Origin of the sequence: Haloferax elongans ATCC BAA-1513 (genome assembly GCF_000336755.1) — an archaeon.
Taxonomy (GTDB): domain Archaea; phylum Halobacteriota; class Halobacteria; order Halobacteriales; family Haloferacaceae; genus Haloferax; species Haloferax elongans.
In genome coordinates this window covers 497,537-596,875 of record NZ_AOLK01000011.1, presented here as the reverse complement: position 1 = coordinate 596,875, position 99,339 = coordinate 497,537, and the positions used below count along the sequence as shown (strand labels likewise).

Genomic DNA, 99,339 nt, shown 5'->3' with positions numbered 1-99,339 from the left:
CCTCCCTCGCGCCATCAGAGATGTGTATAAGAGACAGCTACTACACCGAGCGCGTTAAGCTGTTGTTCGAGCGAGTACCCCATACACGTCTTCGTGGTGGTTTACTAACAATTCTATCGGTCAGTCACCTCGCGTCACGGAACCGAGAGTGGCTGACGGAATGAAAACGTGAACGACTCCGGCGACGAACAGCAGTGCGACAAACACACCGGCCAGACCGGCGAGTTGGTATCCCTCGAACGCGAGCAGCGTGAGAATAAGCAGGATGAGGACATCGAGGCGCTGTCGAATTTCGGGTTCCATATCTCCTGTAGTGACACTATAATAACAAATCTTTTGTGAGACGATTTGCTCAGTGACGAAGTTCGAGAGAGGGCTGAGCGCCGAGAGTGAGATGTACATGCGGACACGCCGTCGCGGCGCGACGAGACGCGCCGCTCGAAATATTGTGTCCGCGAGAAGCGCCGAGGGTGAGATTTGAACTACGTCCAGACGTGCTCGCTTCGCTGCGCGCGACTGACCTCGTTAAAATCTCAGACAGTCGTACATCCTCGTCATCCGGGGCGAGAGACACGGCGGTCTCTCGCAGGGTGACGTTCGGAAGAAGCGCCGAGGGTGAGATTTGAACCTCACTCGCAACGCTTCGCGTTGCTCGCTGGTTCACATCTTAGGTCGGAGTACACGCGGACACGCCGTCGCGGCGCGACGAGACGCGCCGCTCGAAATGTTGTGTCCGCGAGAAGCGCCGAGGGTGAGATTTGAACTCACGTGTCCGAATGGACAGTAGATTTCGAATCTACCGCCTTGGCCGGGCTAGGCTACCTCGGCTTCCATCACCTCGTATCCGCCGGATAGTTTAATCCGTTTCGATTTCCGGAGACAGCGAGGGGTGTCGACAGGCGTGACGCAGGGGTCGAGGTGAACATGATTTGAGAGCTACCAGTGAGACTAAGACGCATGCGCCCCGGAGTCGTCACATGGATATCGACACGGCGGCAACGACGTGCGACCAGGTCCTCGACGCCGTCTCGGAGGCAGTTATCGCCGACCGATTCTTCCTCGAAACCGTTCTCACGGGCGTCCTCGCCCGCGGTCACGTCCTCCTCGAAGACGTTCCCGGAACCGGAAAGACGCTGACGGCGCGGAGTGTCGCCACCGCGCTCGGCCTCTCGTTTTCCCGTATCCAGTTCACGCCGGACCTCCTCCCCGCCGACGTGACCGGGACGAACATCTACGACGAGCGCGACCGGTCGTTCGAGTTCTCACCCGGCCCAATATTCGCGAACGTCGTCCTCGCCGACGAAATCAACCGCGCACCGCCGAAGACGCAGGCGGCCCTCCTCGAAGCGATGGAAGAGGGACAGGTGACCGTCGACGGCGAGACGCATTCCCTCCCGGAGCCGTTCTTCGTCATCGCGACACAGAACCCGGTCGAACAGGAAGGGACGTTCGCGCTCCCCGAAGCACAGGTAGACCGCTTCGTGGTGAAGTCCGCCATCGGCTACCCCGAACTGGACGGTGAAATCGAACTGCTCCGCCGACGGGCGGGCCGCGAAGCACAGAGTCCCAGTATCGAACGTATCCTCGACCGCGAGGACGTGCTCGCGATTCGCCGCGCTCCCGAGGACGTCCGCGTCGACGACGACCTGTTTCGGTACATGGCTGAACTCGCGCGTGAGACACGCACCGACCGCCGCGTCAGAGTCGGTGTCTCACCCCGCGGAACACAACGGCTCTTCGAAGCTTCCCGCGCCCGTGCCGTCATCGAGGGCCGTGAGTTCGTCACCCCGGACGACGTGAAACGCGTCGCGCAGTCGGTGTTGGCCCACAGGCTCGTTCTCTCTGCGGATGCACGGGTCGAAGACGTCCAAAAGTCGGACGTCGTCGCCGACGTCCTCGAACGGGTCGTGGTTCCGACCCTCGACTGACTCGCCCCCAAACGAAGGGAAGTTGGGTGCGTGTTATCGTCGGAATCGACTTCGGCTACGTGTCATCGACGCAGCCCGGCGACGAGCGCGATAACACCGACTAACAGCAACACGACGGCCGTGATGGGCTGGCCGCCCGACGCCGCGGTTCCGATAGCGAATACCATTCCTGCGCCGACTGTGAGGACGACCAGTGTCGCTGCCGCGTGGACGACTTCGAGGCGAGTTGTGTCCGTCTCGCGACCGAGGTGGTCTCCAACTGAGAGCGCGTTTTCGGCGATATCCCACGCGAGAATCGACGCGATAGCAGTTAGCAAGAGCACTTCCGAGCCAGCGTCTCCGAGACCCCCGACGAGGAGTGCTAAGACGTAGATACCCCCCGCACCGTCGAGGATGCGCCGTGACCCGCGGGTGAGCCCACCGGCGAGAACGACACCCGCAAGAAGCGAGAGGAGTGCCGCGGCCGGCGACGTGACGGCGAGGACGAGAACCGAGAGCCCCGCCGCAGAGAGTGCCATTGCGGTCCCCGGCCGAGTCGGCTGGCGAGTGATTTCGCTCATCGCGACCACCCCGCCTCCGCTCGTTCGAGCGAGACACCGAGTGGTTCGTCACCCCAATCGACGACGCGAACGCCAGCGCGACGAAGGTCGCGGAGGCGCAGGTCCCGCTCGATTCGGGCGAGGCGTGCACCGAGCGACTCGGTCGACGTTGGGTCGGGAGAGACGACGGTGACGGCGTGTCCGTACGCCTCCAATCGCCGCGCAACCGACACGGCGTAGTCGTCAGTCAGCGGCGAACAGAAGATGACCTGCGCGTCACTCGACAGTCGGCGGCGCAACCGACGCATCGCGATTGAAGGGAAGAACGCCGCATCAGAGGGCGCTGGTGAGAACGCCGAGTGCGTAGCAAAGAGCCGGCGTGCACGGGCGCGATGGTCACCACCACCAGACGGGGGCAGCCAACACTCCTCGGGACCGAATGCGGCCACACCGACCCTGTCGCCGCTGTCGAGAAGCGCCGGGAACGCGATGCTCGCCGCATCGACACAGCGTTCGACCGCAGTCTCGGCATCCGTCGTCGGCGCGACGTGCGCCTCGGAACGGGTGTCGACGACGAGTACGACCGTCGCCGCACGCTCTTCTCTGAACTGGACTGTCGCGAGTTCGCCCGTCCGGGCGCGTCGATTCCAGTCGATGCGGCGAATCGGGTCGCCGTGGCGGTACTCGCGAATCGACGCGAACTCCAAGCCCGACCCCGGGACGTCAGTCTCGACGCGACCGGTGTACTGCGAAGTGAGTCCCCGGAGCGGAAGGTCGGCGGTAGCCGCGAGTTCCGGTTCACACCGCATCGTCGTCTCGGTGTGCCGCGTTTCTCTGCGTTCGAGAGCCCCGCTCGGGTCGCGGGCGATGACGACTGTCTCGTCCCACGTGTGCTCGCCGCGGATTGCAGTCACGGTGTAGGTGGTAGACGCAGTCGCACCCGGGCGAAGAGCGGTCCCGAGTCGAGCAGTCCCGTCTGAGACTGCCAGTGCTGGCGGCACACCATCGACGAGCCTGAGGTCGAATAGCGTCCTCGTCCCCTCGTTGGTGACGCGGAACGTGACAGTTACCTCGTCGTCCGCGTCGGGCGTCGAGTCAGAGAGTTCGCGTTCGACCTGAACCGAGACCTCGTCGAGCGTCGCGATTCGGATGTATCCGAGTAGGACGATGCCCAACCCCGCGAGGAGAAGCAGTGGGGGAGCGCGCATGAAGACGCCCGCGGCGGCAGTGACGAGAACCAGCCCCTCGACGCCGTGCCATCGTTCGGTGTCGAATCCCTGCGTCATCGTCCCACCTCAGCTTCGAGTCGCTGTGTTCGTTCGTGGTCGGTCGCATCCAGGGTGTCCTGTCCGGAACGTGGTTCACGTCCGATTCGGTCGATAGCATCGACAGTTCGGGCGACGCGAGACGTCAACACCGTCTGCCCAGAGACGAAAAAGCGGAGGCGCTGCCGAAACGAAATCGGAATATCCGCACCCAAGAACCGAGCAGCGACCACGTCGTCGGTCCACGCACCCGTTTCGATGAGCGTATCTGCCTCGTCCGGCGTTCGGCCATCCCGGAGGATAAGCGCGCGGCGCGCAGCCGTTTCGAGACGGTCGTTTATGTTGTCGCGAGCAGACCACCGCGTTCGGCGCGACGTGGCTGCGACGAGTTGGTCGTCGAAGTCGGAGCCCGGCACCGGCACGGCGACGCGAACTTCTGGGTCACTCGTTTGGGTCGTTCGCACTGTTGTTTCCCGGCGTCGCTGGACGTATCGGAGCCCTTGAATCGTCGCCAGCGCCGCGACGAGAGCGAGAAACACGTCGGTGAGGCCGAGACCCAGTCGAACGCCCACGACGACCGCCAGTCCAGCCACTGTCGCTACGACACCGACGAGCACGGCGAACGAACGCCTCGAAATCATCGGTCTGCCCCCACGTTGTCGGCCGCGTCGTCTGTGTCGGCGTAGGTCGCTTCGATGTTCCGAAGTGCATCTACGGCGCGGCGCTCGCGTTCCGCAGTCGCCTCGACGCCGCCGTACCGGACTGCTTCGAACAACGTCGTCAGTTCGGTGACGTCGTCTCGGTCCATCCCAGCGTCGACAGCCGCAGTGGCGAACTCTTCGGGCGTCGCCGCCGACCGATTCGGAACGTCGAGGAGAGCAGTCATCTCACCCCACGCGCGGAAGACTTCGTTTTCCACGTCGGCATCGCCGGATTCGATTCGTTCCGCCGCGGCTCCAGCCGCCCGCCCCACAGCAGCAACATCGGGATGTCCATCTTCAGGGGGCATCTCTGGGTCGTCGTCCGACGGAGACGAGTCTCCGGTAGACGTGACGAGCATGATGACCGCTGCGACGAGTGCGACCAGCAGGAGGAGACCGAAGAGTGCAGTCGGTGGCGAGACGTTACTCGCACTCCCGGCACCGCCTCCGGGGAGGCCACCGCCACCCGGAGGAATCAGTGAGATGTTTCCGACCGTGTCGGATGCGCGCGACGAAAACGAGAAGTCGCGCTGGCACGCCGTCAGGAGTGCGAGTACGAGGATAACCGGCGGTCCAAGCGCCAGCCCAATCGCAATCGGTGGGAGAAACGACCGCGACTTCCAGTAGGCGTACGCGCCGATGAGAAGAAACACACCGGCGATGAGTCCGAGTGCTGTCGGAGAGAGAAGCCACGGGAGACACGGTGTCGGAATGCTAAATCCACCGCTCGACCCCGAAAGCGGCTCGAACCCCGTCGATTCGCTCTCGCCTGCAACGGCACCGTCGCTCGGTCCTGCACCGAACCCGGAGGAGCCACCTTCGGTAACGACGGTCGAGTCGATAGTCGCAGCGACCACCGCGAGTGCGACCACCGCGAGGAGGGCGAGTGTAAGCGTACGGAGAGCACGTCGGTCCACGACAGGAGTTCACACTCCCGGTGGCCTAAAGGGCGAGGGTTCGATGGCGTGACAGTCTGCCGATTTCTGGTGAATTCGTGTGAGTCTGTGACAACGACAACGTCCAATTGGTGGTGTGTCGAAGCGAGCGACCCTACCTCACCCCAGCCAACCTCGCCCATCTCATCCTACCCAATCCCACTTCACCCATCTCACTCCACCTCATCTCCCACCCCACACAGACCACTGATGCAAGTGAATGCGGCGATACCGAAGCCCGGTGTAACCGACGAACAGGCAATCGCACACCACGATTGCAAGTGAACCCAGTCGGCGGTTGGGAGGTATCGAGAGCAGACAGACACCACCGATGCAAGTGAAGAAGAGTAAGTGTCTGGGTGGGGGGTAGTGGGACAGACCACCAGTGCAAGTGAACTCTCGATTCGTGTTCCACTGTTTACCCACCACAGTTTCAGGTGAATCAGGCGCGTAGAGCGCTCCTCCCGTCATAAACCGACACTGCAATTCAGTTGCTATCCCGCCACCACCTCAACAAGTATCAACGCTTTAGTTGAAAGTGTGCACTGTTGTTCTTCTAGACACCCTCGTAGAAGACGCTTCACTTGCAACAGTGGTGTGTGTCTGTCCCAGACCGATGGAATGACACACTCGACTCCGCTTCGTTCGGACCAGAAAACAGAACCGAGAAAGAATACAACCGAAAACAAAACCTCGCAAACAGTCATTCTCTGATTGTCTGTCATACTAAGTCATCATTCAGTAACATTTCTAGAGACAGTTCGCAGACAACACCGACAGACACCCGTCTGAACCCGTCTGTCGTCCGAACACGTCCTCTGTGTCTCCCCGATCAAATTCACATGTATCAGATGAAATCGGGGTTTTAAATAAGGGGACGGCACAACGACCCGACGCCAATGCGCCGGTTCGAGCGAAAACAAAACATCTTCACAAACAAGGACGCCCTCGGGGAGTCCTACAAGCCCGAGCGCATCCAAGAGCGGGACGACGAAATCTCGGAGTACATGGATGCGCTCCAGCCCGTCGTCGACGGGTGGGAACCGAACAACGTCTTTCTCTACGGGAATACCGGCGTGGGCAAGACGGCAGTAACCGAGTTTCTCCTCGAGATGCTTCTCGAAGACGTCTCTCAGTACGACGACGTCGACCTGAGTGTCATCTCTATCAACTGTAAGACACTCAACTCGTCGTATCAGGTCGCGGTGGAACTCGTCAACGAACTTCGCCCACCGGGTGCCGAAATCAGCTCGACCGGCTATCCACAACAGACCGTCTTCAAGAAGTTGTTCCAAGAGTTAGACGACGTGGGTGGGACGATTCTCATCGTCCTCGACGAAGTCGACTCCATCGGCGAGCGCGACGAACTCCTCTACGAACTCCCGCGGGCGCGCTCGAACGGGAAACTCGAAGAAGCCAAAGTCGGTCTCGTCGGCATCTCGAACGACTTCAAGTTCCACGACCAACTCGACCCGCGCGTACAGGACACACTCTGTGAGCGAGAACTGCACTTTCCGCCCTACCAGGCACCCGAACTCCAGAACATCCTCGAATCGCGTGCCGACGTCGCTATCGCCGAAGACGCGTGCGAAGAAGGTGTCCTCAACCTCTGTGCGGCCCTCGCCGCCCGCGACAGCGGGAGTGCCCGGCAGGCGCTGGACCTGCTCAGACTCGCTGGCGAACATGCCGAGAACAACGACGACTCACAAATCACGCTCGACCACGTCGATATTGCCCGGCAGAAACTCGAACAGGAGCGCGTCGTCGAGGGGATGCGCGAACTCACCGAAAACGGGCACTTCGCGCTCCTCGCCGTCGTCTCGAAGGCCGCCCACGACGAGACGCCCTGCCGGATGCGCGACCTGTACCAGGAATACCTTCGGCTGTGCAACTCCGCCGGTATCGACCCGCTCGCCCAGCGCTCGGTTCACAACCACCTCTCGGACCTCCGAATGCTCGGCATCCTCTCGGCCGAAGAGAACCGCACCGGGTCGCGCGGGAACTACTACAGCTACGCGCTGGACGTGCCCTTCTCCAGCGCGATGGAAGCCCTCTCGGACGTGCTCGCTCTCGACTCCGTCTTGGAAGAGATTCGCCGGACGGCACAGCAGGCCGAGGCCGTCTAACGGTCTCACGCTTCGCTGCGCGTTGCAAACACGAACTCACTCTGACTGCCGAGTGGGTCGTCCGCGACTCGTGTCTCGACCTCTTCGAATCCCGCATCCCGGAGTTGCTGAAGCGTCTGTGCACGCCCCGGTGCCGAGAAGAACATCTCGCCGCCCATCCATCCACGGCGGACCGTCTGGAAGCGCCCAGACGGGAGCGTCATTAGCAGCATCCCTCCCGGTTTCAGCACGCGGGTGAACTCCCGATAGACTGCCGGATGCGACTCTCGCGGGACGTGAAAGACCGCGTGGTACGCGGAAATCGCATCAACCGACGCGTCTCGAAACGGGAGCGAGCACATATCCGCCTGCACGAGTCGCGCGTCCGGCACAGTGTCGCGGGCGAGGTCCAACCCGCGGCGAGAGAAGTCTAGCCCGACGCTTCCGGATGGGAGGTTCGCGAGCGTCCGAGCACCGTCGCCGCAGCCAACGTCGACAACGAGTGGGTTTTCGGGCAGCATCTCGACGAGTTCCGAGAGGAGGGCCGCGTCCGACCCGGTCGGGTCCCGGGTTCGTGCGTACGTTTCAGACACCTCGTCCCACGCCTGTCGAATCTCGTTTCTGTTCATGACAGTCGTACGGACGGAGCGGAGATAACACCCGCTGCGAGCGTGCAGACACGACTCACACTCACTGTGAACGTGCAGTCACTGTGAGACGCTCGCCGAGAACGTGCAGTCAAAAGTAGGCTGTATTGCGCTATGCGAGTCCGAGGACGACGGAGCCGACGAACATCGTTCCGAGCATCACACCGAGGCCGAAGCCGATAATTCGCGCCATCGCCCGACGGGCGTCGGGTTCTGTCCACCCGGTTTGGGTGTCGAGCGTCTCCTGCATCGACTCGATGCCGCGGCCGAGTGCGACCGCACCCGACCACCCGAGCAAGCCGAACCCGAACAGGAGCGAGCCAAGCGCGAACGCCGTCTCGACACTCGCAGTCGGGTCCGAGAGCACCGTCGCGGCGACCACCGATACGGTGGCGACGACGACGCCCGCGACGAGCGCCGTGCCGACCAACCGAAGTCTGACACCCAGTTGTTCACTGAGCGGTGGGCGTTCGTCCGCCGAGTGGTCGGGCGCGGCAGTCATCGATTAATCGACCGCTTCCCGCATCCGCGGGTCCAGTGCGTCACGCATCCCGTCGCCAAGGAGGTTGAATCCCAGCACGGTGAGTGCGAGGAAGAACCCGGGGAAGAACGACCACCACCAGACACCCGTCAGCAGGCCCTGGCTCACACCGTTCGAGAGCATCAGACCCCACGAGGGCGTCCCCGCCGCGGCACCGAAGCCGAGGAACGAGAGCGCCGCGAGGTCGATGATGGCGAGCCCGAAGTTGAGCGTGCTCTGGACCGTAATCGGTGCCAGACAGTTCGGCAGGACGTGCCGAACGAGCACACGTGGGTCGGTCGCGCCCAGCGCGATGGTCGCGTCGATGTACTCGTTTTCGAGGACGGTCAGCGCCGCCCCGCGAACGACGCGGGCGAACCGCGGCGTGTAGACGAGCGTCAGCGCGGCGACCGCACGCCACAGCCCGAGGTCGTCCGGGAAGATGGCGACGAGCGCGAGCGCCAAGAGGAGCGACGGGAACGCGAGCAGCACGTCCATCGTCCGCATGATGACGTTGTCCGTCACGTCGCCGTAGTACGCCGCGATGATGCCGAGACCGACACCGAGGGTGGTCGAGGCCGCGACGGTGACGGTTCCGAACAGCATCGCGTACCACGCGCCGTAGGCGACCCGCGGGAGGAGGCTGCGCGCCTGACCGTCAGTCCCGAAGAGATACTCGAGACTGGGTGCGGCGCGGTTCGGGTTCGTCCCCAGTTGCGACTGGGTGATGGCGTCGAGCGAGATGAAGAGTCTCGCGTAGATGGCGACGACCACCATCGTGACGATGATGGCGATACCCGCCAACGCCAAGCGGTTCGACAGGAGCTTCGAGACGAACGGCGACGCTGTCACACGGTCGATAAGGCCGCGTTCGCCAGTCCCCGTCGTCGTCTCGGTCGTGGTTTTCGTTTCGGTGCTCATTGTTCAATCCTCGGGTCAAGGATGGAGTAGGTGATGTCCACACCGAGGTTGACCAGCGTGAACAGGAACGCGAACGTCAGGACCGTCCCCTGAACGATGGGGTAGTCACCGACCTTGATGGCCTCGACGAGGAGCGTTCCGATGCCACCGATGGCGAACACCGTCTCCGTCAGCACTGCACCGCCGAGCAGGCCACCGAACTGGATGCCGATGACCGTGATGACGGGAATCATTGCGTTGCGGAAGCCGTGTTTCAGGACCGTAATCTTCGCGCCTTGGCCCTTCGCGCGGGCAGTCCGAATGTAGTCTTGGCGGATGACCTCCAGCATCGACGAGCGCATCATCCGCGAGATGAGCGCCATCGAGTAGACGCCGATGACCGACGCCGGGAGAATCATGTGCCGGACAGCGGAGACGAACATGTCCCACTCTCCAGCGATGAGCGTGTCCACGGTGACGAGACCGGTCACGCGGATGGCCTCTACGTTGTAGAGGACTGAGATGCGACCACTCGTCGGGAGCACGCCGAGCACCTGCGCGAAAAGCAGGATGAGAAGCGGACCGCTCCAGAAGATTGGCACGCTGATACCGGCGAGCGCACCGATACGGGTCAGGTGGTCCGTGATGCTGTCTTGCTTGACGGCGCTGAGGATGCCCAGCGGAATGCCGAGGAACACGCCAATAAGCTGGCCGTAGATGGCGAGTTCGAGCGTGACCGGCAGCTTGTTCACCAGAACCTCACGAACGGTCGTGTTCCGCTGGATGATGAACGACTCTCCGAACTGGAACTGGGCGGCGTCGGCGATAAAGCGGCCGTACTGCACCCAGATTGGGTCGTTCAGGCCGAGGCTCTCTTCGACCTGCTTGACGAACTCCTCGCTCGCGCGCTCGCCCGCGATAGTAAGTGCGGGGTCGCCCGGAGAGAGGTGCAGGATAGAGAAGACGAGCGATGCCACTCCCACCAGCACCGGAACGAGCAACAGCAGCCGCTTGAGTACGAATCGTGACGAAATCATGTGTCGAAAAGTGGTCAGTCCTTAGTTCAGGCTGACCAGGTTGAGGTACGGTCCACTGATGGCCGCGGGCTTGAACCCGCTGACACGCTTGGAGACGCCGCGGAGTTCCTCAGCGTAGTCGAGGTAGACCCACGGTGCCTCGTCGTGTGCAAGCTGGTTCGCCTGTTTGTACAGCTCTTCACGCTCGGCATCGTCGTAGGAACTCTGACCCTGCTCGACGAGGTCCATGTACTCCTTGTTGGCCCAGCCCGAGCGGTTACTGGTGTTGTAACCCTCGGTGTCGAAGCTGACCCAGTTCTGTCCCTCGGTGAGTTTGTCCTCTTCCACCTGCGGGTGCAGGAGCACGTACATGAAGTTGTCCGGGTCGGCGTTGTCGGTGTACCAACCGAGGAAACAGGCGTCGTGGCGTCCCTGTGCAGTGTATTCGAGGAACGGACCGAACGACTGCTGGTTGATTTCGACGGTGATGCCGACGTCGCTGAGGTTGGACGCGACCGTCTCTGCGGTCTGGATGGGCGACGGGTTGTATCCGCGCGGGTTCTGGAACGTCGCGAGTTCGAACGTGAAGCCGTCACCGTAGCCAGCCTCTTCGAGGAGGCTCTTGGCCTTCTCGGGGTCGTACGGGTAGGGGTCGAGGCTGTCCTTGTGACCGAGGACGTTCGGCGGGAGCGGCTGGCTCGCCTGCGTCGCGAAGCCGGAGTAAATCTCGTTGACGATGGCTTCGGTGTTGATGGCGTAGCTCACGGCCTGCCGGACGCGCTTGTCGCGGAACTCTTCGCGGCTGGCCATGTTGAACGCCATGTAGCCGATGTTGATACCCTCGGTGCGGGCGAGTTCGGCGTTGCTCGCGTTTTCGATCTGAATCGACGACTGTGCGCCGAGTCCGTCGATGATGTCGAGTTCGCCGCTCGCGAGCGACTGCGCACGCGTGGAGTTCTGACCGATAGTGACGAAGACGACTTCGTCCACGTCAGGTCCGTCGCCCCAGTAGTCGGGGTTCGCTTCCAGACGGATGAGCTCGTTCGCGTCGTCGAGGTTGTTGAGTTGGAACGGCCCCGTACCGACCGGGTTCTTGTTCAGTTCGGTGCCGTACTCCTCGATGGCGGCCTTGGAGTGAACGGCGGCCGCGAACATCGCCAGATTGCGCAGGAACGGCGCGTACGTCTGGGTCAGCTGAATCGTCATCGAGTAGTCGCCGTCGACCTGAATCTCGTCGATCCACGCGCCGAGCGTGAACGGACCGTATGCGGAGACGTAGTCGTCGCCAGCGTAGTGTTCGTAGTCGCTGTCGACGAAGCGGCGATACGTCGCCACGAAGTCCTGTGCGGTGAACTCCTCACCGTTGTGGAACTTCACGCCCTCGCGGAGCTTGATAGAGGCCGTCTTCCCGTCGAGAGAGTACTCCGTCGCAAGCCCTTGGGTCAGCGTGGACTTGCCCGGCTCGAAGTTGATGAGCGTGTCGTACAGTTGCTCTGTGACTTTGGCAACCTCGCCGCTCGTACTGTTCTGGAAGTCGAGCGTGGGCGAGTGACTGCCGCGGCCGTAGCGGAGCACCTTCGGCGACCCACTGTCGCCACCGTCGGAGCCGCCTTCCTCTGCAGTGGTGTCCTCGCCACCGCCGCCAGTATTCTCCTCAGCGGTCGTCTCAGTCTCTGAGGTTCCACTACAGCCAGCAAGGGCCGCGGTAGCCGCGGCCGTACCCGCCGCGCTCAGGAAGCGACGTCGGGAGACAGTATTGCCATCCTGTGACATACGAGTAACTATCTACCACACGGTATAAAAATAACGGAGTCGGCCAAGGACGATTGGAAGACGGCATCGGGGTGGTGAGGAAAATATACGCACTACCGAAAATTGCGCTTCTGGGGTCTGTCGCCCCAGATTTGTTAGTCGTCGAGAAGGTGGCAGGCAGCGGGATGTTCGTCTGTCCCGAGGGTCGGGGCGTCACGTTCACAGACACTTTCGAACCGCTCTCGGAGTACCTCGCTGGCGGTGTCCCACTCGTCGTCGACGACGTGACCGAGTGCGCGGTCGACGACAGCGCGGTTGTCCGGCGACAGCGTGTGAGAGAGGTGTGACTCCCGAAGCTGTTCGACGACAGCATCGCGGTCTGTGACGCCGCCGTCCGCAGAGACCGTGGCAGGCTCTTCCGGCTCGCCATCTATCGACGCACCGTCAGGTGCGACCGACGTGTCGAGCGTCTCGCGCTCGATACGCTGTCTGAGGTCCATGACCTCGCGGTACGCCTCCTGTTCGATATCGATGTCTTCCGGCGGGATGACCTGCGGACACCGCGTTCGGAAGTGACAGCCCGACGGCGGATTGATGGGGCTCGGAACGTCGCCTTCGAGGATGATTCGGTCGCCAGTGTCCGCAGACGGGTCGGGTTCGGGAATCGCCGACAGGAGCGCCCGCGTGTACGGGTGTCGCGGGTCGTCGAACAGTTCGTCCGTGTCGGCGACTTCGACGATTTCGCCGAGGTACATCACGGCGACACGGTCGGAGATGTGGCGCACGACAGAGAGGTCGTGGGCGATAAACAGATACGTCAGCCCGAAGCGCTCTTGGAGGTCTTCGAGCAGGTTGATAATCTGCGCCTGCACAGACACGTCGAGCGCAGAGACGGGTTCGTCAGCGACGATGAAGTCGGGGTCGACTGCCAGTGCGCGGGCGATGCCGACGCGCTGGCGTTGCCCGCCGGAGAGTTCGTGGGGGTAGCGGTCGTACTGCCCCACTTCGAGACCGACTGCGTCCAGCAGTTGGTGCACACGGCGACGGCGACGCTCCCGGTCGGAGTGCCCCGGCGAGACGGTCACGTCGACAGCCGAGACGGTGTCGCCGGTTCGTTCGACTTCGACGTCGAGTCTGAGTCGCTCCTCGACCGAGACATCGACTTCTCCGTCGGCGACTGCCACCGAGACGTGGGCGGTCGCAACCCCGTTGGACGAGCCGACGATGGCGTCGATTTCGTCGTCTGCAGTGACGGTCACGCTACCGGAGTCGATGCCGGAAACCTCGACCTCGGCTTCGCCGCGAACCTCGGGGTCCGAGACGGGGAGGTCGTGAACGTCAAGCGGCTCTCGGATAGTCTGTCCGACAGTCATCCGCGGGTCGAGCGACGACAGCGGGTCCTGGAAAATCATCTGCATGTCGCGGCGCATTCCGCGCAACCCGTCGCTATCGAGGTCCGAGAGGTCAGACCCCGAGAAGACGACCCGGCCGTCGGTCGGCGGAGTGAGATGGAGCAGCGCACGCCCGGCCGTGGACTTCCCACAGCCAGACTCCCCGACGAGCCCGAGTGTCTCGCCCTCGTAGACAGTGAAGTCGATACCGTCGACTGCTTTCACGCTCTCCTTGTTCGACCCGAGGACGCGGTCGAGGACGCCATCGCCCTGCTGGTAGTACTTCTGTAGGCCGTCGACTTCGACGAGCGGTTTGTCGCTTGGGCCAGAGTCGGACCACGCGCCGATACCGTCGTGGCCGTACTCGCTTTTGTCGAACTCGTCGAGGACACACTTCGAGCGGTGGTCGACTCCCTCGCCGCTGTGTTGTTTGTACGGAATCTCGCCCGTCGTACACTCCTCTTTCGCCCACGGACAACGCGGTGCGAAGTGGCACCCGTCCGGCATATCGATGAGGTCTGGAACGTTGCCGTCGATGGGCGTCAGGCGCTCTTTTTCTTCGTTCGGGAGCGATTCGAGAAGCGCGTAGGTGTACGGGTGCGACGGGTTGTGGAAAATCTCCTCGACCGGCCCCTCCTCGACGATTTCACCGGCGTACATGACCGCGACCCGGTCACACGTCTCGGCGACGACGCCGAGGTCGTGGGTAATCATCAGAACCGACATCCCGAGGTCTTCCTGCAGGTCGTCGATGAGGTCGAGAATCTGCGCTTGAATCGTCACGTCGAGTGCCGTCGTTGGCTCGTCGGCGACGAGAATACGTGGTTGACACGCGAGCGCGATGGCGATGAGGACGCGCTGGCGCATCCCGCCGGAGAACTCGTGGGGGTATTCGTCGACACGGGCACCCGGTTCCGGGATGCCGACCGATTCGAGGACCTCGATGGTTCGCTCGACGATTTCGTCGTCGACGTCCCTGCTGATTCGGGGGAGCAGTTCACGCACCGCGTTGAACCACGAGTCCTTGCGACGGCCGCCGTACTGGTGGAGACGAAGGCTCTCGGCGACTTGCTCGCCGACCGTCAGCGAGGGATTCAGCGAGGTCATCGGGTCCTGGAAAATCATCCCGATTTCACTCCCCCGGATGGTTCGAAGCGCCTCTTCGGGCGCGGAAACGAGGTCGACGATGTCACCATCGACGAATCCTGGGTCGTTGTAGTTCTCCCGGAATTCGTCTGCGAGGTGCGGACTGTTCAGTTCGACGCTCCCAGAGACGATTTCTCCCGGGTCGTCGACGAGACCCATCGTCGAGAGGGCTGTCACACTCTTTCCGGACCCCGACTCGCCGACCAGTCCAACCGTTTCACCTTCTCGGATGGTAAGGTCGAGTCCATCGACTGCTTTGACGCGACCACGGTCGGTCGAGAACTGAGTTCGGAGGTCCGAAAGAGAGAGCAGACTCGTCATTGACTGTGAATCACCCTCATGCCATCATATAACTTTCCAATCTTTGCCGCGACCACGAATCAGTACTGTTCGAACATTTCGAACAGGTTAGTTCCGAAAACACAGGACTTCGTTGGGGTCGTCGAGTAGCGACCCCACTATTTCGGCAGATTTCTGGCCAGCAGATGATATATAAAATCATTCTTTGTTACGTGTGCGCGAAGGGACAGAGAAGCGAACGTTTACGTATCGCACCCCGACACCATCCCACATGGAAGAACATCCGCTCTCCGAGTCGTCGAACACGTGGGATACCGTCGTCGAAGAGTGCGAGTCCATCGCCGACGACTATCGAGAGCGCGGCTGGCGCGTCGTCGTCGCCACTCCCGGTGACGTAGTTCCCGTTCCGCAACCCGGAGATTCGACCGTCGACCACGTCGGTCTCGACATCGTCGTCGGCGACGACGTGTACACCGAACTCGAATCGGCCGTGGAAGGAGCGTCGTTCGACGAGTACGAGGCGTTCCGGGCCGTCACGGGCGGCCTCGTCTACCTCACGCTCGTCGTCCGCGCGACCGACGACGAAGTCGCAGTCTGTCTTCCGGTGTACTACCGCCTCGCCGAGTCCGAGCGCATGTTCTCGCTTGTCGACGACGGCGAGACGATGAAGACGAAAGTCCACCCACTCGACCCCGAACAGGGCGTCGAATTCGTCCACGACGACCCCGAACCACTCCTGCCGCCGGACCGAGAAGCCGAGTAGACACTGTACAGTAACTGCGTCGAGGATGAGATAACAGCTTAGGACTGCGATTCGTCCGACGCTTCCGAGTCGTCGTCGGGCGTGTCCGACTCCACTGAGTCGTCAGTGGTTTCTGTCGATTCCGCCGACTCTGCCAATTCCTCCAGTTCCGCCGCTTCCGCAGACTGTGCCGCTTCCGCCTGCTCTACCGCTTCCGCAGACTGTGCCGATTCCTCGCCACCCTCGTCTGGCGCTGCCTCGCGTTCCTCTGTCCGACGTTCTTCAGCCCGCAGTTCAGCTCTTGTGTAGGCGTCGTATATCGCAAAGAGCCACACCACGGGTACCAGCACAAATCCCACGAAGGCGAGCGTAGAGAACGTCGCGATGATAATCCCGACGGCGAACGCGAGCGCCCGTTCGAGTTCGCGGTTGTACAGTTGGCCGAGGCCGGGGAAAATTGCAGAGAGAAGCCCAGCCACGAAGGGGTTCCCGCCCTCGAAGAGGTCATCGAGTGCCGAATCGACGGTCGATTTCGGCGGGTCGCGCTGGCGGACGCCGCACGACGGGCAAATCTCGGCGCGTTCGTCGATAATCGCACCGCAGTCGCGACAGAACACTTCGTTCGGGCCGCGCTCGCGGTCCGATGGTGTCGAGGAGGGCGTAGACATACATCGGCTACGAGATGACTACGTGTAAACGTACTGCTAAAGAAAGGGAGTTCGGGAACGTGTTGGGGTTCTACTCCTGAGGAGTCGACCCCCTGCCGTTAGAGAGGGCACCGTCGAATCCCTGTTCGGTCTCAGAAGCCCTGTCAGGGTCAGCGTCAGGTTCGCTGGCAGACGGTGACGACTCATGTTCGCTCTCGATAGTGGACGCATCGAGGTTACCAGTCGTCTCAGACGCGGCCGTGCGGTCGTCATCGAGCACGGTATCGTCGACATCGAACTGGTCGACGAGGTCACGCAGCGACTCCGCGGACTGAGAGACTTCTTCGACGTTTCGACGCACTTCGTTGATGGCTGCAGACTGTTCTTCGGCCGCCGCCGACACCGTCGCGGTCTGTGACGTCGTCTCCTCGCTCACACTGGAGACCTCGTCCACCATGGACACGACCTCTTCTGTGGTGACTGCTTGGTCCTCCGTCGCCTCCGAAATCTCTTCGACACCGTGTTCGGCCTCCGTGACGGCCTCGGCGATGTCGTCGAACATCTCGATAGCGCTCTCGATGGTTTCGGCACCGCGTTCGACGTTTGCTTGCATCTCCTGCATATCGTCGACCGTCTCGTCGGTCTGTTCGTGAATCGACTCGATGCGTTCTTCGACATCGTCGGTCGCCGACCCGACCTCGTTCGCGAGCGACTTGATCTCATTCGCGACGACAGCAAACCCTTCGCCCGCCTCACCAGCGCGTGCAGCCTCGATAGATGCGTTGAGTGCCAGCAGGTTCGTCTGCTCGGCGATGCCGTGGATGAGTTGGACGATTTCGTTAATCTCGTCTATCTGCGCCCTGAGGTCTTCGACCTGTTCGACTGCCGCACCTGCCTCGGACTCGATTGCAGCGATTTCGCGCGTCGCACCGGCGGCGTTTTCTCGGCCGCGGCCCGCGAGCTCGGTGGCGGCGCTGGCAGTCTCGACGACACCGTCGGCGGATGCCGCAACTTCTTCAATCGTCGCCGAGAGGTCGTTCATCTCACCTGCAGCCGTCTGTAGTTGCTGTGCCTGTTGTTCTGCACCGTGGGCAATCTCTTCGACTGATTGTGCGGTCTCTTGGCTCGCAGCTTCGATTTCTTCTGTGCTGGCGACCGTCTGGTGAGTCACGGCGGTAAACCGGTCTGCGACGGCCTGCACTTCGACGAACCCAGCTTCCAGTTTCTCGACCCCGTCTTCGATGTCCGTCATAATCGCACCAAACTCCCCGGGGAGGTCGGTTCGGACGGTCTGGTTCAGCGTTCCGTCACCGAGGTTCTTGCCGACTGCACGGAGTTCGGCGACCTGCTGTTGGAGGTTCGATTGCATGTCGTCGAACGCTTCGACGAGGTCGCCGATTTCGTCGTCAGACGCCTCGATGTCGGTGTCGTCGTCGAACTGCCCCTGGGCGAGTAACCGCGCTCTGTCTCTGAGCTGTTCGATTGGCTCGGAGAAGTGTTTCGAGGCAGTGTAGCCAGTCCCACTCGCGACGATGACGACACCACCGATGAGCAACAACAGAATGTTCCGAGCCGATGCAGTCTGGCTGTCGACCTGCTGGCCGAGCGTCTCACTCGGCCCCGTCACGTCCGATTCGGGGGCTGTTGCCATCAGTTCGTACCGCTTGTCACCGAACGAAAGCGGTGCGTACCCGACGTAGTAGCGTTGCTCCACGCCGCCTTCGCCGGTCACAGAGTGCGTCGTCAGACCTCTCTCTCCGGCGAGGATGTACTCTTGTCCCGAGATGCTCTCTTGGGCAGTGGCCATGGTCTCGTGGGTAGTGGTGAGTACGGTTCCATCACTGTTGACGATGCTGAGGCGACCGGTCTCACCGACTGTGACGTCGCTCACGAGGGCATCGAGCAGACCGTAATCGAATCGGAGCGCGATAGTCCCCGCGAACTGACCATCGTGGTACACTGGGGTCGCAACGTATGCTCTCTTCTCTCCGTCGCGCGTTCGAACCGGACCGACGTGGACAGCACCCGAATCAAGTGACTTCGTCGCACTGAACCACTCAGCGTCCACGTACGTTACACCAGTAGTCGATTCGGCACTGACGTCGTCGCCAGTGCGGGTCGCTTCGACGACACCCTCACCGGTTTCGTCGGTGAGGATTATCTTGTCGAACACGGGGTGTTTCTCACCGTTGACGTCGACTGTTCGAGACTGGAGATACGTCCGGAAGGAGTCGGAGATACCGCGCTCTGCATCCTCGACCGCCGTCGTCTGCAGTTCGTAGTAATAGACGCTCGGCGCGAGCACCCAGTCGAAGTCCTCGTAGTACGTGTAAGCGATGAACTTCTCTTCGACCGGGTTGCCGTCCTGCGTGGTGTCCTCCCAATCGTACTCGGCGATACCCCACGTGTCGCCGCGTCTGATTGCGGGCGTCTCCTCGATTTCCGAGTGGACGTCTTCGAACACCATCAGGTTCGCGTCGTCTTCGAGGTCGAAGCCGTCTTCGATGCCGTGGTGGACGACGACCTTCGATTCCCCGTCGATGATGTACGCGTAGCCGCTGTTACCGATATACCCAGGTTGGAACATACTGTAAACAGTTCCGCTGGGTCGCGTCATGTCCCCACTCGTCCCAGCGAGCGTCTCTTCGACCTGCGTCTTCACTTGGCGCTGTTGTTCCGGTGTGAGTTCTTCCCAACTTTTACCGTCGTACTCTTCTTCGAGAATTGCTCGCTTCGTGCTCTCGATAGTCCCGTGAAGCTGAAGCGCCATGTACCCGAGTTGCTTCTGGTTTTGCTCTTGGATGAGTTTCATCTCCCCAGCACTCGCCGCCTGATAGTTCTCGACAGGAGACGAGTGTGCTAGTGAGCGAGCGTCTACCTCGCGCGAGTCGAGGACGTTCTGTATCTGTTCTTGCCTCGCATCGACACTGTTGTTCAACTCACCCGTTATCTGTGCCTCCAGATGGGAAGCACTCTGGTCTTGTGCGAACGACCCAACTTGGTTCATGTTGTATACGCCTGCAACTCCGATTATCGTCACTGGGATAAGTGAGAGTGCAAGAAACAGTGCGATGAGTTTCGTTCGAATATTCATCAGTAGTTACACCGACCCATATTTCGAACTTCCCGTTCTCGTCCCGCAATAATTGCGATTTAGACTGTCCAACCCCATATGACAGGACTCTAAAAATGCGCTATTAAACTGCTCGCCCTAATTCTGCCTGTTGATACTCACAGTGCCATTCGATAGCAACATACATATGCGGAATAGAACATATTCGGTCTTGGTCGAGTATTTCAATTCAAATGGACTTCATGTTGGGTGGCACCAACTACCAAATTATTGGTGAGGCCCTGACGCTCGACGTGGCGTGGACGGTCAACAACAGAACATGAACGGGTAGACGAGACCGACCCGGTCACCGTCTTCAAGGTGTGTGTCGAGACCGTCGAGCAGTTCGTTGAACCGACCATTGACGAGAACTCTCGCGTACGCGCGAATCTGTTCGCCTTCGGGGTTCTTTCGCCACGTTCCGGGAAGACGGTTGGCCGACACCCATCCGGAGGTCGTCGCCTCTGATTCTCGCTGTGCCATCACGAGATCGCGCACGTCATACTCGTCGAAGAACGCGTCAAGAAATCGTCGAAGAGTCTCTCCGCGGAAGGTGAACTCGAGTTGGTGGGTCCCAATTGCTGACCGGACGTGGCCGGTGCAGCCAACCTCGACAGTCGTCTGAGGGAGAACTTGGTTCGACTCTCCAGTCGCTTCGGACACGTTCGTCGTCATACACGCGAGTACGACGCGCCAGCGGATGAGCACCCTCCCGAACACGTTCGAGGAGGTCAACGACGACGGCGAGCGTATTCGGGAGTCCCGAGGACTCGGTTAGGAAAGTTATACTACTCTGACAATTTCTACCTACCCACTCGAAGTAGGCAGGAAACCTGGCGAAGGAAGCCAGTAACGCTGTGAAGTGGGCTACTAATTCCGTACAATACATCGGCGTATCTGCGAGAGGAAGTCGACTGCGCAAAGAAATCGGTGTGTTCACGGGCACAAGACAGTGCAGTTCACTCCCGAAAATACGTCCAACCACCTGAACCGAAAGCGAGGAAACGACCGCATTTCAGGGTCTCCTTAGAGAGTCAGAACACCGCGCTGGCTATTGAAACGACCGCGATGAGCGACGACTGTAGCGGTAACTCACCGGCGGGGAAGGGCACCTCATAACTAATTCTTGTCAGCTAAATTGTCATATTGCAATGAAACTTGTTGTCCCAAAACAGCTATACGCAGCAGTCGTGCACAGCTCAGTGTTCCTCGGTATTGCCACCATCGGAGAGATTTACGTCGCGTCGTCGCTCGCGGGAATCGAACCCAACGCGGCGCTCCTGGTGGGATTCCTCATCACTGTCGGCATCTACAATTTCGACAAGCTCGCCGACCTCGACGCCGACGAAGCGAACTACGCCGGTCGAACCGCCTTCGTCGCAGCGCACCCGAAACTGTACGCCGGCTTCTCGGCGCTCGCAATCATCGGCGCGCTCGGTCTCTCTATCTCTCGTGGCGGCGTCTACGGACTCGGATTGACGCTCTTTCCGGGGGTCGTCGCCGTCTTCTACAGTTTCCCGTTGCTTCCAATTCCTTCTGCGGATCGACTGAAGGATATCTTCCTCGTCAACACGGCGGTCGTCGCCCTCGCGTGGGCCGTCCTCGTCGCGTTCGTCCCGCTCGCGGTCGTCGCGGGCCAATCACAGTACGTCGCCGGGGCAGTTGTCGCCGCAGTGTGGTTCTTCGTCCGCTCTGCGATTTCAGTCGAAGTCCACAACGTCAGAGACGTCGAGGGTGACAAAGAAAACGGCGTCGCGACCCTCCCGACTGTCGTCGGTGTTCGTCGGACGCAACTGATTCTCTACGCGATGGAAGTCGTCTCACTGGGACTGCTTGTCGGTGCGGCGTGGCTCGAATACGTCCCTATCTGGGCACCGATTGCGCTCCTCCCTGCAATCGTGTACTCCGTGTGGATTACGTACGCGCTCACCGGAACGAACCGGTCGGTAGAACGGCTGTGTACACTCAGAGACGGTGAGGGGGTTCTGATGGTCCTCGGTGTTGTCGTCGCGATGTCTGGCGTCGTATCGATTCCTGTATAAATTTCCACACATACTTTTGTTGTTCGCAAAGAAATTCAGTATAGTGAACGCGAATCCCGGCGGAGGGCCACTGTGGGAGGTAGTTCTTGTCGCTCAATCTTCCCCAGTGGTGGCTTTCGTCGTCGGGCTGATGATTCTCTCCGGTATCATTAGCATCGGCGTCACTGCGTACACGTGGCGTCATCGCAAGAAGCCGGGTGCGGTCGGGTTAGGCACGCTCGCCGCTGCGAGCGGGCTGTGGTCGGTCGGGTACCTCACCGAACTCCTCCTCTCGGACCTCCAACTCAAATTACTGGTCGCAAACGTCCAGTGGATTGGCGTGCTCGTCGTCCCCGTCGCGTGGTTCGTCTTCACGTTCTCATACACCGGGCGTGACCAGTACACCACGCCGGGACCGCTTCTGCTTGTCTCGTTTCTTCCGATGGTCACGCTCATCGCTGTCTGGACTAACCCCGCTCACCACTTCATGTGGGTGACTTCAGAGGTCGTCCCCACCGCGACCGGGGTAATCACGCTCATGGAACACCAGTGGGGGACGCTGTACTGGGTAGTTCTGGCGTACAGCTACCTGCTATGGCTCGCTGGTGCGCTCGCGCTTTTCCAGACGATGCTCGGCCTGCCGACGATTTACCGACTGCAGGCGATTACACTCATTGTCGGGACACTGATGCCAGTTCTCGGGAGCCTCAGCACAGTGTTACTCGAACTGTACGGGGTGGCACTCGACGTTACGCCCGCGACCTTCACGTTCGCGGGACTGGCGTACGCCATCGCACTCAGTCGGTTCGACCTGCTTGGGTCGCGGCCGGTTCCGCGGTCGATTGCCTGCGAGCGGGTCGTCAAGTCGATGGCCGACGCCGTGGTCGTCACCGACACCAAGTGGCGAATCATCGAACTCAATCAGACGGCAGCAGACATACTGGAGCGCACCTCTACCGACCTCAAAGGGCGACCCATTAGCAGCGTTATCTCAGGCACTGCCGCGGAGAAATCGAACGGCAACGTCGCCGTCAAACTGGGAGAGAGCCAACGAGACTTCGAACTTCGGACGAGCACGTTCACCGACTTCCACGGGCGACCAATCGGGAATGCGCTCGTCTTCCGCGACGTGACCGACCGTCGCCGAAACGTCCAACAACTGGAGGTGATGAATCGCGTGCTTCGCCACAACCTCCGAACCGAGGCGAACATGCTCTTTGGGTACGCCGACCTCGTCGTCGAAGCGCTCGCAAACGACTCTCTGGAGCGAGCGCAGCGCTACTCAGAGACCGTCCGCGACCGTGCGTTTAGCCTCGTGACGATTAGCGAGAAAGCCAGAAAGATTGCCGCGCTCCAGGGAAACGCGACCGAGGACGACGAGACGGCGACACCGGTTTCCGTCGGCGTCCAACTGAAACAGGCAGCCAGCACAGTCAAAGACGACCATCCAGGGTGTGTCGTCGTCGTCGAGTCCGACCTCGACGACCACACCGTCTGTTCGCCGACACTCGAACACGTCGTGCAGGAACTCATCGAAAACGGCATCGTTCACAACTACTCCGACACGCCGACTGTCCAAATCGAGGCGTTCGAGTCGGACGATACCGTCGAGATTCACGTTACCGACGACGGACCGGGAATCAACCCGAACGAACTCGTCGCCATCCGCGCCCACGGAGAAACGCCGCTTCAGCACGGGAGTGGGCTCGGCCTCTGGCTCGTCACGTGGGGCGTCGACCAACTCGATGGTGAGGTGTCGTTCAAGCGCAACAACGGGAATGGAACCACCGTCTCGCTACAGATTCCTGTCCGACGGGTCGCGGACGACTCGGAGACCACGGGTGCACAGAACGGCGAGACAGAACACGGCCACGCCGAGGGCGGTTAGTTCGATGCGCCCTCGGTGTCGTCGCGGAGTTCAGTTCGGCGAATCTTCCCCGTCACCGTCTTCGGAAGCTCCTCACGGAACTCGATTTCTCGCGGATATTCGTGAGCTGCCAACTCAGATTTGACGTGATTTTGGATGTCCGTTGTGAGCGATTCTGACGGACTCGCGTCATCGCTCGGGACCACGTACGCTTTGACGATGTTCCCGCGTTCTGGGTGTGGTTTGGGAACGACGGCCGCCTCGGCGACAGCGGGATGTTCACCAAGCGAACTCTCCACCTCGAAGGGACCGATGCGATAGCCCGACGAGAGAATCACGTCGTCGGCGCGGCCTTCGAACCAGAAGTATCCATCTTCGTCCTTGTGCGCGAGGTCGCCAGAGCGGTACCAGCGGCCGTCGGGGCCGTCGACGAAGGCCCCGCGCGTCTTCTCTGGTTTTTCCCAGTACTCGGCGAAGAAACACGGATAGTCGCCTCGCTCGGCGATTTCGCCGGTCTCGCCCGGTGGGAGAACTTCGCCCGTTTCGGGGTCGATGATTTCGGCCTCGATACCCGGAAGCGGCTTGCCCATCGACCCCGGGCGTAGTTCCATCGTCGGGTAGTTGTTGATAATCATGTTCCCCGTCTCGGTCTGCCCGTAGGTGTCGAGGACGGTGACACCGAGGGTCTCTTCGGCCCACTCGACAACGCCCGCGCTGAGTGGTTCGCCGATTGAGAGCGCATGTCGCAGGTCGAGCGAGGTGTCGTCGAGAACAGACTCGTTCTCGCGGAGCATCCGGTAGGCTGTCGGCACCGAAAACAGGACCGTGATGGGATAGTCGTCGAGGAGGTCGGCCCACGTTTCGGGGTCGAACTCGCCCTCGTAGGTGAACAACGACGCGCCCCAGAACCACGCACCGAGGGTGTTGATTGCGCCGGTCAACCACCCGAGGTCGCCCGTGGACCAGTAGACGTCGCCGGGTTGGAGGTCGACCGCGTAGCGCTGTGTTGCTGCCACGCCCGCGAGCCAGCGGTGTTTGTGGAGGACGCCCTTCGCAAGTCCCGTCGTCCCCGACGTGTAGTACAGCAGAGCGTCGTCCTCGCCGCCGGTCTGCGCCGTCTCGTACTCGGTGCTCGCGTCGTCGAGTGTTGGATTGAAGATAACGTCGTCCGCGGGCGCACCACCGCCGCGGTCCACCGTGATGACGTGCTCGACGCTCGGCGCGTCTTCCAGCGCGTCGGCGATGGTGTCGCGGTTGTCGGTGGTTGTCACCACGACCGAGGCGTCGCAGTCCGAGAGTCGATAGGAGATTCCATCGGGACCGAAGCGCTCGTTGATGCTCCCCCACACGGCCCCGTGTTTGAGTGTCCCCACGAGCGCGACGTAGTGTTCGGGAATCCGCGGCATGTAGGAAAACACCCGGTCGCCCGGTTCGACACCGAGTTCGGAGAGGACGTTCGCAAACTGGCTCGACCGGTCTGCGAGTTCCCAGAACGTCAGCGTCGTGAGTTCGCCGTCCGTCCCGACCTGATACAGGGCCACCCGGTCCCGTGCGGTGGCGTGGCGGTCCGCGACCTCGTGCGCGATGTTCAACGACTCCGGCGCGTCCCACGATGCCTCGTCGTAGATGTCCTCCCACGAGAAGTCAGCCCGTGCCGCCTCGTAGTCTGCTAAATTATGTTCCACCATTGCACGTGTCACCACACTTCAATATTTAATAATGATTATGGATGGGAACTTTCAACGAAGTGGATAGTGGCTGGATGGGAGAGAATGTACGATAGTCACCTAGCGGTCGTACAGACCGTCTCTCGCTATTCCTGCTGCGTATGAACGAGCTTTGTTCCCCAAAACGCAGCCACAGATAGTAGCAGTACCACAAACGTCTCGCTCGCGTATGCCCCTTGAGTCAGCAACTGATACACGGTAATCACCGCCAACAGTACTGCTGCGGTGACGAACCCATTTCGAGCACTGAGATAGTCTCTTTTTTCTTGACTGTTCATGTTCTGGCTGGTTGTCATAGAGATAGTATAGCTTTGTTTGCTGAGATAGCCCCGCAGGGGCGTACCACTTTGTTCAGCAGGTAGAATTGCGACTACTGTGGAGCCGGTGTGAGATAGTTCTCAATCAATGGAGTGGCGAGAGCCTGTCGTCGTCCAAATAGGAAATGATAACTTGCTAACTAGAATACCGGAAATAGAAATGCGTCGACGTGATTTTTTGTGTGGCATCGCTGCATCCACCCCGATAGCTGTCGCGGGTTGTTCAGGGGTGGTTGGCGAACGCGAGGCTGAGAAAACGACCCACCACCACGTGCGGTCGAGTACCATCTGGAACGGAGTTCCATCTGGTATCACGCAGACGGTGTTCATCCTGGACCTCGTCGAGAAGAACGAAACTGTGGAGCTGTTGGTGTCCCCACGAGTAGACTTTGGGGGATACCATGTCTCGGGAACGAAGCAAACGACGGTCCATCTCGTCATCGACGATTTTGTCGACCAGTGGCAGCAACAGTGGACTGAACAGAGTGGGCTCGCGGGGACTCTTTCGTTCGAGTCACGGCCTGAGTTTCCAGTTACGATTATCGCGAAGACAGAATTTGCGGAGGGCGGTTCGATAGAAACCAGTCGCTACGAAGAGATTCAGTTCGCTTCGGACAGCAACTGAGGAGGGAGTGTTCGACCACACTCGTTGCGTCCAATTTGGTTACTAGCTGTCGAACAACGACGCTGTCTGTGTCGAAACCGATTGTATCTGAATTGATTTCTTTCGTTAGGCCCGCACCACTCCCGACAAGCAGTTTCGCGAGTTGGTAGTTAACTAGACAATGTCACTTTTAGTGCTCTTAGACTGCACCTGAATATATGGCTACTGTCCTCTCTGAAACACGCCCAGGACGAGTGGTCGACAGTATTCTCGCCGCAGTCGTTGTATTAGCTACGCTAGACCACGTTAGCGTGGTTGAGATTACTGCGACGAACACCTACATATTCTTCTTGATTACTCCTCTTGGGTTCCTCCGTTTATACGTCGATTACCGATACAAGAAGCGGCCCACCAGACAGACAAGTTGATGCTTCGCTCAGGTGGTCACCAACAGGACCGTGGTCTATTGCAGCGTCCCACCGAGACCACTCGCCAGTGACTGTGGCAGCAGTCTCGTCGACCTCGCCGTCCGCTCACGCTCCGCAGTTTCTTCTAAATCCGTCGCAAAGCACTCGCTGAGCAGGTCTGCGAGCTTCATCCCAAACACACTCAACGACCTGCTCGTTCCTCAAACTGGCTTAACTAGACAGTGCCTCCCACTTGGAACATCCAGAAGGACAATCAAGACATCGTCCTTTTGTAACGATTTCTTTACCGGATGTCGAACAACGACGCTGTCTGTGTCGAAAACGATCGTATCTGAATTGATTTCTATCTCAGCCATAGGACTCAGAACATCGCCTACTGTGAGTCTGGGTCAAGAAGCTGAATGAACTTTTCCGCATCAGCATCCTGAGCGATACTCAGTGGACTCTCTCCAACGTTGTTTTCATGGGTTGGGTCTGCCCCGTGTTCCAAGAGTAATTTGGTCAGTTCGTAGTTCGCTTTGAAAACAGCCCTCCAAAGCGGCTGGTTTCCATGTACGTCCTCGATATTCAGATCTGCATCACTCTCGACAAGCAGTTTTGCGAGTTCGTAATTCTCGACATTTAATGCCCTATGGAGCGGTGTTGACCCTTCATCGTCTTGGGCATCTATATCTACACCTCGTTCAATAAGGTCAGAGGCAATTTCAGTTTCTCCAGAAAAGGCCGCTTTATGGAGTAAATTGCTTCCATTATCGGACCTGTGTTGGACATCAGCGTCTTCAATCAGCGAATCATATCGCTCCTTGTCCCCTTGAATGATTGCTGTTTCCAAGTCCGTATGGATGTAGATGTCATCTTCTCCTTGGTCGTCGCTCATATCGAACGTAACCTAGCCGAAGCCGTAATCAAAGACGCCATCAGTATATGCACTGCTTACTGCACTCGCTAACGCAGAACTTCAATCATCTCAGTCGCTTCGATGTTCTTTGCGATATCGAGAGGCGAGACACCACCATCAGTTTCTATCTCTGGGTCTGCCCCATTCTCTACCATCAGTGTCGCTAACTCCACATCACCCCGATAAATTAGCTTGAGTATCGGGACTGTTCCACTGTTATCTTGGATGTTGAGGTCAGCACCCCCTAACACAAGCGTCTTTATTACGTTTCTATGGCCCTCATCAACCGCCAAGTGGAGTGCTGTTTTCCCACCTTGATTTTGGATGTCTGGGTTGATGCCGTGGCTAAGAAGCTCTTCCACCATCTGATCATTTCCGACGCTTGCAGCTTTATGTAATAGTGTACTCCCGTTGTCTGAGCGATGACCTAGCTCAGTATCCTCAATCAGTTCGTGAAACCGCTCGATGTCGTTTTGTATGACTGCAACCTCCAAGTCCGAGTGCTGGTAGATGTCGTCTGTATCAGTCATTGGTCACCCCCAAGTTTTCCCCACTTCTGTATCCAGTATTCGCCTTCACGGTCGTATTGACCACTTCGATTGGTTGTTGGATGTTGCGGGTGATAGTGACTGGGGTCTTGGTACTCTCGAACAAATTCTTCTTCAGATATTACTCCTTGTAAATAATACTCTATTAGGTACTGATATTCTCTTCCTGGTTTGTGACCCATCTCCCAGTCTCCCTTTCTATTGCCGCCATCCCATTCTAAAATCCGCCACGGTTCAAATGGATCTGGGACCTGCCCATCGGGGAGTTCACTAGCTTCTTGATCAGCTTGTTTCCATACAGTCTCTACCTGGCCGGGGGCATACGGCGGACGCTTTCTCCTACCGTATTTTTTCCCATCGTACTGTTTCTGGTCCTTCTCGTCGAACCGCCCTATAGCGTCACGCGGTTGGTTTTTCCATCGCTGAACATGCACCTCGGACTTCCGTATCCGATAAATCCCGAGTTCACCACCGCGCATCACACGCTCGGCGGTCTCCTCAGCCTCACGTTCCAACCGCTCATCGGGGTCAATTTCCAACTCGCCCTTCTGTGGAAGCATCGACACCGCGCCGCCAGTTTGCTGGCGAACGTGTGCCAACTCGTGGGCCAGCACGTGCTGTCCCTCAGCACTTGACGGGTCGTACTCGCCGTGGTTGAACGCGATGTGGTTGCCGACGGTGAACGCCCGCGCGTTGATGTCGTCACACGCTTTCGCAGCACTCGGTCCGGTGTGAATCCGCACATCACCGAGTGAGTCCCCCATTCGCTCTTCCATCTCTCGCTGGATGCTCGTGTCGAGTTGCTGGCCGGGCGAGGAAATCACATCCCGAACCGAGTCGGGCACTTGTGCGTCACCGGCTTTCGACGCCTCGTGGTGTGCGTTGCGACTGCGCTGGACTGACTTCGCATTCCGCGTTCGATATCTTTCGGAACCTCAGCAGAGCGCTCCTGCTGGCGTTCACGAAACGCGCGCATGTCTCGCGGTTTTCCCATCGTGTCCACAGTCATGCCTTCGTCGGCCCACTGCCGAACCTGGCTCGCGCCGTGACTCTCGACGAGGCGTTGAATCTGGACGCCCATTCCGGGGCGATACGCTTCAAGACCGAACCCAGCTTCACTGTCTTGTACTGGTAGTGACTCACAACCACCACCACGGCTGCGGTCTGACCCGCCTGTCAGCTCCTGAATCGACGGGACAGTCGAGGACTGTTGACCCTCGCTCGTCTTCCCTTTCGCAGAGCGAAATCCCATTCGTATCACTGACATGATGTCCTACCCATATGTTATTTGTTGCTTGAATGATGTCTCAAAATATATCTATGAGAGCGGTTGATTCTGGATTGCGCGACCAACGGGGGAATTGCTTTGGGTGGGGGCTTGAGGAGTAGGTGAGTTGTATTCACTCACAGCACTCCACAGTTCTCACACCAATCTGGTAGCGAACGGGACTCGACTATCTCGACCACAATCCAAGTTCTGATAATCTTAACAGTATCTACCAATAGTAGGTAATCGTCCCGGGTCACGGGAATTAATCCAAAACACTCGCCTTAGTCCCTCGAATCATCTCGTATACCGGTTTTACAGATGCGGTATCGACAGCGACCTCTATCAGCTAATTATTAAATACGAAAACCTAGCAACCCGTGTAGTATGCCTACCCAAGGTGAGTCTGACGGGACGGAGCCACCCACTCCGACCCTCGAATTCGGCACCCCCTCGACACCCAACGAGGAGGATGCCGTTCCAGCGCCAGTGCCGCCGGACGACCCGGCAGCGTGGTACGCGCCGAACGTCCGTGCACAGTACGAAGTCGCTCCCGATACGGTCGTCACGATTAGCGACGCCGACCACGGGTTCGACTACGACGTGCGGGAGCCGGTACTCGGTGTTCGAGAACACCGGGCACTCGAAACAGTCCGCGACCACTTCTCGACGGTCACGCGCCGCCGCCCGCTCACTCGTGAGGGTGCGGCCGAGCGCGCAGCAGACGGACTGTCACCCAAGTATCGACGCGTTCTCGACCGGCTGCTCGACCTCTCGCCACCCGCCCGACGGCGCGTCGAGTATCACACCCTCGCCGACCTGCGATTGCTCGGCGACGTGACGCCGCTCGCGCTCGACGAGAAAATCGAAGTCGTCGACGCCGGTCGAGGCGACGGCACCGAGCGACTCGTCGTCCACACCGAGAACTTCGCCCCGGCGACGACCGCGTTCGACTCCGACGTGGCGTTTTCCGACCGTATCGCCGCAGAGCGCGTTCAACACTACACGGTCCCGTTCGCCGGGTACGACGTGGACGTGGTCGTCTACCGCGACCGTCTCCTCGGCGACGACCGATTCGCGACGAAGTACGCGGTCCTCGAACCCGACCTCGTCCCCGGCGACACGGACCTCATCGACGCCTGTAAAGAGCGCATCTGGGAAGCCAACGTCGACGACGTGGTTGCCGACCGAATCGGGTTCGTCCGCGACCGTGCGCGTGAGTTCCTCTCGCGGCAACTCACCGCCCGCAACACCAAGGCGTGGGTGGACGCGACGCGATTCCGACTCAGGACGGCGCTTTCGGAGTACGGACTCGCGTTGCCGCCGGTCGACCGCCGGTTCGCACAGGACCGCCTCGACGACCTCGTGTACTACGTCCTCCGGGACTACGTGGGCGAGGGGATCCTGACGATTCCAATCCGCGACCCGAACCTCGAAGACATCGAGGCTAACCGCGTCGGCGAGCGCGTGAAGGTCATCCCGCGAGCCGACGTGACCGGCCGCGGCGGCCTCCGCGTGCCGACGAACCTCGCGTTCGAAGACGAGACGGAGTTCACCAACGTCGTGACCCAACTCGCCGCCGCCGACGGCGTGGAGTTGAACGCCTCGAACCCGAGTGCGAAGGTCAACCTCCGACCCGGTGAAGTCGATGGCTCGACGGCGACCGAGAGCGACGAGACGATTCGCTGTGCAGTCGCACTCCCGGTTATCTCCGAAGGCGGTCCGCACGTCTCGATTCGAAAGCAGTCGAAAGACGTGCTGACGCCCGTGGACCTCGTCGAAGGCGGGTCGCTGTCGACCGAACTCGTAACGCTGCTGTGGCTGTGTTACGAGCACCACCGCGTCGTGCTGTTTTCGGGCGCGACGGGTGTTGGGAAGACGACATTGATGAACGCGCACATGCCGTTTATCCCCTACGACCACCGCCCAATCAGCATCGACGAGGGCTCACGCGAAGTCCACCTCCCGCACGAGACGGGTATCTCGCTGACGACCCGCGACCACGAATCCGAGTTCAAACGCGTCTCGATGGCTGACCTGATGACCGAGGCGAATTACCTGAACCCGGACGTCGAGGTCATCGCCGAAATCAACACGCCAGAGTCGTTCGCCACGTTCGCCGAGACGCTGAACACCGGCCACGGTGTCATCGGAACAACTCACGCTGCGGACATCGAAACGCTCGTCAACCGCGTCATCGAACAGGGGCTTCCGCCGTACCTCCTCCGCGAACTCGACCTCGTGGTCTTCCCGCACAAAGTCGATGGCGAGCGATACGTCTCCGAAGTCGTCGAACTCGTTCCCGAATCGGAGTTCGACGAGACGTGGGGTCGCCGCGGCGTCGTCGAGAAAGACGGTCGAAAACTCCACTGGAACACCATCGCACGCCGCCGTCCAGATGGGACGTTCGACCTCTCGTACGAACACCCACAGCTCGGCGACGACCACCGACGCGTCGGCCTCCGTCTGTTCCATCGTCTCGCGAACGCTACGGACAGAGACGTCGAGGCCGTCGAGCGCGAGTTCCACCGCAAACACCGCTACGTGGAATACCTCGTTCGAGAAGACGTGAGCAACGTCGACCAACTGTTCGGGTTCCTCTCGGACCTCCGAACCGACGAGGCGGCGACCGTAGAACGCGTCCGTCGCCGGATGGCCGAACGCGCCGACGAGAACAGTGGCGACACTACAGCTGGTGAACCGTGACTGGGTTCGACACCTCCATCGACGACCGGCGTGTCTCGCGCATTCGGTCGCTTTCGGTGTTCGACAGGGCGCTCTACGCACTCTTCGCCCGACACGCCGACGCCGACAGACACGACCGAGACCGGCGTCGGTACCGCGGCACTGACCTCCGAATCAGCTTCGACCTCTATCTCGCTCGCACCTACGGGCTCGCGTGGGCGACGGGGCTGTTCGTCGCATTGCCAACCCTGTTGGTCGCGATGGCGATTCCGGACGCGGCCGTCGATGCAGTACTGGACCTGCTCCGCGCAGTCGTTCCATTCTTCGACCGCGTCCCGGTTCCGGTCGTCCCGCGAACGCCAATCGCGGCAGGGGCCGCGCTCGTGACTGCGGTACTCACTCGGCGAGTGGTCCTCACCGTCGCAGGACGGTACCTCGGCTGGCGGGCCACGGCACGCAGAGAGAACATCGAGCGGACACTTCCCGGCGCAGTTCGCTATCTCCACGTCCTCGCATCGGGGAGTGACGGTCCACGGGAGATGCTCCGCCGTGTCGCGGAAACTGACGCGTACGGCGAGTCGGCCGTGGCGTTTCGGAGCGTCCTCAACACTGCTTCGCTGACCGGCAACGTGAACGAAGGGCTCAGACGTGTCGCCCGCGACACGCCCTCGGAAGGGATGCTCGCGCCCTTCCTCCTGAAGTTCCGCGAGCACGCCGGACAGGGTGACGACGCCCTCCGGAACTACCTCCGCATGGAGAGCAGAATGCTCGGACACAGACAGGCCCGCGCTCGCGACCGTGCCGAGGGCTTTCTCGAACTGCTCGCGGAACTGTTCATCGTCCTGCTCGTCCTCCCGTCGCTTCTCGTCATCGTCCTCACGGTGATGAGCGTCATTGCGCCCGGACTCTCTGCACCCGTCGTCACGCCGCTCGGAACGACGACAGTCCGCGGCGTGGTCGTCTACGCGAGCGCGTTCTTCATCGTCGGCGTCGGCCTCGCGGCGAGCATCCTCATCGCTGGCCTGCGTCCGCCGGACCAGTCAGTCGAGTACGAGAGGCCGAGCGAGACTCTCGAACTACTCGGAACAGCGACGACGAATCCAGCGAGCGCCGCAGTCGTCTTCGTCGGTCCGGCGCTCGTCGTCAGCGTTGCTGCCGCACTCGTCGGTGTCGACGCATTTGGCATGGCTCTCACCGGGTACGTGGCGTACGCGCTTCCCGTTGGTCTCGTCGGCGTCCGACGCGCCCGCATCGACGACGCGAAAGACCGTGAACTGAAAGACTTCGTCCACGCCGTGTCGGGACACGTCAGTCTCGGTCGGCCGTTCGCTGCGGCCGTCGAGCACGTCGGGCAGGATGTCGACCTCGGACCGCTCGACCCCGACGTGGCCGACCTCGCGCTCAACTTACGACTGACCGCACCGAGTGCAGGAACGGACGTCGACCTCCGAACCGCCGCGCTCGAACGCTTTGTCGATAGAGTTGGGACGCCGATGGCCGAACAGACGATTGGCCTCGTCGTCGGGGCGCTCGATGGCGGCAGCGACACGGGAACCGTCTTCGACACGCTCCAGAGCGAAATCGGCCGCCTCTACCACGAAAAACGGGCGCTTCGGTCGAGCCTACTCGTCTACGTCGCGGTCGGATGGACGACCGCGCTCTTGGTCGTCGGCATCACCGTCGCCGTCAACGTCCACGTCTTCGACGGGTTCGCGCAACTGTCCACACTCTCGTCTTCGGGGTCGTTCGCTATCGACGCCGATGCCGTCGACCTGACCCGCGACCGCTATCGAATGTACGTCGTCACACAGGCGACGATGCTCGCGTCCGGGTGGTTCGCCGGGACGGCGAGTCGCGGCCGCTACGAAGCGCTACTCCACTCTGCCATCCTCGTCACTGCCTGTTACGTCGTGTACGCGGGGGTCGGTCTGATATGACCGGCCCGACGAGTCGAACCCGAACAGCGAGTTCGAGAAGCGAGACCCGCGCCCAGTCGAACGTCGTCGGTGTCGCGCTCCTACTCGGCATCGGCGTCGTCGCGATCGGTCTCGTGACCGCGAGCGTCGGCGGCCTCGTCGACGCTCAGCGCACCTCGGCAGACGCCGGTGCCGCAGCGGACGGGTTCGAATCACTCAGAGACGGGACGTTTGCAAGTGAAGACGGCGCGTACCCCATGCGCGTCACCGACGGCAACCTCGTCCGTGTGAATCGAACGGTCCGAGTCATCGCCGACAGCGGCGTGAACCGAACCTACGACGCCGACGGCTACGTCGCAACTATCGGGAGCCACCGAGTCGCGTTCGTGGGCGGTGCCGTCGTACGTGGGACGGGTGAAAACGCACAGCTCGTGACACCTGTGCCTCTCTCCAGCGCGGGCGACGCAGCGTTTCTCCCGCTCCCAGTGCTGAACGCCTCGTCGAGCGATGGCGGCGGTCTCGACGCCGGAACCGAACTCCAGACGCAAACGACACGAACCGTGAGTGAGCGTCCGGTCGACACCTACACCGTCGCCGTCGAAACCGCCGCACCCACCGCGTGGGAGCGAGCCTACGAACGACGCGGGTTCGACACGACACGGTCTGACTTCGACGGCGATGGCGTTCCAAGCGTCGTGGTGACGCTTCCGGCGGACCAGACGCTCACGGTCGTCCAGTACGACCTCACGGTGGAGGTGCGGCGTGGCTGACCGTCGGCCCCTACGGCAATCGTTGGCCTCACTCCGAGCCGACCAGCGCGCAGTCGTTCCCGTCGTCAGCAAGGCGCTCGAAGCAGCGGTCGTCGTCCTGTTCGTGGGCTTGCTGACGACCGTTCTCTTCGGCGGTGTCGTGCCCGACCACCGAGATGCAGTCGCCGACGAACTCGCCGACAGGACGCTCTCGACCGCAGTCGAGCGAACCGAGACGGCCGCTCGACTCCCCGACTCGGTGACTCGTGGCCACCGAACCGTTATCGTCGACCTTCCACGGTCGATTCGCGGCCATAGCTATCGAATTCGATACGTCTCGAACACCTCGTTCGATTCTGACTCGAACACTACCACACCTGCGCTCGTCCTCGACCACCCCCAAGACGCGTACGACCGGCAGCTTCCGGTTTCGCTCCCAGATTCGGTCTCCGTCTCGGGGACGTGGGACAGCGGAAGCGACGCTGCTGTCAGAGTGACCGCCGAAGACAACGGAACGGCGCTCGAACTGCTGAATGGTCCTGATACGAGCCGCGTGGAGGACGGCAATGAGTAGAGAGCACCGCCACCTGAGCCAGCCCACTTCGTGCCGGGGACAGACGACGCTCGCTGGCCTCGCTATCGCGCTGGTTCTCTTGACCGCGGTGACGACCACGAGCGTCGTTCTGGCGGACCAAGCGCTCGTGGACGCGACTGGCAACCCGCTCGAACAGCGCCACGCAGAGAGTGCCGCGTCGGCGCTCGTCACCGATTCGCCACTGACCATGGCAGACGGGACACTCTCTGCGGAGCGAGTCAACCAAACCAATGCATCGAAACTCGCGTCGGCGATTCCAGCACTTCGAGGAACCGACTTCCGCGTCGTCGTCGACGACGACGTGGTCGCAACTCGCGGCGACATCAACAACACGACAGGCACGACCGCCACTCGTGGCGTCGGACTCGTCAGCACGCGTTCCGACCAGATTTCGTTCGCCATCGACAACGACAGTCGCGGGAGTCTCGACGGCCGGACCGACCAGCTTCACATCGACGTCGACCCAGCAAACGGCACCACTGTGCGGGCCGTCACCGTCAACGACCGGGTCGTCCTCCACAGACCGACCGGCGTCGAAGGAACCCACACAGTGAACGTCTCGACGTACGCCGACCCAACAGTCGGTGTCGAAGCGACTGGCCCAGCACCGGCTGGGCAGGTGACTGTCTCGGCAACCATCATCGAGCGACAGCCGACTCGCGTGGAGGTGACAGTCGATGCGTGAGCGTGGCTTCAGTTCGCCGAGTGGTGAGAGTCGCGGCCAACTCTCGCTGACCGTCATCGAGGCTGCGGTTGCGACGCTGCTCGTGCTCACCGTCGCAGCGGGCTTCGCGCTGACGCCCGAGTACCCGACCGCGACACTGGACCAATCGTCCACACCGCTCGCCGAGCAAGCGCGTGATGCCGCCGCACTCGTCGCTGAAGCGCCAGCAGACGGTCCCGGAACGCTCCTCGGGGTTGCGTGCGCGTCTGAAAGCGACTTCGACGCTCGCGTCGCGCAGTTGCGAACGGTCGCCAAATCGGGAGTCTCACCGGGTGCGTTCGTCTCTATCCAGACGGACGTTGGCGAGGCAGGAACGCCACCACCGGCGGACGCGCGAGTCGGGTCTGCGTCGGTCGTCGTCCCGCGGTGTACGGCGACGCTGGAGGTGTGGTACCCGTGAGTCGTCGGTGGCGAGCGTGTTTGAAGCGAGGCGGCGACACCACCGCCGCAGACCGCGGCCAACTTGTCTTGGTCTCCGGCGCAGTCGTCGCCGTCGCGCTCCTCGCGCTCGTCTTCGCACACGCGCAACTCGCCTACGGCGGGTCGGCTGACGCACCGGAACTCTCGGACATCTCGGCGGCGACCGAGGACGCGGTTCACGCCGCGACTGCCCACGTCGCCGGGCGGTACAGTTGGGGCGCGAGACAGGCAGCCGTCTCCGACTTCAGGGACGAACTCGGCCCCGACCTCGCGCGAATCGAACGCGCCCACACAGGTGCTGGTGGGGTGGCGGTAACGACGAACAACTCCGCCGCTGGCGGATGGGCGCTCAGAAACTGTCCGAGCGGTCCGTACCGAGCCTTCGGTCCCTGTGTCGCCGACCGCGGAGTCGTCGTGCAGGAGCGCGCCGGGGAGACGACGGTTGTCGCTGTGGCGGTCGATGTCGTGGTGTCGACGCCGCGTCACGAGACGGACGTGACGCTTGCGGTGACGGCGGTGTGAGAGTGAGGTGGGCTACGACGTATTGTACTCGTCTGAGGTTTTGTACTCGACGCCTCACTTTCGGTCTGCGAGACATCAAACACGGGAACTGACTTGAAACTGAGCAGCGCTGTCGACCAGTCGTCGTACGGAACGCCGTCGCTTGTACACTCGTCGTCGTGTCTGGATTTCGTCTCGCCACAGACGGGACACGTTTTTGCGGTGATCGGTGCCCAAATCCAGATTGCAGACTTTCCTTTCGAGACCTGCCTGTCGAATTCGTCTTGCCACGTTCTGTATCCTGCAACGTGGGTGGCGTGGGGACACTGCAGGGCAATGAGGAGACTATTTTGGGTGGAGTAGTCGTGAAAGCGACGCTGGATATCTAACCACTGTTGGAACGCCTCGCTGTTGTGTGCGTCTTCGGTGTCTGCAATGAGGTCTGAAATCCACTCTTCGGCCGTGGTCTGCATCTCGTCATCACGAGTTTCGCGATTGTCGAACGAGACCACTCTCTGGGTGGGTTCTGTCGTTGTCATCAGAATCAGCGAGGCCACCGTTAAGGTGCGCCCCGCACTACTCAGGGGCACAAAGACTACAAATATCCTTTTACTGAATTTAACGGCTATTCGGGTATCTACTACCCTCAGGAATACCCGCTGTGTGATTAGATTTTTGTCACGGCAGTTAATTCGGAATCCGATTTTCACTACAAATATTTAGCAAAACTACCGAATTAACATCCTGAAAAGTCGAAAGAGAGGGATTTGACCTCAAGATTGATGAGTTCGTGTAGGACACTCTCACGTCAATCGGCGGGGTGGGTGAATAGCGACAGCGACTACACTAAGCGCAAGAGAACCTAAACAGAGTCTACGGGTTGCAAAGGGGATGGTAGTGTGACACAGCTCAGAGACATGTCATCATAAGCTGCGTCGGGCGATGATTTCTCACGCTGGCGCCATCTGCCAAAGTAGGTCAAACCAGCGACAGACGGAGAGTAGGATACAACAACTGATCTGAGCTGGGGTTGTCCCTAATCGCGTGCGTACAGTGTCATACACCAGCTTTCAGTCCGCTAAATTTGGAAATGAAATAAATAACTATTTATTTTCGAACCTATTCGCCTTCAACTAGCTCTAAGAACGAAGTCTCAGCAGTCTCATTAACTAAGACAAAGTCTTCACAAGGACAATAGCCCCCTAAAGACGGAATTCGGAATGTGAAGGCTGTGTCTACAGAGATATCCGTGTACTCACCAGATCCAAGGCTTTCATTCTGTATACTAGCTTTGACACCGCCTGTCTCCTCCCGAGTATTTGGGAGTCCATCCAGGCCTGAGGTACCATCTAGAAGGTACTCCCACATGTACGTTTCTTTAGAGCCCTGGGGACGGGAGAACTCAATTGGGTCCGGCCTGTCGCCGGTAAGCAAAACACCGATACCAGTTGCAGTGAGAGCACCCCATGGAGGTGCAGACGCACTACCGACAGCCAATGCGAGTGCTGCTAAGTCGGCATAGTTGTTATCTGGATCTCCGTCGTTTGGCCACGGAACCGGTTCAGCGAGATTGATTCTTTCATCACCAGCAGATATTGTATAAGTTACTGAATCTGGTGAGGGTTCTAATGGGATTCCCCCAGTCGAGAACGAACAACCTCCTAAAAGGTTTGAAGGACGTTTTGGGAACATATCATGAATGTGAATATCCACATAACCGCTATCTCCAACATAGATCTCATCCCGGTCTCCTTCAACGGAGATTGCTGCCGCGTATTCCCATTTAGTTGTTTGCTCAATATCTTGGATGCAACCGTCGGAACCAGTGTCGATTGACTCACTACCACTATCAGGAAACTCAGAGACTACTGTGATATCTTTGTCTGCCATTATTTTTCACCTTTCTTTTTAAGATAAGTATTTGATTTTTCAGGCTTCATTTTCATATTTAGCATTGAGGTTTCTTTTGGGATTCCTTTTTTAGGTATATTTGGGTTTTTATCAAATTTAGAAAGGTCCTTTGGATTAAGGGCTTTCTCTACCTTATCCATAGTTGCACCATTATCTACAGCGTTCATTGAGAAGCTGAGTTTTGCGAACTCTTGTGAAGGACGAGTCATCCATCCTACCATTCGATCACCGTCGAAATGGAGTCTAATTTGAAGTTTTTGTCCGTCCTGTTCGAACTTTTTCCCGTCTTTTTCTACCCAGTAGGACCACATATTGTCGTTGGAGTTTGGTTCTACCTCTCCATCATTCCCTACAGGAATATTATAACCTGCAATTTTCAATATCCCACTCAATTGACCATCGGATTTGTAATTGAGATCTGCAGTACATTTCCGTTGTGTGATATGTGTTCTAGTATCGTATGAGACTCCGACGTACTTACGTGATCCTTTTGCAGACACCTTCTCAATACCATATTTTCCAATTGCACTCACTCCTACTGCAGCGCTGGCACCTTGAATAAACCTTCTACGTCTAATTATTGACTGTTCATCGTCTTGACCTTCGTGTTTAATATTTTTACTTTCTCTATTTCTAACCATACGCATTTGGGTTGTAGTACCGGACCAATATATAATTGATGGCCAGATGACACCTTTAAAATAATGTGTGAAAAGACGTTCTGTCGGGTTATTACACCAATATGATGGCGGAATTATACTCAAAGTATTTTCCTCCCTCCTCCCCAACCCCTCTGTATGGCAAGCATATTTGGGGCGGTTTTTATGTTGGTAGCCGTATTGATGTTTATTTACCCAGAAAAGTTCGCTAGGTGGAGATTGAGTGGTGCTAAAAATCCTGAACCTACTGCCGGTCTAGTTAGATTCACCAGATATGTCATTTCTGTTCTTCTATTTTTAATTAGTTCACATATGTTCTTCAACTATTAATTACGGAAGGATGGCTAGCTCCTACTCCTCTAGCTCTTAGCAAACTAACCAGGCGTCAGTTGGTCAAACTTGATCCGCAACCCCGTTCAATGACTTCAAAATCAGCTCTTTGCCATAACTCAAGCAACCAGTTATTTACTATATTTTGTATGTTGTGGTTCATATTTGACAGTGTGAAGAAGTTGCATCATTCGGGGATTTTTCACCCAATGATGAACCAATCAGAATTGAGAACTATCTTGAATGGTCTTGATAGAGTGATTTGATTGGATTGTGCGCGGGAGGGAGACGCTTCGTCCTTGGCGACCGCCGGTTCTCCACCCGTATCCTGACATTCGCCCGATGAAATGTTTTCTGGGAAACAGGAACCCCTCGTCAGTCACAACATTCATGCCATCATCCGGCCCAAAATGTTACTACAGTGACTAATTATCTCACCCGCCGCGGTCTTCTGTCAAAAGCCGCTATCGCATCCGGAATCGGTGGGATTGCGGGATGCCTCGGCTCAGTTCGCCGCACGAAATTCCTGTTCAGTACGTTTCCAGTTGGTGAGTCACTGGCTGAACTCACGAATTCCTTTATCGAAGCGGACCCAACACAAATCACGTCGCATTTTTCAATTGACTATCCGGCCTCATATAAACGCAAAATCGTCGCCACACTCATCGAGGAGAAAACCGTCGATGTCGTCGAGTGGCAACTCGCCTACGACCGCTCGTTCGGGACGACGACGCACCCGGAACCGCAGTTTATCGAACGAGATGGGACGTACTATTCGGTGACAGAGACTGGACGGACTGAGAGCACGGAGACCCGGTGGGTGTTTTATCTCGACCTCGTCGATGAAACGCCGACTTCGTCAGACACTGTCGTTACCGAACCTCCTTCTTCGCTCTCTGAGACGGACCAACTCCTCGTCGAGCGTGCTCTCGAACCGGTCTGGGGACACACGGGTGCTGTCGATGTCGACGAGCGCCCACTCGGCGGTCGAGGCCCGACTTTTCACCACCAGATGGACCCCGACGCGAGCGAACTCGTTCCCTCGGCACCGTTCGACTACCTGAACCAGGGTGACGCCTACTTTGTCCCCCGCGCCGAACGTGGTCCCGTCCAACTCACCCGCTATACCTTCGAGGTCGAACCAGTTGCGTCCTCACAGGCAGAACTGGAATCGTACGTCGATTCGACGGTTGTGGACGCGACCTTCGACGCAGACAACAGCACTGACGGTGTGATTTCCATTCTCGAAACGGCGACTGACATCGGCTCAGGGCGACTATACAAAGAGCGCGGTTCGATGTCTGACGAACTGACGACGATTACCGACCGACTCGGGATGACCGACAACATTCCGACCGAGCAGTCGGGATACGTCTCGCTGAACGGTGCAGTGATGTCGTTTTCGGGGACGTGGTACCGCGCCTCTCTTTCGAGACGGTAACTGTGGAAAAGGTCGACGTGACGCTTGCGGTGACGGCGGTGTGAGAACAGAGAGTCAGATAGTTCACGTATCGATTAGATACCGGCACCCACCGGGCGAGTCGAGTGGGCGGTCTCTTCGCGGAGGGGTTGAGCACCAAACAGCCATAGTTCTCGCTGGTTTGGTTACTAACGACCAATGACCGAGAGACTGCCCACTCCAAATCAAGTTCGAGGATGATGGCCGGTTCCGATAGTATCCTCGATTCAGCAACCGTCTTGCTCGCCGGGACGGGCGAGTGGCTCGACCAGTTCGAAAGCAGACTCGAATCAGAGACGGCTGCAACAGTGGCGCGCGTGCGTGACAAAAGTGAGGCGCTCGAACACTTCCAGACCCAGCCGATAGACTGTCTCGTCAGTGGGTACGCGCTCGAAGAGACCACGGGAGTAGACCTACTCAAAGAAGTCCGGACTGAGACGGCCGCACTCCCGGTGATTATCGGTACCGCGTCTGGAAGCGAGACGATTGCAAGCGAAGCGATTGGGGCAGGAGTCACTGATTACGTTCCCGTGTCTGGGTCGATGGAAGCGGCGGTCGAAGCGTTGCTGACCCGCACAGAACGTGCAGTTCGGTCTGCACGACGTGCGTCGACGCAGCGTGACCGGGCGCGACAGTTCGACGCGATTTTCAACGATTCGCGAACGGCGACGTGGGTTCTCGACCCAGACGGCTCACTCGCTCGCGTGAATCAGACGGCACAGGAGATGGTCGACGAGGATATCGAGCTGCTCGTCGGCGAGTCCTTCTGGTCGCTTCCGTGGTGGACACACGACGAGACGACGCAGGCCGAAGTACGACAAATCACCGAGAGAGCGCTCGACGGTACGTTCGGAAATGTCGTCGTCCCACAACCGCCGCATCTCGACGACCCCCGCGTCTTCGACCTCTCAGTACGCCCTGTCGAGAACGAACAAGGCGAACTCGTTTCGATTGTCGTCGAAGGCGTGGATATCACTGAGCGAGTCGAGTTAGAACGAGACCTGCGACAATCAGAGGAACTCCACCGGGTCACGCTGAACAACATGACCGATACGGTCCTGATTACGGACGAATCTGGGGAGTATACCTACGTCTGCCCCAACGTGCACTTCATATTTGGATACACGGCTAGAGAGATTCGCGAACTGGGGACTATCGACGAACTGCTCGGTGAAGACCTGTTCGACCGCGACGAACTTGCGGACAAAGGCGTCCTCAAAAACATCGAGTGTACGGCAACCGACAAGGCAGGTCGTGAACACACGCTCTTAGTCAACGTCCGCGAAGTGTCGATTCAAGACGGGACGCTGCTCATTAGCTGTCGGGACATTACCAAACGAAAACGACGCGAAGAGGCGCTCGCAACCCTCCACGAGACGACTCGTGACTTCCTGTATGCCGAGACACACCAAGAAATCGCACAGCAAATCGTCGACGACACAGCAAGTGTGCTGAATCTAAACGCGAGTGCAGTCTACCTCTTCGACGCAGAAACGAACGCCCTTCGGCCTGTTGCGAACTCGCGGGCGATGCGGGAACTGAACGGACCACTTCCAACGGCCCGTGCCGACGGTAAGAGCCTCCCGAGCTACAGCTTCGTCGAAGGGACAGAACTGCTGTACGACGACGTCCACGAAGCGAGCCGTCTCGCAAACGAGGCAACAGATATTCGCAGTGCGATTTACATTCCCCTCGGAAACCACGGTGTGTTCGTCGCGGGGGCAGAACAAGTCGGCGCGTTCGAAGCGGTGACTCGGGAACTAGCGGACCTCCTGGCAGCGACAGCCGAGGCAGCCCTCGACCGAGTCACCCGAGAATCGAGGCTCCGTGAGCAAGACCGGACGTTACAGCGACAGAACAAGCAACTCACGGAACTGAATCGAATCAACGAGACGATTCGAGAGATAGACCAAGCACTCGTTCAGGCTGAAACGCGAGACGAGATTTATCACACCGTCTGTGAGTTGTTGACCGCGGACGATAGGTTTCGGTTCGCGTGGGTTGGAACGGTCGATTCAACGACAAACACCGTGGAGCCACAGGCATGGGCAGGCAGTGAAAGAGGATATCTGGACAGTCAGACGTTCACCATGACCAAATCAGCGACGGAACCTGCCAGCAAGACAGCAGCGAGTCGGGAGATAACGATGGTGAGCAACGTCGCATCCGGCCTCCGAGACGAACCATGGCGCAAGGACGCTCTCGCTCGGGATTACCTCTCTGTACTGAGTATCCCGCTCGTCTACAATGACCTCACTCACGGGGTACTGACGGTGTACGCACCGACCCAGGAGGCATTCGGTGACACTGGTAAGTCGGTCCTCGCAGAACTCGGAGAAACGATTGCATCTGCACTCAGTGCAATCGAGCGAAAGAACGCACTTCTGACGACATCCATGACGCGCGTCGAGTTCGCCATCACTGACCCAACGTTCGTCCTCACTCGTCTTGCACAGGAGGCAGCGTGTACGCTATCGTACCAAGGCGGCGTCCAGCAATCGTCGGAGGGGAGCTACGTGTTCGTGACGGTTGCTGATGCCCCTATCGACGAGGTGGCCGAAACGGCATCACAGTTGGTCGCAATCGACGACGTACAGCAAATCAGTGCAGATGGGACCGAGGGAGTCCTCCGTTTGCGCCTCACACAGCCGTTTTTCGCCCTCGAACTCGCAGACCACGGTGTCGTCTTCCAGGAGGCAACTGCCGACCCGACGACGACGGTTCTCGTCATCGACATCCCGACGAGTATCGACGTTCGAACGATTACACAACTCGTCGAAGAGACGTTCACGTCCGTGGAACTGCGCGCGAAGCAGTCACTCGACCAGTCGATGGAACACGACCTCTACGCGCGGTTTTTGGAAAAACTGACCGACCGGCAGTTAGAGGTCATTCAAACAGCCTACTACAGCGGGTACTTCGAATCGCCACGTGAAAATAGCGGTGAGGAAGTTGCGGACACACTCGGGGTTTCGCCACCGGCGTTTTACAAACACGCCCGAACCGTCCAGCGAAAGCTGTTTACGACACTGTTCGAAGAGAGCACGCTCTCAGTGACGACTCCCTGAGAGGGTTATTTAACAAACCAGTAGTACACGGTGTGGTTTGTTATTCAACCAGCTGTTATTCCCTAATACACTTATTATGGTCTCCCAGAGTGCCCCAGCCAACCCCGCGGCACTCGTGACCCAACCATGAACGATGTCGAACCTAAGACGGACGAGGAGAGTCCATATGAGTGCTTCAAATGTGGGACTATCGTCGTCGCAGAAACCCACCCGATGACGTGTCCTGACTGTAATGCTTCGATGCGAAATCGGCGGACGCCACTCGAGTGAAAATGTCGTCAAACTCGAACGCGAGTCGTGAGGCCACCGAACAACAGGCCAAAGAATCACCGGTGTCGGAGTCGGCGCTCGAAACTGCCCGCCGACAGTTGCACCACGCTGCTGAGTCTCTCGACATCGACCCCAATATCGTCGAGCGACTCAAGCACCCAAAGCGAGTACAAGAGGTCGCAGTACCCATCAAGCGCGACGACGGGAGCGTCGACGTGTTCAGCGGGTATCGAGCACAACACGATAGCGTCAGAGGACCCTACAAAGGTGGGCTGCGGTACCATCCTGAGGTGACGAGAGACGAGTGTGTGGGGCTGAGCATGTGGATGACGTGGAAGTGCGCAGTGATGGACCTCCCGTTCGGGGGTGCCAAAGGCGGCGTCGCCGTCAACCCAAAAGAGCTGTCAAAGGCGGAAAAAGAGCGGCTCACACGTCGGTTCACAGAGGAACTTCGCGAGATAATCGGTCCGAATCAAGACATCCCCGCCCCAGATATGGGGACCAACCCACAGACAATGGCGTGGATGATGGACGCGTACTCCATGCAAGAAGGTGAGACGACTCCCGGCGTCGTCACCGGAAAGCCGCCCATCGTTGGCGGGAGCGAGGGCCGTGAGGAAGCCCCCGGACGAAGTGTTGCGCTCATCACGAGACTCGCCTGCGAATATTACGACCGCGACCTCGACGGGACGACCGTAGCAGTCCAAGGCTACGGAAGTGTTGGGGCAAACGCGGCCCGTCTCCTCGACGAGTGGGGAGCGACTATCGTCGCAGTCAGTGACGTGAACGGTGCACTGTACGACCCAGATGGAATCGACACGGACTCGGTCCCGTCTCACGACGAGGAGCCAGAGGCCGTGACGAGAGACGCGGACACCGTCATCTCGAACGACGAGTTACTGACCCTCGATGTGGACGTGCTCATTCCCGCTGCACTCGGGAACGTCATCACACAGGACAACGCGGCGGACATCGAGGCGGACCTCGTCGTCGAAGGTGCCAATGGGCCGATAACCGCAACGGCTGATGCTATCCTCGAAACGCGAGATATCTCGGTCATTCCCGACATTCTCGCGAACGCTGGTGGTGTCACGGTCAGCTACTTCGAGTGGTTGCAGGACATCAACCGACGAGCGTGGTCGCTCGAGCGTGTGTACGACGAACTCGAGACGGAGATGGAACGTGCGTGGCGTGCTGTTCAGACAGAGTTCGAACGCCACGACGTGACGTGGCGAGATGCAGCCTATATCGTGGCGCTGTCGCGCATCGCAGCAGCCCACGAGACACGAGGGCTCTGGCCGTAGAGGCTGCACTCAGTACACGGGCTGCGTGTTATACCCCAAAAGAAATTCGTGTATCATCGCACCGCCGGGAGCAACTCGAAGACTATCGTCGCCGTGCGAGGAACAGCCCTAACACGAGGAGTGCGACGACCGCACCCACGGCTTCGAATCCGGGGACCGACCCGAGGGTGGGCTTTTCGCTGACGGCGTAAATTCGGTTGTCGGTGAACGCTTCGGAGCCGCTTTCGTGCCACTCCGCAGTGTTGCCATCGACGGTGTCGGCGTTCGAGTCGGTGATTTCACCGGGCATCGTCAGATAGTAGTCGACGGCGAATCCGCCAGACAGCGCGCCGGAGTAGCCTTCGCTCCCGTCAATTGAAGCGGCCGTCTCGTTGGCGAACGTGGTGTCTTCGTACGTTATCTGTCCGTCCTTCGTCGTGACGTTGATGCTGCTGTTTCCGTCGGGGACGAAGTTCTCACGCGTCAGCGTCAGCGTGACTTCGTCGCCGTTGAACTCTTCTGTGTACTCGATGTCCTCTTGCTCGCTCTCGTTGAAATCGGCGAGAATCGAATCTTCGACGCTGTCGTATCCGTCTGCCTCAGCCGACTCTTCGAGATAGCCGTAGGCCGTCCGGGACATGTTGATTTGATACGTTAGCTCACCGACCTCACCGCTTGCCTTGACTTCGGAGTGGACAGTGACCTGCGCACACCCAGCGAGAACCAAGAGAAGTGCGAGACCGGCGAAGGCCGCTGTCTTTCTGCGGGGACGTTCCATAACGAGAGATATTCGTCTGCACGATTATAAACAGTCATCTATTTGTTCGTTTTCGATGCAGAGGCGAGTCGAGTGACTCTCATCGTCACTGGACTGTCGCGTACGCTTATATCACTTGACGGGCACACATCCAGACGTAGCTATGAAGAAGGTCCTCGCGAGCATCGGAATCGGCAACGCCACTGTAGACACCGTCCTCCCCTCCGAGACGGTCCGACCAGGAGAGACAATCGACGCGGAAGTCCACATCACGGGCGGAAACGCCGAACAGGAAGTCGGCGCGATTCAGTTCGAAATCGAAACCCGATATCGAACCGAAGACGGGTATCAAGAGGCCGATATCGGTCGGGTTAGCCTTGCAGACGGGCTGACTATCGAGCCCGGTCAAGAAGAGCGACGACCAGTCTCCATCGACATCCCGTACAGTACGCCGATTACCGTCGGTCAAATCGACGTCTGGATCGAGACGGAACTCGACATCGACCTCGCGGTCGACCCCGAAGACAAAGACTACCTCGACGTGCAGCCGACCCCGCGACTCCAAGCCGTCTTCGACGCGATGGACGACCTCGGCTTTTCGCTGCACAGTGCAGAGTGCGAGGCCGACCCCTACGGCCGCTACACATCCCAGCAGCGATTCGTCCAAGAGTTCGAATTCCGGACGACGTCCGGTCCCTTCCGCGGCAAACTCGACGAGATAGAACTCGTCGCCCAACCGGGGCCGAACGAACTCACGCTCTTCCTCGAAGTCGACCGCCGCGGTGGGCTCTTGAGCGAACTCACCGATATGGACGAACAGAAGGTTCAGACGACGATTCGCTCGGAGGATAAATCGACGGTGCGCGAGGAATTAGAACGCCTCATCGAGAAACACGCCTGACGGCGCGCACCGTCCGAAAACCGTCGGTTACTATTTGAACCAGCCGAACAGCGACCAGCCACCGCCGTCCTCGTCGTCCTCGTCGTCGGTCGCTTCCAACTCGCGTCGTCGCCTGCGTTCTTCTGCCAGTTCGTCGCGTAATCGGTCGTTCTCCTCGACGAGTGACTCCACGCGCTCTTGCAACTCGTTCAGGCGGCGTTCGCGGTCGGCGGGGTGGTCACCGGAATGAGTGTCTGAGTTGTCGCCGGAGTGGTCACTGGAGTGAGTGTCTGAATGGTCATCCGAGTGTGCACCCGCCGTGTCGTCTGCGTCCGCGGCTGACGCTGTGCCAACGTCTCGGGTGCCGTCGTGGCCATCCGAGTGGTCGTGGCCGTCTGAGTAGTCGTGCCCGTCCGAGCGGTTGCGGTCGCGACCCGCTTCCTCGGAGGAGTCCGACGCTCTCGGCTCGCCTTTCGACGCCGTCCGCCGGACTGCACTGGAGAATCCCGACGGGTCGTAGAACTCGGTCGCCTCTTCGAGAGCGCGAGCAATCAACTTCTCGCCGTAGGTCTCTCCGTCTGCGAAGTGGACCTCGTCCCACTTCCCGTGGTAGAGCCCGGACTCGCGAAACAACCGGTCCATCTGCTCTGGGTCGCCACCCGTCCAGAACGCCAGTATCGAACACAGTGCGCTGTCGGCGTCTTCGCGACTGTCGTAGGCGTCGGCGTCGCCAGCCCACAGCCGTCTGAACTCCAAACTGTTCGCCGTGTTCGTCGCCCGCTCGACGACCGCTTCGTCCGAGAGGTCGTTGCCAGGCGCGTCGAGGGACGCCAGCGACGTCGACTGTGGTGGTTCGCTATCAGCATCGACGAATGACGGATCGTCTGGTGACTCACCCGACTCGACGTAGGCCTGATAGATGGCCGTGAGTTCGGCCGTCCTGTCGGCGACGCTGTCCGGCGTTTCGTCCACCCGGTCGCCGGTGACTGTCAAGAAGCGAGCGCGCTCGTACAACTCCAACCCGCCGGTTCGGTCACCACCCGGTGGGAGCGACCCGTGAACGATGACGTGATACCCGGTCCCCGCCAGGTCGACTTCGGTGTAGGAGTCCAACCGGTCGACGATGACCTGTGCCCAGTCTTCGGTCGCGCCCGTCTCGCGCTCGCGGCAGGCATCGAGCGCGACGCCGACGTAGGGGTCATCGTCGGTGAACACGAATCCCACGCCGTCGGCCTCGCCGTTCGTCGCGTACGCCAGCGCCTCGTCGAAGGTCGTCCACGTCGAGGCGTCCGTGGCTGACGCGTAGCCGCCGCTTACGTCCAGCGGGATTTTCGTCTCGTTGCCGCCGGTCGTCTGTGTGCGCCAGCCAACCCACTGCGGTCTATCGAGAAGCTCGTCCGGCAAGGCTGCCCGCGTTGGGAGTGGTGGCGTCATCGATACCGTTTGTCTGACGGCACCCAAGTAAGGTGTTTCGCGCCCAGCGGAGATGCACCCGTCTCAGACGGTCCTCGGCGTCAGCCCCGAGATACCGCGCAGCTACCGGGCCTGTACTTCGGCCGGGACCGACACGTTCGGCACCCGGACGGTGGCGACCGACCCGGAGGGCTGGCGATTCTCGAACGTCACGCTTCCGTCGGCGATATCGACGCCCCACGTGACGAGCCACAGACCGAGTCCGCTGCCGTGTTCGAGCGGGGACTCCTCACCCTGCGCCAGAACGCGACGCTCGTAGTCACCGATTCCATCGCCGTTGTCGACGACTCGTATCTCGACTGTGCCTTCGACCACGCGGGCAGACACCTCGACCCACGGCACGTCGGTCGAGTTGTGCTCGACGCTGTTTTCGACGAGGTTCAACACGACCGGTTTGAGAACGGCCAAGACGGAGGCGTTCGTCGGCGCTTCGCCGACGACGATGCTGGCCTCGGGATACTCGGCAGCCACGTCGGTCACACAGGAGTCGAGCAGGGTGGCGACATCACGCGGTTCGACCTCGGACCAGTCTCGCTCGAAGAGTTCGACGACTGCCCGACCTTTGTCGCCGACGTCGATGATTCGTTGCGTGCGTTCCTTGATGAGGCTGCTCTCGTGTGCCTCGTCGCCGTCTGCGAGCAAGTCGGCGTAGCCGGCGATAAGGTTCGCTTCGGTCCTGAGGTTGTGTCGGAGCACGCGATTCAGTACTTTGAGGCGCTGGCGCTCGCGCAGGATATCGCTCACGTCGTGAAACGAGATGACGCGGCCGAGTGGCCGGTCGTGAACGTCGTCGATTGGAACCACAGAGACGTCGTATCGGCCGACACCGCGGTCCGAGTCAATAGACAGTGGCGTGGACAGCGCGCCTTCGCTGGGGAAGTCGTCGTAGGAGGGAATAACACTGGTCGCCGGTGAGCCGAGTGCGTCCGACGGTGAGACGCCGAGTACCTCGGTCGCCGGTTCGTTCATGTCCACAACCGTGTCATGGCGGTCGACGACCACCGCGCCGTCGTGCATCTTCGTGAACACGAGTCGGCGCGCCCGATGTGTCGGCGAGGGGCTCGCACCGAAGAGTCGGAATCGCGTGACTGCGGCGAGGTACGCCACACCGGAGACAGAGAAGGCGACGGGAGTCGGGTCAAGTCCAGAGGTGTCGTAGAATCCGAGTAGGAAGAACACGTTGCTCATCCACGGCGCGAGCGTTCCGAGGAGGAGTGCGAAACTCTGCCCGCGGAACGGTCGTGCGTCACTCGACAGCAGACTGAGAATCGGGATGCCACCGAACAGTCCGAGAAGGTAGGTGTAGCCCGTGATGAGCCAAAACCACGGGCCGACGGTTCGATGGATGCGGAGAGATCCGTTTTGGACGAGCAGTCGTGATTCGCGGTAGAATAAGTCGTGGTACTCGCCGGTCAGCGCGAGGACGATTGTGAGCGCTGGGACGAGCGAAACGAGAACGAGATATCGGCATTGGAGGTACTCGTCGCGGCCAGTGTACTGCAACGCGAACGCGAGCCATGCCACGGGGATGACGACGACGCCGACCCACGAGATATCGACCCAGAACATCTTGGCTTGGAGGGTTGTCGCCTGTACCTGGAAGACGAGACAGGTCGACCACCAACTCTGTCCGGCGAGCATGGCGACAAGCGGAAGCGAACCCGGCTCTGGACGTGCACGCCACGCGGTGAGCGTCGCCGCCACACCGATGACGATAGTGGCAAACAGCACCACAGTGAGCGGGGCGATTGGCACCATGTATGGACGGTACATGGCCATCACAGTATAATAAACACCAGCAGACACGCGAAAATTTGTTTAGTTGTTATCGTGTTTCGTGGTCGTCAGAGTGCAAACGGGACCAGGGCAAGCGCGACGACGACGTACTCGGACTCGGCGGCGACCGTGAGGAGTTCTTCTTTGGTCGTTCGGCCGACGAGCGAGGTGACAGTCAGCGAAAACGCAAGTCCGAGGAGAAGCGCACCTACGAACATGGCGTCGAGCACCCCAGTGACAGCAGCGGCGACGAGGACCGACGCAGTGAACGCATCGATGCCGAGGAGGACGTGTCGCGTCCGATGCACACCGAGAACGACGGGGAGTGTCTCGACGCCAATCTCGCTGTCACCCGCGGCGTCGCGGACGTTCGGAATCTCGACGTTGACGAAGATGCCGAGGAAGAAGTAGACGAACATGACCGCGGCAGCGGGCGTGAAGGGTGCATCCGCAAACGCCAATGGGAGGACAGTCAGTGTCAGCGCCCACGCGAACGCGACGACAAACGAGTTGACGAGAAGCACGTCCTTCAGCCTGCGGAAGTGCGACGTGACCGATGGAAGCCACTCCGATGCGTAGAGAATCCAGAACACGCCGGGGAGAAGCGTAATCGCCAGTGCGACCGGGCCGCCAAGTACAGCGAGTGCGATTGCGAGTCCGTACGAGAGCGAGACCGCGTGTTGTAGCACGCGCTCGTAGCGTTTGATAAACGCCGTCCGCTCGGGATTCGTCGTCGCGTCGGTGTCGGCGTCGGCGATGCGGTCACCCACGTAGACGGCGAACGTAACGAGTCCGACGACGGCAGGCGCGAGCGTGGTCTCCAGCGAGAGCGCGGTCGTCACGAGAAGCACCTGTACCATCGCGATAACGGCGAGATACGCCGAACTGTACCTGAAGGCCGTAATCACTCCCTCGGCAGGGTTCGTAAACCACTGCGTAGACTCTGCCTGAGAGGGTGCCCGGTTCGAGACGCTGCCTGCGACTTCTTTTGCTTCTCCTGACATGTATTTCCCGCGGCGAGGGACATGGATTCCGCCGTGACACCCGCCGGTACTGACACATCTAGTTTTATTACATTCAAATATTTCGACACAGGTTGATTATCCCTATTTACCACATTTATAAGCAGTATAAGTAGGGCCGAATCCTGCCGGGGGAAAACACCTCGGCAAAGAGACTGCCAACCCTCGACGCAGTAGGCTCGGCAGAAAAGAGCGACACAAGTCAGGATTGCTGAGACGATAGCGGTAACTCAGGGTCGTTTGAGAAGAGAGTGCAGATGACCGGGCACCCATCTGCACTCCACGGACACTGGGGGAACGAACCCCATATACGCAACCCAAGTGCAGGTAACTACCTGCGATCGACCCAATGCTCTCCGGTGTTAAAACATTTTTCAATTGTCATTTGCCGGATGGCAGCCTATCTCACGGTGTTGGACGAACCGCTGACACCTAAATATTGCGGCAGTATACACCAACGGCATACGGACACACGCCAGCCACAAAGACGGCCAACGCTACCGGTCAGTACCGCGTTCCGCCGTGTGCGACATCGTCTGCCTCGTCGCGCCCGGGCAGTTGCTCGTCGTCGTCATCGACGAGGGCCGATTCGAGGCCCCATTCTTCGGCCCGTGCCTGTGCCTCTGCCCGCGCCTCCGACTGGATTTGCTCGATAGCCTCCGAGTCGGAGAGAAACGCTTCGAGCGCGCTCTGGTCGCGCCCCGCTTCGCGTCTCGATTCAGGGGCGGCGTCGAGCGTCCGGTCTGCCAGCCGTTCGTCGCCAGCGAGGACGCGCGCAGGTTCGTCCGGCGCCACGCGGAACGCCTCGGTTTCGTGCGCCTCGGCGAGGTCGTCGGCGTCGACGGCGTGGACCGCGACCCGGTGAGGGCCTGTAACTGCGAAGCCCTCCAGTCCGTCGCGACCACCCTCGTCTCGTTCGGTGTCGTACGCGAGAACGGGAATCCCATCTTCGAACGTCACGATACCGCGGGTCGACTCACCAAGCAGGAGTGCGTCCTGTGGCTCGAACACGACGTAGCCGGTCAGCCCCTCGTCGAGAACCTCGGCGAGCGCGTCGCCGGGGTCGTCGACGACGCGTGACCGAAGTAGTGCACCACGTGGAATTCTCATACGCGCTCGGGGACGACGGCGCTTCGGAAGCGCTCGGCGACGTCGTGTTCGTCGCCATCGCGAACGTCGAGCCGTGCCGCCGCCTCTCTGAAGGCGTCTGCCGCCGGGTCGTCGGGGGCGTGCGCCAAGAGCGGTTCACCCGACCGCCGCGCAGCGCGGACGGCGTCACTCTCCGGGACCGACGCGAGCGTCTGCCCACCGAAGTACCGACCCGCCTGCTCGGCGATTCGCTCTACGTCCTCGTCGGCGCGGACGCGGTTGAACACGACACCCGCCGTCTCGGTGCCGTAGGAGTGAGCGTACTCCTGGACTTTCAGCCCGTCAGAGAGTGACGGCACCGTCGGTTGGAGGACGACGACGATTCGGTCCGCGAGAACGATGGGAAGCACGGCACTCTTCGAGCCGAGTGCGGCGGGTGAGTCGAGAAGGAGGACGTCGGTGTCGGCGGCGAGTTCGGCGACTACGTCGCGCAGGCGCTTCGGGTCGGCCGCTTCGAACGCCGTGAGGCTGGTTCCACAGGGGACGACCGACATGCCGAACCGGTCGTAAACGGCGTCTTCGACCGCCACGTCTCGGTCGGCGATGAGCAAGTCGTGTAAGGTGACGTCGGCGTCGTCCAACCCGGCGTGGAACAGCAGGTTCGCCATCCCCGTGTCGGCGTCGATGACCGTCACGTCGTACTCCTCTGCGAGTGCCATCCCGAGCGCGAGCGTACTCGTGGTCTTGCCCGTCCCGCCTTTCCCGCTGGCGACGGCGAACGCCTCTACCATGCTCTCTGGTGGCCGGTGTCGGGTGTTAAGTGTTCGGAAGGAACTAGCCACCACTGCCGCCGCTGCGGTCGAACGCGACGCAGACGGCGTTCAAATCGCCTCGGTGAGCGCGTCGAGGAGCCTGTCGTTTTCGTGCGGTCGGCGAACCGCGATTCGGACGTGTGAGTCCAGCGACCGATAGTATCTGGCGTCGCGGACTGCGAGGTCACGCTTCCGCGTCTCGTGAAGGACGCGGTCGACATCCGGTGCTTCGAACAAGACGAAGGCGCTGTCGGACGGGGACGGGTCGTAGCCGAGACGCCGAAGTTCGGAGACGATTCGGGGGCGCTCGGTCTCGACTCGCTTGCGAGTCGCTTCGAGGAACTCAGTTTGGCGCAGGCAGAACGTTGCGACATCCACAGCGGGCTTCGACAGCACCCACGTACAGCGCGCGCGGTCGAGTTTGTCTCGGAGGTCGCCTGTGGCCGCAGCGAATCCCGCTCTGAGTGACGGGACGCCGAAGACGTTCGTCACCGAGTGGAGTGCGATGACACCGTCCAGACCGGCCGTACTCGGCAGTCGGGTGAACCCGAGTTGCGACTCGTCGACGAGAAGTGGAGTACCTGCACAGCGACACATATCGACGAACGCTCGAAGTTCGTCCGCCGAATACGCCGCCCCGAGTGGGTCACTCGGATAGCTCAGCACGACTGCGGCGTGCGCTTCGGGGTCGACGTCGGTGGGTATGTCCTCGTACGGGACGTGGTACGGCTCACCGCCCTGCAATCTGACCTCGCGGGCGTACTCGCCGGAGCAGGGTTCTGGAATTACCACCGATTCGCCGGGCGAGACAGTCACGCCGATAGCGAGGCGCAGTGCCCCGATGACGCCCGGAGCCGGAACGACGTGTTCAGGGTCGCAGCCAACGAAGTCAGCGGCCGCGACGCGGAACGCAGCGTAGTCGTCCAACGCGTACCGCCGAGACGTAGAGAGGGCTGATTCGTAGACGCTTGCGAGCCCTGAGGGTCGCTCGGGATTCGACCCGAGGCTGAAATCGACGAGCGAGTAGTCGGCAGTTCCGCCGTGCGTCACTGGGTCGACGTCTGAAACGGAACTGGAGTCCATGAGTACATGCTAGATATGAACCATATTCAAATCTTCTTCACAGACCGACTGGGTACCACCGACGATTCGATGGAAAAATCAGGTTTTTTCTGTCTAATCTGTGTTCCGCTCACGGCTCTTGGCGGCCACCCACTCGGGAGCAGTCGCGCGTACCTCGCCGGTTAGTCGACGTTCGAGACGGTCGCGTGTTCGTCTGCGACGACTCCGTACTGTGCGTCTTCGACCGACGTCGGCAGTTCTCTGTCGGCGTATCGCGAGTCGAGGCTGGCGAGAATCGCGTCGCGAACGCAGACGCGGGCGGCGTTTCCGATCTCGGTCGCGCTCCCCGAAAACGATGCTGCCTCACCCGCAGGGTCGCAGGCGGCCACAATGGCGTCGGTCGTCGTTCCGGGCGACCCACAGCGCGAAAGCAGTGTCGCCGCCTTCGCCTCGGCAGCCACTGCGACGAGATTCGGCAACGCACCGGGCGCGAGCGACCGCGTCGTTCCGACGACCACGTTCACGGTGCCGAGTTGCGGCTCGTCGGAGTCCGACGAGTCGTCAGCGACACCATCGACCGGCTCGTTCTCGCGCCCTCCGTCACGAAGGCCCTCGACCGGCAGTTCGGCGGGGTTCGAGACACCCGCCGTCGCGACGACCTCGACGGGTCCGAACCGTGCCCGGCGAGCATGTTGCTGGTCGACGCCGGTGAGCAGTGCCGGACCACCATCAGTAAACCCTGCATCGGCGAGTCGCCCCTCGACGTACGTATCGAGGTCCGTCTCCGGCCAGCCCTCGGGAACAGAGATGTTGTACGCGACGTTCCCGTGCGACTCACCGCCGTCGTAGCCAGTCGAGAGCCACCGCGTCTCGGGCCGGAAGATTCGGCAGACGCCGTCGCGGCACGTGACCTCAAACATCGGCGAGTGCGCGGAGCAACTGGTCGTTTTCGTCCGGGCGCTTCACGGCCACGCGGACGTGCGAATCGAGCGTCGGAAACGTCGTCGCGTCGCGGATTGCGACGCCTCGCTCGCGTGCCGTTTCGACCACGGTGGCGACGTCGCGGTCGCCAACGTCGAGCAGGAGAAACGGTGCATCCGACGGGAACACGTCGAAGTCGTCCGACAAGGACTCGCGGAGTCGTTCGCGCTCGGCCGCGACTCGCTCGCGAGTCCTGGAGACGAACGCCTCGTCGCGCATGCAGTGGGCACCCACTGCGGCGGCGGGAGTCGAAAGCGACCACGAGCGCCGGGCAACTGCGAGTCGCTGGCGGAGTTCCCCGACCGCGACGGCGAACCCGGCACGGATTCCCGGCAGCCCGAACATCTTGGTCAGCGAACGCGCGACCACGACGCCCGAAGTACCAGCGAGACTGGGTACGTCGGTGAAGTCGAGAAACGCCTCGTCAACGACGAGAACAGTGTCCGACTCGCGGCACCGGGCGGCAAATTCCCGGAGTTCATTGGGGGATGCGACCGCTCCGGTCGGGTTGTTCGGCGTGCAGACGACGGCGACCTCGTGGCGCTCGGGGTCTGCGTCGAGAATCGCGTCGTGTGCGACCGAAACCGGCTCGGCACCCTGCAGACGGATTTCTCTGTCGTACTCGCCGAAGCTCGGTTGCGGAACCAGTGCCGAGTCGCCCGGGCCGAGCGTGACCTCGAACGCGAGGCGAAGCGCTTCGAGACCACCCGCGGTCGGAATCACGTCGTCGGGCGAACAGGCTGCCTCAGCTTGGTCGCGGGAGACGTACTCGGCGGCGGCGACCCGAAACTCCCGATACTCGTCGTCCGGGTAGCGAGTGGCGTCGTCGAAGGCGGCCGCGTACACGTCTCGAACACCCTCGGGACGCTCCGGGTTCGTGTTCGCACTGAAGTCGAGGACGGACGTATCCGTGGTTCCGCCGTGTGGCACGCGACTCGCCCGGGAGACGGCGTCAGGGTCCATCGGCGACCTCAGGCATCGTCTTCGACCGCGTCGGCGTCGACTGCCTCCGGGTCGAGACGCGAGAGTACGTCCAGCGTCGCCGCCTCGACGTCGTCGAGGACGCCCATCCGGTCGGCGAGCATGAGCGCGCCGCCCATACACGCGCCTTCCTTGGCCTCGCCAGCGGCGTATCGGTCGAGCGGGTGCGACTCGAACTCGGGGTCGGTGACGACGAGGTCGAGGTCGAACGCCTCGGCCGCGTCTTCGAGGTGTGGCACGTCGTCAGCGAGATAGCTGGTCGTCGCAAGCGACAGGTCGCCGACTGCGCCGGCGTGGCGGGCGAGCGCCGCGGCCGTGAGCAGTTGCGTGCCACCGCCGAGTGTCACCTCGATACCCGATTCGAGCGCGCCGACGGTCAGCCCGGCGACGACGGGAAGCACGGGGTCGCCGAGGTACCGAGCGGCGCGCTTTGGGGTGTGTGCTGCGTCGCCCGGCGAGAGACCGCTCGCGTCGAACGCGTCGGCGACGACCTCCTCTTTGAGGTCGGTCGGATTCTCCGGGAGCGACGAGGAGACGCCGAAGTCCTCGCCGAGCGCGCGGAGGACGGCCATCGCCGTCGTCGTCCCGCCGGGGACGGTCTCGCCGATGACGAGTTCGTCTTCTGGAAGTGTGGTGGCGAGTTGGCGGGCGGCCTCGAACGCACCCGGTGCGGTCGGAACCGGCTGTTCCTCGCGGATGTCGCGGCCGGGCATCGCGCCCACGTCGATAGTCGGCGCGCCAGTCGGCTCCGAGAGCCCGCCGTCGACCACGAGCGCGTCGAATCCAGTGAGTTCTCGGACGGCGCGCGTGATGGCTGCGGGCGTCGGACACCCTGTCGGACTGACGGGCGTCACCGGCGAGCGGACGGTCTGGCCGAACTCGACGATTTCGGCGTCGGCGCTCGGCGTGTGGCCGACGAGCGACGGGTCGGCACCGGCGGCGCTGATGCCGGGAATCTTCGCGGTCTGGGTCGTACCGGCGACGAGGATTACTCGCATCGGTCCTCCGCGAGTGCGATGTCTGTCTGACGGTTCACGTTGAGTGCGAGTTTCGGGTCTGCAGTGAGGTACACGGTTGAATCGGAAGTGGTTGTAGTCGGTGAGTCTGTGCTGTCTGTGGTCGGTGAATCTGTGCTGTCTGTGGTCGCTTCGGTGCTACTGTCCGCGGTCGCCGCGTCGGGACGTGGTTCGGAGTCTGTCCGTTCTGCTGTCTCGGCCCCGACGATGCCCAGTCCAGTCGGACACACCTCGCGCCCGCGGTGTTCGAAGACTACCAATTCGTCGATGCTGGCACCGAGCGACCGCTTCAGCGACACCGGAACACACGCCGTCCGGGTCGCGCCGGCGGCATCGTCGATGAGGTCGTTCACGTGACTCGCCTCCAAGAGTGGCAGGTCGGAAACGACGGTCAGAACCGGGCGACCGACTTGTTCGAGGGCGAACCCGAGGTCGGCGACGTAGCCCTCGCCGGGCGCGTCGATGACCGAGATATCTCTCGCGTTCGCGTGAGCGCGCGTGTCGGGCGTGTGTGGTGAGACCACTGCGTGAATCTGGTCGATACGCGACTGGCGAAGCGCGTCTACGACGCGGTCGAACATCGGTCGGCCACACACCTCGACGAGGGGCTTTTCGACCGGTGCGTCGAGGCGGGTTCCGAGGCCACCGCACATCACAAGAGCGTCCACGTCACCACCCCCACGTGAATTGCAGTTGCCCGCGCGAGTTCGTTCGTCGCGCCGATGAGGTCGCCCGAGACGCCGCCGAGGTGTTTCCGTCCCCACGAGCGAACCACGAGGGCGACGAGCGGGCCGCAGGCGAGCGCGGTGAACACAGCAACCTCGCCCGTCAGCGGGGCGAGTGCGACCACCGGGAGGCACGCGACAGCGACGCGGAACAGTCCGAGTGGGCCGTTTGCGCCGACCAGCGCGGAACCCATGCCTTCGTGTGCCGGGTCGCCGAGACAGACGAGCGTCGCCATCCCGGCTTTCGCGCCGACCTCGGCAGCGACCGCGATTGCGACGCCCGCGGTGAGCGCCACGCGCCCGGCGGCACCCGCGAGGCCGAGCGCCCCGAGTGCGAGGACGACCAGCGTCAGCCCGAGCGCGAGAAGGCCGCCGACACCCGTTTGCGAGTCTTTCAGTACCGACATCCGGCGTTCGTCGTCCCCATGGACGACAGCGGCGTCGCCCAAGTCGGCGAGGCCGTCGGCGTGGGTGACACCGGTCACGAGATACAGCGTCACGAGGTACAGCGCGGCGGCCGTCGAGACCGGCAGGGGAGCGATAAGCGGCAGGGCTGCGAGTCCGCCGACGACGTAGCCGACCAGTGGAAACGCGACTGGTGAGCGTCTGAAGGCGTTCCACTCGGTCTCGCCACCGCCAACCGGGAGTCGCGTGAGGAACCCAAGCCCACCGCGAATTGCGCTCAGAACCATGCAAACACCTCCACAGGCACGGGCGCACTCCCCGTTGGCGACAGCCACGCGACCACGCCCGCAAGCGCGAACGCGGCCAGGCCTGCACGTGAGACGAGTCGAACACCTCGTGCAGCCGTCTCCGAGTCCGGGAAGTCGGGGCCGCCGTCGAGACAGTAGTGTCCGGGCTTCTCAAGTCGCGTTTCCAAGAGGACCGCGAGCGTCGCCATCGGCCAGCCAGAGTTGGGCGAAGCCGGTCGTCGCGCCAGCGACCCCACGCGTCCGAGGACACTCGGAGACCCGCCGACGGCGGCGAGTAAGACAGCCGACACACGGGCGGGAAGCCACATCGTCGCGTCGTCGAGTCGGGCCGGAACGCGACCGACCGGCTTGTGATGGTAACCGAGCATCGAATCGAGCGTGTTTACGGCCTTCACCCACGCTGCCGCGCCGGTTGCGAGGGGAAGTGAGAACGGCACGACGAGCGCGAACGCGAGAAGCGGCGCGACCAGCCCGTCCGCGAGATTCTCGGCCGCGCTCTCGACGGCAGCACTGCGAATCTCGCCCGCCGAGAGCGACGCAGGGTCGCGTCCGGCGAGCGCACGGAGTTCCGTTCGAGCCGCATCGACGTCTGAGGCGGTCGCCGAGACGACAGCCTCGGTCGCGTCGAGGAGCATTCGGAGGCTCGTCGTCGAAAAGAGCACGAGCGCGGCGACGGCCGCACCAACCCACGGAGAGACGGACGACCCGGCCCACGTCGCGGCCGCGACGACACCCGCAGCCAGCGCAGGCAGCGTAAACGCGGCACAGGCACCCACAACCGTCGGGGACGACCACTCGCGGTCGAAGAGTGCGACCAGACGCCCGAACAGGGCGACAGGGTGGACGCTGGCCGGTGGTTCGGCGAACAGTCGGTCGAGCAGTGCGGCGGCGGCGACAGCAACCGCGGCAGTCACGGGCATGGGCCGTCACCTCGCCGTATTCGGGCAGCGAACGCGTCCAGCGTCGTCTCACGGAGGTTCACGAACTGTCCGCCGAGGGCCTCGATACCGCCGTCCGTCGCCGGGTCGTCGCCGACGTGGGTCACGTCCGACGGGGCGACACCCAGTCCACGGGCCGAGGCTTCGAACGCCTGTTCGTGCGGTTTTCGCCATCCGCAGGCGACGCTCGTCGTGATGTCGTCGAAGTCGCGTCGGCCGAGGTCCGACCGGATGAGCGTCCGTGAGACGAGTTCCGGGACCGAGCAGTTCGACAGCAAGCCGACTGAACCACACTCACGGGCAGTCTTGACCGCATCGACCGCACCGGGGCGCGTCGTCACTTCGGGATCGAACGCGTTGACGACCGCTCGGCGGGCGGCGTTGTCGGGAGACGTAGCGCCGCGCGAGCGAAGCGCCGCAGCGACGTGCGCCGGAAGCGGGACTTCCGCACCGTCGGGGGCATCGATGTGGACCTCACGGTACGCATCGTCCCAATCGTCTGGGACCGAGACGCCAAGTTCGGAGAGTTCGTCTGCGACGGCCGAACTGGGGCTGTCAGGATACTCGGCGTCGACGAGCGTGCCGAAGAGGTCGAACGTGATGGCCACTAGAATTGCATTGGTGAAACTCTACTTGAAGATAGCGAAGCGGGTGGTCCCACACCGCTCGTCGAGAAGAGAGGTAAGCGTCAGCGTTCGACAGAGAGTGTGTTCGACTCGATATCGCGGGGGAAGTACGTGAGCATCTCCGTCCCCGAGTTGGTGATAGCGACCGTGTCCGAGTGTCGATAGCCGGTCGTCTCGGTGTAGAGTCCCGGTTCGATGGTGTAGACCTGTCCGGCGGCGATTTCGGCGTCCGACTCGGTGAAGTCGGTCTCGTCGTCGAGGCAGTGGTCAGCCCAGCCGCGGTCGATGTACGGCGGTTCGTGCGCGCCGAGGCCGATGTTGTGGCCGACGTGGTGCTGTGCGAGGTCGGTGACGCCCTGTTCTTCGAAGTACTCCCAGACGAGGTGGTCGACGTAATCGACCGGAACGCCCGGAGCGAGCGCGTCGATGGCGATGTCTTGCGCCTCCAGCATGAGTTCGAAGTAGTGTTCGTCCTCGTCAGAGGGGTCGCCGACAAACATCGTTCGCTCCAGTTCGGAGTAGTAGCCGTCGACGATGGCCGTCGCGCCGGTGATGATAGCGTCGCCCTCCGAGAGTCGTTCGTTCGGCGTGTGTCCGTGCGGGAGCGCGGTTTCGGACCCGGAGATGTAGCCCGCGTGGACTGGGCCACCACCACGGGTGCGAGGAACGTACCGGTCGCCGAGAGTGTCGAGCATGGCCCGCGACGCCTCCATGGAAGCACGCTGTGAGACCGTCACCGGGTGTGCGCCAACTTCGGTGAAGTCGGCGAGGTATCGGTGTCCCAGATTGGCCCATCGGGCAGACTCACGAATGCAGGCGATTTCGGCGTCGGTCTTCTCCCAACGCATTCGCGGCACCCACTGCTGCGTCGTCACCTCGACGAACTCCGAAAGAGCGGGACCCTGATAGCCCATCACTCCCGGTGCGCCGTCGGCGTCGGCCGCGACGTGGTCTACACCGAGCGCGTCGAGGGTGTTAGCGAGCGTTCCCATCGGATTCCCACCGGGGTAGTCGAAGTACGTACGCACGCGGTCGATTTGTCGGACGTTACTCGCTCGTTCGAGTTCGAGTCGTGGTCCGACGAGTTCGACCCGGTCGTCGGTGACGACGAGCGCGACGGGACGCTCGGTCTGAATATGGTGAAACCCAGACAGGTACTCGATACTCGTCGCACTGAACCAGACGCCCGCATCGGCAGCTGTGTCGGCGAGGTTGCCGCGAACGGCGTCGAGTCGAGTGGCGAATTCACTCGACGAGAGGCTGGGAGACATACTCGGAGAACGTCGATACGTGTTGATAAATCGGCTGATGAATGATGACTGGCTGATAATTCAATCGGAACAGTTGCGGTAGCAGTGCTTCGATGGGCAGAAACGACTCCACGCTCCCCGATTTGAACTCACTCGCAACGCTTCGCGTTGCTCGCTGCCTCCCGTTCGCTTCGCTCACGGGAGCGGGGGACAAGTCGACGGCTCTGGCTCTCAGAGTTGAACTGGTGAGAAAGTCCGCTCTCCCCGATTTGAACGGGGGACAAGCCGATCTACAGTCGGCTGCTCTGCCAGGCTGAGCTAAGAGCGGTCACTGAATCCTATCCGGTCGGCAGTTTTAACCATTTTCATTCGCCGCGCACCAGACGTGTGACTCACGTCCGACGGGAGCGAACATTGATAAGGTGCCGAGATAATCTCGGAACAGATGACGAAAATCACGTTCCGCGCCGACGACGCTCTCGTCGGGCGATTGGAGGACCTCGACACCTCCAAGAGCGAGGTGATGCGCGAAGCCCTGCGCCAGTACCTCGACCAGATGGAACGTGACCAGACTGACGCAGACGAGTCCGACAGTCAGCCGACGGACTTCGACGACGTGCTGACTGCCCGAGTCGACGAACTCGTGGAACGCCGATTGGAAGAGCGACTCCCCGCGTATCTCGACGACGCACTCCCCAACCACGAGCATGGCAACTCGTCTGAAGTTACTGTCAACATCAACGTCGACGGTGCAGACGGAGATTCTGGCGTAAACGCGGAGTATGAGCCCGATACAACGGCGAATGCAAAACGTAAGACGCCCGATGGACCGGGTGACGACACCCACCACGACACGGCGAGAGTAGGCAACGTCCCCGAAGAGACCGAACTAACGTGTGGGCAGTGCGGCGAGTCCATCGACGGAGACCACGTCTACTGCCCGAACTGCGGCGAGAAAGCGACCCAACGAGTATTCTGTGAGTGTAATGCCGAACTTCGTTCTGACTGGGCGTTCTGCCCAGACTGCGGCCGTCGGACGCCAGCAGCAAACGTCCTCGAAGGCCCATAATCCCTTATTAAATACTGTATATAACCCATTCAAGTACTGTCTTACAACCGCCGTTACATTTATATCCCGTCGCTTTGTGGTGACTATCGCGTAAGACGGTTGTCTTACACCCTCCCGATGGGCACCCCGAAACGGGTGCTGTCCGTCGGTTTTGGGACGTATGACACTCGCACTCACGTGCGGCGCGCCGTCTTACCGGGGGAATGTAAACATGGAGCGTGTGACACTACGAATTCCGAAGCAGCAGATCGAGGAGGTCGAGCGAATGGTCGAGACGGGAGAATTCCCGAACCGATCTGAAGCCATTCGATCCGCCGTCCGCGATATGCTCAACGAACAGACAGCCGACAACCGCCAGCGCGAATCTACCAGCAAGCGCAGCTGGGCAAAGGTGTAATTATGCAGGATATTGTTCGCGAGGCGATGGAGCGGGACGAAGCAGAACGCCAATCGCAGATGTCGTCTGACGACGACGACCAGTTTGGTGACCCGCGTATCGTCATTGTTGGTGCTGGTGGTGCCGGTAACAACACCATCAACCGGCTCTACAATATTGGCGTCGAAGGTGCTGACACGGTCGCTATCAACACCGACAAGCAGCACCTGAAGATGATCGAAGCGGACACGAAGATACTCGTCGGCAAGTCCCTGACGCAGGGGCTCGGTGCCGGTGGCGACCCCTCGATGGGCGAGCGCGCTACGGAGATGGCGCAAGGTACCATCAAGGACGTCCTCGGCGACGCCGACCTCGTGTTCGTCACCGCCGGCATGGGTGGCGGAACCGGTACTGGTGCGGCACCGGTCGTCGCCAAGATTGCCAAAGAACAGGGAGCTATCGTGGTCGGCATGGTCTCGACGCCGTTCAACGTCGAGCGTGCCCGGACGGTCAAAGCAGAGGAAGGTCTGGAGAAGCTTCGCAACGAAGCCGACTCCATCATCGTCCTCGACAACAACCGTCTCCTCGATTACGTCCCGAACCTGCCCATCGGTAAGGCGTTCTCGGTCATGGACCAGATTATCGCCGAGACCGTCAAGGGTATCTCGGAGACCATCACTCAACCGTCGCTCATCAACCTCGACTACGCCGACATGTCTACTATCATGAATCAGGGCGGCGTCGCGGTGATGCTCGTCGGTGAGACACAGGACAAGAACAAGACCCAAGAAGTGGTCAACGACGCGATGAACCACCCGCTTTTGGACGTCGACTACCGGGGTGCATCCGGTGGTCTCGTCCACATCACGGGCGGCCCCGACCTCACACTGAAGGAGGCCGAGGGAATCGCGAGCAACATCACCGAACGACTCGAGGCGGCTGCGAACGTCATCTGGGGCGCTCGCATCCAAGACGAGTACAAAGGCAAGGTTCGCGTAATGGCTATCATGACCGGTGTCCAGTCGGCACAGGTCCTCGGTCCGACGACGCAAAAGCAGGCAGACAAGTCCCGCCAGAGCATCCAAGGACAGGGACAGGGTCAGAGCCAGCAGCGTCAGGAATTCGATAGTTCGCAACGTGTCGAGACGGCGCAGAGCGGTACGTGGTCCGATGGCGGTCGCGACGAAGTCGAGAAGAACAACGGTCTCGACGTAATCCGGTAACGCCCTGTCGGCCCCGCTTTCGATACCGCCGCGTCCGTCCGACACGGCCGCGGATTACCTCTCTTTGTTCGATTTTCAAACTGTGAGCTGTGCGGCTTTGAAGTAGCGTCTGTCAGAACAGGCGCAGCCGAGACGGACTGCGTTGCTCGGTCAGACAGCCTCTATCGACTCAATAAGACGGCACTTCCGACATACGTCACCCGCCGTCTTCGACCCGCAGCGTTCGCAGTCGTTGAGGTTCACTTGTCCGTCACCGCGGTATTCGCGGGCGGTCAACTCGGCGAGTTCCTCGTAGCCCGCCATAATCGAGTGACGGGTACCCGGGTGGTTCTCTTCGAGTTTCAAGAGCAGTTGTTGAATCTCGCCGCGGTACGCTTCCGAGGAGTGGGGACACTCCGTGATATGCGCGGGGAGGTCCTTGAGGTGAGCGTAGAGCGCGACTTCCTTCTCGGGAATATCGCGCAGCGGCTTGGCTCGCGGGATGAAATCACCTTCGTCTCGGCGCTTGTCGAATGACCCAATACTGGCGTCGAAGTGTTTCGCGACCTGTCTGACGTCGCCTTCGAGGAAGTTCATCAGCGCCGTCTGGGCCTCGTCGTCGAGGTTGTGGCCGGTCAGTAGTTTGTCTGCGCCGTACTCGTCGGCGAAGGTTTCGAGTAGGTCGCGTCGGAAGACGCCGCAGTAGGCGCACGCGGCCATGTTTTCGGGGTCTTTCTCGACCACGTCATCCATCCGAACGCCGAACTCGTCTTCGTACGACACCATCTCGTGACGCATGTCGAGGTCGTCGGAGAGTTCGACACAGGCGTCGACGGACTTGTCGCGGTAGCCCTCGATGCCCTCGTGGATGGTGAGCGCGATGAGTTCGATTCGCGGGTCGCGCCCGAACGTCTCGTCGAGGATGTGGGTGAGCACGACGCTGTCTTTGCCGCCCGAGAGGCCGATAACCCACGTTTGGGGGTTTTCGGGGCTCGCGTCTCGGGGGAGCATATCGTCCTCGCGGATGCGGCGGCGGACTCGTTTCTCGACCGAGGCACAGAAGTGGTCCTCACAGAGATGTGCCCCGGAGTAAGCCGCGTGCATTACCGCGTCGCGGCCGCACTTGTCGCACTCCATTGCCGGTCGCTTGCCCGGCAGGAGGGATACGGGTTTCGCCTCGGAGTGGCGGAATACTTTTGTCAACGCGGGAGACAGTACGGTGCATGGAGACCCTCTCCGTCCGCGTCTGACTGCGCGTTCACGTGTTGGTCAGCCCGTCCTCGTTCTCGCGCCGACTCCGACCACACCACAGTCACAACGACGGATGTATTCACGCCTCTCCGACCTGCTCGCATCGCTTCGTAGTCACTACGCCACCCTGTCGCATCTTCGAGACCGGACAGTAGCAGTCCTCGCCGTCTCGAACCTCCTCGACCACGCGTCGAACTCGTTTGTCATCCCGCTTCTCCCGGCCTACGCCGCGACCTTCGGTATCGGCCCCGTTGCGCTGGGGCTCTTGTTTTCGCTTCCAGTCGCGTCGCAGGCAGTATTTTCCCTTGCGTTCGGGTCGCTCTCTGACCGCTTCGGCAGACGGCCGTTCATGGTCGTCGGCATGCTCGTCGGCGCAGTCAGCGTCGTCGGCCTCGGCGTCGCCGATTCGGTTCCAGCCCTGCTCGCGCTCAGGGCACTCGATGGCGTCGGTGCGGCGATGCGCGGTCCCGCGACGAGTGCCTACCTCGGCGACTATACCTCCGACGACGAGCGGGCAGGGGTGATGGGAGCCTACCAGACGTCCGGAATGGCTGCCGTCGCACTCGGTCCCGCGCTCGGTGGGGCGCTCTACGGCGCTGGCCCGGAAGTTCCGTTCCTCGTACTCGGAGGTCTCACCGCCCTCGGCGGCCTCATCATGGTCGGGTTTCTGCCGCCCGTCGACACCGAGTCAGACGAGGACGAATCCGAACCGTCCGGTCCACTCGTCGAACGCGTCCGACGCAGTGTGTCGGTCGTCCGCGACCCAACTGTCGCGGCACTCGTCGTCGGTGGATTCGTGGCCTCAGTCGCCGACGGCGCGTTTGCACCGACGCTCGCACCGCTTTTGGAACAGTCAGTCGGTGGCGGGCCAACCTACGCCGCACTCGTCTGGAGCGTCCTCGGCGCGACCATGCTGGTTGTGGTTCCTGTCGGTGGGTCGCTTGCGGACGACTTCGGGCGAAAGCGCGGCGTCGTCGTCGGGAAACTCGTGTGGGTCGCCGTCCCCATCGGCATCGTCTTCGCACCCCACCAGAGCGTTCCAATCGCGCTTTTCGCTCTCGGCGGGGTCGGGTCCGGACTTGCTGGCCCCGCACTGGGTGCGCTCCGATACGAAATCGCACCCGACGGGCGAGAAGGAACCACACTCGGCCTTATCTCGACCGCCGCATCAGTGGGTGGTGCGCTCGGCCCAGTCCTCGGTGGTGCCCTGACGGCGTCCGCGTCGCTTGGTGCGACCGCGTTGGGCATCGGCCTGCTCTGGGCGGTCGACCCGGCACTGCTGTACTGGTTCGTCCCAGACGACTCCCCGGCGGTGGACGAGGAGGCGGCAAGCGAGGGTGCAGCGACAGATATCGACGCGTCGTAACCGACGCGAAACCGGTTTCCCCCTCGAACTCCCACCGTCACGCGATGGACAGAGACGCTGCCCTCGACCGCGTCGAAGCAATCGTCGATGCGGTCGAATCCGAAACGCTCCCCGTCCCCGTTCGCGAGGTGTGGGTCTACGGCGACGTCGCCCTCGGTCTCGACCCGCTCGACCGACTCGACGTGTACGTGACGAAAGACATCCTGCTCCGCGGTGATGGCGACGCGGCCGCCGAATTCGAAGCCAGCCACGGCGTGAAGGGTGTCGGAAAGAGCGTCCGTGCCGAGTGGGCGCGGGAGAATCCAGACCTGCTCCGGGCGAATTCGAACGGCTACGCCGCCCCAGAGAAGTGCCTCGCTGCACACCTGCTTCCGGACGACGAACCAATCCACCTCGAAGTGTGTAACGCCTCGTTCGAGGACAACGTCACACAGCGACTGAAGGGCGCGATGGCCCGCGAGAAGTACGAGCAGATTCTCGACCCTCGGGGCGTCTGCCTCTACGCGGACGGCCAGCGCTCGCCAAACGCGATGGAGAAGCTTCGGAACGGCGAGTTCGCGTTCCCGACGCTCACCGGGGCACTAGAGATGCTTGGCGTCGAGTCTGACGAGGCCAACGCGGCCGTCGAAGCGATGCGCGAGTACCGCGCCGAACAGACCGGGGCGACTGTCCGCGGCGATGTTGTGTAGGAATTTCAGGATACGTTCTCAGACGCGGCCCGTCGTCACGTCGAAGGGGACGACCTCTGCCCGGCGGTAGTCGCCGTCGCGAATCTGTCTGACGACGTCGCGGCCCATCTGTCGCCACTCGCGTCGGACTGCCTCGTAGGAGTCGTCGTCACCGAGGCCGCGCCGGAGGTCCGCCTCGTGGCGGTCGAGTCCCTCGCCAGTCGCCTTCTTCGCCGCACTCCGAACGTCGTACCCGTCGTACGGTGGCTCCACGACCTTGCGATGGTGGTAGCGTCGCGTGCCGACGACCGACAACCCGGCGTCTGAAAACAGGTTGCTCACGCGCTCGCCGAGCGCCACGTCAGTTTGCACCCCATCGAGGAACGCGTCTCTGACGCGGCGTTCGAGTTGGACTTCGGCATCGACCGTGGAATCGACGCCGACGGCGGCGTTGTCGGGTTCGACCGTCGCCACGAGGTCAGTCGAGACGCGAGCGAACTCCGCCAGCGCGGCCGCCGGGTCGGGCAGGTTCACGAGGAGCGCCTGACAGACGACGAGGTCGAAACTGTCGTCGGCGAAGGGAAGTCGCGTCGCGTCGCCCGCGACAGCCTCGATTCCCTCGCGGTTGGCGGCGACCGAAAGCAGGTCGGTGTCGGCGTCGACGCCGACGACGCGCGCGTCGGACGACTCGGCGAGGATGCGCGTAAACTCGCCCGTCCCGCAGCCAACGTCGAGGATGCGCTCGCGCCCGTCGAGGTCGAGGTCGGCGAGTGAGGCGCGGGAATCCTCCCACATCCCCTGTCGCGTCCGCCGGAGATACGATTCCGAAAAGCGTCGCACACCCGGATTCGGGCACGGCGAGGCAAAAATGAGTCGGTGTCGAGGACTTCGGCGCAGTCGTCAGTCGTCAGCAGTCAGTCGCTAGTCGTCAGTCGTGCTGCCGAGCGCGGACGACGGCGACGACCAGTGCGACGAGTGACGCGAGGATGCCGAACCCAGCAGCGTCTGCCGACGTCGACGTTCCATCAGTTGGGGAGCTGGTCGGTTGCTCGGTCGGCGTACTGCTCGTAGTCGGTTCGGGCGACGGCTGCGTCGTCACAGTCGGTGTCGGGGTCGCCGAGGGCGACGCAGTTTCGATAGGCACGGCATCGAGATTCACCACGACGCCCGCGTGGTCGGACGGCCACCGCTCTCCCTCCGGCGTTTCGATTCGAAGGTCGTCGCTGGTGACGAACCGAGTTGGGTCTGTTCCGTCGAACCCTCGGACGAAGACGTGGTCGACCGTCCGCGAGAGGTCGCCACTGGTCAGGTCGCTGCTTCGGCAGCACGTCGGTCCAACGTCGCCAGTGACCGATTTGAGCGAGGAAGCGAGCGTGTCGTAGGCTTCGTCACCCGGTGTCGCATTGACGTCTCCCGCGACGACGACTCGGCCGTCGCGCTGGTCGGCCCACGCAGCGAGTTCGGTCGCCTGTGCGGTTCGAATCTCGCTACTCGCTCGTTCGAGGTGTGTCGAACCGACGGCGAACGTCGGACCACCCGAGACAGACACGCCCGCGGCGGCGACCCCACGGGAGATTTCGACCGTCTCGCCCTCCTCACCGAGTGGCACGGCGAGGGTAGCATCGAGCGTCACGTTCGGCATCTCGGTCGATTCGACACCCCCACGGACGAGAATCGCATCTCTGTCGCGGAGTGTAACAGTCGTCTCCTCGTCGTCGATGAGACCCGGAAGCGAGACGCTCGTCGTCTCGGAGACGGCCGCGACGCGGTAGTTTTCGTCAGATCCGTCGAGTGCCTGCGTCAACTCGTCGAGGAAATCGACCGAGTCGATACCATCGGCAGCGACCGACGCGGCCTCTTGCAGGGCGACGACGTCTGCGCCGGTTGCGGCGAGTTCGTCTGCGAGCACGGCCATCCGGCGAGGGACGTCACTCACCCGGACTGATTCGTACAGGTCGCCGACGACACGGCGGCGTTGCGTCGCATCTTCCGCGAACAGGACTGGCGTGAGACTCACGCCGAGACCGAGGTTCAGCGTCGCGATTCGTGCGCCGCTCGATGGCTCTGCGCGGGCGACTCCGGTAACAGACGCAGCAAACGGGACTGTCGCTGCAGCGTGGAGGATGGTCCGGCGAGTCAGGCCGGGAGTCGTATCCGACGGGGAGGGCATTCAGAAGGCGCTTGGAAAGCGCACCGGATAATCGTTGCCCGAGGCATCAAGACGCCGTTAGTTCTCGTCAGCGCGAAGTTCACGGACGCGGTCGATGTTCCACGCGAAACTCTTGCCGTCTTCCGTCGGCGTCTCCAAGACGAGCGGGACCTCGTTGCCGACGATGGCGTCGTGGTTGATGAACGCGCGCATGCCTTCCTCACCGATGAGGCCCTCACCGATGTGGGCGTGTTCGTCCTTGTTCGTCCCGCATTCGTGTTTCGAGTCGTTCAGGTGGACGCACTTGAGGTGCTCCAGACCGACTTCGGCGTCGAGTTCCTCGAACGTCTCGTCGACGCCTTCGGGCGTCGAGAGGTCGTAGCCCGCGGCGAACGCGTGGGCGGTGTCGAGACAGATGTCGAGGTCCTGTTCGGACTCTTCGAGGACGTATCCGAGGTGGGCGAAGTCGCCACCGAGTTTGGTTCCGGACCCGGCGTCAGACTCGATGAGAATCGTCACATCGTCGGGAACGTCGATTTCATCGAGGACGGAGACGGCGTTGTCGAGGCCGCCGTCCACGCCCGCGCCGGTGTGGGCACCGAGGTGGACGTTGACGTACGGGATGTCGAGTTTGGCCGCCGCGTCGACTTCCTTCTGCATGGAGTCGAGAGACTTCTCGCGAAGGCCGTCTTTCGGCGTACAGAGATTGACCAGGTAGGAGGTGTGGATGACCCACGGTCCTTTCAGAGACTCGCCCGTCCCGGTTCGGAAGGCGTCGGCTTCGTCGTCGCCGATGTTGGGGTCCTGCCAGACCTGTGGCGAATGCGTGAATATCTGTCCACAGTTCCCGCCGACGTCGAGTTGGTTTCCGACCGCGTTGTCGACGCCACCGGCGATAGAGACGTGTGCTCCTACTCGCATGCCGAACTCCACGGGGTACCCGAACAAAGGGACTTCGGAGTTGGTCGGTTCGGTGGCCGGAATCGATATGGCGTTCACGAGCTATTTCTGTGTATGACTGGGCTTTCCGTCGGAGCGACCGCCGACGACATCACACAGACGCTCGTCGAGCCGGGAGGAGAGACTGTCTCGCGGAGGCTCTCAGACCTCGTCGAAGAGAAACCCGTCCTGTTGTGTTTCTACACCGCCGACTTCAGTCCAGACTGTACGAAAGAGTGGTGTGCAATCCGCGACTTCGATTGGTTCTCGACGGGAAGTGACGTTCACGTGGTCGGCGCGAGTAAATCGAGTGTTGGAATGCACCGCCGATTCATGAACGAACACGACCTGAACTTCCCGCTGTACGCTGACACCGACCTCGAACTGGCGTCGGCATTCGACGTGGTCTATCGAACCTTCGGCGTCTCGAAGCGCGCCCGGCGCTCCTGTTTTCTCCTCGACGAAGAACTCACAGTCCGCTACCGCTGGCTGGGCGAACACTGGCTCGACCCCACCCGAGATATCCCGCCGCTGACCGAAGTGTACGAAGGCGTGGTCGAGGCGCTCGACTTGGACTCCCAAGAGACGTTCGGGTTCTGAGGGTCGGTCGAAGCAGGCGTTTTCAGCCGCTCCCGCGTTCAGTTGGAGACTCTCACGCCGACTTCGACTGTGGATTCCGGCGAACCCAGTCGTCAGTGTCGTACTTCTCTTCGACTCGCTGTCTCGCTTTGTCGAGTTCGTCGTCCGTCCACGACCCCTCCTCGGCCTCGACGAAGTCGGCGAGTGTCGATTCTAATTCCTCGACGAACGCCTCGCGGGAGACGTCGGCGAGTTCGTCGATGCCGACGACGCGCTCGCGGAACTCCTCGGGTGTCACGTCGTGGCCCTCGTGTACGCCGAGGTGCGTTTCGGCGTCGACCGAGTAGGTGAGAGAGCCGTGTTGGATAACTGCGTCGCGGCGGCGGTACTGGGCGTTCCCCGCGACTTTCCGCCCCTCGGCGACCATGTCGTGGGCCGGGTGGAGCGCACGGAGGTAACACGCCGGATGCCAGATGACCGGCATATCGTCCTCGACGAAATCCACGTCGACGCCGACCGACCGAATCGCGTCGAGAATCGGCTTGCACAGCAGGTGATAACAGTCCATGAGGTCGCCCGGTAACTCGGCTTTCGGCGCGACGATGGAGTACGCGACGTCACCGTAGTTGTCGTGATAGATGCCGCCGCCGCCGGTCGGACGGCGTGTCACGTCGATTCCCTCGCGTTCGCAGTAGTCCCAATCGACTGTCTCTGGGTCTTGTCCGTACCCAAGCGAGAGACAGCTCGGCTTCCACGAGTACACGCGAACCGTTCGAGGACCACCCGCAGCAGCCGTCTCCGCCGCAACTTCGTCGAGAGCCATCTGCATCGCCCCGGAGTGGACGTCTTCGCGAATCAATCGCCACTCTCGGTCTGCAATCGCATCCGGCGCGTCGTTCATAGTCGAACATGGAACATCTGGGGGAAAGCGATTTCGACCGCGGGCTATGAAGCCGACGCGACCGGCCCAGCGCGTTTCTCCCCTCAGTCGAGCGATTCGATTAAACCACGCCGCCGTGACGTTCCCGTATGCACTTCCACCGCGTCGCCTTCGCCGCGAGAGACCCAATCTCCCTGTGCGAGTTCTACGCCGAGACGCTCGGATTCGCTACCGTTCCGGGGTCGCAACGCTCCGTGACCGCTGGCGAGACGACAGTCTGGTTCGAACTCGGTGACACGGACCCGGGCCACTTCGCCTTCACCGCCGACGCCGACATCGACTCCGTGGTGGCATGGCTCGACGACCACGATATCGACATCCTCGAAACCGACGAGGGAGCGAGCATCCGATTCGAGTTCATGGAAGCCGACTCGGTCTACTTCGAGGACCCCGAAGGAAACATCGTAGAATACGTCTGTTACGATGGGCAGTCGTCCGGCGAGTTCGACCCGGCGACGGACCTCGTAGGCGTCACAGAAGTCGGGATGGTCGCTCGGGATGTCGATGCGTTCGTCACCGCGCTGACCGACGCCCTCGACGTGGACGTGTGGAGCGATTTCGGCGAGGGAAGTGTCGTCTTCGTCGGCGACCAGACCGCACGGTTCGTCGTCGCAGCAGAGGGCCGCCCGTGGTATCCGACGGACACCCCGGCAACCGTCGTTCCCGTGTCCGTGCAGTGCGACGCGACTGGAACCTTCGAACCTGAGGGGTTACCGCACCGCGTGAACGTCGAACAGTAATTCTATCTCGAACAGCAGCGTCTCCGACTACTGCTTCGTGGATTCGTCTCGGTAGGCTTCGACGCGCTCGACATCGCGTTTGAGGTACTCGGGCGCGTCGTCGTGGCGCTGAATCTCCTCGGGTGAGAGCCAGTGAACCGCGGCTACCTCGTCCGGCGCGCGGACGTGTGCTTCTCCACTTTCGTACTCGCACACCGTGACGACGTTGATGCACTGCGTGCCGACGGCCTCGAAGGTCCGACTGAGAACGTATTCGACCGACCCAACCTCGACACCGACTTCTTCGTTCAGTTCGCGGCGGGCGGTCGATTCGATTGGTGCGGTGTGTCCCGGCGACTGCTCGACCTTCCCACCGGGGAACGCCAGCATGCCAGCCGCGTGTTCTTCTTCTGCTGCGCGCTCGATGAGGAGATACTTGCCGTCTCGGACGACCGCTCCCTCGACGTTCACGATGTAGGCGTACTGGTCCATGTGACTGAGTGATACTTCGAACCAAGGATAGTGGCTTCCATTTTGATACTCCTTTGGAGAGTTGAGACGGTGTGGTCCTCACCTCTTTCTGAGTCTCTGTGTACCGATAGCCGCTTTTCAGCCACAGTTTCGGATTTTGGGTTCCGTTGCGCGCCTAATTTCACATTGTTAACCACGGTGAGAAAACACAGAGAAATTTTCTGAGTGACACAAACTCAGAAGGTTAACTAGACGATTCCCAATTAAGAACCGAGTAAATGATTTAGTGTAGTCTTTGGCCAGTAGATATACCATCATGTAACTCAAGGATGTAATTGGGAAATCAAATACCAATGACAGAAAAAAAAATTCCAATTCCCACTTCACTCGACGAAACATACTTCGTGCGAGTGCAGGCAGTGTGTCTATTCCGTTCGTAGTTGGCAATGCTTCTGCGAACCCACCAGAGGACCCACCGGTTAAGAGGTGGCAAGGTTCCTGGGATAGCCCACTTAATGTGGGTGAGATGATGAGTGAGAAGCAAACTCTACTAACCGAACGTGCGAGCGCAGCTGGGCAGAAAACAATGCCAGATGTACAGATTATGGCCACACCCGAAGCCTCAGGGGAGGCTCGACTGGTTGATTACATTGTTGGCGTACTCCCTAATGGTCGCCCGACCCAGCATGCGGCTTGGGCTGGTTGCCCAGACTCTGTACAATCAGTTCAGAAAGATGCAGATGAGAAAGCAGCTCAGATACGTCAGCAATCCAGTGGCGGAGTACAATTGCTCTCGAGTGACTGGATTCACATGCTCGACGATACCGCAACTTTCGAAAAGTGTCCTTATGGCGAAATAAAACATAACTTCAGATGGAGGAAACGGAGCGAAGAAGATGATGATGATGGTGAAGACGTGTTTGCCTTCAAGCAAATTTGTTCAATGACCCCAGGTAAAAACAAATATAGTGACTGTGACGATGACTGGTGGCATAACGAATGGATGAAGGCAGTGAACAATTACGATCAATCAGAATTCAACAACGTATCATTATTCCAATCATCTCCCGATGACGATAGTGGTAGGACAATTGACGTAGGAATTGAGTATAAAAACGCATCATGGAGTTGGTCATTCGATACCAACGGTAGTGTATACAAATCAATTGATGGGCAACGTCCTATCTGGGAGGTTCACGAGATCAAGGGCGCTCCCCTCTCACAAACTCAGGAATTGGAACCAGGGTCAGTAATGATCATGGACGATGATATTGATGGTGAACGGAAACTAACCAACCTTCGTTTTGAAGGTCACTTCGAGAACGGTATGTCGCTGGAAGACCATTATCTATACCATAATTGGAATGTATATCTAGATAACAGTATTCAGGATTAGGAAGTAGTATCGGCAACAGGATCAACCTGAGGAATTTTTCCAATCAATAAAATAATGAAACAACATACACTCCAAGTTGTCGTTGTTGGCTTATTGTTGATTAGTTGTGGCTGCTTGGGTATAGTTAACTCTTCAAACAGTCAAGATGATAAAACACCATCCGCATCAATACTTTCGTCCGAACGTGTTACTTCTGAGTGCCTGGACAAGAGTGGTCTCGGACGGGAAACAGAGGATATTAAAACACCTAACGGCCGGCGCTTACACCTGAATTGGAGCTATGAAGTACCGAGTCGATCGGCCCGCTTGAAAGCGGATCTCAAAAATACCACAACCAGTGGCGATTTGTCGTACGAGCTGGCGTTCCGAACCGTGGGCAACTCGACTGGGTGTTCTGGCCGCGTTAAATATGAGACAATCATAGAATTGAACAACATCAGTGATCAATACCGTGTCACGGTGACTGTCGATGGAGACCAAGTTGGTAACATTAGGTCTAGCTCTAGTAGTAGTGGTGTTGGAGCAGATTCCAACACACGAGAATCAACAGGAACCTGACGCGCTTTCGGGGCGGTTGTAGTGGTTTTAGGGCAGAATCAATACGTCCGGTTTGAGGAGTACAGTCTTATACACACCGTACACTCGGCAGTCATTATCGGTCTCCAGTAACCCTCTACTTAGTGTTCGTGAATAACGGCGGCATCCACATCGGGCCCCTCGACAGCCTTGAAGATACGCTCACCATTCTCGACAAAATAGCGCAAAGATTCCTATCATCCGAGGTTGTGTTTCAGCGCAACACCTTGATTCTGTATCGCCACATGGAATTTATCGCCTGTCGACTCGCCGACTCGCGGGCCTTTTACCCCTTGGTCGCGGAACACCTCACATGGTACGGAACGTCGCCGGCGTGATGGCCGAACTCGACGCCGAGGACTTCTATCTCCTCTCGGGCGTCGAGCAGGGCATGCGCTTCAGCGAGTGGGTCAACCGCGAGAAGCTACCGAAGAACTCCGGGTTGACGAAAGAGGAGGTCGACTACCGCATCGACCGCTGTATGACCCGCGAACTCATCGAGCGCAAGACCATCCAGTACGAGGGGTACAAACTCACGGTCGAGGGGTACGACGCGCTTGCGCTGCGGACTTTCTCACAGCGAGATACCATTCAAGGCGTCGGCGCACCCCTCGGCGTCGGGAAGGAAAGCGACGTCCTCGAAGTGCAGTCGTTCAAGCCCCTCGCCCTGAAGTTCCACCGCGAGGGCTACACCAATTTCCGCGAGGTTCGCCGCGAACGGGACTACACCTCCGACAACCACCACGTCTCGTGGCTCTACACCGCACGCAAGGCGGCCGAACGCGAGTACGACGCGCTGGAGACGCTCTTTCCCGACGTGTCCGTCCCCCGGCCGGTGGACCACAACCGCCACGCCATCGTGATGGCGAAACTCGACGGCGTCGAACTCTCGAAGGCGAAACTCGCGTCCGAACAGGTGACGGGCGTGTTAGAGTTGATTCTCGACGAGATGGCCTCGGCGTACGAGGCTGGATACGTCCACGCCGACATGTCCGAGTACAACGTCGCCGTCGGCGAGCGAGGAATCACCATCTTCGACTGGCCGCAGGCAGTCCCCACCGACCACGATAACGCCCGCGAACTCCTCGCGCGCGACGTGAAGAACATCGTCCGCTACTTCCGCCGAAAGTATCCCGGCGAGATGCCCGACGAAGTCGACTTCGACTCGCTGACCGACGCCATCGCCCACAACGACTTCGAGCGTATAGCTGATTTCGACGCCTGAGACGCCGGGTTACCGCCCCTTCCGTGGTGTACTTCGGGTTCAAAAACAGCCAAATAGTCAGCACGTTTTCAAAAATAAGCTATAGGAATCTCGCTTACAAAATATCAGTTCAGCGACTTCTTTTGTAGCTGATTACCGTAGGACCCGGTAATGCATCACACAGCAGAGCCTCGCGTTGTCGCTATCTGTGGCAGTCTGCGCGACCACAGTAAGACCCGTATTGCCCTCAGAGAAGCGCTCGATTCGGCGAATAGCGCGGGTGCATCGACGGAACTCGTCGATTTACGTAACTACGAGCTACCGGCATTGAAGGCAGTCGACTCTGACGTTCCGGATGCAGAGCGACTCCGAGAAATCGTTAGCGACGCGGACAGCATTCTCCTCGGGACGCCCAACTACCACGGGTCGTACTCGGGCGTGTTGAAGAATGCACTCGATTACTGTGGTCGCGACGAGTTTTCCGAGACGGTTGTCGGACTGCTCGAAGTTGCGGCGGGCCAGTTCCCGGGCACTGCCCTCGTTCACCTTCGAACAGTCTGTCGAACGCTCCGCGCGTGGACGCTTCCGACCGAAGTCGCAATCCCTGATTCGCACACGATAGTCACCGAAGCGGGAATCCAAGAACAGGCGATTGCAGAGCGAACCGCCCGTTTGGGGCGTGAACTTGTGAGGTTCGCTGGTGTATCCGACTACCCAGAGTTGGCCAGGCACGGAAGCGAGCAAGCGGCTGCTGGGCCAGGTGAGTGATTTCGCGGCCGCGCAGTGGGCCGCTGAACAGGTCCCCACAGTAGCTTCGAGTGAGTCGAGTCCGGAAACTGAATTCGTCGTCGAGACGCTCTAGTACCGCAGAATCGGCATTTTTCGGCTGTCCAGCCATTGCAGTCCGTTCTTTCTCTTATATCATATATTGCGATAAGAAATCGATGACACGACCGGTGAAGGCACGGCGATGGTACAGACAAAGCGCAGTGAGAAATAGACAAATGTCTAATAATATAGAATTTCCCACTACTACATAAATAGTCCATGACCAATAAAGCCACAATTTCTCGAATTATTGTGGATGATATTTTGAACCCGGAGGTTATGTTACCAATTCCATATTCGTAGATGTGTTACGAACAATTTCGCAGCTCGTACCGGAACGGTTCCACGAGCGGTACCTGTACAAACTCGCAGCAATGCTGAGTGTACTCATTGTGCTCACCGCGGGAATCAGTGCGTACACATACGTGAGTGTGAGCGACGAGTTACACGACTCAGTAAAAGGAGAGTTGGAGTCGACGGCGACACTTCAGGCAGACGAATTCTCCGTGTGGCTGGACGAGCGCTCGCAAATAGCCCGAATGCTCTCGGGATACAGCATCCTCGACACCAAAGACCCGACTGAGATTTCGACCTTTTTCGACCACGAGATGTCGAATCTTCCGGGCGACTTCACTGCAATCCACTACATCGACACGGACTCGAACGAAATTCTCGCGAGTTCGTCGCGCGAACGTATCGGCGAGACTGCAATCAGCGCTGACCGCCGCTACGTCCACGGCTCTGCGGAGTTCTCCGACGCCGACAGCGTTGCAATCACCGAGATGTACGACCGCGGCGACGGGCGATACATGTCCTTCGTGAGCCCAGTTCCCGATGCCGAAAACCGAGCCGTCGTCGTGGTCTCGTCGGTGGCACACCTCCGTGAGGTGTTTCACGCACCGTTCGAGGGTTCGTTTGTCCAGATAATCGACAGCGATGGTGTAGTGGAATTCGACGAACGCGGCGAGGACGAAGGCGAAGCGTACGCCGCCCAGGACGCCAACGCACTCACCGACGGACTCAGTGGCGGTGCTGGTGCATACGAGGCAAAAGCAAACGGCGTCTTCGACCAGAAACACGTCGTCGCGTACGCGGGGGCGAGCGAGATGGTCCTCGTCGTTCACGCGCCAACCAGTACGGCGTACCACATCCAGCAGACCGTCGCGACCGACCTCGGAATCCTGCTTGTGGTTCTGCTCTTTGGACTCGGAGGGGTGGCGATTGCGCTCAAGCGAAGTATGCTCGACCCACTCGACGACCTTCAGGTCAAGCTGTCACGACTTCGTGGTGGAGACCTCGAAATCGACCTCAGAACCGACCGCCGCGACGAGTTCGGGTCGGTGCTCAGGTCTGTCCACGAGTTGCGCGAGGACCTGCTCGACCAGCGACGCGATGCGAGCGACTACAGCGACGTGATGGACGTCACCGCCAGTGGTGACCTGACCGCGCGGATGGACCCCGAGAGCAACTCCGACGACATGCAGACCATCGCGACGTCGTTCAACGCCATGATGGACGACCTCGAATCGACCGTCGGTGCCGTGATAGACTTCGCCGAAGACGTAGAGACTCAGAGCAACCACGTCGCAGCGGGTGCGAAAGAAGTCAATACGGCGAGCGAGCAAGTCGCGCAGTCGGTCGAACAAATCTCCCACGGTGCCAACGAACAGGCGACGAGCCTCACCCGCGTGTCCCAAGAGATGGACACCCTCTCGGCATCGGTCGAGGAGATTGCCACCGCCGCAGAGCAGTTGGCCGCGAACTCCGCCGAGGCAGCCGAAATCGGGGCAGACGGGCGCGTCGCCGCGGAAGACGCACTCGACGGAATGGACGCCATCCGCGAGGAGACACACGAGACGGCCGCAGAGGTCGCGGAGTTCGGTGCGCTTACCGAGGAAATCGGCGATATCGTCGGCGTCATCGCGGACATTGCCGAGCAGACGAACCTGCTCGCACTCAATGCCAACATCGAGGCCGCGCGCGCCGGCGAGGCAGGAGAAGGCTTCGCCGTCGTCGCGAACGAAGTCAAGCAACTGGCCGAAGCGACGACCGAGTCCGCCACCGAAGTCGAGTCACTCATCGACGAGATTCACGACCAGCGCGACGCGGTGGTCGACGGCGTCGAACGGATGGAAGACCGCGTCACCGAAGAGTCCGAGTCGGTCGAAGCGGCAATCGGGGCGCTCGACGACATCACCGAACGCGTCGAAGAGAACAACGCGAGCGTCCACGAGGTCACCGAGGCCACGGACGCGCAGGCGTCGTCTACAGAGGACGTGACTGGCATGGTCCAAGAGGTCGCGAGCGTCAGCGAAGAGACGACTGCCGAAGCGGAGACGGTCTCTGCGGCCGCGGAAGAACAGGCTGCCTCGCTCACGCAGGTCACCACGAGCGCGCAGGAGTTGGCGTCGAACGCCGAAGCACTGCAAGCGTTCCTCGACCAGTTCGAGGTGGCGACCGACGAAGCGGGTTCAGTGAGCGATGGTAGTGACGATTCCAGTGCTGTTCCCGACGTGGCGACTGGACAGGCCGCACAGTCACCCGCAGTCAGCGACGGTGGAACCGACTCGGAGTAAAACTCCCGCTGGGTCACTCTCGGATGTGCTGCTCTCGCTGGGACGCTTTCGGATTCGCTTGGCGCGTTTGACCGAGCGTCTCGTGAACCGCGAGGACGAACGCCGGGACGACGACCATGAAGAGGTGCTCTTCGAGCGGGATGCCGAGCAAGTCGATGCCCGTCCGCAACTGGATGGCGAAGATACCCACTTCGAGCGAGTACCAGTCCCAGACGTACGCGACGGGGTAGACGACCGCGATGGTCCGGAAAACCCGACGGGCCGCCTCGCGCCCGGCGCGGGCGAGAACGACGGCGGCGACGCCCCCGAAGAAGATCTCCGTCGCGAGATAGGTGTACGGGCCGAGCACGCCGATATCGGGAAGTCGAACACCAGAGAGCGGGCGAAACGCCACGGCGACGACGAGAAGCGCGAGAAAGACGTACGACCCGCGGACGAGCAGCATCGTCGCCAGTTTCGGCGTCGCACCACGGGCGACGAGCACGACGAGTGCGAACGGGAGGGTCGCAACCGCCGCGAAGGGCGGGAACTGGCCCGTTATCGACCCCGCGACGACGAAGAAGAGACCAGCGCCGATGAGGACGTAGGCGAGTTGAAACGCGGAGTCGATTCCGAGGACCACCGAGACGGTTCGTTTGTCGATAGACCGGTCGTACTCGTAGTCGTCCGCGTCGTCGATGATTTTGATGCCAGCGAGGACGAGAAGGAGGACACCAGCAAACGCGAGCGGGGCGGCGGCGAGTGTGGCCGTCTGGACGTAGAACCCGCCGAGGATACTGAGCGCGATGCCGAGTGGATAGCCGACCGTCGCCGTCACGGGATTCGTGTCCAGTTGCGGGGCGTGGAAGAAGCCGAGGAGCCACCCCGGAAGGGTGAGAAAGACGATGCCGATATCAACCACGCCGACGAGCGCCGCAGTCGAAAGCGCGAACCCGAGCGTCGCGCCGCCGAGGCCGAGATAACACCCGCGTCGAGTCATCGGGTGGTCGTCGTCCTCGCCGCGGTGATAGAAGTCGATGTAGCCGTCTTTCACGTGCGCGGTGTACACGCCGAAGAACACCGCGGCGGCGTGGAGCGCCCCCGGCAAGAGCGAGAACTCGCCCGCGAGGATGGCACCGAACCACGACGCCGCCAGTGGCGGAAGCATAAACACCGGATGGACCTGCGATGCGAGCGCGCCGAGCGCCGCTTTCGCTCCCGTGCCGTGTCGTGAGATAGACATACACTATCATAGTTGTCAACTACCTAAAACACTACACAGGCCTCGTACCAGACCACGATTGCAACTGAAAAGACGACCACACGGGCTGCAAATGCGACTTCGACCGGCGGGGGAATCACTCGCTGCGACTGAAACAGCGCCGACTCAGGAGACGCGCTTGAGTTCGACGTACTCGGCTTCGAAGTCCTCGACGAACGCGCCGAGTCCACCGATACTGTACGTGCCGTCGTCCGTCTCGATGACGAGCGTGTTCTCGACCGGGAAGGAGTTGTTCGCAGGTTCGAGCAGCCCCTGGCGGATATCGACGATTCGGCCGTGGAGTTCGGTCGGGCCGTCGGTGTGGACCATCCGACCGTGGGCAGTCACTTCGAGGTCGAGATCCTCGCGAGCACAGAGCGCGGCCTGCAAGACGGCGTGGCGGAAGTTGTAGTAGGTCGTCGGAAGCGGGTCCGGCTCGGAGATGTACGCCTCGGCGGCCATCGGCCAGTAGTTCCCGAAGAACGACCCGACGATGACCGGGCCGAGATGCGGTTGTGCGAAGACGATAGCCTGCGAGTCGGTGTTCGACCGCGCGACCATCTCACCGGGCGCGACGAGACCGATTCGAGAGTCCACGGTGAGCATCGTCGGCATGGGTTCGTGCCAGACGCGGACGAGCGACGCGAGCCCATCGAGCGAGAGTTCGTCGTGGGGTTCGACGCCGCTGATGACGAGCGAGATGAGAACGCCGCGTTCGCGAGCGGCACGCAGTTCGTCTTCGACTTCGTCGATGACGTCGTACGGCAGCGAGAGCGTGATTTCCGACTCCGCACGACCGACGAGTTCGGCGATGCGCTTGATGACAGTTACGCGCGACTTGATGACCTCGAATCGCTCTTCGTCGCGCGCGGTGGCCGTGTATCGCGCTTCGAGCGCGGGTCGCATCGACGCGACGTTTTCGGAGAGCGATTCGATGACTTCGGCCGGTGGGCGGGGGCGAATCGTCGTCGGCACAACGTGGTCGTTGACCTCGACGAAGCCCCGCTCTTCGAGTTCCTTGCTCACGCTGTAGACGTAGCGCTTGGAGACACCCGCCGCGTCGGCGATTTGACTCGCCTTCGCCTCCCCGAGTTCGAGGAGGGTCAGGTACGTGTCGACGACCTTCTCGGAGAGGCCGAACTGCTCCAAGTGGTCGGCGAGTTCGCGGTCGTCCATGGTGGGAGTGTCATCGACCACGGTACTTAATCACTCGACTCCGACGCGTCGGCGACGGTTCTGCGACGGTTCTGCGGCACTGCGCCTCCCGTACATCTGGTGATAGCAGTGTGACGTATCATACTGCGACGTTCACCGACGGGTTTGATAGCGTTTCGGGAATCCATGAAAGTTTGAATGAGCATTACACCAAAGTTATTACTCACCGGAAAGAGACGAGTTACCAATGCAACTCCGTGACGCACTCGCCGATTACAAACGCCATGCGGACCACCCGACGCGGTTCCCTGGCGAACGACGAACGACGAGCGGCCGCTTTTCTGGACTCGGGGACAGACTCGTCCACGTCGAGACCGACGGCTCGGTCCGCGATTTCGGATTCCCCCTGACCGGACGCTGGGGTGTCGAGCGCTCCCGATTTGGCGTCCGACCGCGAGACGAAGACACCGAGGTCGAGTGGTTCGACGACGACGCGACCCAGTCGTACGCCGGTGACGGCGGGCTCGTCGTCACGGAACACGAGACGACCCTCGGGGACGTAACGCAGTACGACCTGACGACGGACGACGCGCACGTCACGCACTTCGAGACGGACGCGGACGTCGAACTCGTCGCCTTCGTCCACTTCCACCCGGACGGCCGCGACACACTCGTCGGGCAACTCACCCACGGCGACGCGGTCGAAGTGTACCACACCGAGGAACACGATTTCGTCGCGTCGTCGCCCGCATTCGACACCGTCGAAGGCCGCGTCCCGGAGCAGTTCGACGAACTCCTCGCCGACACGCACGTCGAACTCCCCCGACCGCGCTCCGACGACCGCTACGAAGAAGGACAACTGAGCGGTGCCGTGGTCGCGACCATCCCGTTCGAATCCGGGGCGGCGACCGTCGGTTCGCTCGTCACCGACGAGAGCGAGACAGACCGCGACGAAGCGCTCGAAACCGTCCGGTCGCTCGTCAGCCTTGACCGCGAGGAACTCGAAGCGCGCGCTGGTGCTGGTATCGCCGGGACCGTCCCCGACCACGCCGATGCGAGCGCGATGCGCGACGACCTACGCGTTCTCTCACTTCTCTCTGGCCCGCTCGGTCTTCGTATCGCCGGCCCGGACTTCGACCCCTACTACGCCTATTCCGGTGGCTACGGCTACACGTGGTTCCGCGACGATGCGGAAATCTCTCGGTTCCTCTTCGAATCCGACGAACGACTCGGCCTCGACCTCGACGACTGGCACGCCCGCAGCGCCCGCGCCTACTGTCGGACCCAGCGCGACGACGGGTCGTGGCCCCACCGTGTCTGGCCGTTCGACGGCTCGCTCGCGCCCGGCTGGGCGAACGCGCGGCTCGAATCGGGTGACGACGCCGACTACCAAGCCGACCAGACGGGCAGCGTCATCGCCTTCCTCGCGACGTTCTACGACGAGTGCGACGACGAATCCCTGCGCGCCGACATCGAAACGACGCTCGAGGCCGCGCTCGACAGCCTCGACGAGACGCTCGGTGAAGATGGGCTCCCAGTCGAGTGCCAGAACGCGTGGGAGAACATGACCGGGCGGTTCAGCCACACGGCGGCGACGTTCCTCGAAGCCTACGCGGCGCTCGCCACTTCGGGCCTCGACGACAACCTCACCGACCGGGCCGCTACGCGCGCCCACGAGGTGTACGACGGCGTGGACCTGCTCTGGAGCGACGAGCGCGACTGCTACGGACTCCGACTCGCGGACGGCGAACTCGACGACCGGTACGACTCTGCCGCGCTTGCGCTCGTGTCTGCCCACCGCGCCTACGACCGCCTCGAAGCCGTCGGCGACGAGCGCGTCGACCGCCTCGTTACCCACGTCAAGTCCGTCTTCGACGGCCTCTGGCACGACCCCGACGAGAGCGACGTGAAGGGGCTTGTCCGCTTCGAGGGCGACGACTGGCGGATGCGCGAGCAGTCCTCCGAGAAGATTTGGACGGTCTCGACCGCGTGGGGTGCGAACGCCGCCGTCGAACTCGGCGCGCTACTCGCTGCCCACGGCGACGAGCGCGCGGGCGACTTCTTCGACGAGAGTCGGTCGCTCCTCTCGCTCGTCCTTCCCGGCGGTCCCCTCTGCACTGACGAAGGCTACCTCGCCGAGCAGTTCTTCGACGACGGAACGCCCGACAGCGCGACCCCGCTCGGCTGGCCGCACGCGCTTCGGCTGGCGACGCTGGCGACACTGGAAGTCGAAGCGACGGAGGTCGAGGCGACGGACGCGACCCGCTAATCGGGAGCAGTACCGAGAACAGCGAAACGCCGATTTTTCGACGCAGTCAGTTCAGGTAGCGTCTCTTAACAGCCGCGCTTACTGGACTGGGGCGGCTGTCTGCTTCGACTCGCGGTAGAGCAGCGATTCGCCGGTCTGTTTGTCGAAGACGTGGAGGTCGGACTCGTCGAACGTGACGCGAATCGAGTCGCCAGCCGACGGTTCCACGCCGGAGTCGACGCGGGCGATGAAGTCGGGCGCGACGTCGAGGTGGAGGTAGTTGTCGGACCCGATGGGTTCGACGACTTCGACGGTGGTTCGGATAGCCTTCGAGTCGTCGGTCGTGGTGGTGATGTCCTCGGGCCGAATCCCGACGCGAACAGCTGGTTCACTGATTTCGTCGCGGAGGTGGGCGGCGAAGTCGTCGGACAGTTCGTAGGAGAACGGGCCGTCGTCGGCGACGAGGACCGTCGAATCGCCCTCGCGGTCGAGCGTCACGTCGACGAAGTTCATCGACGGCGAGCCGACGAACCCACCGACGAACTCGTTGGCGGGGTTCTCGTAGACGTCTTTCGGGCGGCCGACCTGCTGGAGCTTACCGTCTTTCAGGATGACGATACGGTCGCCCATCGTCATCGCCTCCTCCTGGTCGTGGGTGACGTACAGCGAGGTGATGCCGAACTCGTTTTGGAGGCGCTGAATCTCGGTGCGCATCGTTGTCCGAAGTTTGGCGTCCAGGTTGGACAGCGGTTCGTCGAACAGGAACACGTCGGGTTCGCGCACGATGGCGCGGCCGAGCGCGACGCGCTGTTTCTGCCCGCCGGAGAGTTCGTCCGGTTTGTCGTCGAGCAGGTCTTCGATGCCCATCATGCTGGCCGTCTCGCGGACGCGCGCTTCGCGTTCGTCCTTCGAGAGGTCGGTGCTCATCCGCAGGCCGAACGCCATGTTCTGCATGACGGTCTTGTGCGGGTACAGCGCGTAGTTCTGGAACACCATCGCCACGTCGCGCGTGCGGGCGCTCTGTTCGGTTACGTCCTCGTCGCCGATGCGAATCGTCCCGTCGGACGGCGATTCGAGACCGGCGACCATTCGAAGCGTCGTCGACTTCCCACACCCCGACGGTCCGACGACGGTGATGAACTCGCCGTCGTCCACCTCGAGCGAGAGGTCATCGACGGCGACGACGCGGCCCCTGTCGTACTCCTTCCGGAGCATTTCGAGCGTGATTGTTGCCATTATCTCCATGACTCGGTGTGCCAAAGTATAGTTCTTCCCCTATTTTTCGAATGTGTGAAGCACAATTTCGTAGTAGTTTTATACCGGGGCGAGAGAGCGTGAGACGCGTCTGAATGAGAGAGTCCGTCCCTGTCCGGGGACCAAGACGCACTTCTGGCACTTTCTTTGTACCCGCGAGTCGGTCGTGCGGCGAGCGGGGAGCACGCGTGTCGCGTGGAATCGAGAATGAAAGTTTGTGGTGTATTCGAATGATTTAATATGTGAACTACTTATTCATCATCTATTCACACCATGGCACTGAATCGCAGAACCCTACTGAAGAACCTCGGCGTGGCTGGCTCTGCCGCTGCGCTCGCAGGTTGTGTTGGCGTCCAAGAGAGCTCCTCCGGCGAGTCTGACGGCGACTCCGGTAGCTCCGGAGACTCCGGGAGTTCGAGCGACGAGACCACAGAAAGCAGTGCGGACGAGACGGTCGAAGCCGGAACGGCCTCGGTCTGGTACTCGCTTCCCGAACCGGAGATTCCCGGTCGCAAGTCGGCACTCGAACTGTTCAACGAAGAGTCGAAGCACACCATCAAAGGCTCCGACATCTCCGACATGCGCAAGAAGACGACGAGTGCGATTCCCGCGGGGCAGGGTCCGCAGTCGTTCGAATGGGCGCACGACTGGGCCGGTGATTACTACCAGCGCGGGTTCGTCGTCGACCAGAGCGACCAGGTCGATGTCGACCTCGACGTGTTCACGGGTGCCGCCCGCGAGGCAATCCAGTTCAACGGCAACCTCGTCGGTCTCCCGCACGACGCCGAGACCGTGGCGCTCGTCTACAACAAGGACATCGTCGACGAACCGCCAGAGACCGTGGCCGACATGGTCTCCGTGATGGAAGAGTTCCACGACCCGGACAACAACCAGTACGGTCTAGGCATGCCCTACGCTGACGGGTACTTCCTCAGCGCGTGGGCGCACGCCTTCGGCGGGTACTACTTCGACGACTCGGCGGACGAGCGCATCGGCGTGGCACTCCCCGAGACTATCAAGGGCGTCCAGTTCACCGTCGACAACTTCGTCCCGTACATGCCGAACGACCCGGCCTACGAGCCGCAGGCGGCCGCGTTCGCAGAAGGCAACGCCGCGTTCGCAATCAACGGCCCGTGGTACCTCTCGACGCTCAACGACAAGGGCGTCAACTACGGCGTGACCAAGCTCCCCACCCCCGAAGGTGGCTCGCCGAAGCCGTTTACGGGTATCACGATGTGGTACTTCGCCAAGGCGATGGAGGAAGGCGGTGCCGACGCCGCCGCCGGTCGCTCGTTCATCGAGTGGTTCGCGACCAACGAGGACCTCGCGCTGAAGTCCGCCGAAGAACAGGGCAGTATTCCGGTCCTCAAGAACCTCGTCGAGAGTGGCGACCTGCCGGAGAACGTGCAGGGCTTCTCCGAAGCCGTCCAGCAGGGACAGCCGATGCCGACCCACCCGGACATGGGCAAGGTGTGGGACCCGGTCAAGGCCGCGCTCACGAAAGCCTTCAACGGCAAAGACGTAAAGAAGGCGATGGAGACCGCCGACGCAGAGATTCGCAGCAACCTCGAATAACGACCTAAGCCAATGAGCACCGCATCACGTGTTGCCCGCCGCGTCGAGGACATTCCGTTTCTCGACAAGCGAGACGCTTCGCTCCTGTTCGTCCTGCCGGGACTGTTCGTCTTTTCGGCGTTCATGTTGTTCCCGGTCGTCTACCTCATCGGTATCTCGTTTACCGATGCAGCTCCGGCGAACCTGTTCGCTGGCGATGGCGCGTTTTCTGTCCTGACGTTCGGCGAGGCGACGTTCATCGGCATCGAGAACTACGCAGACGTGCTGTTCGGCGGGACGTTCAGTATCGTCCTGTTCGACCGCACCATCGTGACGCTCCCAATCAACGGGCAGTTCTGGAACTCCTTCGGAGTCACCTGGCTGTTCGTCGCCACGAGCGTCACGTTGAAGATTGTCTTCAGCCTCGCGCTCGCCCTCGTCGTGACCAGCGAGCGCGTCCGTGGCAAGCGACTCATGCGCTCGCTTATCATCCTCCCGATGGGACTGCCGTCAATCTTCACCATCACCGTCTGGCGCGGTATCTTCAGTTCCGCAGAGTTCGGGCTGGCGAACCAGATTCTCGGGATGTTCGGCTTCGACACCGTCTCGTGGCTCAGCGAGCGCTGGCTGGCGTTCGCCGCGTACAACGTCACCGAGATGTGGCTCGCCTACCCGTTCATGGTCATCATCACGGTGAGCGCGCTGCAGGACGTGCCCGACGAACTCCACGAGGCGGCAATCGTCGACGGCGCGGGGTACCTCTCGCGGTTCTTCCACGTCACGCTGCCGTCTATCAAACGGCCCGTGTTCTTCGCGTCCATCCTGACCGCGGCGGCGTCGTTCCAGCAGTTCCTCATCCCCTTCGTGTTCAACGAAGGCGGTCCGGCACGCCAGAACGAACTCATCGTCGTCTACGGCTACCGCGAAGCCCTCTCGTTCGCCGAGTACGGGCGTGGTGCGGCGATTAGCATCATCGCCCTCATGTTCATCGGCGCGTTCATGTGGCTGAACGTCAAGCGGGGCCGACTCGCCGACGGGGTGAACGACGCATGAGCCTCCTCGAGACGGTCGGCAAGAAGGTGAAAGAAGACGCCACGAACGTGGCGAAAGCCCCAGTGGAAGCGGCACAAGACATGCGGTACACCGCTGAAGCGGTCAGACGCGGCGACATCTCGCCGATAGAGCCGCTGAAGACGGTCGGTGCGACGCTGGGCGCGTTGGTGCTGGTCTGTCTGCTCTTGTTCCCGATTTACTGGATTCTCATCGCCGGACTGTCGGGAACGGGCGGGTCGATATACTCGTCGAGCGGGCTGAAGCTCTTCCCGGAGGCACCGTCTCTGGTGCCGTTCCTCTGGGTCGTCGGCGACCTCATCGTCCCCGGATACGACATCTCGTTCAACATCCCGGCGACGAACTCAGCCATCGTGTTGAGCACGCCGCAACTCGCGTTCCTCGACGTGAGCGCCTTACAACCCGGAACTGTCGGGCGAATCGCGTTCGGGTCGGTCGAGTTGTTCCCCGGCTTCGGCGTCGAACCCATCGAGAATCCGTCGTCGTTCAAGTCGTTCTTCTGGAACAGCCTGACGGTGGCGATTCCGACGGTCATCATCGCGATGATTCTCATCGTCCCGGCCGCCTACGCGCTGTCGCGCCGCGAGTTCATCTTCCGCCGGAAGATTCTGTTCATCTACGTCCTGTTGACGCAGGTCGGCGGTGGACTCGGAATCGCGCTGCTCATCGGGCTGTACACGGTGTACGTCCAACTCGGCATCAACGACAGCAAACTCGCGTTGGCAGTGTACTACGCGGCGACGGCAGTCCCGTTCAACACGTGGCTCTTGAAGACCTACATGGACGGGATTCCGGTCTCCTACGAAGAGGCCGCGCTCGTCGACGGTGCGCCTCCGTGGCGCGTCGTGGTCGAGATTATCCTCCCGCTTTCGACGGCGGGACTGGCGACGGTGTTCATCTTCACGTTCCTCACCGGATGGACCGAGTTCGTCGTCGCACAGACGCTCCNAGAGATGTGTATAAGAGACAGGGCTGTACTCGCTCATCAGCGAGTACTCCATCCCGTGGGCGCGCTTCTCGGCGTTCGCCCTCACGTTCGCCTCTCCCATCATGCTCGTGTACCTCTTCGCACAGCGGTACATCGAAGGTGGGCTGTCGTTCGGCGGCGTCGAAGGCTAAGCCGGAACGCCCCCGGTGGTGCTTTCTTTGTATTTGTATGGATTAGTAATAGAAATATCTCAAATTTGTCTTAAACTAATTTATCTAGAACTAGAAGATAACTATTTGTTATGTGATACTCATTCACGAATTATGCCATTCGACAGGCGAACGTTCCTGAAAGGGCTCGGATTGAGTGCAATCGGTATCGCCGGAAGCACCGGCGCTGGAAGCGACGACCTCGCAGTCGTCTCACAGGCGTCTGCGGCGACGCCGCCCGGTCACGCGGTGAACTTCGCAGACGACGTCATCTACCAGATTATCTCCGACCGATTCCACGACGGGAACTCGGACAACAATCCGACTGGCGAACTCGGAAGCGACTCCTGTTCGAACCTCCGGAAGTACTGCGGCGGCGACTGGCAGGGCATCATCGACAAGATTCAAAGCGGCTATCTGACCGACCTCGGGGTGTCGGCCGTCTGGATTTCCCCGCCGTTCGAGAACATCACCGCGGTCGATTCGGACATCGGAACCTCGTATCACGGCTACTGGGCGCGCGATTTCACCGACGCGAATCAGTTCTTCGGCGACATGGAGACGTTCGAACAACTCGTCAGCGTCGCCCACCAAAACGACATCAAAGTCGTCATCGACTTCGTGCCGAACCACACGTCGCCATCGACTTCCGACGACGAACTCGAAGACGGCGTCCTCTACGACAACGGAAGCTACGTCGCCGCCTACAACGACGACCCCGAGAGCTACTTCCACCACAACGGCGGCACCGACTATTCGAGCTACGAGGGACAGATTTACCGCAATCTGTACAACCTCGCCGACTTCGACCAACACGAGACGTACATCGACCAGTACCTGAAAGACGCCATCGAGCAGTGGTTAGACCTCGGCATCGACGGCATCCGCGTCGACGCGGTCGCACACATGCCGCCGAAGTGGCAAAAGACGCTCGTCGACACCATCTACGACCACAAACCGGTGTTTACCTTCGGCGAGTGGTTCCTCGGCGCGGACCAGTCGAATCCGCGGTACTACGAGTTCTCGAACGACAGCGGCATGAGCCTCCTCGACTTCCGATTCGGACAGGAGATTCGGCAGGTCCTCCGCGACTTCACCGACGACTGGCACGGATTCAAAGCCATGCTCGACGAGACTGCCGCGGAACACGACCAAGTCATCGATCAGGTGCCCTTCATCGACAACCACGACATGCCGCGGTTTACCGTCGAGGGCGGCGACACACGAAACACCGATATGGCGCTCGCGGTCCTGTTGACCTCGCGTGGGACACCCACCGTGTACTACGGGACAGAACAGTACCTCACCGGCGGCAACGACCCCGACAACCGCAAGCCCATGCCGTCGTTCGACACGACGACGACTGCCTACGAGGTAATTCAGGAACTCACCGCGCTGCGCTCGTCGAACCCGGCGCTCGCCTACGGAGACACCCAAGAGCGGTGGATAAACCCGGACGTGTTCATCTACGAGCGCGAGTTCGGCGACAACGTCGTCCTCGTGGCCATCAACCGCAGTCTCGACTGGTACGACGTCTCCGGACTCGTGACGTCGCTTCCGGAAGGCACCTACGACGACGTGCTCGGCGGCACCCTCGATGGGTTCTCGACGACCGTCAACGCCGACGGTTCTATCGACACGTTCTCGTTCAGCCCGCAAACCGTCTGCGTCTGGGAGTACACCGGGACCACGACTGAGCCAGCACTCGGCCACGTCGGCCCGACGATGGGACAACCCGGCCACACGGTCGTCCTCAGCGGCGAGGGCTTCGGGAGTACCGAAGGCACAGTCGAGTTCGGCTCAACCGCAGCATCCATCGTCTCGTGGTCGGACACGGAAATCGAGGCTACTGTTCCCGCCGTCGCAGGTGGCTATTACGACATCACCGTCACCGACGCGAACGGCGTCCAGAGCGACGCGTTCTCGGGCTACGAAGTCCTCTCGGGCGACCAAATATCGGCCCGGTTCGTCGTCAACGACGCGACCACGGACATGGGTGAGAACGTCTACGTCGTCGGCAACGTCCACGAATTGGGCAACTGGGACCCAGACCGCGCAGTGGGGCCGTTCTTCAATCAGGTCGTCCACGAGTACCCGAACTGGTACTACGACGTGAACCTCCCCGCGGGGGCGGACATCGAGTTCAAGTTCGTCAAAATCGCCGACGACGGCACCGTCACGTGGGAGTCTGGGTCGAACCGAACGTACACCACGCCGACGGACTCGACCGGCGAGTACACTGGCACGTGGAAGTGATGACCGGGGCGTGGAAGTAACGAGTCGGCCCACTGAGTCGGCCTAAGTGCCTACCGCGGCACCGACCGCGTCGTCTCGATGACCGACCCTTCTTCGTCCACGACGACTCGAAGCGTCTCGTCACCCTGCCGAATCGGAACCGACACCGAAAGTGGGTCCTCCGAGACGACCGTCACGTCGCTGTCGTCGATGCAGAAGTCGAACTCCCAAAACGGTCGGTCGTCGGGGCTGGTCCCGTGGTCCGCGAGGAACGTGACGACCGCGGGGTCGGCCAAGAGTCGGAGTCCAATCGTCGTCGCGATAGACGCACCGCAATCGAGGCAGTCACTCACCGCGGGATAGTCGAGGTGGTGGTCGGATTCGGCTTCGACCTGCGTGCGCATGCGGCCGCGACAGTACGGACAGACACCCCGGTACGCGAGTGTGAAATCCCGCCAGAGACATGTCCCGTAGGCGTCGAACAGTGAGTCGGCGTCGCGGGTGGTCCGCCCGCGCGGCGGGAAATACCCGTAATGGACGAGCGTCGAGCAGTCGGGGCAGGCGATTTCGACGTTCTCGTCGGCGTATCGCGCGCGAAGTTGGCTTCCGCAGGACGGGCACGCCGCATCGACAGGGCGCTCTTCTGGCGGCGGCGACTCGCCGAAGCGTTCGTCGGTGACGATATCGACTGCCTTCGACCCTGCCGCCCGGAGTTCGTAGCCGTCCTCGTGTTTGGCGACGAATCGCCCGACGAGTTTGTCGAGATGGTAGTTGAACCGGCCGCTGTCTTCGAACCCCGCCGCCGACTGGAGTTCGACGAACGACTGTCGGCCGCCGTTTCTGAGTGCGACGAGGATGGCGATTCGGTCGGTGTCTGCGAGCGCGCCGATTGCGTCGGCCGCCTGCTCGACGTCGACGGTGAGTGAGTCCTCGTCAGCCATTACTCCTCACGCGGGCGCGGACGCGAAAACATCTTCCGCTCGGCGGGTGCGAACTGAAGAAATCTTCACACGCAGCATACTGGACAGCCGCACCCGGACACTACGATTGCCGCACACAGAGACCACAACAGCCATATCGCCGCGCTGGCTGTCGATTTCCCACTCGTCGCGGTCGCTGTATGGTCGCAACACGGCACCCCGTCGAAACCACATCTGGGTAACAGAAGAAACCTTCAGAATAGGTTTAATGAGCAGTGTTGCGCCCGAATAGGTAATGCATCACCCCGGACCGCCGCGGTTCACCACCGTCGGTGAACCAGTCGAACTCGCACCGCGAAATCCCGACCCAGATGCGACCTTCCAGTGGACCCTCACCGACGCACCCGAGGAGTCGGCGGCGACGCTCTCGGACGACCCAGTGGTCCACCTCGATGCGGACGTGCCGGGCGTCTACGTCGCCGAACTCGACGCCCCCGACGGGACTCACCGTGTGACCGTCCGCGTCTTTCCCGACCCGCGCCAGCCAGCACGGTTCTCCATCACGGCCGCCGAGGTCGAACAGAATGCCGAAGGGTCGGACGACGAGGACGGCACTGTCGCCGACTTCGATATCGACGCACTCGAATCGGCGTCCGTCATCGGACCCTTTAACGACTTCACGATGGGCGCAGACCGCGTCGAGCGCGACGGCGACGAGTGGGGCGTGGACGTTCGACTCCCGCCGGGCGACCACGACGCGATTTTCGCGTTCGACGACGAGTTCGACCCGTACGCGACGGCCGAGGTGACTATCGAGGGCGCAGGGCGACCGAATATCCGGCTTGCAGGTCGTGTCGAGGGCGACGAAGTCGTCGTCAAGGCGACTGCCCGACCGGCACCCGACGGGAGAGAACCGACAGTCGAGTTCTACTTCGACGACCGCGACGACCTCGCCGAATCGGCAGTCGAAATCGACGGCGACCGCGTGGTCGTCGACCGCGAGGACCTCCCTGCACTCTCGCGAGTCCATGCTGTCGCTGTGAGCGAGGAACCACTCCCCGGCGAGGATGGTGAGACTATCGAACGGGCGAGTATCGCCGACACGCTCGAAATCCGTGCCGACGGGGAGACGGTCGATTTCTCGAATCCTGCCGATGCGCCCGAGTGGCTGGACGATGCGACGATGTACCAGATATTCGTCCGCGAGTTCGCCGGGGAAACCGTCGAGACGACGTTCACTGAAATCGAGCGTCGTGTCCCGTACATCGACTCACTCGGCGTGGACGTGGTGTGGTTCACGCCCGTCTGTGAGAGTCCGACCCGCCACGGCTACCACATTACCGACTTCTTCGACACCGCAACAGACCTCGGCACGCGCGAGGAGTTCGAGTCGCTCGTCGATACCCTCCACGAAGCGGGAATCACGGTCATCTTCGACCTCGTCATCAACCACACCTCGCGGGACCATCCGGCGTTCCAACTCCACCGCGCGGGCGTCGCCGACTACGAGGATTACTACGAACGCGTCCCGGCCGAGCAGGACGCGTCGGGTATCGACTGGGCGGGCGACGACGCCCCCGGAATGTACTTCAACTGGGCGGGGATTCCGAACCTCAACTACGATTCGCTGGACGTGCGAGCGTGGATGCTCGACGTCATCGACGAGTGGGTCGACGTGGTCGATGGCTTCCGATGTGACGTGGCGTGGGGTGTCCCCCACGGCTTCTGGAAAGAGGTTCGAGAGCGCGTGAAGGCCGAAGACGACGACTTCCTTCTCCTCGACGAGACGGTTCCACGCGACGTTCAGTTCCGAGAAAACGAGTTCGACTACCACTACGACACCGACCTGTACGACACGCTCCGCGACATCGGGACCGGCGACGCCCCGGCATCTGCGCTCTTCGACGCGCTCGTCGAGGCCGACCACCACGGCTTCCCGGACGAAGCGGTCCACATGCGCTACGTCGAAAATCACGACGAGACGCGCTATGCGACCGAGTGCGAGGACGGGACGCTTGGCCCCGCCGCAGCGGCGACGTTCACCCTCCCCGGCGTGCCCATGATTTACTACGGCCAAGAACGCGGCGTGCCGGAACAGCGCGGCACGATGCGCTGGTACGACGGTGACGCCGAGTTGACCGACTTCCACCGGCGACTCGTCGCCCTGCGGAACGAGCACCCTGCGCTTCGCTCGAAAGACGTGTCCAAAGCGAGCGTCGAAGTCGAATCCGGCGATGCCGACTCGGTTGTCGCCTACCGTCGCGCGGGCGAAGACGAGTCGCTACTGATCGTGCTGAACTTCGATTCGTCGCCCGCGACGGTGTCGCTGGGGGCGGACTGCGGAACTGAAGACCTCCTTAGTGGAGTCGATGTGGCGGCAGACGCTGCTGGTGAGGTTGCGGCAGACGCCAGCGTCGAAGTCACCGACGTGGTCGTCTTACGGGAACGAACGCAATAGGCTACGCGAGGCCGATGTAATCGACCAAGTGAGGCCACGGTGAAACTCAGTCGTCGCCCAAGAGAAACCGCATCGCATCGGGGAACCGCCGTGCCCACGCGTGTTCTCGGTGGACGCCCCCTTCGTCGATGACGAATTCGACATCGTCGTATCCCTTCTCGCGCAGTTGCTCGACCATGCGTTCTGCGTCGTTGAGGTACAACTCACAGCGCTCGGGGTCGTCCATGGATTCGGTGTCACCCACGTCGACGTAGATGCGAGCAGGGGTGAAGGACTGGTCCGCGACGTACTCGAATATCTCCTCACCCGACCACCAGAATGCAGGACTCATGGCTCCGAGGAAGCCCACCTTCTCGGGATACTCGAACAGCGCGTAGAGGCTGATGAGACCGCCGAGCGAAGACCCGAGCAGTCCGGTCGATTCCGTCTCGGGGCGCGTCCGAAACGTCTCGTCGACGAGCGGCTTTACCTCCTCGAAGAGGAACTGCAGGTAGCTATCGGCACCGCCGCCACCGAACTCCGGGTGCGGATGGGGCGTGTACTCGACCGTCCGGTCGTCGCCCGCGTTCGGGACGCCGACGACGATTGCGTCGAGGCCCTCGTCGTGCAGTTCGTCCATCGCCTGATGGATGTCCCACGACCCGGAGTAGCTTGTCGCCTCGTCGAAGACGTTCTGGCCGTCGTGCATGTAGCACACCGGGTACGTCCGGTCAGACTCGTCGTAATCGGGTGGGAGATAGACGAACAGATGCCGGTCGAAATCGAGATACTCCGACGAGAGCTCGTCGGAGATGCGGACGTCGCCCTCGACGGGGGCCTCGTCGTCGAGGTCGTACGGCCGCCAGTCAATGTCGGTGAGCATGGTCCACAGATTCGAAAGCGGGGTAAAAAGTCACCTGCATGAATGTTTTGCGTCTGCGGCCACCGTTCAGAGGACGACTATCCACCGACGAACCGTTGGTACACTGCTGTTTTGGCTCCGTACGCCAGATAGCTCGCCAACCCAAGTGAGAGGACAATCGGCACGAAGAGTGTCGTGAGCGACGAGTTGAATCCGAGCGCGGAGACACCGATAATGGCGAGGGCGACCGAACTGAGACCCATTAAGAGAGTGAGTGCGAGGACCGACGGCAGAAAGATGACGAGAAATTCGACAGCGCGGTCACCAGTACTGCCCCTCCCAGTGAGCACGTAGCCACCAACCGCACCGAGACAAGTGACCACGGCGATTCCGGTCCCGCCATCGAGACTAAAGCTGGTTCGAGTTGCAACCAGGTACTCGCCGTACGCGACAAAGCCCGCCATTCCGAGGAAGAACCCAGCAACGGCACCCGCTACTGCACCCAGTAGTCGCCCTCGGTTCTGACGATACCACTCCGTATCGACCCGGTAGGCCAGCACGTACGACCCAACGAAGACAGATAGCGCTGTGAGACTCGGAAGGACGAAGAACGGAACAGTGTACAGTCGTTCTCCGAGTATCGACTGGAACGCCATCGTCGGAACGATTGCGAGCGTCCACCCGGCGACGAGCGACCCGACGAACACCACGCGATTGCGGTGTGCCGACGCCGAAGTCGCCGCGTTTCGGTTGGTCACCCAGCGGTAGCCACCGATTCCACCGACGACGAGGGCGAGCGGTGCTGCGAACTGAATCGATATTACCCAATCAGGTGGGAAAAACGCCTCAGTCGTCGCTCGGTAGTAATTTCGGAGCAACCGAGCGAACGTATCCAGCAAAAACGCCTGCACCAACCCCCACTGGAGGGCGGCCACACGCGCCTGTTGCTTCATCGAGGGAGCATCCGGGGACGACATATGCAACACGTTTCCTCACAGTGTTTTTATAATATGTTGACACGAGATTCGCGGAGGTATCTCCCGCGTAGACTGCCGTGTGGACGCCTTGCACGCCAGCTCTCAATCCGAAGTTCTTAACCCTCCCCTGTTGGTAGTTCCGCCAACTCGCTGGCATGCGGGCACGCCAGAGGGCACCCGTCACGTACGGGACGAAATGTGGTCATCGAGGGATGGTCCCTCAACCGACTGAATCGCAAGCGCCCGCGGTGATATACAATGGCACGAAGCTTCTATTCCCACATCAAGGAAGCGTGGAAGACCCCGAAGGAAGGCAAGCTGGCCGAACTCCAGTGGCAGCGAAAACAGGAGTGGCGCGAGCAGGGCGCTATCGAGCGCATCGAGCGTCCCACCCGTCTCGACAAGGCGCGTGAACTCGGCTACAAGGCTAAGCAGGGCATCGTCATGGTCCGCGTCTCCGTCCGCAAGGGTGGCGCGCGCAAGCAGCGACACAAGGCTGGCCGCCGTACGAAGCGCCAGGGTGTCAACCGCATCGGTCGCCGCAAGTCCATCCCGCGCATCGCGGAGGAACGCGCCTCGCGCAAGTACCCGAACATGCGTGTGCTGAACTCCTACGGTGTCGGTCAGGACGGCTCCCAGAAGTGGCAGGAAGTCATCCTCGTCGACCCCGAGCACCCGGCCATCCAGAACGACGACGAACTCAACTGGATCTGCGACGACGCCCACGACGGCCGCGCCTTCCGCGGTCTCACCAACGCGGGCAAGAAGAACCGCGGCCTCCAGAACCGTGGTAAGGGTACGGAACACGTCCGTCCCTCCATCGGTGCGAGCCGCGGCCGCGGTAAGTAACCGCCCGCGCACCGCAGCAAATTCTCTCCTTTATCGACCGCTGAGCGACTGCTGTCTCGTGAGTACGAAGCCGACGACTCCCGGTCCCACGACAGCGACGACGAGTTCGAGAGCGACGGCCACGAGAAGGGAGACGCTGAGCCCACAGAACCCGGCGAGACAGGTCGTTACGCCGTCGAGATGAAGCAGATGGCCGCCCGTTGGCCCACCGGGTGCGACGAAGAGTCCGAACACGACCAGCATTGCGACCAACCACCCGTACGTCACCTGACGCAACGCCGTCTCCGAATCGATACCTCGCAGGTGACGAACGAGATACTGACCGAGGAGAAGCGGAGCCGTCCACAGCACGACGAACGCAACGACACCTGAGGCGATGAGTGCGGCCGCAACACCCCACAACGAGCCACCGCCCGCGACTTCCCAGACGATTGCCGTTCCGACGAGGTACAGCAGGCTCACGCCCAAAAGTGAGCGTCGAAGACCGGCGCTGAACGGCTGCGACCCACGACGCCACGAGAGGTGCGCGCCGAGCGTCACAAGTGTCGCGATGCCGGCGGTTACGACGAAGACGAAGACCGGGAGCAGTCCAGTCGGGAGGGCCATACCTGGAACGTCACTTCACTGTCAGAAAAACGTGGGTGCTCAGAACGGTGCCGACGGGCCGAGGTCCGCTTCGCTTTCTTCGGTTCCCTGTTCGACTTCGCCGTCCCAGCCGTCAAAGCCGCCGCGGAGGCTGCTCACGTCGGCCTCGACGTTCTCGTCGAGGACCGAGGCGACGCGTTTGGAACTCTTGCCGACGTAGCAGGAGACGACGACTTCGTCGGGCCACTCGCGGTCGAACACTTCGGGACCGAGCGTCGCCGCCGGGAGGTTCTCCGACCCGGGGATGTGCCCCGAGGCGAACGAAGAGGGGTCTCGGATATCGACGACGGCCAGCGGGTCGTCGTCAGCCAGTCGCTCGCGGAGTTCGTTGGGGGTCGTCTCTGCGACCATACGAGGCAGTCCGACCGAAGCGGGAAATGCACGTCGCTTCCGGCGAGGGGGAACACCGGACTGCACGTGAGAGTGACTCCAACGCGGTGCCGCGGGTTTAT

General features: G+C 61.0%; 82 protein-coding genes, 2 tRNA genes and 5 pseudogenes. 36 read left to right on the top strand and 53 right to left on the bottom strand.

Annotated features, from left to right (window positions below; genetic code table 11):
- Positions 1-120: 120 nt before the first annotated feature.
- Positions 121-303, bottom strand: coding sequence for a hypothetical protein (locus tag C453_RS05345; RefSeq protein WP_049907511.1), 183 nt, complete (start codon positions 301-303; stop codon positions 121-123).
- A gap of 440 nt (positions 304-743) precedes the next feature.
- A tRNA-Ser gene (locus tag C453_RS05340) sits at positions 744-828 on the bottom strand.
- A 149-nt stretch (positions 829-977) separates the two neighbouring features.
- Between C453_RS05340 and C453_RS05335 the strand changes: the two genes are divergently transcribed.
- The gene (locus C453_RS05335) at positions 978-1,928 is read left to right on the top strand and encodes an AAA family ATPase (RefSeq protein WP_008323179.1); all 951 of its coding nucleotides are present in this window, start codon (positions 978-980) and stop codon (positions 1,926-1,928) included.
- A 62-nt stretch (positions 1,929-1,990) separates the two neighbouring features.
- Here C453_RS05335 and C453_RS05330 read toward each other — a convergent pair whose 3' ends face one another.
- The 4 genes from C453_RS05330 to C453_RS05315 are packed head-to-tail and all read right to left on the bottom strand — an operon-like array spanning position 1,991 to position 5,350.
- On the bottom strand, positions 1,991-2,497 hold the full coding sequence (locus C453_RS05330) for a DUF7519 family protein (protein WP_049907509.1): 507 nt from the start codon (positions 2,495-2,497) through the stop codon (positions 1,991-1,993).
- A complete protein-coding gene (locus C453_RS05325) occupies positions 2,485-3,753 on the bottom strand; it encodes a DUF58 domain-containing protein (protein ID WP_008323175.1) in 1,269 nt (422 codons plus the stop codon). Before C453_RS05325 ends, C453_RS05330 begins: the two co-directional genes overlap by 13 nt.
- Positions 3,750-4,373 carry a DUF7269 family protein gene (locus C453_RS05320; RefSeq protein ID WP_008323174.1) on the bottom strand — a complete coding sequence of 208 codons (624 nt, stop codon included), beginning with the start codon at positions 4,371-4,373 and terminating at the stop codon, positions 3,750-3,752. The genes C453_RS05325 and C453_RS05320 overlap by 4 nt, the downstream gene beginning before the upstream one ends.
- A complete protein-coding gene (locus tag C453_RS05315; RefSeq protein ID WP_008323173.1) occupies positions 4,370-5,350 on the bottom strand; it encodes a DUF4129 domain-containing protein in 981 nt (326 codons plus the stop codon). Before C453_RS05315 ends, C453_RS05320 begins: the two co-directional genes overlap by 4 nt.
- Before the next feature lie 917 nt (positions 5,351-6,267).
- Between C453_RS05315 and C453_RS05310 the strand changes: the two genes are divergently transcribed.
- Entirely contained in the window at positions 6,268-7,494 is a 1,227-nt protein-coding gene (locus C453_RS05310) for an orc1/cdc6 family replication initiation protein (RefSeq protein ID WP_008323170.1), read from the top strand.
- Between the two features lie 5 nt (positions 7,495-7,499).
- On the opposite strand, the gene C453_RS05305 is transcribed toward C453_RS05310, so the two are convergent.
- From C453_RS05305 to C453_RS05280, 6 genes are all read right to left on the bottom strand, one after another.
- Positions 7,500-8,102, bottom strand: a complete 603-nt coding sequence (locus C453_RS05305; protein ID WP_008323169.1) for a class I SAM-dependent methyltransferase — start codon at positions 8,100-8,102, stop codon at positions 7,500-7,502.
- A gap of 130 nt (positions 8,103-8,232) precedes the next feature.
- Positions 8,233-8,622: a DUF7268 family protein gene (locus C453_RS05300; protein WP_008323168.1), complete on the bottom strand. Its 390-nt coding sequence runs from the start codon at positions 8,620-8,622 to the stop codon at positions 8,233-8,235.
- Positions 8,623-8,625: 3 nt separating this feature from the next.
- Positions 8,626-9,561 carry an ABC transporter permease gene (locus C453_RS05295; RefSeq protein ID WP_008323167.1) on the bottom strand — a complete coding sequence of 312 codons (936 nt, stop codon included), beginning with the start codon at positions 9,559-9,561 and terminating at the stop codon, positions 8,626-8,628.
- Positions 9,558-10,577, bottom strand: coding sequence for an ABC transporter permease (locus C453_RS05290; RefSeq protein ID WP_007544988.1), 1,020 nt, complete (start codon positions 10,575-10,577; stop codon positions 9,558-9,560). Before C453_RS05290 ends, C453_RS05295 begins: the two co-directional genes overlap by 4 nt.
- 21 nt (positions 10,578-10,598) lie before the next feature.
- A complete protein-coding gene (locus C453_RS05285; protein ID WP_008323166.1) occupies positions 10,599-12,329 on the bottom strand; it encodes an ABC transporter substrate-binding protein in 1,731 nt (576 codons plus the stop codon).
- A 134-nt stretch (positions 12,330-12,463) separates the two neighbouring features.
- On the bottom strand, positions 12,464-15,166 hold the full coding sequence (locus C453_RS05280) for an ABC transporter ATP-binding protein (protein WP_008323165.1): 2,703 nt from the start codon (positions 15,164-15,166) through the stop codon (positions 12,464-12,466).
- Positions 15,167-15,416: 250 nt separating this feature from the next.
- Between C453_RS05280 and C453_RS05275 the strand changes: the two genes are divergently transcribed.
- On the top strand, positions 15,417-15,908 hold the full coding sequence (locus C453_RS05275; RefSeq protein ID WP_008323163.1) for a DUF7529 family protein: 492 nt from the start codon (positions 15,417-15,419) through the stop codon (positions 15,906-15,908).
- 236 nt (positions 15,909-16,144) lie between these two features.
- Here the strand turns inward: C453_RS05275 and C453_RS20905 are convergent.
- The 3 genes and pseudogenes from C453_RS20905 to C453_RS05260 all read right to left on the bottom strand — a co-directional run.
- Positions 16,145-16,555 (bottom strand): annotated as a pseudogene (locus C453_RS20905) (zinc ribbon domain-containing protein); the annotation flags it as partial.
- A 70-nt stretch (positions 16,556-16,625) separates the two neighbouring features.
- Positions 16,626-19,628: a methyl-accepting chemotaxis protein gene (locus tag C453_RS05265; protein WP_008323161.1), complete on the bottom strand. Its 3,003-nt coding sequence runs from the start codon at positions 19,626-19,628 to the stop codon at positions 16,626-16,628.
- A 285-nt stretch (positions 19,629-19,913) separates the two neighbouring features.
- The gene (locus tag C453_RS05260) at positions 19,914-20,321 is read right to left on the bottom strand and encodes a ubiquitin family protein (RefSeq protein ID WP_049907534.1); all 408 of its coding nucleotides are present in this window, start codon (positions 20,319-20,321) and stop codon (positions 19,914-19,916) included.
- A 515-nt stretch (positions 20,322-20,836) separates the two neighbouring features.
- On the opposite strand from C453_RS05260, the gene C453_RS05255 reads away from it, so the two are divergent.
- Together C453_RS05255 and C453_RS05250 are read left to right on the top strand one after the other, a co-directional pair.
- Positions 20,837-21,688 carry a UbiA family prenyltransferase gene (locus C453_RS05255; RefSeq protein ID WP_049907533.1) on the top strand — a complete coding sequence of 284 codons (852 nt, stop codon included), beginning with the start codon at positions 20,837-20,839 and terminating at the stop codon, positions 21,686-21,688.
- A 130-nt stretch (positions 21,689-21,818) separates the two neighbouring features.
- Positions 21,819-23,555, top strand: coding sequence for a sensor histidine kinase (locus tag C453_RS05250; RefSeq protein WP_008323157.1), 1,737 nt, complete (start codon positions 21,819-21,821; stop codon positions 23,553-23,555).
- Here C453_RS05250 and C453_RS05245 read toward each other — a convergent pair.
- The gene (locus C453_RS05245; protein WP_008323156.1) at positions 23,552-25,222 is read right to left on the bottom strand and encodes an acyl-CoA synthetase; all 1,671 of its coding nucleotides are present in this window, start codon (positions 25,220-25,222) and stop codon (positions 23,552-23,554) included. The genes C453_RS05250 and C453_RS05245 overlap by 4 nt on opposite strands.
- Before the next feature lie 444 nt (positions 25,223-25,666).
- Between C453_RS05245 and C453_RS05235 the strand changes: the two genes are divergently transcribed.
- Positions 25,667-26,203, top strand: coding sequence for a hypothetical protein (locus C453_RS05235; RefSeq protein WP_241430674.1), 537 nt, complete (start codon positions 25,667-25,669; stop codon positions 26,201-26,203).
- 490 nt (positions 26,204-26,693) lie between these two features.
- Here C453_RS05235 and C453_RS19895 read toward each other — a convergent pair.
- From C453_RS19895 to C453_RS05215, 4 genes and pseudogenes are all read right to left on the bottom strand, one after another.
- Positions 26,694-26,780 (bottom strand): annotated as a pseudogene (locus tag C453_RS19895) (IS6 family transposase); the annotation flags it as partial.
- A gap of 203 nt (positions 26,781-26,983) precedes the next feature.
- Positions 26,984-27,487, bottom strand: coding sequence for an ankyrin repeat domain-containing protein (locus C453_RS05225; RefSeq protein ID WP_008323152.1), 504 nt, complete (start codon positions 27,485-27,487; stop codon positions 26,984-26,986).
- A gap of 68 nt (positions 27,488-27,555) precedes the next feature.
- Positions 27,556-28,038, bottom strand: coding sequence for an ankyrin repeat domain-containing protein (locus C453_RS05220; RefSeq protein ID WP_008323151.1), 483 nt, complete (start codon positions 28,036-28,038; stop codon positions 27,556-27,558).
- Positions 28,035-29,308 (bottom strand): annotated as a pseudogene (locus tag C453_RS05215) (eCIS core domain-containing protein). The gene C453_RS05220 and the pseudogene C453_RS05215 overlap by 4 nt, the downstream one beginning before the upstream one ends.
- Before the next feature lie 402 nt (positions 29,309-29,710).
- On the opposite strand from C453_RS05215, the gene C453_RS05210 reads away from it, so the two are divergent.
- The 7 genes from C453_RS05210 to C453_RS05180 are packed head-to-tail and all read left to right on the top strand — an operon-like array spanning position 29,711 to position 36,934.
- Positions 29,711-32,029, top strand: coding sequence for a type II/IV secretion system ATPase subunit (locus C453_RS05210; RefSeq protein WP_008323150.1), 2,319 nt, complete (start codon positions 29,711-29,713; stop codon positions 32,027-32,029).
- Positions 32,026-33,945 carry a type II secretion system F family protein gene (locus C453_RS05205; RefSeq protein WP_008323149.1) on the top strand — a complete coding sequence of 640 codons (1,920 nt, stop codon included), beginning with the start codon at positions 32,026-32,028 and terminating at the stop codon, positions 33,943-33,945. Before C453_RS05210 ends, C453_RS05205 begins: the two co-directional genes overlap by 4 nt.
- Positions 33,942-34,694: a DUF7289 family protein gene (locus C453_RS05200; RefSeq protein WP_008323148.1), complete on the top strand. Its 753-nt coding sequence runs from the start codon at positions 33,942-33,944 to the stop codon at positions 34,692-34,694. Before C453_RS05205 ends, C453_RS05200 begins: the two co-directional genes overlap by 4 nt.
- Positions 34,687-35,247: a DUF7266 family protein gene (locus tag C453_RS05195; protein WP_152418014.1), complete on the top strand. Its 561-nt coding sequence runs from the start codon at positions 34,687-34,689 to the stop codon at positions 35,245-35,247. Before C453_RS05200 ends, C453_RS05195 begins: the two co-directional genes overlap by 8 nt.
- Positions 35,240-35,953: a DUF7263 family protein gene (locus C453_RS05190; RefSeq protein WP_008323145.1), complete on the top strand. Its 714-nt coding sequence runs from the start codon at positions 35,240-35,242 to the stop codon at positions 35,951-35,953. Before C453_RS05195 ends, C453_RS05190 begins: the two co-directional genes overlap by 8 nt.
- Entirely contained in the window at positions 35,946-36,392 is a 447-nt protein-coding gene (locus C453_RS05185; protein WP_008323144.1) for a DUF7262 family protein, read from the top strand. The genes C453_RS05190 and C453_RS05185 overlap by 8 nt, the downstream gene beginning before the upstream one ends.
- Positions 36,389-36,934, top strand: a complete 546-nt coding sequence (locus tag C453_RS05180; protein WP_152418013.1) for a DUF7261 family protein — start codon at positions 36,389-36,391, stop codon at positions 36,932-36,934. Before C453_RS05185 ends, C453_RS05180 begins: the two co-directional genes overlap by 4 nt.
- 53 nt (positions 36,935-36,987) lie before the next feature.
- Here the strand turns inward: C453_RS05180 and C453_RS05175 are convergent.
- The 3 genes and pseudogenes from C453_RS05175 to C453_RS20650 form a co-directional block, all read right to left on the bottom strand.
- Positions 36,988-37,455: pseudogene (locus tag C453_RS05175) on the bottom strand (ArdC-like ssDNA-binding domain-containing protein); the annotation flags it as partial.
- Between the two features lie 577 nt (positions 37,456-38,032).
- Positions 38,033-38,803, bottom strand: a complete 771-nt coding sequence (locus C453_RS19500; RefSeq protein ID WP_241430673.1) for a hypothetical protein — start codon at positions 38,801-38,803, stop codon at positions 38,033-38,035.
- Complete coding sequence (locus C453_RS20650; RefSeq protein WP_241430672.1) at positions 38,803-39,465, bottom strand: hypothetical protein; 663 nt, start codon at positions 39,463-39,465, stop codon at positions 38,803-38,805. Before C453_RS20650 ends, C453_RS19500 begins: the two co-directional genes overlap by 1 nt.
- Positions 39,466-40,234: 769 nt before the next feature.
- On the opposite strand from C453_RS20650, the gene C453_RS05170 reads away from it, so the two are divergent.
- The 4 genes from C453_RS05170 to gdhB all read left to right on the top strand — a co-directional run bounded on the left by C453_RS05170 (position 40,235) and on the right by gdhB (position 45,914).
- Positions 40,235-41,254 carry a hypothetical protein gene (locus C453_RS05170; protein ID WP_008323141.1) on the top strand — a complete coding sequence of 340 codons (1,020 nt, stop codon included), beginning with the start codon at positions 40,235-40,237 and terminating at the stop codon, positions 41,252-41,254.
- A 218-nt stretch (positions 41,255-41,472) separates the two neighbouring features.
- Complete coding sequence (locus tag C453_RS05165) at positions 41,473-44,340, top strand: bacterio-opsin activator domain-containing protein (protein WP_008323140.1); 2,868 nt, start codon at positions 41,473-41,475, stop codon at positions 44,338-44,340.
- Between the two features lie 126 nt (positions 44,341-44,466).
- Positions 44,467-44,610, top strand: a complete 144-nt coding sequence (locus C453_RS19890) for a rubrerythrin-like domain-containing protein (protein ID WP_008323139.1) — start codon at positions 44,467-44,469, stop codon at positions 44,608-44,610.
- Positions 44,611-44,612: 2 nt separating this feature from the next.
- A complete protein-coding gene (gdhB, locus tag C453_RS05160) occupies positions 44,613-45,914 on the top strand; it encodes a glutamate dehydrogenase GdhB (RefSeq protein WP_008323138.1) in 1,302 nt (433 codons plus the stop codon).
- Between the two features lie 82 nt (positions 45,915-45,996).
- Here gdhB and C453_RS05155 read toward each other — a convergent pair whose 3' ends face one another.
- Positions 45,997-46,671 (bottom strand): PGF-CTERM sorting domain-containing protein, encoded by a 675-nt coding sequence (locus C453_RS05155; RefSeq protein WP_008323137.1) that lies wholly within the window; start codon positions 46,669-46,671, stop codon positions 45,997-45,999.
- 142 nt (positions 46,672-46,813) lie between these two features.
- Here C453_RS05155 and C453_RS05150 point away from each other — a divergent pair, with 142 nt between their 5' ends.
- A complete protein-coding gene (locus C453_RS05150) occupies positions 46,814-47,551 on the top strand; it encodes a sporulation protein (protein ID WP_008323136.1) in 738 nt (245 codons plus the stop codon).
- A 30-nt stretch (positions 47,552-47,581) separates the two neighbouring features.
- On the opposite strand, the gene C453_RS05145 is transcribed toward C453_RS05150, so the two are convergent.
- The 15 genes from C453_RS05145 to C453_RS05075 all read right to left on the bottom strand — a co-directional run bounded on the left by C453_RS05145 (position 47,582) and on the right by C453_RS05075 (position 62,322).
- The gene (locus C453_RS05145; RefSeq protein WP_008323135.1) at positions 47,582-48,964 is read right to left on the bottom strand and encodes a phage NrS-1 polymerase family protein; all 1,383 of its coding nucleotides are present in this window, start codon (positions 48,962-48,964) and stop codon (positions 47,582-47,584) included.
- Between the two features lie 102 nt (positions 48,965-49,066).
- Positions 49,067-50,761, bottom strand: a complete 1,695-nt coding sequence (locus C453_RS05140) for a histidine kinase N-terminal 7TM domain-containing protein (protein WP_008323134.1) — start codon at positions 50,759-50,761, stop codon at positions 49,067-49,069.
- A gap of 86 nt (positions 50,762-50,847) precedes the next feature.
- On the bottom strand, positions 50,848-51,783 hold the full coding sequence (locus tag C453_RS05135; RefSeq protein ID WP_008323133.1) for a UbiA family prenyltransferase: 936 nt from the start codon (positions 51,781-51,783) through the stop codon (positions 50,848-50,850).
- Positions 51,784-52,305: 522 nt separating this feature from the next.
- Entirely contained in the window at positions 52,306-52,911 is a 606-nt protein-coding gene (locus tag C453_RS05130) for a hypothetical protein (RefSeq protein WP_008323132.1), read from the bottom strand.
- Complete coding sequence (locus tag C453_RS05125) at positions 52,908-53,681, bottom strand: nucleotide-binding protein (protein WP_008323131.1); 774 nt, start codon at positions 53,679-53,681, stop codon at positions 52,908-52,910. The genes C453_RS05130 and C453_RS05125 overlap by 4 nt, the downstream gene beginning before the upstream one ends.
- Positions 53,682-53,771: 90 nt before the next feature.
- Positions 53,772-54,785 carry a pyridoxal phosphate-dependent aminotransferase gene (locus tag C453_RS05120; protein ID WP_008323130.1) on the bottom strand — a complete coding sequence of 338 codons (1,014 nt, stop codon included), beginning with the start codon at positions 54,783-54,785 and terminating at the stop codon, positions 53,772-53,774.
- A gap of 161 nt (positions 54,786-54,946) precedes the next feature.
- Positions 54,947-55,684 carry an adenosylcobinamide amidohydrolase gene (locus C453_RS05115; RefSeq protein WP_008323128.1) on the bottom strand — a complete coding sequence of 246 codons (738 nt, stop codon included), beginning with the start codon at positions 55,682-55,684 and terminating at the stop codon, positions 54,947-54,949.
- Complete coding sequence (gene cobD, locus C453_RS05110; protein WP_008323127.1) at positions 55,677-56,708, bottom strand: threonine-phosphate decarboxylase CobD; 1,032 nt, start codon at positions 56,706-56,708, stop codon at positions 55,677-55,679. The genes C453_RS05115 and cobD overlap by 8 nt, the downstream gene beginning before the upstream one ends.
- A gap of 8 nt (positions 56,709-56,716) precedes the next feature.
- Positions 56,717-57,724, bottom strand: a complete 1,008-nt coding sequence (locus C453_RS05105) for a nicotinate-nucleotide--dimethylbenzimidazole phosphoribosyltransferase (RefSeq protein ID WP_008323126.1) — start codon at positions 57,722-57,724, stop codon at positions 56,717-56,719.
- Positions 57,715-58,395, bottom strand: a complete 681-nt coding sequence (locus tag C453_RS05100) for an NTP transferase domain-containing protein (protein ID WP_008323125.1) — start codon at positions 58,393-58,395, stop codon at positions 57,715-57,717. The genes C453_RS05105 and C453_RS05100 overlap by 10 nt, the downstream gene beginning before the upstream one ends.
- Entirely contained in the window at positions 58,395-59,159 is a 765-nt protein-coding gene (gene cobS, locus C453_RS05095; protein WP_008323124.1) for an adenosylcobinamide-GDP ribazoletransferase, read from the bottom strand. Before cobS ends, C453_RS05100 begins: the two co-directional genes overlap by 1 nt.
- Positions 59,150-60,100, bottom strand: a complete 951-nt coding sequence (locus C453_RS05090) for a CobD/CbiB family cobalamin biosynthesis protein (RefSeq protein ID WP_008323123.1) — start codon at positions 60,098-60,100, stop codon at positions 59,150-59,152. Before C453_RS05090 ends, cobS begins: the two co-directional genes overlap by 10 nt.
- Positions 60,091-60,726, bottom strand: a complete 636-nt coding sequence (locus C453_RS05085) for an HAD family hydrolase (protein ID WP_008323122.1) — start codon at positions 60,724-60,726, stop codon at positions 60,091-60,093. Before C453_RS05085 ends, C453_RS05090 begins: the two co-directional genes overlap by 10 nt.
- An 80-nt stretch (positions 60,727-60,806) precedes the next feature.
- A complete protein-coding gene (locus C453_RS05080; RefSeq protein ID WP_008323121.1) occupies positions 60,807-62,015 on the bottom strand; it encodes a M24 family metallopeptidase in 1,209 nt (402 codons plus the stop codon).
- A 233-nt stretch (positions 62,016-62,248) separates the two neighbouring features.
- Positions 62,249-62,322: transfer RNA gene (locus tag C453_RS05075), tRNA-Tyr, on the bottom strand.
- Positions 62,323-62,439: 117 nt separating this feature from the next.
- Between C453_RS05075 and C453_RS05070 the strand changes: the two genes are divergently transcribed.
- From C453_RS05070 to ftsZ, 3 genes are all read left to right on the top strand, one after another.
- Positions 62,440-63,063, top strand: a complete 624-nt coding sequence (locus C453_RS05070) for a double zinc ribbon domain-containing protein (protein WP_008323120.1) — start codon at positions 62,440-62,442, stop codon at positions 63,061-63,063.
- Between the two features lie 211 nt (positions 63,064-63,274).
- On the top strand, positions 63,275-63,460 hold the full coding sequence (locus C453_RS05065; RefSeq protein ID WP_007544928.1) for a ribbon-helix-helix domain-containing protein: 186 nt from the start codon (positions 63,275-63,277) through the stop codon (positions 63,458-63,460).
- Positions 63,461-63,462: 2 nt separating this feature from the next.
- Entirely contained in the window at positions 63,463-64,662 is a 1,200-nt protein-coding gene (ftsZ, locus tag C453_RS05060) for a cell division protein FtsZ (protein WP_008323119.1), read from the top strand.
- A gap of 150 nt (positions 64,663-64,812) precedes the next feature.
- On the opposite strand, the gene ncsA is transcribed toward ftsZ, so the two are convergent.
- Positions 64,813-65,778 carry a tRNA 2-thiolation protein NcsA gene (gene ncsA / locus C453_RS05055; protein ID WP_008323118.1) on the bottom strand — a complete coding sequence of 322 codons (966 nt, stop codon included), beginning with the start codon at positions 65,776-65,778 and terminating at the stop codon, positions 64,813-64,815.
- A gap of 187 nt (positions 65,779-65,965) precedes the next feature.
- On the opposite strand from ncsA, the gene C453_RS05050 reads away from it, so the two are divergent.
- Positions 65,966-67,258, top strand: coding sequence for an MFS transporter (locus C453_RS05050; RefSeq protein ID WP_008323117.1), 1,293 nt, complete (start codon positions 65,966-65,968; stop codon positions 67,256-67,258).
- Between the two features lie 44 nt (positions 67,259-67,302).
- Entirely contained in the window at positions 67,303-67,947 is a 645-nt protein-coding gene (locus C453_RS05045) for a DUF7095 family protein (protein ID WP_008323115.1), read from the top strand.
- Between the two features lie 18 nt (positions 67,948-67,965).
- On the opposite strand, the gene C453_RS05040 is transcribed toward C453_RS05045, so the two are convergent.
- The 3 genes from C453_RS05040 to C453_RS05030 form a co-directional block, all read right to left on the bottom strand.
- Complete coding sequence (locus C453_RS05040; protein ID WP_241430670.1) at positions 67,966-68,766, bottom strand: class I SAM-dependent methyltransferase; 801 nt, start codon at positions 68,764-68,766, stop codon at positions 67,966-67,968.
- An 88-nt stretch (positions 68,767-68,854) separates the two neighbouring features.
- Entirely contained in the window at positions 68,855-70,096 is a 1,242-nt protein-coding gene (locus C453_RS05035) for an endonuclease/exonuclease/phosphatase family protein (RefSeq protein WP_008323110.1), read from the bottom strand.
- A 57-nt stretch (positions 70,097-70,153) separates the two neighbouring features.
- On the bottom strand, positions 70,154-70,996 hold the full coding sequence (locus C453_RS05030) for a deoxyribonuclease IV (protein ID WP_008323109.1): 843 nt from the start codon (positions 70,994-70,996) through the stop codon (positions 70,154-70,156).
- A 93-nt stretch (positions 70,997-71,089) separates the two neighbouring features.
- Here C453_RS05030 and C453_RS05025 point away from each other — a divergent pair, with 93 nt between their 5' ends.
- A complete protein-coding gene (locus C453_RS05025) occupies positions 71,090-71,614 on the top strand; it encodes a redoxin domain-containing protein (RefSeq protein WP_008323107.1) in 525 nt (174 codons plus the stop codon).
- A 52-nt stretch (positions 71,615-71,666) separates the two neighbouring features.
- Here the strand turns inward: C453_RS05025 and C453_RS05020 are convergent, their stop codons facing one another.
- Positions 71,667-72,494 carry a lipoate--protein ligase family protein gene (locus tag C453_RS05020; protein WP_008323105.1) on the bottom strand — a complete coding sequence of 276 codons (828 nt, stop codon included), beginning with the start codon at positions 72,492-72,494 and terminating at the stop codon, positions 71,667-71,669.
- Positions 72,495-72,622: 128 nt separating this feature from the next.
- Here C453_RS05020 and C453_RS05015 point away from each other — a divergent pair, with 128 nt between their 5' ends.
- Positions 72,623-73,273 (top strand): VOC family protein, encoded by a 651-nt coding sequence (locus C453_RS05015; protein ID WP_008323104.1) that lies wholly within the window; start codon positions 72,623-72,625, stop codon positions 73,271-73,273.
- A gap of 27 nt (positions 73,274-73,300) precedes the next feature.
- Here C453_RS05015 and C453_RS05010 read toward each other — a convergent pair whose 3' ends face one another.
- Entirely contained in the window at positions 73,301-73,744 is a 444-nt protein-coding gene (locus tag C453_RS05010) for an NUDIX domain-containing protein (protein WP_008323096.1), read from the bottom strand.
- Between the two features lie 400 nt (positions 73,745-74,144).
- Between C453_RS05010 and C453_RS05005 the strand changes: the two genes are divergently transcribed.
- The 4 genes from C453_RS05005 (at position 74,145) to C453_RS04985 (ending at position 80,303) form a co-directional block, all read left to right on the top strand.
- Complete coding sequence (locus C453_RS05005; protein WP_160163387.1) at positions 74,145-75,119, top strand: hypothetical protein; 975 nt, start codon at positions 74,145-74,147, stop codon at positions 75,117-75,119.
- An 889-nt stretch (positions 75,120-76,008) separates the two neighbouring features.
- Positions 76,009-76,920: a serine/threonine-protein kinase RIO2 gene (locus C453_RS04995; RefSeq protein WP_008323090.1), complete on the top strand. Its 912-nt coding sequence runs from the start codon at positions 76,009-76,011 to the stop codon at positions 76,918-76,920.
- Positions 76,921-77,070: 150 nt separating this feature from the next.
- The gene (locus tag C453_RS04990) at positions 77,071-77,667 is read left to right on the top strand and encodes an NADPH-dependent FMN reductase (RefSeq protein ID WP_008323089.1); all 597 of its coding nucleotides are present in this window, start codon (positions 77,071-77,073) and stop codon (positions 77,665-77,667) included.
- Between the two features lie 434 nt (positions 77,668-78,101).
- Entirely contained in the window at positions 78,102-80,303 is a 2,202-nt protein-coding gene (locus C453_RS04985; protein ID WP_152418011.1) for a methyl-accepting chemotaxis protein, read from the top strand.
- A gap of 13 nt (positions 80,304-80,316) precedes the next feature.
- Here C453_RS04985 and C453_RS04980 read toward each other — a convergent pair whose 3' ends face one another.
- Together C453_RS04980 and C453_RS04975 are read right to left on the bottom strand one after the other, a co-directional pair.
- Positions 80,317-81,525, bottom strand: a complete 1,209-nt coding sequence (locus C453_RS04980; RefSeq protein ID WP_008323087.1) for a lycopene cyclase domain-containing protein — start codon at positions 81,523-81,525, stop codon at positions 80,317-80,319.
- Positions 81,526-81,669: 144 nt separating this feature from the next.
- Positions 81,670-82,719 (bottom strand): TrmB family transcriptional regulator, encoded by a 1,050-nt coding sequence (locus tag C453_RS04975; protein ID WP_008323086.1) that lies wholly within the window; start codon positions 82,717-82,719, stop codon positions 81,670-81,672.
- A 226-nt stretch (positions 82,720-82,945) separates the two neighbouring features.
- On the opposite strand from C453_RS04975, the gene C453_RS04970 reads away from it, so the two are divergent.
- Complete coding sequence (locus tag C453_RS04970) at positions 82,946-84,967, top strand: glycoside hydrolase family 15 protein (protein WP_008323085.1); 2,022 nt, start codon at positions 82,946-82,948, stop codon at positions 84,965-84,967.
- Positions 84,968-85,045: 78 nt separating this feature from the next.
- Here the strand turns inward: C453_RS04970 and C453_RS04965 are convergent, their stop codons facing one another.
- The gene (locus C453_RS04965) at positions 85,046-86,182 is read right to left on the bottom strand and encodes an ABC transporter ATP-binding protein (protein ID WP_049907504.1); all 1,137 of its coding nucleotides are present in this window, start codon (positions 86,180-86,182) and stop codon (positions 85,046-85,048) included.
- A gap of 291 nt (positions 86,183-86,473) precedes the next feature.
- On the opposite strand from C453_RS04965, the gene C453_RS04960 reads away from it, so the two are divergent.
- The 4 genes and pseudogenes from C453_RS04960 to C453_RS04945 all read left to right on the top strand — a co-directional run bounded on the left by C453_RS04960 (position 86,474) and on the right by C453_RS04945 (position 92,218).
- Positions 86,474-87,775 carry a substrate-binding domain-containing protein gene (locus tag C453_RS04960; protein WP_008323080.1) on the top strand — a complete coding sequence of 434 codons (1,302 nt, stop codon included), beginning with the start codon at positions 86,474-86,476 and terminating at the stop codon, positions 87,773-87,775.
- A 12-nt stretch (positions 87,776-87,787) separates the two neighbouring features.
- A complete protein-coding gene (locus tag C453_RS04955; protein ID WP_008323079.1) occupies positions 87,788-88,807 on the top strand; it encodes a carbohydrate ABC transporter permease in 1,020 nt (339 codons plus the stop codon).
- Positions 88,804-89,944, top strand: a pseudogene (locus tag C453_RS04950) (sugar ABC transporter permease). Before C453_RS04955 ends, C453_RS04950 begins: the two are co-directional and overlap by 4 nt.
- Before the next feature lie 132 nt (positions 89,945-90,076).
- On the top strand, positions 90,077-92,218 hold the full coding sequence (locus tag C453_RS04945) for an alpha-amylase family glycosyl hydrolase (RefSeq protein WP_008323077.1): 2,142 nt from the start codon (positions 90,077-90,079) through the stop codon (positions 92,216-92,218).
- A 50-nt stretch (positions 92,219-92,268) separates the two neighbouring features.
- On the opposite strand, the gene C453_RS04940 is transcribed toward C453_RS04945, so the two are convergent.
- A complete protein-coding gene (locus C453_RS04940) occupies positions 92,269-93,138 on the bottom strand; it encodes a DUF7351 domain-containing protein (protein WP_008323076.1) in 870 nt (289 codons plus the stop codon).
- A gap of 274 nt (positions 93,139-93,412) precedes the next feature.
- On the opposite strand from C453_RS04940, the gene C453_RS04935 reads away from it, so the two are divergent.
- The gene (locus tag C453_RS04935; RefSeq protein WP_008323075.1) at positions 93,413-95,575 is read left to right on the top strand and encodes an alpha-amylase family glycosyl hydrolase; all 2,163 of its coding nucleotides are present in this window, start codon (positions 93,413-93,415) and stop codon (positions 95,573-95,575) included.
- 46 nt (positions 95,576-95,621) lie between these two features.
- Here the strand turns inward: C453_RS04935 and C453_RS04930 are convergent, their stop codons facing one another.
- A complete protein-coding gene (locus tag C453_RS04930; RefSeq protein WP_008323074.1) occupies positions 95,622-96,437 on the bottom strand; it encodes an alpha/beta hydrolase in 816 nt (271 codons plus the stop codon).
- A gap of 77 nt (positions 96,438-96,514) precedes the next feature.
- Positions 96,515-97,393 carry a hypothetical protein gene (locus C453_RS04925; protein ID WP_049907503.1) on the bottom strand — a complete coding sequence of 293 codons (879 nt, stop codon included), beginning with the start codon at positions 97,391-97,393 and terminating at the stop codon, positions 96,515-96,517.
- Positions 97,394-97,651: 258 nt separating this feature from the next.
- Here C453_RS04925 and C453_RS04920 point away from each other — a divergent pair, with 258 nt between their 5' ends.
- Entirely contained in the window at positions 97,652-98,242 is a 591-nt protein-coding gene (locus C453_RS04920) for a 50S ribosomal protein L15e (protein ID WP_007544888.1), read from the top strand.
- Between the two features lie 30 nt (positions 98,243-98,272).
- On the opposite strand, the gene C453_RS04915 is transcribed toward C453_RS04920, so the two are convergent.
- Together C453_RS04915 and C453_RS04910 are read right to left on the bottom strand one after the other, a co-directional pair.
- Positions 98,273-98,848, bottom strand: coding sequence for a hypothetical protein (locus C453_RS04915; RefSeq protein ID WP_008323072.1), 576 nt, complete (start codon positions 98,846-98,848; stop codon positions 98,273-98,275).
- 39 nt (positions 98,849-98,887) lie between these two features.
- Positions 98,888-99,238, bottom strand: coding sequence for a rhodanese-like domain-containing protein (locus C453_RS04910; protein ID WP_008323071.1), 351 nt, complete (start codon positions 99,236-99,238; stop codon positions 98,888-98,890).
- Between the last annotated feature and the right edge of the window lie 101 nt (positions 99,239-99,339).

Bases quoted from the DNA above. Each gene is read 5' to 3' on its own strand.
- C453_RS04985 (WP_152418011.1), top strand. From the start codon at position 78,102: ATGCTGAGTGTACTCATTGTGCTCACCGCGGGAATCAGTGCGTACACA.
- cobD (WP_008323127.1), bottom strand. From the start codon at position 56,708: ATGGACCCTGACGCCGTCTCCCGGGCGAGTCGCGTGCCACACGGCGGA.
- gdhB (WP_008323138.1), top strand. From the start codon at position 44,613: ATGTCGTCAAACTCGAACGCGAGTCGTGAGGCCACCGAACAACAGGCC.
- C453_RS05020 (WP_008323105.1), bottom strand. From the start codon at position 72,494: ATGAACGACGCGCCGGATGCGATTGCAGACCGAGAGTGGCGATTGATT.
- C453_RS04935 (WP_008323075.1), top strand. From the start codon at position 93,413: ATGCATCACCCCGGACCGCCGCGGTTCACCACCGTCGGTGAACCAGTC.
- C453_RS05300 (WP_008323168.1), bottom strand. From the start codon at position 8,622: ATGACTGCCGCGCCCGACCACTCGGCGGACGAACGCCCACCGCTCAGT.
- C453_RS05235 (WP_241430674.1), top strand. From the start codon at position 25,667: ATGGAGTGGCGAGAGCCTGTCGTCGTCCAAATAGGAAATGATAACTTG.
- C453_RS04920 (WP_007544888.1), top strand. From the start codon at position 97,652: ATGGCACGAAGCTTCTATTCCCACATCAAGGAAGCGTGGAAGACCCCG.
- C453_RS05200 (WP_008323148.1), top strand. From the start codon at position 33,942: ATGACCGGCCCGACGAGTCGAACCCGAACAGCGAGTTCGAGAAGCGAG.
- C453_RS05030 (WP_008323109.1), bottom strand. From the start codon at position 70,996: ATGCGAGTAGGAGCACACGTCTCTATCGCCGGTGGCGTCGACAACGCG.
- ftsZ (WP_008323119.1), top strand. From the start codon at position 63,463: ATGCAGGATATTGTTCGCGAGGCGATGGAGCGGGACGAAGCAGAACGC.
- C453_RS05140 (WP_008323134.1), bottom strand. From the start codon at position 50,761: ATGGTGCCAATCGCCCCGCTCACTGTGGTGCTGTTTGCCACTATCGTC.
- C453_RS05245 (WP_008323156.1), bottom strand. From the start codon at position 25,222: ATGGTGGAACATAATTTAGCAGACTACGAGGCGGCACGGGCTGACTTC.
- C453_RS05045 (WP_008323115.1), top strand. From the start codon at position 67,303: ATGGACAGAGACGCTGCCCTCGACCGCGTCGAAGCAATCGTCGATGCG.
- C453_RS05225 (WP_008323152.1), bottom strand. From the start codon at position 27,487: ATGAGCGACGACCAAGGAGAAGATGACATCTACATCCATACGGACTTG.
- C453_RS05310 (WP_008323170.1), top strand. From the start codon at position 6,268: ATGCGCCGGTTCGAGCGAAAACAAAACATCTTCACAAACAAGGACGCC.
- C453_RS05185 (WP_008323144.1), top strand. From the start codon at position 35,946: ATGCGTGAGCGTGGCTTCAGTTCGCCGAGTGGTGAGAGTCGCGGCCAA.
- C453_RS05105 (WP_008323126.1), bottom strand. From the start codon at position 57,724: ATGCGAGTAATCCTCGTCGCCGGTACGACCCAGACCGCGAAGATTCCC.
- C453_RS04960 (WP_008323080.1), top strand. From the start codon at position 86,474: ATGGCACTGAATCGCAGAACCCTACTGAAGAACCTCGGCGTGGCTGGC.
- C453_RS05290 (WP_007544988.1), bottom strand. From the start codon at position 10,577: ATGATTTCGTCACGATTCGTACTCAAGCGGCTGCTGTTGCTCGTTCCG.
- C453_RS05130 (WP_008323132.1), bottom strand. From the start codon at position 52,911: ATGAGAATTCCACGTGGTGCACTACTTCGGTCACGCGTCGTCGACGAC.
- C453_RS05015 (WP_008323104.1), top strand. From the start codon at position 72,623: ATGCACTTCCACCGCGTCGCCTTCGCCGCGAGAGACCCAATCTCCCTG.
- C453_RS05025 (WP_008323107.1), top strand. From the start codon at position 71,090: ATGACTGGGCTTTCCGTCGGAGCGACCGCCGACGACATCACACAGACG.
- C453_RS04925 (WP_049907503.1), bottom strand. From the start codon at position 97,393: ATGTCGTCCCCGGATGCTCCCTCGATGAAGCAACAGGCGCGTGTGGCC.
- C453_RS04940 (WP_008323076.1), bottom strand. From the start codon at position 93,138: ATGGCTGACGAGGACTCACTCACCGTCGACGTCGAGCAGGCGGCCGAC.
- C453_RS04970 (WP_008323085.1), top strand. From the start codon at position 82,946: ATGCAACTCCGTGACGCACTCGCCGATTACAAACGCCATGCGGACCAC.
- C453_RS05090 (WP_008323123.1), bottom strand. From the start codon at position 60,100: ATGCCCGTGACTGCCGCGGTTGCTGTCGCCGCCGCCGCACTGCTCGAC.
- C453_RS05125 (WP_008323131.1), bottom strand. From the start codon at position 53,681: ATGGTAGAGGCGTTCGCCGTCGCCAGCGGGAAAGGCGGGACGGGCAAG.
- C453_RS05010 (WP_008323096.1), bottom strand. From the start codon at position 73,744: ATGGACCAGTACGCCTACATCGTGAACGTCGAGGGAGCGGTCGTCCGA.
- C453_RS05275 (WP_008323163.1), top strand. From the start codon at position 15,417: ATGGAAGAACATCCGCTCTCCGAGTCGTCGAACACGTGGGATACCGTC.
- C453_RS05065 (WP_007544928.1), top strand. From the start codon at position 63,275: ATGGAGCGTGTGACACTACGAATTCCGAAGCAGCAGATCGAGGAGGTC.
- C453_RS04910 (WP_008323071.1), bottom strand. From the start codon at position 99,238: ATGGTCGCAGAGACGACCCCCAACGAACTCCGCGAGCGACTGGCTGAC.
- C453_RS05150 (WP_008323136.1), top strand. From the start codon at position 46,814: ATGAAGAAGGTCCTCGCGAGCATCGGAATCGGCAACGCCACTGTAGAC.
- C453_RS05345 (WP_049907511.1), bottom strand. From the start codon at position 303: ATGGAACCCGAAATTCGACAGCGCCTCGATGTCCTCATCCTGCTTATT.
- C453_RS05210 (WP_008323150.1), top strand. From the start codon at position 29,711: ATGCCTACCCAAGGTGAGTCTGACGGGACGGAGCCACCCACTCCGACC.
- C453_RS05280 (WP_008323165.1), bottom strand. From the start codon at position 15,166: ATGACGAGTCTGCTCTCTCTTTCGGACCTCCGAACTCAGTTCTCGACC.
- C453_RS05265 (WP_008323161.1), bottom strand. From the start codon at position 19,628: ATGAATATTCGAACGAAACTCATCGCACTGTTTCTTGCACTCTCACTT.
- C453_RS05115 (WP_008323128.1), bottom strand. From the start codon at position 55,684: ATGTTTGAGGTCACGTGCCGCGACGGCGTCTGCCGAATCTTCCGGCCC.
- C453_RS05250 (WP_008323157.1), top strand. From the start codon at position 21,819: ATGATTCTCTCCGGTATCATTAGCATCGGCGTCACTGCGTACACGTGG.
- C453_RS05135 (WP_008323133.1), bottom strand. From the start codon at position 51,783: ATGTCAGGAGAAGCAAAAGAAGTCGCAGGCAGCGTCTCGAACCGGGCA.
- C453_RS05320 (WP_008323174.1), bottom strand. From the start codon at position 4,373: ATGATTTCGAGGCGTTCGTTCGCCGTGCTCGTCGGTGTCGTAGCGACA.
- C453_RS05295 (WP_008323167.1), bottom strand. From the start codon at position 9,561: ATGAGCACCGAAACGAAAACCACGACCGAGACGACGACGGGGACTGGC.
- C453_RS04980 (WP_008323087.1), bottom strand. From the start codon at position 81,525: ATGTCTATCTCACGACACGGCACGGGAGCGAAAGCGGCGCTCGGCGCG.
- C453_RS05165 (WP_008323140.1), top strand. From the start codon at position 41,473: ATGGCCGGTTCCGATAGTATCCTCGATTCAGCAACCGTCTTGCTCGCC.
- C453_RS05070 (WP_008323120.1), top strand. From the start codon at position 62,440: ATGACGAAAATCACGTTCCGCGCCGACGACGCTCTCGTCGGGCGATTG.
- C453_RS04930 (WP_008323074.1), bottom strand. From the start codon at position 96,437: ATGCTCACCGACATTGACTGGCGGCCGTACGACCTCGACGACGAGGCC.
- C453_RS05035 (WP_008323110.1), bottom strand. From the start codon at position 70,096: ATGCCCTCCCCGTCGGATACGACTCCCGGCCTGACTCGCCGGACCATC.
- C453_RS04995 (WP_008323090.1), top strand. From the start codon at position 76,009: ATGGTACGGAACGTCGCCGGCGTGATGGCCGAACTCGACGCCGAGGAC.
- C453_RS05305 (WP_008323169.1), bottom strand. From the start codon at position 8,102: ATGAACAGAAACGAGATTCGACAGGCGTGGGACGAGGTGTCTGAAACG.
- C453_RS04955 (WP_008323079.1), top strand. From the start codon at position 87,788: ATGAGCACCGCATCACGTGTTGCCCGCCGCGTCGAGGACATTCCGTTT.
- C453_RS05100 (WP_008323125.1), bottom strand. From the start codon at position 58,395: ATGTGCGGTGGCCTCGGAACCCGCCTCGACGCACCGGTCGAAAAGCCC.
- C453_RS05325 (WP_008323175.1), bottom strand. From the start codon at position 3,753: ATGACGCAGGGATTCGACACCGAACGATGGCACGGCGTCGAGGGGCTG.
- C453_RS19890 (WP_008323139.1), top strand. From the start codon at position 44,467: ATGAACGATGTCGAACCTAAGACGGACGAGGAGAGTCCATATGAGTGC.
- C453_RS05260 (WP_049907534.1), bottom strand. From the start codon at position 20,321: ATGACGACGAACGTGTCCGAAGCGACTGGAGAGTCGAACCAAGTTCTC.
- C453_RS04965 (WP_049907504.1), bottom strand. From the start codon at position 86,182: ATGGCAACAATCACGCTCGAAATGCTCCGGAAGGAGTACGACAGGGGC.
- C453_RS05145 (WP_008323135.1), bottom strand. From the start codon at position 48,964: ATGACGCCACCACTCCCAACGCGGGCAGCCTTGCCGGACGAGCTTCTC.
- C453_RS05190 (WP_008323145.1), top strand. From the start codon at position 35,240: ATGAGTAGAGAGCACCGCCACCTGAGCCAGCCCACTTCGTGCCGGGGA.
- C453_RS05050 (WP_008323117.1), top strand. From the start codon at position 65,966: ATGTATTCACGCCTCTCCGACCTGCTCGCATCGCTTCGTAGTCACTAC.
- C453_RS04975 (WP_008323086.1), bottom strand. From the start codon at position 82,719: ATGGACGACCGCGAACTCGCCGACCACTTGGAGCAGTTCGGCCTCTCC.
- C453_RS05220 (WP_008323151.1), bottom strand. From the start codon at position 28,038: ATGACTGATACAGACGACATCTACCAGCACTCGGACTTGGAGGTTGCA.
- C453_RS04945 (WP_008323077.1), top strand. From the start codon at position 90,077: ATGCCATTCGACAGGCGAACGTTCCTGAAAGGGCTCGGATTGAGTGCA.
- C453_RS05080 (WP_008323121.1), bottom strand. From the start codon at position 62,015: ATGTCTCCCAGCCTCTCGTCGAGTGAATTCGCCACTCGACTCGACGCC.
- C453_RS04915 (WP_008323072.1), bottom strand. From the start codon at position 98,848: ATGGCCCTCCCGACTGGACTGCTCCCGGTCTTCGTCTTCGTCGTAACC.
- ncsA (WP_008323118.1), bottom strand. From the start codon at position 65,778: ATGGAGTGCGACAAGTGCGGCCGCGACGCGGTAATGCACGCGGCTTAC.
- C453_RS05155 (WP_008323137.1), bottom strand. From the start codon at position 46,671: ATGGAACGTCCCCGCAGAAAGACAGCGGCCTTCGCCGGTCTCGCACTT.
- C453_RS05335 (WP_008323179.1), top strand. From the start codon at position 978: ATGGATATCGACACGGCGGCAACGACGTGCGACCAGGTCCTCGACGCC.
- C453_RS05285 (WP_008323166.1), bottom strand. From the start codon at position 12,329: ATGTCACAGGATGGCAATACTGTCTCCCGACGTCGCTTCCTGAGCGCG.
- C453_RS04990 (WP_008323089.1), top strand. From the start codon at position 77,071: ATGCATCACACAGCAGAGCCTCGCGTTGTCGCTATCTGTGGCAGTCTG.
- C453_RS20650 (WP_241430672.1), bottom strand. From the start codon at position 39,465: ATGGTTAGAAATAGAGAAAGTAAAAATATTAAACACGAAGGTCAAGAC.
- C453_RS19500 (WP_241430673.1), bottom strand. From the start codon at position 38,803: ATGGCAGACAAAGATATCACAGTAGTCTCTGAGTTTCCTGATAGTGGT.
- cobS (WP_008323124.1), bottom strand. From the start codon at position 59,159: ATGGTTCTGAGCGCAATTCGCGGTGGGCTTGGGTTCCTCACGCGACTC.
- C453_RS05120 (WP_008323130.1), bottom strand. From the start codon at position 54,785: ATGGACTCCAGTTCCGTTTCAGACGTCGACCCAGTGACGCACGGCGGA.